This is a genomic window from Dyadobacter sp. CY351, assembly GCF_021502625.1.
In the GTDB taxonomy this organism is placed as follows: domain Bacteria; phylum Bacteroidota; class Bacteroidia; order Cytophagales; family Spirosomataceae; genus Dyadobacter; species Dyadobacter chenhuakuii.
Window position 1 is genome coordinate 57,672 of sequence record NZ_JAKFFU010000015.1, and the last position, 115,343, is coordinate 173,014.

The window sequence follows — 115,343 nt, forward strand, 5'->3', positions numbered from 1 at the left end:
TATCGCTGAAATCCAGAGTGTTGGTTTATGCTGCCAGCGATTTGCATGATATGACTACTGCGAAAGCCAAATCGGCTGTGCTTGCTGCTTATCCTAACCCTGAATTCCTGGGTTATGTATCCGGTGACAGGAAGGCGCGCTGGACGGCTGCGCATGCTGCTGCAAAAGCGGCACTGGCTGCAACGGACGGTGGATATAAACTTAATCTGACTGCTCCGGTAACGCCTGCACAGGGAAGGATCAATTACATTTCCATCGCTATGGGCGGTGCGAGCGCTGATAAATCACTGGACGCATCTGCTGCCAATGAGATCATTTTCGGACGTTATTTCACACCTAGCCTTAGCGAAGGTGCCCGTCAGACCGGCTTGAACAACGGTCCTAACGGTTACCATAACTGGGCTGGAAACACGCCTATCGGCCTGCTGGTTGATGATTACGAACTGATGGACGGAACACGTTTCAGCTGGACGAATCCAACGCACAAAGCAGCTCCTTACAAAAACCGCGATCCCCGTTTCTACGCAACCGTAATGTTTGACGGTGCAGACTGGAAGCCGCGCCCATCGGATGCAAAAGATCCTGCGAACCAGATCCAGACAGGTGCATATGACCTTTTGGATGACAAAGGCGCATTGATCAACCGCAAAGGATTGGATACACGCAGCAGCTCAATCGAAGACTGGAATGGTAGCCGTACAGGATATTACATGCGTAAATTCATTGATCCAAACCCTGCATTGTATGACAATACGGATCGTCAGAATATCCCCTGGCCGTTCATCCGTACTACGGAAGTTGTGTTCAACTACATTGAGGCAAGCATTGAAGTAGGCCAGGAAGCGGAAGCTTTGCTATGGCTGAACAGGATCCGTTTCCGTTCCGGTATGCCCGCATTGAAAGTGACCGGCGCTGCTTTGAAAGAAGCGTATCGTCATGAAAAACGAATTGAAATGGCTTACGAAGAGCAACGTTACCACGATGCACGCCGCTGGATGATCGCCAAAGAAACATTGGGTCGTCCGTTGGAATACATCAACGTTTTGGGCAAGTTCAAGCCAGGTAAGACGATGAAAGAGCCGTATCACTATGATACAGACGTTTATACTTACACTTATACCCCGGTTGTCGAGAAATCGCATGAAAACCGTACATGGGTTGATAAAATGTATTTCCGTCCTTTCAGCCGTGATGAGATCAACCGTAACGCGAAGCTGGTACAAAACCCAGGTTACGATAAATAATCAGATTCAGTTCGCTTTGAAGCCATGCCCATCCGGGTGTGGCTTCTTTGTTTTAGGGCAGGCATAATTTTAGCCATGTAGCATTGACTCCGACTAAGGCGTCAGTATGAGCTATCAATTATGAAAATGGATATGACGTTTTTTCAAAAAGGACTTTTACTTGGTTCACTGATTTTCGGGGCTGGTGTCGTCGGCTCTGCATTTACCGGCGATGGCATTCATAAAGTGCGTTTCGTTAAAGAGGCAACAGTTATCGAGCTGGAAAAACGCGTACAAGTGCGGCCGGAGGATCTTCCTGAAAAAGTACGCAATGCGTTGAACAACAAGTCTTATGCAGGATGGACGATTTCGGATGCCTATCTGGTGGTTGCTGACGACGGCGGGCAATATTACGAACTGGTGGTCAGGAAGGCGGATGAGCAATCCCGAATGAAAGTGAACAAAGAAGGGCAGGTCCTGAATTGACGTAAGCTGGCTATAAATCCCACAAAACGTGGATTTCGTTCGCCACAGTCTCACCATGTTGTATTTTGATAAATTACTGATAATGAGTTTGTTAAATGTTTTGGCATAATGATGTTAGCTTTTTACGCAACAGTGCGGATGCACAGAAACGTAAAATAAACAAGTTCAAACGAACCCAAATTATGAAAAAGCTAATAGTATCGGCATTGGCCATGACACTTATCTCTTTCGCTTCTGTTCAAGCCACAGCGCAAACAACAGAGTCCGCTCAAACGGAAACCAAGCAAGAGACAACGACAAAAACCACTACAACTTCAAAAGAAGATAAGGTAGCGGTAAAACCGGAAGACCTTCCTGAGGGAATTAAAAAAACCATTAAAGGAGAAGAGTTTTCGGGTTGGACGGTGAAGAAAGCCTTTCTGGTAAAAGAGGGCGCTAAAACACCATATTATGAATTACAAGTAGCCAAAGGCAGTGAAAGTGCCAGGGTGAGATTAGATAAAGATGGTAATAATGTGGGATAAGGAATAATTTTTTCACATGATGAAGGAACAGCCGGGAAAATTTCCCGGCTGTTTTGCTTTGTGATGGCTCATGTAAAAACAGTCATCGATCAGTGGTCGGTAAGGGATCTGGAAGTCAATTCATCCCTTTCGATGTTTAGGGAATTCTGCAATATTTTCGCATTTCGTTACAACCTTTTTATTGCCGTGTGTTTCTCTAAACTGTATGACAAAAAGCACTATTAGCATGAAAAGAACAATTTTATTTGCACTGATCTGGGTCTCGGTTATGGCTTGTGACGAGAAACAAAACGCAACGCCACAGCCCGAGCCACAGTCAACCAGCGTGCCTTACCGCAAGCAGACCAAAATTGCAGCTTCGGGCGCCGGAGCGTCGGGCGCCGATTTAAAGGTAGACCTTAGGGAAGTGAATGACAGCCGTTGTCCTAAGGATGTAGTTTGTATTCAGATGGGAAGCGCAAGAATCAAGCTCAATGTTTCCGATGCCACCAATTCCACGGAGGTTAATGTTGATTTCAAAGGAAATGCAAAAGCGGATTCGCAGGCGTTCACATTAAGCGGTCAGAACTACATGCTGACGGTAAGCGAATTGCAACCTTATCCGGTAAGCACCCAAACGCCTAAAATCGAGGATTATAAAGTTAATGTGACCATCGAGAAAAAATAAGAAGTTACATTTTGGTGTGAAAATTTGAGAAAGGAGCCTGGCCACGAGCCGGGCTCCTTTTTTGATTCGTGGGGTAATTTTTTAGGATTGTTGTGTAAATTAGGCCATGTAAGCTTTTTTATCCTGCCCTTTAAATATGAAAGATTCGTTTTCCCGTCGTGATGTTATCAAGAGCATTGGCCTTTCCAGCGGTGCAATGCTGTTAAATCCATTGATCTCTCATGCAAAACCGGAACAGAAAATAATGATACAAAGAACAATCCCTGCCAGCGGCGAAAAACTTCCGGTAATCGGTCTTGGCTCCTGGCAGCAATTCGATGTAGGCCAGGCAGCCAGCGAAAGAGCAGCATTGACCAAGGTTTTGCAGGAAATGGAGACATTAGGCGGCAAGCTGATCGACGCGTCGCCTATGTACGGGCGTGCAGAAGAGGTGATCGGCGCGCTTACCACCGGGTTGAAAAACAATGATAAGTTTTTCTTCGCTACCAAAGTCTGGACAACCGGGAAGGAGCAGGGGATAGCGCAAATGAATGATTCGTTCAGAAAAATGGGGCGGAAAAAAATTGAGCTCATGCAGATCCATAATTTGCAGGATTGGCAGACGCATTTGAAGACATTAAAAGACTGGAAGGCGCAGGGAAAGATAAAATACATCGGAGTTACCCATTACACAGACTCCGCACACGCCCAGCTGGAACAGATCGTGAAGGCAAAGGAAGTTGATTTTGTCCAATTCAATTATTCCATCCGCTCGCGGAATGCCGAGAAAAGTCTGCTGAATGCGGCCAAAGATCATGGAGTGGCCGTGATCATTAACGAGCCATTTGAGCAAGGCGCATTATTCAGGGCAGTCAAGGGCAAAGAATTGCCGGCCTTCGCGGCCGACTATGATATCAGGAGCTGGGCTCAGTATTTTTTGAAATACATTGTCAGCCATCCGGCCGTAACCTGCGCCATTCCCGGAACTTCGGATGTAAAACATGTGACCGATAATCTGGGGGCGGCCCTGGGCAAACTTCCCGACGAGGCCGGAAGAAAAAAAATGATCGAATGGATCGAGAAGGTATAAAAAAAGCGTGGCAATCAAACGCCACGCTTTTTTTATGCCATTCAAAGTGTTTTAAACCGAAACTTGATTGTGATCGTCTTCTGCGATCTGAAGCACTTTGTCCATAGTGATAGGCAGGTTCCTGACGCGGACACCGGTTGCATGGAACACCGCATTGGCAATGGCTCCCGCCACTCCGATAATCCCAATTTCCCCCACGCCTTTGATACCCAATGGATTCACAATGTCGTCCTTCTCTTCCACGAAGATCACTTCGATATCGTTAATGTCCTTATTCACCGGCACGTGGTATTCGGAAAGATTGTGGTTCATAAACCGCCCGTACTGGTGATCCATTTTGCTTTCTTCCTCCAATGCCTTGCTGATTCCCCAAACAACGCCGCCCAGGATCTGACTTCTTGCCGTCTTCGGGTTCAGGATCTTTCCTGCGGCAACCGCGCATACGACGCGTGTCACACGGACGATCCCGAGATCCTCATCCACTTTCACCTCCGCAAAAACTGCCGCGTGCGAATTAAAAGTGTACTTCATTTTGTTAATCGGGTTTGGGCCGCTAGTTGAGGTTTCCTCAATGCTGTTGACGCCCGCAAGCCGCATAAGGTCAACAATTGATATAGACTTCAAGCTGTCATTTGGTTCCGACAACATTCCCGAATCAAACGAAATGCCCTTCGGGTCAGTATTATAGAAAGGAGAGCCTTTGGTTTTGACAGCCATTTTTGCCAGCTTCTTTCTCACATCTTCACATACGCCTTTCACGGCTGCGCCCACCGAAGCTGCAGTCCATGAACCACCCTCCAGCGGCGCAAGCGGCATATTGGTATCTCCCAGTTTGAATGTCACATCTTCGATTTTCAGGCCTAAACTTTCTGCCGCAATCTGCGTCATAATGGTGTAAGTGCCAGTTCCAATGTCCGAAGTTCCGCTGCTTACCACCAGCCTTCCGTCAATGGATAGTAAGGCTTTTGCCCGGCAAGGCATCTGGAATGCATCCCAGGCAGCAGTAGCCACTCCCCAGCCGATCAGCTGGTTTCCTTCCCGCATTGAGCGCGGTTCGAGGTTTCTTTTGGTCCATCCGAATTTTTCTGCACCTTCCCGATAACATGCGATCAGCTCCTTGCTGGAAAATGGTTTTCCTTCGGTCTGGTCCTCATCCGCATAATTTTTGAGTCGGAAAATCAACGGGTCCATTTTCAGTTCATATGCCAATTCATCCATTGCACTTTCCATCGCATGCGCACCCGTAACAGCGCCCGGCGCACGCATATCCACAGGCGTATACATGTCCAGCCCCACCAGATCATATTTCAATTTGACATGATCACAATTATACATTGTTCCAGACCAGTTTACGATGATCTCTGTATAGTTCTCAAACCGGGAAGTTTCAGAGTATGCTTCGTGCGTAATGGATTCCAAAGTGCCATCCGCAGACGCACTAAGGGCAACATTCTGCATAGTAACCGGCCTGTGCCCGAATGTGAACATCTGCTGACGGGTCAACCCCACTTTAACAGGTCTTTTTAATTCAAGCGCAGCAAGCACAGCCATAAAAAGCTGGTATTGAGGCCGTAGTCCGGATCCGAAAGCGCCGCCAACGTACGGCGAAATGATCCGTACATCCTTATACGCCAGTCCGAATACATTACCGATGTAAAACTGGCAATTGGAAACCCCCTGCGTTTTATCATAAACAGTCAGCTTTTCATTTTCCCAGATGGCCGTGGTTGAAAACAGCTCCATAGGGTTATGATGCTCTGCTCCGTGCTGGTATGAACCGGACATCTTGAATTCCGCCTGCTCATATGCTTCTTCTGCATTACCACGCGATTTGGGCTGAACAAAACCTATTTTCCCGGACGGCGCTTTGTATGAATTTTCGAGGTTTTGGATCAGATCGGTCGTAAATCCTTCTTCCTGATATTCCACTTTCACCAATGAGGACGCATATCTCGCCAGCTCGAAAGTTTCGGCCACGACTAATGCGATAGGCTGACCACTGTAAATGATCTTATCGTCGTGCAAAGGCCGGAACGGAGAGCCGGTAGGCGCATCCATATCCTTATATTTAATGCTAAACCAAGGCAGGCCGGAAACATTCTCATGTGTGAAAACCTGCAAAACGCCTTTCAGCGACATGGCTTGCGAAGTATCAATGTTCAAGATTTTTCCTTTTGCAATGCCGCTGGATACAATGTAGCCATACAGCATGCCTTCCACTTTAAAGTCGGCTGAATATCTGGCACTGCCCGTAACCTTCGCCAGTCCGTCCACCCGGCTGACGGGCTTTCCTATATATTGCGTTTTCATAGATTTTCTCCTGTTTTGAGCGCCTCATTCAAAGCACGTACGATTGCTCTTTTGGCCAATTCGATTTTGAAAGTGTTACCACCAAAACCAATTGCACCTGTGAGCATGGTTTCGGCCAGTTCCTGAAAATTCTCCGTAGAAGCCGTTTTTCCAATATAACTTTCCTCCACATCCCTGCGCCGCCAGGGCTTATGCGCAACGCCGCCCATCGCAACCCGGATATCCTTGATCACATCCCCGTCCAGATCCAGAGCCGCTGCTACGGAAACCAGTGCGAATGCATAGGACTGCCTGTCGCGGACTTTCAGATAAAAAACGTTTTTGGTAAAATTGCTCGGAGGAAGATCAATGGAGGTAACCAGTTCTCCCGGAGAAACATTGGTATCCAAATGTGGTGAATTGCCGGGTAACCGATGGAAATCAGCAAATTCTAATGTTCTTTCGCCATTAGGGCCATAAATATTCACCTTCGCATCCAGCGCCGCAAGAGCCACGCACATGTCCGAAGGATGCGTGGCAATGCATTGCATGCTCGTTCCCAGAATGGCGTGAATGCGGTTGATGCCGTTGATTGCTGAACAACCCGAGCCAGGCTCACGCTTGTTGCAGGCAGTGGACGTGTCATAAAAATAATAGCAGCGGGTTCGTTGGAAAAGGTTGCCGCCATTGGTCGCCATATTGCGCAACTGCGGCGACGCACCGGCCAGAATAGCCTTGGAAAGCAGGGGATAGCGTTGCTCCACGAGTTCATTCCATGCTGTGTCGGCGTTGGTAACGAGTGCACCGAGCCGTAATCCGCCGTCCTCATGCTCAGTGATGTTAGCCAGGTCAAGCCGGTTAATGTCCGTCAAATGATCCGGTTTCATCACATTTTCCTTCATCAGGTCCAGCAAATTGGTGCCGCCTGCGATGAACTTGCCATGTTCATGAACTTGAATGTCCGCCACAGCTTCTGCGACGTCATAGGCTTTGTTGTATGAAAAACTGTTCATGCCATTTTCGATTTAACATCCATAATGGCTGCATTAATGTTGTTATACGCACCGCAACGGCAGATATTGCCGCTCATGAGTTCCTGCACATCTTCCAAAGAATTGGCCCGGCCCTCATTGAGCATTCCCACCGCAGAACAGATTTGTCCCGGCGTGCAGTAACCGCACTGGAAAGCGTCGTGCTCTATAAATGCGTCTTGCAAAGGATGGTTAACTGTGCCGTCCGAAAGCCCTTCAATGGTTGTGATCGCCTCGCCGTCTTTCATTACAGCAAGTGTCAGGCAGGAGTTAATGCGTTTGCCGTTAATGAGCACCGTGCAGGCGCCGCACTGGCCATGATCGCATCCTTTTTTAGTCCCGGTAAGACCGGCGTATTCCCTGATTGCATCGAGAAGACTGACCCAAGGTTGCAATTTGAGTTTGAAAAACTGGCCGTTGATAGTTAAATTAACTAATTCATATTCAGGCAATCCTTGCTTTTTCTGGATTGGTGCATCCAAAACCGTTGCGTCATTTTTCATACATGCAAATGGTGAATAGTTGTTGATTATGCCTGGATGCGTAAAAAACTATTCCTCCATGAAAGCATGCTTAAACGGGCATAAATATGGGGGTTATGGGAAACGTAGTCCCGTAATCCCGGGCCTGGGTTTTAAGCGACCGATTCCAGCGACGCCGTTTTACTGGTAATATATTTTCGCGCTTCATCCGCATCATCTAGCCATGGAAAAAGGCTTGGCGGATGGTTGAAGCCATTTACAAAATCAGAAGCGATTTCCGAATTTTGACTGGCCGCAGCCAGAATGTCGAATGCATGTGGTGACGGGGGAGACAGGAATATATCGCAGAACCGGTTCACATGTTTGGAATATTCCCAGAAATCGTCAAAAGTCTGGTTCATCCATGCCACATCAAATGGCTTATCCCCACGTGCAATGATTGCTTTTGCATAAGCATTGGCCATTTTGGTCGCATTATTGCCGCCTTGCCCAACGATCGGATCATTCAGGATCACCGTGTCGCCGATTCCGAGGACGGCAGCCGTTGAATTGAGTTGCACAACCGGCTTGCGCACGACAGGTGCGAACGAGCCTTTCAGAAAAGCATCATCGCGGATGATTTCAGCATTGGCAAAGGCTTCGTAACGCCACGGGAGCACCTCGCGGATCATTTTCTTGGCTTTTTTCAGTTGCTCGCTACCGGATTTTACGTCGTCAAAAACATCCATAGGACCTCCCGGAACGCTTTCTACCAGCATGAATGAGCATTGAATGTCGTCCTTTTGATAAAATGGGGCTGTAATGATCTCGCCAGCTCCCATAACCGCGTCCAATGTAATGGAAGTGAACTTGGTTTTGCCCGGATGTTCAAAGTTATTAATGTGTAATTGCAGCAGTTTGCGGGCAGGTTTATCTCTTGTGGATTTGGCCTCGTCGCGCTGGAAAAGCTTGGCGAGCGGCCCCTTGCCGGAAGAAACCACAACGAGATCGAACTGCTCCGTACAAGCCAGCAGGTCCGATGGCGTCGTGTCGCTGACGATGAACTTGCCGCCGTTTCTTTCAAAAAGTTTGATCCACTGATAGAATTTCAAGCGCTGATCGATAGACACGCCCGGTTTGCTGGTTTTGGAGTTGATACTCAAAGCGAGATTGCCGTCAGGCATTCCGAAATTGATGTTAAAGCCCGTCGAATGATAGGCTGTGTCACTCCAAAGGTCAAGCCCAAGCTCTTTTTCAAGCTGCAAAGTGTCGTTGAATAAATATGTAGCGCCCGTTGGCGGGCCATTGAAGATCTCTCCTGCCGATCTTTCCGAAATGATGGTCACGTCGTAACCACTTTTCAAAAGGCGGATTGCCAGATGCAAACCTGATTGCCCGGCACCCATGATCGCGATTTTTCTCATTGTATAGAAGGTTAGTTCATTTTGATGTTACAAATCTACCCTTGGTAATCACTTCATTATCTAAGCAAAAATTAAAAAGTATAAAAAATTATAAAAATCCGCATGTCGCTGTTTCAGTTCATAAACGGGGATACTACTTTTATTAAGTGCAGTGATAATGTGGGGTTTGTATTAAAACAAAAGACTTATACGCATGATATCCATTCCTGGTTACGAGATCGTCAGTGAAATTTACAAAGGCACATCGCATGCACTATATAAAGCGGTGCGGACAGTCGATTCGAGCCCGGTAACATTGAAAGTCGCCACGTTTCAGGAAACTTCGGATCTTATCTTTGGGGCCTTCGAAAGGGAATTCAGCACGGGTTATCAGCGTTTTTTTAATTCTGTTTTAAATTATACTCAAAAAACAAGGTTCGAAAACAAGCTAATCCTTGAAATGGAGCCGTTTGACGGCCTGGCGCTGGAACATTGGCTTGTACGGCAACGGCCTTTAAGCCAGCGAATTGAAATATGCATTGCACTTGTGAAGACGCTGGAAGAGTTGCATTACGCCAATATCATTCACTGTGACCTCCAACCTGCGCATTTCCTGATTAAACCGGAAACGTTGGAAATCAAATTAACCAACCTTAGTCCCAAGAGCGAAACGGAATTGGAATATATGTCGCCCGAGCAGTCGGGGAGGATGAATATCAAGGAGGATTATCGGTCTGACTACTATGCGCTTGGCGTCGCCTTCTACCGGATTTTCACGGGCAGGTTGCCATTTGCACATTCGGATCCCAATGAGCTGGTGCATTCACACATTGCCAAACAACCTATATTGCCTTCCGTCATCGATCCCGAAATCCCGGCGGTTGTTTCGGAACTGGTCATGCGCCTGCTGGAAAAGAAGCCGGAAGCCAGATATCAGACCACGAAAGGCATTCGCCATGACCTCAAAGCGAGCCTGGATTTTTGCCCTTCGGGCCGGGCCACGCCGTTCCAGGCCCGCCGATTCGATACACCCGGTCGGTTTGAAATCCCGGGGCGGTTGTATGGGAGAGAGCCTGAGATCCAAAACGTGCTGAATGCATTCCAACGAGCATCTTCGAAAAATGAAATGGTGCTGGTGTATGGAAATTCCGGAATAGGGAAGTCCTCGCTGGTGGCGGAAGTGCAGGATATACTCACATGCCGGGGGGCGCTTTTTGCGACGGGAAAATTTGAACAATATGTTGAAAATATTCCGTTTGAAGCGGTTATTGAGGCCTTTGATCAGCTGATCACTCAGATTTCTGCCGTCGATCCCGAAGCGCTCCGCGGCTGGAAATGTGACATTATGCAGGCAGTGGGCGCTTACGGGCAAGTGATTGTGGACGTGATTCCAAAGCTTGAATTTATCATAGGCAAGCAGGCTGATGTTCCGCCGCTTGCCCCGGTAGAAGCGCAAAACCGGTTCATTAATGTCTTCACGAATTTCATCAATGTCTTTACCAAAAAAGAACATCCGCTGGTCATTTTCCTCGACGATCTGCAATGGGCCGACGCTTCGAGCCTGCGGTTCCTGAGTCGCGTGATGGGTTCGGTGGAGGGCAAATATCTCTTTATAATCGGTTCCTACCGGGACAATGAAGTGCCTGTGAACCATCCGCTTGCCGTTACGATCAGGGAAATGGAAGAATCCGGTGCCAACTTCCGGCAGCTGGGCCTTTTTCCATTGACCACGGGGCAAATTTCATCGCTGATTTCTGATACATTTTCCTGCCCGCGGCACATTGCCGATACACTCGCAGAACCTATTTCCAGCCGGACCCTTGGTAATCCCTTTTTTATCAATGAAACACTCAGATCGTTGTATAAGGATGGGCTGATCCATTTTGACCAGCAAGACAGAAAGTGGCTTTGGGATGCGCAGTCTATCATTGATTATGCCGATTCGGGCTCATCGCAAGAATTACTGACCAACAAGATCAACCGGCTCTCTGAGCATGCTAAACAGGCGTTGACCTGCGCCGCGTGCATTGGAAAAGAGTTTAATCTCGAAATGCTTTCGGCGCTGAATGATAAAACGCCGCAGGAAACGGGAGAGGATCTGAAAGAGGCCATTACCGAAAACCTGGTGCTGGTCTCTATGGAAAAGCCAAAAACGGATCGGGACAGATATCTTTTCAAAACGCGTTATACTTTTGTCCACGACCAGGTGCAGCAAGCTGCATACGCATTGCTATCCGACGGGCGAAAACAGGAACTGCATCTTGATATCGGCTATTTTATGCTGGAAAGATTGTCTCCGCATGAAATAGACAACCAATTGTTCAGCATTGTAAACCATCTCAACTTCGGTGCGGAAATAATTGATTCGGACAGCCAGAAGTACAAGATCGCACAGCTTAATTTTGATGCGGGTAAAAAAGCCAAAATCTCGGCCGCATATTCCGTTGCATTGGAATATTTCAGAACGGGAATGCGCTTTTTGAGTGAAAAGGATTGGAATGACCCGGAAATGCTGCTCAGGAATTTACATACCGAATATGCCGAATGTGCTTACCTGACAGGCGACATTGCAGCCACTGAAAGGCTTACCGCGACACTGCTTGACCACGCAAAATCTGTGGAAGAGCGCATGAATGCAAGCCAGCTCCGCATTCAGGCACTGATATTTTCAAAAAATCTGGATGGTGCGATCCGGCTTTCGCTTACAGTTCTGGCCGAATTAGGGATAAAATTCCCGTCCGTTCCCAACAATTTTCACATTCTGACCGCCTATGCCAAATCGAAGTGGCATTTGCGGGGAATGGCGACTGAAGATCTGGCAAATCTTCCCCAGATGCAGGATAACCGGATGCTGGCAGCCATGCGGATTCTGCAAAATATCACGGCCATTGCTTTTGTCAGAATCCCGCTGTTATACCCGCTTATGGTGCTGAAAATGGTCGGCATGTCGGTCAGATACGGCAATGCGCCAGAATCTGCATTGACTTACATTACATATGGGGCCATCGTGAATGCGATTGAGACCCGGAACCCGGCGTGTTACAGGTTTGGAAAAACGGGTTTGAAGCTGCTGGAAGGCGTTTCAAACATTGCTATTAAGGAACGGACGATGCTTGTTTTTAACATTGTAAGCAGGTCTTCCGGCGAACACATCAGCCACTCCCTTGAACCGTTGAAACGGGCATTCAAGGTTGGGATAGAGTTAGGTGACATTGAATATTGTACCTATGCATCAAGCACTTACAGTTTCTTTTTGCTGCTTTCGGGCAAAAACCTGAATTGGGTTAAAGATGAAATGATCCAGTTCAACCATTTGCCCAAGTCCATTTCTATCGACCATATTTCCAACCAGAATGAACCGCTGATCCAGATCGTCTCCAATCTTTTGGGAGAAAATAATGATCCTACTTTGTTGAGCGGCGATTACTTCAACGAAGGAAACAATTATTCCAACATTCTGACCCTGAGTGACAAGACACGCATTTTTGCCTGCTTTTTATACAAAATGATCCTTTGTTACCTGACCCGGGATCACGACAAAGGACTAGCCCATGCGGAAAAGGCCCTTATTTATAGCCAGAATGTGAAAGGTTTACTCTTCCAGCCGCTATTCTGTTACTATTATGCATTGTTGAATTACGCTGTTGCAGGCAATAAGTCTTCGGCGGTAACACACAGAATTACAGGCAATAAATATAAAAAAATGCTTGAAGAATGGGCGCAGCAGGTGCCCGTCAATTTTCAGCACCGGTATACACTCGTGCAGGCCGAACATGCGCGTGTAAATGGGAAGAGTGAGCAAGCCGCGGTTTTGTATGATACGGCTGTAAGGCTTAGCAAAGAGAATGATTACTCTCAGGATGAGGCGCTTGCCAATGAGCTTTGCGGGAATTTCTGGATGGAAAAATCGCAGCCCCGCATCGGCTTGGTTTACATTCAGTCCGCGATTGAATGTTACCAAAAATGGGGCTGTGAGATCAAGGTTAGGCAGTTGAAGGAGCAATTCGGCGAGCAGCTGCGCTTATCTCCCGACCTGTCCGAGCATGGCCAGCCAGCTAAGACAGCGGGCGGCAGCATTGGTTCTTCCTTGGATATTTCTACGTTAATGAAAGCCTCGACGGCCATATCCAGCGAAGTGGTTTTTGCGCGGCTGATGGAAAAGCTGATGAAGTTTGCTATCGAAAATGCGGGTGCACAATCCGGGTTTTTTATTCTGGACTGGGGCGGGAAGTTGTACATTGAAGCAAGCCAGTCGGTTTCTAATGATAAAAGTGATATACGTCAGATCCCGCTGGACGGTTCCGGATTGGTGCCGGAAAGCATTATCGAACATGTTTTCAGGACCAAAACCGATGTGATCCTCAATGATGCCAAGTCTGACGAGCAATTTAGTCAGGATAGCATTATATCCGGAAACGACATCCGCTCTGTGCTCTGCATTCCGGCCATGAACCAGGGAAAGATCGTGGGCGTGCTTTATCTCGAAAACAACCTCACCACCGGCGCATTTACGCATGAGCGCACTGAGCTGCTGAAACTGCTTTCTGGCCAGATCGCCGTTTCCATCGAAAACTCGATTTTATACGAAAACCTGGAAAAAAAGGTGGCCGTCCGGACGACCGAAATCCAGGTTCAGAAGGAGGAAATAGAGCGGCAAAAGATGCTGGTGGAGGAGAAATCCAAGTTTAAAGAGCAATTCTTTGCAAACATGAGCCACGAGATCCGCACGCCTATGACGGCCATCATTGGTATGTCAGAGCTGATCTTCGACACGCCGCTTAGCCCCCGACAGCTTGAATATGCCAAAGGAATCCGCTATTCGTCGGAGAATTTGCTGGCGATCATCAATGATATTCTGGATTATTCAAAAATCGAGGCAGGCAAGTTTTCATTCGTTCAAAAACCCTTTCATATACGCGACCGGATGAACCGTTTGGGATATATTTTGAAGGTTATCGCGGAGGAAAAAGGCATCGGCCTGGACATTTCGGTGGCAGAAGATGTCAGCGACCAGCTGGTCGGCGACCCGCTGAGGCTTCACCAGATACTGCTCAACCTGGCTGGTAATGCTGTGAAATTCACTGATTTTGGGTCGGTTAAAATCGAAGTAAAGCGCATATCAGCTGCCAGGGGCGTTGAAGAGTTGCTTTTTACGGTCAAAGACACAGGCATAGGCATTGCGAAAGAGAAATTGCAATACATTTTTGAAACATTCACGCGCCTCGACGAAGACCTGAACAGCAAGCAAACGGGCACAGGATTAGGCCTGTTTATCGCGAAGCGGCTTGTGGAAGAGCAAGGTGGAGAAATGACCGTTTCCAGCCAGGTCCAGCAAGGCACCGAGTTCTCTTTTAACCTGTCATTTGAAGTTTGCGGCGGCAGTGAGGCCGATGATAATGAGGACCGCGATGACGGCGTTTCACTTTCCGGAACGAGAATACTTTTGGTAGAGGATAACCTTTTCAATCAGGTCGTTGCCGAGGAAACATTGAAAAAATTGATCCCCGATGTACAGATCGTCATTGCCGATAACGGCCAGATTGCGCTTCAGAAGTTACAGGAACACACATTCGACATTGTGCTCATGGACGTAAAAATGCCCGTTATGGACGGTTATAAGGCCACGCGGGCGATCAGGGAAGGGGAGAAGGGCCGCCGGATCCCTATCCTTGCATTTACTTCAAACGCCAACCCGGCAGAAGCCCAGAAATGCAAAGAAGCCGGAATGGACGACTATATCACTAAGCCCATCGAAGCGAAAAAGTTGAAGGCAAGGATCAGGAGGTTGTTGGCGGGGGAGGTTGTTTGAATGAACGGGCAATGATCCCTTATTGTAGCTCTTTTTCAGAAAGAAGTCGGAATTCTTTATGGAAGTGTTCCAGTAAGTGTTTCAGCCGGGTTTTATCGCCGTTGTCCACTTCGAACTCCATGATCTTCATTTGCTCCGATAAGTCAGCTAGTCCCATGTAGGCGAACTGGGTTTTGAGACTGTGGACCAGGTTGGAGAAGTTTTCCCAGTCTTCATTGGCGAGTGCCTCCCGGATTTCTTCGATCTGTTTTGGTGCTTGTTCGCGAAAGATCCGGACGAAGTTGCTGACCAGCCTTTCGTCGCCGTTCATGAGGTTGCGTAAAAAAGTAAGATCCATCTGCTATGCCTTGCTGATCAGTTTGTAACCTTCCCCATGCAAATTCAGGATTTCGACCTTGGAATCTTCTTTGAGAAACTTGCGGATCTTGCTTACATATACGTTGAGACTATAACCGCGAAACGCCTCTTCGTCTCCCCAAATTCCAAACATCGCCACTTCGCGGGTAAGGACCTTGTTTTCGTGCTCGCAAAGCATTTTCAGTAATTTTGATTCAATAGAAGTCAGCTTAATGACTTTATCCATCACCGCCAATTCGCGCAAGCCGGCATTAAAGCTCGAACATCCGATGTTGAATTGATCAACCACCTGTACTTTTTCATGGATTTTGACCCGCTTCAAAATGGCGCGGATGCGCAGATAAAGCTCTTCCATACTGAAAGGCTTGGTCAGATAATCGTCCGCGCCTATCGTCAGGCCCTTGATTTTATCTTCTTTCAGCGACTGGCCCGTGAGGAAAATAATCGGGATAGTCTCGTTCATTTCCTTGATTTCGGCAGCGAGCGTAAATCCATCCTTTTTGGGCATTTTCACATCCAGAACGCATAGGTCAAAAGGTTTTTGCTTAAATGCGTCCATGCCGGCCATTCCGTCGTGTTTGAGAGTGACCTTGCAGCCCCGCATTTCCAGGTATTCTTTTGTCAGCTCGCTATATTGTACTTCGTCATCAATCAAAAGCAAGTGCACGTCGTTCATACATTACATTTTTTGTAAAGAGCATTGAGTAATAAGTTCAGTTGGTTTTATTAAGCTGCAATCATTAATAAAAACGCAGCGAGAGGAGGATTAAGGTCAAATATACTGGTTTCCATTTTTAGATAGGAAAACCGGAACAATCCATTACAAAAAACTTAGGCAACGGAAAAATCATGTGAATAATCCGGGAAATACGGCCCTGTCAGGGTAGTTGTGCATTTCTGAGTCCTTTGAATAAACTGTCTGTAAAAGGTAATTTCCATGTTCTTAAAAAACGATGAAAACATTTCCCGGCGCGACTTCATCAACCGGGCAGGCGTCATCGCGGCGGCCGGCATGCTGGCGCCGGAACTCACAAGCGCATCTACGCATCTTCCTAAACCCATGAAAACGATCCGGATCAAAACCGTTAATTCCAATTTTGAAAGAGAGCCGCTGAACCCGTACAGGTTCAAGGGAAGCGCTATCACAGACAGCTGGCAGGCGATTTCCCTGCTGGAGTCCGAATCCGGGATCAGGAAAATTGGGATTGGCACACAGGGCGTGTTATGGTCTGATTCCAAGGTTTTTGCGGGACATTCTGAAAGCGCTGGCAATGCTTTGATGTATGCCATGACGGAACGGGCTCTGCAAATGATCAAGGGCACGACATTCTCAGATCCGGTAGAATTGCTGGACGACATCCTGCCGGAGGTTCTGGCTTATGGAAAAAAGATCACGGGCAACCCTGACCTTCGTAAAACGTTTGCACTCAATGCATTGGTAAGTGTTGACAATGCTGCATGGCTTTTATATGCCAAAGAAAACAACATTGATCAATTCGATAAGCTTATTCCCGCGGCATACCAGCCCGGCTTGTCACACAGGCACGAAAAAGTGGCGAGTATTCCTTCTTTCAGTGTAGGGACTTCGGCGGAGCGGATCAAGCAGGCAGCCGATGAAGGTTATTTTATCATGAAATTGAAAACCGGCTCAGCGGGAACGCAACAGGAAATGATCGAGAAGGACATTGCCTTCCTGAGCGCTGTACACAAGGCAATCGGACATTACGAAACGCCCTACACCCAGAACGGCAAAATCCCCTATTATTTTGATGCAAACGGGCGATATGAGAAAAAAGAAACGTTGCTCCGCTTCCTGGATCATGCGCGAAAGATCGGTGCATTCGACCAGATTGCGGTGATCGAAGAGCCGTTTGAAGAGCGTAACGAGGCTTTTGTGGGTGATATGGGCGTGCGCGTAGCCGCAGACGAAAGTGCGCACACCGTGGAAGATGCAGCGCACCGGATCGAATTAGGTTACAGCGCTATTGCCGTCAAAGCGATCGCTAAAACGCTGAGCATGACCATGAAAATCACGCAACTCGCGTACGAAAAAAAGGTGCCCTGCTTCTGCGCCGACCTGACCGTCAATCCGATTCTGGTAGACTGGAACAAGAATGTGGCGGCAAGGTTGCAGCCATTTCCAGGCATGACCGTTGGTTTACAGGAGACGAATGGTCACCAGTATTACAAAAACTGGGAGAAATTAATGACCTATCATCCCAAAAAAGAAGGTTCCTGGGTCCGCACACAAAAAGGTGTTTACCTCACCGATGCAACATTCTATGCTGAAAGCGGAGGCATACTCACGCCATCGCCACACTACGAAGAGATGTTTGAGACAGCGCAATGAATTTAAAGCGTAACAATCCGAGGCTCTGTCAATGATCCGTTTGTAAGATCTGAAATCCGGCTGCCGATCTTGAAAGAGAAATTTCTCTGGCCAGCCGCGCATTTCCCTGTTGGACTGTAAGCCACGAGCTTATGGGCAATCTCGTCGTATTCATATTTACAATTCGGCACAGTTTCTGTTGGTACAGCCTTCGCTTCTAAGGCTTCCTGGGACAAAGGCTTTTGGCAAATGCTGAGACAGATGGCCGTAATGGTTCCACCGACCAGCGCGGTGCTGAGGATAATAGTAGAAAATTTCAGGTTCATGGATAAGAATATTGAGTAACAATGCATTTAATTTCATGACAAATTAGCCCAGCAATCCGCATAATCCAGATTGAAGTTGTGCAATATGTGCTATCCGCCATCCGGACTGCAATTTCCTTTGTCTGAAATGTAATTAGAGGTTATGCCAGTTTGGCAAGAAATGCCCTGATGTTGCCCTTAAAATTTTCTGTCCGGCTATTATTTGTTTGGCTGCCAAACAGTGTTATCGGTCATGAATTGATCACATCCAGTAGTTTTTCCGCAAAACCAGGAGTAGGGTGGGCTCCCATTTTTATGGATTTGCCGGTTCTTTTGTTGGTTACAGTTAGATCTGCATTAGTAATCAGCTTGTAAAAAAGCTTCGCAGTTTTGTAAACCACCGCCCCAACTGCTGTGATGATGACGATAGAAGATAAAATGTTTAGTGCTTCCATATAGCCTTATTCCGTGTGTATTTTAGTGAGCTTCAAATCTAAAAAATGTTTTTTGATCTCATCCAAGTGCAAACGTTTAATATCAGAAAAAGTCCAGATACAGCTTACTGGAAGCAAACACAAAACAATTTTAAGCCTAATTGAAAAATAATTTTCCCCAACCTGTAACGAAGCGCTGGCTTGGTCGTCTTTGTATGTGAATGGATTTACAAGCCTTTAACCAACGCATCCTTCCCGTGCAGGGACGCCTTTTCAGATTGGCGCAAATGTTTCTTCGCAACCGCGAGGAAGCGGAAGATGCCATACAGGATGTGTTGCTGAGGTTGTGGACGAACAGGCAGCAGCTGGAAACGTATCACAGCGTCGAGGCACTGGCTGTGCAGATGACGAAAAACCTCTGTATGGACAGGCTCAAATCGCATCATAAGCAGAAAATGCAAAACGGTGCAGACGTTACCAGCGTGCAGGCAGCGGAGCTGTCGCCGCACCGGCAACTGGAAAACAGCGACAGCGCCGCGCTCATCCACAAGCTCATCGGCGAGCTGCCCGAACAGCACAAACTAGTGCTGCATTTGCGCGATGTGGAAGAATATTCATTTGAGGAGATTGAGCAGGTTACGGGATTGAGCAATGCGAACATTCGTACGATCCTTTCGAGGGCGAGGCAGAAGCTTCGGGAAAATTATCTTAAAGCAAACGATTATGGATCAGGATATTGAGAAACTGTTAGAGAAATATTACGAAGGCGAAACGACCATTGAAGAAGAAAAGGAAATTAAACGCTTTTTCCAAAATGGTGACGTTCCTGAACATTTAATGAGCCACGCAGCACAGTTTGGCTACTTTGTTGAGGCAAGAAACGAACATCCGTCGCTGACATTCGGCAGTGAATTATTAATGTTGCTTGATCCGCCGAAACAAAGTCCGGTGCGCACTTTTGGTCGCTGGCTGGTAAGGATTGCTGCCGGGCTGGCGCTGTTGATCGTCGGATTTTTGGGAGGACGTGGATTTCAGGACCGCGATGGTGCGGAGATTCCATTGTTAGCTTCAAAAGAGTCGGTGTCGCAGCTGGAAATGAAAAATGTGCTGGCCTTTGAAAAAATGAATTCCACATCGGCCAGTGAACGCATTCAGGCTGTGAATCAAAGCTATGCGCTTTCAAACCTGGATAAGGACATTACGCAGCTGCTGATTAATACACTCAATTTCGATCCGAATGTTAATGTCAGGCTTGCAGCCTGTCAGGCATTGCAACGGTTTGACAATGAGGATAATGTAGCGGAAGCGCTGATGCATTCCCTGGCTATTCAAACTGATCCCAACATTCAGATTATGCTGATCGAAATCCTGGTTTCAAACAGAGAAAAGCGGGCGGTTGAACCATTTCAGCAACTGGCCAGAAACGAGGAAGTGTTGGAAGTGGTCCGGCTTAAAGCGCAGCAGGGAGTCAGTGAGCTTATCGCTGCGGATGTTTAAGTGCTTCTGAACAAGGATATTACGCTTTTTTATTCCATTTATATTTTAATTAAAACCATGAAAAAAATACTTTTAATAAGTATGGGTTGCTTGCTGTGCCTTGCTGAATCCATAGCTCAGACGCCAGAATACAAAGCCAAGCTGGCGAACTCGAAAGATAAAAAGGTAACTATCGAAATGGCTGCCAGTCAGGTGAAGATCGAAGGATATGCGGGCGATGAAATTGTGATCCAGACGACTTCGGGTTATGAAGCGCCGCCAGAGCGGGCAAAGGGTTTGAAACCATTGTATTATGCCGGTGTAGACAACACGGGAATGGGCCTTTCGGTTACGACGGATGCGAGCGGGATCAAAGTGGAGAAAGTGACGCGCAAGGAGGCCAAATACACGATCCGTATACCCAGGCAGGTTTCGGTGCTTTTTCAGGAAGTGAACTGGCAGGGCGGATCCAAGATCGCGATCAGCAATATGGATGGAGATCTTGAAATCAAAACAAATGGTGCCAACATTCAGCTGACCAGTGTTACCGGGCCGGTGGTGGCCAACACGACGAGTGGTGATGTGGACGTCGTTTTCTCCGCGCTAAACCAGACTAAGCCGACCGCAATTTCGTCCATCAGCGGCGAAGTGGATGTGACGTTGCCCGCAACTGCAAAGTCGACGATGAAGCTGCGGTCCATTAACGGTGAAATGTACACAGATTTTGATCTAGGCACCAGAAACACCAAAGACGGGCTTTCTAAAGTGGGCGGTGGAAGCAACATTGAAGGCTCGACAAACGGCGGCGGGGTTGAAATGCAGCTCAATACGATCAGCGGTAATATCTACATCAGGAAAAAATAACCACCTTGGCCATATAATGTTATGAAAAACAGACTTTTAATAATCGTTTTAGCATTGCTCGCAGGCCCTTTATCTGCCCAGAAAATCATTGAAAAAAAGTTGCCTTACAAGGAAGGGCAAACCGCGAACCTGAACTTGAAGTTTGCCGACAGCATTCAGGTCCGCTATTGGGACAAACAGGAAGTTTACGTGAAAATCCGGGCGGTCATCAATAACAACCAGTTAAACGACGCACTGCTCGTAACCGACCGCGCAACGTCCGATGAAGTGATTGTAGAAGTTGGATTTGATGATAAACTGCTCCGACAGGGCAAAGCGGAAGATTGTCCCGGAAACAATCGGAGCTCATGGAATGATAAGGATGGAAAGCAGCGATACTATTTGTGCAAAGAAATAAATTACCAGGTGTTTCTGCCGCGTAATGCCAAGCTCAAACTGGAAACGATCGACGGGAATATCGACATTCAGGGCGCTACTACAACCGTTCATGCGAAAACGATCAGCGGATTTGTGGATATGAGCTGGCCAAAATCCAAGGGGATTAGTGTTGCCTTGAAAACCATAACCGGAGAAGTCTATTCCGATTTTGACATTGATTTTAAAAACAAAAAAGAGAAAAACCCGATCGTGGGTTATTTGCTGGAAGGCACACTGAATGGCGGAGGGCCGGAGGTGAAGCTGGAATCGATCAGTAACGATGTGTATCTGCGGAGTAAAGAATAGTTTTTCATTATTTATTAGCCATGAACAGTAAGGGCTGTACGTATTGCGTATAGCCCTTATCGCATAAATAGGGACTGGCATTACGGGGCCGGTTGAGTAAGCTGTAAAGAGGGTTTCCCCGCCAAAATCACACTACACCCTGAAAAAACAAGGGATCACCCCAAAAATAAAATTGCGAAAAAATGAATAATTATTATTGTATTCGATTAAAGGAAGAGTCTGCCTGTTTCAGACTTAATTTAAACACATTATCATTATTAATTAACATTGCACATGAGAACGCAGAGTCAGTATTTGGAAGAGATTAACCGGTTACTTGCCGATTATCTCAAGGAAATTGAAAATTCAGATTTGAAACCTTTGTCCGCACAGGTCTACCAGGTTCAATCAAAGAATTTTGTAAGATGGATCAATGGTGAGTTTACGCCAGGGGAAGTGAAAAAATCCAAAAGACAGGCACAGGAAAGAGCCGGGGAAAACTAGCACTTCCGACGATTACTTGAATTTAAGTCGTTCCTCTGTTACAATCAAAAAAGTAAGCACATTACCTGCTCTCGTTCCTCTGCTTAACTTCTCCCGGTTCTCAACGCCGTATCATAATAAACAAAACACCTTCACGGCAGGACCGGAAGGTGTAAGATATACTCAACGTTTATAACGTATTTCATTACGTTCATTCTTAGGTGATTCTTTCTGCCAATAACACAAGCCATTCCAAAAGAAAGAATAAACAAATTTACAATGTCAAAGCAATATTGGTTGTAGATAGCTGTGAATTCTCTTGTAGCGATTTCTCTACATTGCCGGTGACATTTATTTATATAGATTTGGTTTTTATTTCAGGTATCCTCCCTCTTTCAAAATTCGTTGCAACCCATTATTATTGTTTCGGAGCCGTAAGATTTCCTTCGTCCGATTATTCAAGGTATATTATTTCGGGAGAGTACTGAACGTTACATGAATTTATCTTTTATTGATTGGCCCGTTCAAAAACAGCTGGCTGGGGAAACAAATGCTCTTAATATTGCACGCATCAAAGTGTTATCGTTATCGCTCCATTTGAGATTGATCACGACCACTATACTGCTTGTATTTTACATTCTTGAAAATCACGCTGTCCAAACCAAACGGATCGGGCTGTTGATGGTCGTTGTGATTCTCTATTATGTCGTTCTGCGTTTGGGTCTGAAATGGAAAAAGGCCATTCACATGGCTATTTTGATCTTCCTGGTCATTATTTGGTCGAATCTGTTTTTTTATAAAGAGGGTTTCCATGTGGTCACGCTCCAATATGTAGTGATCATCAGCATTTACGCGTTCTATGGCCTGGGTAACAAATGGGGGCTCTTTTATTCGCTGGTCGCTATTTTACCCTTTTTCATTTACATGTATCTGGAACATCAGCTTGGGGCTGCCATTCCGTGGGGGCCGATGGGCGTCAGTAAAATGACTGTTGCGATCCTGTTACTGCATAACTTCTTCTTTCTTTTTCTGATCAACTATTACTTTTTCAACTCCTTTTACTCGACCATCTCCGCGCTGGATGCCCGGACAACGGAGCTTACATCGAGTTTATCTTATTTGGAAGAATCGCAGCGCAAGCTTGAATCCGAGTTTAGCCACCAGAAATTGTTGCTGGCCAGTATTTCGCATGATATTAAAAGCCCGCTCCGCTTCCTGATGGCAACCACCGGTCGCCTGGCAAAAAGCAACCCCGACTTGCCTACGATCCGCGCTATAAGCCAGTCGAGTTACCGGCTTTATCATTTTATGAAAAATCTGCTGGAATACACGCAGTTTCGTTACAGGAATACGCGTGTGACTTTCAATTATCTGGACGTGTACGAACTGGTTGACCAGAAGTTTGCCATTTTTATGGCCGAAGCGGAAAGCAGCGGCAATGAATTTATCAATACGGTTTCGCAAGGCGTGATCCTGAGAAGCAATTTGCAATTACTCAGCATCGTGCTCCATAACCTGATCGACAATGCAAATAAAGTGACCAGCAGAGGCACCATTGAAGTAACACATATAGATTATCGTGATTCGCTTCACCTCATCGTGAAGGACACCGGGCCCGGAATGGAGCCCGCCATTATCCGGTGGATCAATAGCGATGAGAAAGTGCCCGGCGCCGGACTGGATCCCGATAGCTTTGGGATGGGGCTGGTGATTGTAAAGGAAGTAAGCGCATTGATTAACGCGCGCCTGCTGGCCGAATCCGACAAAACACAAGGTGCCTCCATTCACATCATTTTCCAGAAATGACGCTTTCGTAGCCTGACTTCTACGTATTATTCCTTGATATTAAACTACTTTTAGAGGAAATAAGAAATAACAGTGTTGATGAAAACGATTTTGTTAGTAGAGGATCATTCAATAGTGCGGATGGGCGTGAAGTTGCTGATTGAGGACGTTATACCAGCTGTGGTTATTATAGAAGCGGCCAGTTTTAGTGAAACACTTAGAGTGCTGCAAACCAGGCATTTCGACTTGGTGATATTGGATATCCGGATTCCCGGCGGCGAGGCTTTTAATATGATCCCGAGGATCAGGGCTGTGCAGGAAAATGTTAAAATCCTGGTTTTCTCCTCCCAGGAGGAAGAATTGTACGCGCTACATTACGTGAAGGCTGGCGCAAACGGATTCCTGCCCAAAGACACAAGCAATGAAGAGCTGGAACGCGCTGTGTCTTCGGTGTTGAATGGCGGCACATACATAAGCAATGTTGTTCAGCAGCAGCTGGTTAACAACACATTAGTCGATAGAGAAAGCCGCGAAAGTCCCTTGGAGATCCTTTCTAACCGTGAACTCGAAATCATGGATATGCTCCTCACCGGGAAGTGGACCAAAGACATTGCCATCGAACTGAACATCAAAGAGAGCACGGTAAGCACCTACAAGGCCAGGATCTTCGAAAAGCTTGAAGTGACCAATGTTCTCGAACTATTCAAAAAAGTGGAAATCTACAAAAAGCACAACTCAGGCTTTCATCATTCCTAATTTGTCGAATATTGGCTACAATGTGTCAATATATTCGCACAAGTAGTTTTTGAGCGTGTGAATTGCACTAATTCAACAATAATTATATTTACAGAAAGATGGCCATCAGGTCATTTGAGTAACCCTATCAGAAAATTATTGTAGAGAGAAGAAGAAGATGGCCAGACTTATACAATTCGAAATGAACTCCCGCGCTCTGCCTTTCATCGGAGCCCTTGTTTTTACTATCACCGCCGGATCGCTGCTTTGGCTTTCAGCTATTTATGCGCTTTATCAGATTCTAGGCAGATAGTCACTGACCAGTCGTCATGTTAAATTAAGTTAAATAGTTGATTCTGAGACATTCGCTTAACTTTTTTTAAGAGTTAGCCGGATATCGCTTCAAAGCGCTTTCCATAGCTTTGGGCACAGAAAAAACGAACTTAACATGACACTTTTTAAAAAATGGAACAACATTACCGGCTGGGCAGCATTCTCAACTGCATTCCTGACTTACGTGCTCACCATGGAGCGTACGGCGAGTTTTTGGGATTGCGGTGAATTCATTGCAGCAGCTTTTAAATTACAGGTGCCCCATCCGCCGGGAGCACCTTTTTTTCTGCTCATTGGCCGGCTTTTCTCCTTGCTGGCGCTTGGGGATTTGACGCGTGTAGCGTACTGGGTTAATATGGTTTCGGTGCTCAGCAGTGCCTTTACCATTCTCTTTTTGTTCTGGACCATTACATTACTGGTTCGCAAATTTATTGGTAAAACGGCAGAACAGCTCAGCCAATCCGAGGCAGTACTCGTCATTTTTTCCGGCCTTACCGGCGCCCTTGCATACGCTTGGTCGGACTCATTCTGGTTTTCAGCAGCTGAGGCTGAGGTTTATGGAATGTCATCTTTTTTTACGGCCATTGTGATCTGGGCCGTGTTCAAGTGGGAGGAAACGCAAGACGCATCCACGGCAAACCGCTGGCTAATCCTGATTGCGTATCTCATTGGCATTTCCATCGGTGTGCATTTGCTCAATCTGGTCACGATTCCTGCCCTGGCTTTGGTTTATTATTTCAAAACATATCGCAAACCGACCATTATAGGCCGGATTCTGGCATTTGTCGGTGGATTGGTTGTATTAGTGATCATTAACTCCGGCATTATTCCTGGCCTGCCGGATCTGGCGGGGAAGTTTGAGATTTTTTTTGTCAATACACTGGACCTTCCTTTTAACTCCGGAATCGTCTTTTTCGTCGTGCTATTTCTGGGAACATTAAGCTGGTCGGTGCGCTACGCGCATAAGAGGGGGAAAGTGCTGCTGAACACTGCTTTGCTGTCATTGGTTTTTGTGCTCATTGGCTATTCGTCCTATATGATGGTGCTGGTGCGTTCGGAATTTAACCCGCCTATCAACGAAAATAATCCAAGCGACGTGCTGCGTTTTGTTTCTTATTTAAAGAGGGAACAATATGAAAGCAGACCACTCTTATGGGGGCCGTCCTTCACTTCAAAGCCCATCAGCCAGGAGCGGGGAGCGCCGGTTTACCGCAAGAAAGATGGCAAATATGTGATCATTGATTACCGGCCGGTTTACAAATATGCGCCAGGCAGTAACATTCTTTTTCCGCGTATGTACAGCGCGCAGCCGGGCCACCCGCAGCTTTACCAGCAGATGACAGGCCTGGCGGAAGGGCAGCAGCCGACCATGACGCACAACTTGCGTTACCTGTTCTCACACCAGATGGGGCATATGTACTGGCGTTACTTTCTCTGGAACTTTGCCGGGCGTGAAAGCGATAAGGAAGGAGCGGGGACGGTGATGCCCTGGCAAGCTGCGAGCAAATTTCCTTCTTCCATTGCCACAAACAGGGGCCATAACAACTTTTACATGCTGCCGTTTTTGCTGGGCATTGCAGGCCTCGTCTGGATGTACGGGAAACGCCGGAACGAGTTGCTGGTGCTCGGCTTGCTATTCGTTCTTACGGGAGTAGGGCTTGTCGTTTATCTCAATTCGCCGCCCGCAGAACCGCGGGAGCGCGATTACATTTACGTAGGCTCGTTTTACATTTTCTGCATCTGGATCGGGTTCGGCGTAATGGCTGTTGCAGGTTTTTTACAAAAATTAATTAAAACTCCTAAGCTTAGAACTGCGCTGGCCGTGTCTGCGAGCCTGTCGGTGCCGGTGATTATGCTGGCGAGAGGATGGGACAATCACGACCGGAGCGACCGATATCATTCTGTGGACTTTGCCAGGAATTTGCTCAATTCGTGTGCGCCTAATGCGATCCTTTTCACGGGAGGCGATAACGACACATTTCCATTGTGGTATTTGCAGGAAGTGGAGGGCGTTCGCACGGACGTGCGTGTATGTGTGCAGACATTCCTGGGTATAGACTGGTACATTGAGCAGCTGAGACGCAAAACCAACCTTTCGGAAGCCTTGCCACTCTCGCTGGATCTGGACGATTATGCAACCGGGAAGAATGAATTCGTGCCCTTTTACGAAATCCCGGCCGTCAGGAACGGCATTAACCTGAAAGAATATCTTGATTTGATCAATCAGGGAAATAAGGCGATCCAGGTTCGGCTGACGAGCGGAGATATGACCTCAATTTTACCTTCTTCCACACTTTTCTTACCCGTGGATGCGCAAAAGGTCCGGTCCATGAACATTGTCAAAAATGATTTGCTGCCTATGCTCACCAATTCTATGAGCTGGAACATTGGAACCAATGATCTTTACAAAAGCGACCTGGCGATGCTGGACATTATCGCGACCAACAACTGGAAGCGGCCCGTCTATTTTTCATCCACAATGGGCACCACGCACAATCTGGGTTTACAGGAATATTTGCAGCTCGAAGGTTACACTTACCGACTATTGCCAGTCCGCGTACAGGGCGCTTCGGATGGGTATGTCAATTCTGAAATTATGTATGATAACATGATGAAAAAAATGCAGTGGCGTTCGCTGAATAACCCCAAAGTGTATCATGATGACACGTATCGCGGCTCGCCCGTTGCTACGGCCAGGATCTCGTTCCTACGCCTTGCAGGCCAGCTAATCGCCGAAAATGACTTAGTAAAAGCGAAGAAGGTGGTGAACACAGCCATGACCGTAATGCCGGACGACACCATTCCGTTTGACCAGTTTTCAGTGGGTTTTGTGGGCATGCTGTTTGATGTCGGTGAGGATAAAAAAGCGTTGGATTCCGCCCGCATTATGGCACTTCGATCGGATGAAAATCTTACCTGGGCCAGGGAGAACGGCGGCACCAGGAACCGCGATGTGAATGTGGATCTTTATATGCTGCAAACCATTGTTCAGGAATGCAAACGCGCGAAAAAGGATGCCGAAGCAGAAAAGTATGAGGCTATTTTCAGGAAGCATTTGCTAGCATTTAATATGTATAGCGGAGGCAATTAGCACATTGGGGCCATACAGGCAATGCCATGAGACGCAGGTTTCATGGCATTGCTTTTTTACGGTTTTTGCAAAATCAACAAACCTCAAACCTATGCTCGAAGACCTTTGGTATAAAAACGCGGTGATTTACAGCCTCGATCTCGAAACATTCATGGATGCAAATGGTGACGGAACGGGCGATTTTGAAGGACTTTGCAACCGGCTCGATTATCTGCATGCATTAGGGTTAGACACGATCTGGCTGGCACCTTTTCAACCCACTCCCAACCGTGACAATGGCTACGACATCAGCGACTTCTACGGCGTTGATCCGCGCCACGGTTCCAGCGGCGACTTTGTTAGCTTCATTCATAAGGCCCGTAAACTGGGTATAAAGGTCATTATCGATCTTGTTGTGAACCACACTTCCGACGAGCACCGGTGGTTCAAGGAAGCACGGTCTTCAAAGGATAGTCCAAAAAGGGACTGGTATGTATGGTCGGAGAAGAGGCCGGCGGACTGGAACAAAGGCATGGTTTTTCCGGGTGTACAAAAGGCCACCTGGACAAAGGACAAGGAGTCAAAAGAGTATTATTTTCACCGTTTCTACGAATTCCAGCCCGACCTGAACACGGACAATCCCGAGGTAAGGGAAGAAATAAACAAGATTATGGGCTACTGGCTCGAACTCGGGATCGCAGGATTCCGTGTGGATGCCGTGCCATTTATACTCGAATCGAGCACTTCCAAGAAGGGTGGTGAACCCGCATTGCATTTTGAATACCTGAAAGAAATGCGCAAGTTTCTGCAATGGCGTAAAGGCGACGCGGTGCTTTTGGGCGAGGCGAATGTGTTACCAAATGAAAGCAAAAAGTACTTTGGGGAAGACGGTGACGGCATTCATTTAATGTTTAATTTTTTTGTAAACCAATATACATTCTACGCCCTGGCCACTGCCGACACGCGTCCGCTGATCAAGGCGCTGGAAGCGACAAGGGACATTCCCGGCACCAGCCAGTGGGCGCATTTCCTCCGCAACCACGACGAGCTGGACCTGGGCAGGCTGACCGAGGAAGAGCGGCAGACTGTTTTCGAAAGGTTTGGTCCCGAAAAACATATGCAACTTTATGACCGGGGCATCCGGCGCAGGCTTTCGCCTATGCTCGGCAGCAGGCAGCAAACAGAACTGGCTTACAGCCTCATGTTCTCATTGCCGGGGACGCCGGTTATCCGTTATGGTGATGAAATTGGCATGGGTGACAACCTCGAACTGGAAGAGCGCGACGCCGTGAGGACGCCGATGCAATGGACGGGCGAAAAACAAGGTGGTTTTTCACAAGCGGAGACATTGGTGCATCCGGTGGTTGAGGAAGGTTACTATGCTTATGATCACGTGAATGTCGAGAATCAGCGGCGCGAACCCAGTTCCCTGCTGAATTGGATGACTTCCCTGATAAGGATGCGAAAGGAATGTCCGGAAATTGGTTACGGCAACTGGGAAATTATGGATACGGGTCAAAATCAAATCCTGGGCATGCGTTACACCTGGAAAAACAAGATCCTGCTCATATGGCATAATTTCCAGGAAAAATCGTTGGAATTGGTCGTTCCTGAGGAAATGGCAGGGGCCACACGAATCGCGGACCTGATGAGCAACATTGAAAGTGTAACAGACAAAAAGGGAAGGCATACGATCACCTTAGAGGCTTACGGTTACCGCTGGTTTCGCGCAGTTCCGTAATGCAGACGCAGCCATTTGATAAATTTGCAATCCGTTCAGGAACGCCGCAAATGTTCACACTGGCTTAATATTCAAATACTTAAAATTGCATTGCATAGCGTTACCTGTCGCAGGTCTGCGGATTTTTGTGACTGGTAACGCTTTAACCTTTCACTCGAAATATTATATTGCGGCTGAAAAACAACTCAACGATTCTTTTTTTACTACACATGCTTTTAAAACAGACTCTGACCATACGGGTGTGTTCCCTATTGATGGCCTGCATCACAGCGCAAACGACAATTGCACAAAATACGCTTGAATTTGTACAGGATGGCGTTAATAACAGTTACCGGCCGCCCGTCCCCAAAGGCCCGACCTCCATTCCGCAAACACTCTCTTTTTTTGTCAACAACAACGGCAGCAAGGACGAAGGCATTTATTTCCAAAAACCCCAATCCGACCTTACCGTCACATTCAGTTTCGATGATCAGCCTTACATTACTGTTCCGCAGCATGTGACTGGAATGACATTCGGGGCGGCTTCGGGCGCGAGTGCCACGCAGGTGAAATCTGTTCCGGTGGTCAATAGCAATTATTATTTTGAGGATTCTACGCGAACGCTTTTTACGTCGCATCCCAAGGGAGAAGCGGGGCGCGGGGTGAATTTATACACCAATGTAGGAGTGCAGGTTTTTTTGTCGGCAAAACCATTGCAGGCTGCGAATGCTTCCACTGCCGATACAAGCCGTTATTATTACGGCAAGCTGCGTTTGCAGTTCAGCAGGCCGGTCAATAATCCGGTGATCACATTGGCAGGGTTAGGCGCAACGACCAATTTTGCCAATAAGCGACTGGGTTTTACCACAGAGCTGGAACTTCAAACGCCCGGTAGAACGCTAGTCAAACTTTCGGGGAGTAAGGAGCTGGTCCTGGATGATTCCAAAACGAAAATTTTACATACCAAATCCACTATAACCGGCAACTGCGGCAATGGTGCCGCTTGCGGAAGCCTAATGGTTACCGGCTCAGATGTTACCAGCCTGGTTTTTGCCGTATATCTTCGAACCGATGGCGGTCCGGGTGTTTGGGGCACGCCGAAAGTGACAAATTCGGGAGACATGTGGCACATTACAGTATCGCTTCCTGAGCAATAGGCTTTGTAGTCTGCATATCATCCTCGCGTATTTTAATCCGGTGCATCTCGCCCCATTCCACGAGTGCTCCCATCACGCTGTTCAGGGTGCGGCTATATGGTGTAAGCTTATATTCCACAACAACCGGCGTGTCTGTAAAAACGTTTCTGGTTAAGAATCCGTTGATTTCCAGTTCTTTAAGTTCATTGGAAAGGACACGCGGCGAGATTCCCGGCAGCATGCGCTGCAATTCATTGAACCGCGAGCCGCCTTCTGTCAGCGCCACGATGATCCGCAGCCGCCATTTTCCGCCAATCACATAAAGCGCATCTCCGATTGCACCTAATTTGCTGTTACATTCCGCACCGGAATGCGGTCTTGAAAATCCGTTTATTTCATCCATAATTGCTGACACTAACCAAAAGGATACTGCTAACCTTTTGTATACTACTATATATTGGTAAGTAAAGGTATCTATTTTTGCTGAAAATAAAACAATTATGAAAGCAAAGAGAATTACCACCATTGGCGTAACGATAGTCGCCAGCGCGCTTGTCGCCATGAGCGGGGTCATGAAATTGTCCGGAAGCGAAGAGGTTGTCAGCACGTTAGCGAAGGTTGGTGTAGGCGATTATCGCGTTCCGCTCGGGTTGATGGAAATCGGCTTTGCCGCATTATTTATTTACCCGAAAACAATGAAGATTGGCTTTATTCTGCTATCCTGCTACTTTGCCGGGGCCCTGGCCACCGAACTTTCTCACGGGACACCATTCAATGCACTGCTTCCGATGATTTTGATCTGGATTGCGGCATTCCTGCGCGATAGCAGCATTTTTCTGCCAGGTTCGCATGCTGAAAAAGCTGCCTGGTATTAAGGTAACGCGAACGCCATGATAGAACCAGAAGGGTTTTCCTTCGTCCCGCCCACCGACAATGCAACATATTGCTTGCCCTTATGCATGTAAGTGCAGGCCGTTGCATTGGCGACGCCGGGTAGGAGGGTTTCCCAAACGATCTTTCCGGTTTTTTTGTCAATCGCGCGGAGCTTTTTATCATTGGTACCGCTGATGAAAATGAGTCCGCCGGCCGTTACGATAGGTCCCGCAGAACCTTCCTGTCCCGTTTCGGGTGCATCCTTAGCGCGTAGCCGTTCGTTATTTCCAAGCGGGATCTGCCATTCGTAATCTCCGGTTGTGAGATTAATCGCATTCAATGTGCCCCAGGGCGGGCGGAGCGCTGGATTGCCGTCCGGATCACGGAAATGTCCGTATGCAGTCAGGTTGAGATATTTGTCAGCCCCGGCTTTGGTCTGACCGGTTTCCATTTTACTGACTTTGCCAGAGTTTTGTTCGCGTTCATAAAGGAAGGCAATGATTCCCTTTTCCTTACCTTTCACTACACTGGCGAAAGCAGGCATCTTTCCTCCGCCTTTTTTGATCTTATGTAATGCTGCCTCCCGTGTCATCCGGTTTTTCAGTCCGATCAGGGAGGGATAATTCGGTTCGTCGCCGTTTTTGTCTTTGCCATGACATGCCACGCAGTAAGTCATATAAACGGATTTCCCTTGTTCGAAAACCGTCTGATCCCTGGCTTCCTTTTCTTCTTCCACCTTCTTCATCGACTGGATTTCGGGTGAATCATTTGATTTGACAAAAAGAACAGAAGTCGACGGGTCATATGCCGCTCCGCCCCATTCTGCACCGCCCCGGCTGCCGGGTAGCATTAATGTGCCTTTCAGGTCGGGTGGGGTGAAAAGTCCTTCATATCGCATGGACCTGAATTTTTTGAGAACAGAATCCCGGCCAGCATCTGAATAGTGCGTCAGATCAGCTTCGGTCATCCATTGTCTTGCAAATGGTTTGGGTTTGAGCGGAAATGGCTGGGTAGGCGACGCCTCTTCACCGGGAATGCGGGAAGCCGGCACTTTTCGCTCCTCGATCGGGAAGAGTGGCTCACCGGTTTCTCTGTTAAAGACAAAAACAAATCCGTGCTTGGTAACCTGGGCAACTGCATCCACATTTTTACCAGCCCGCGCTACGGTTACGAGATTGGGCGGAGCTGGCAGATCATAATCCCAAAGATCGTGATGCACAAGCTGATAATGCCAAATGTATTTGCCCGTTGCAGCATCAAGCGCCACAACGCTGTTGCCATATAAGTTGTCTCCTTTCCGGTCGGCGCCGTAAAAATCGTAGCTGGGGGAGCCCAATGCGAGAAAAACAATGCCTCGTTGTATGTCCAGGCTCATTCCTGCCCAATCATTCACGCCACCTGCATATTTATAAGCGTCCTTCGGCCAGGTTTCATAGCCAGGCTCTCCCGGCAGCGGAATGGTGTGAAAGGTCCATTCCAATTTACCCGTCACGCAATTGTAGGCGCGGATGTAGCCGGGCTGTGCACCATACAGTTCCGACACTTCTGCACCCATAATGAGCAGGTCGTTGTACACAATTCCCGGACTGGTAGGAATCACAGAAATCGTTTCCGGGTCGTCCCTAAGGCCTACATTCATGCTCACTTTGCCTTCTTTCCCAAATGTTGGGATGGGCCTGCCTGTGTGCGCATTTAACGCGAAAAGTACATCTCCGCCGGTGAGCAGTATTCGTTTGTCATCGCCATTTTCCCAATAGGTAACACCACGGCTCACGCCGCCACCTTCGGCCCCATCAAAGGGGTCAAAGGACCAAAGTTGTTTTCCTGTTCCTGCGTCCACAGCGTACACGAGGTGTTTTGCTGAGGTTGCGTACATGACGCCATCGATAATAATGGGGTTGCATTCGCTATTCGCGGGTCTGGATCCTGGCTTCATATCACTCAATCCGAAGGTCCAGGCGGGTTGCAGCTGATGTACATTGGCTGTATTGATCTGAGTGAGCGGCGCGTAACTCGTGCTTTCGGCATCTGCCTTATAGATAGCCCAGGTGCGGTCATCGTCTTTCGTTTGATAAGCTGCAAAGGCTGCGAAAGCAATAACAGGCAGTAGTAAGGTGAGTTTTCGCATGCACACTTAAATAATTTCAACCCTATCAATGTATTAATGGCAGCAGGAATTATTATCCTTTTTGTAATCATCATATTTATCGTGATGCCGCATCCAATCCATGGCGCCTTCTTCATTTCTGCCTTTTGGAGTAATGTCAAGAAAATTATGGGCACCTACCAGAATATCGCCACCGCGGGCATAGCTGGAATATGTGTGATAAATCTTGCCCGATTTATCCTTAAAAAACACACTTGTCCCCGGAGACTCCGTGCCGTCATCGTGTTTTAAATCTTCATAATTGTAATAAATCGACCCGTTATTGAGCTGTTCCTGGGTAAAGGAAACAAAGTAATCATAATTGAAATCGCTGCCGAAGGAAGAAACCCATTCGAACTTCCATTCCATACGGTGTTTAAAAGGTAATAATTCCTGCAACGGAGCACGGGAAACGACTACAACTGAAATATCATGATGGGCAAGGTGCAGGTTAGCGCCATCAATATGGTCGGCCAGGAACGAGCAGCCAGGGCAACCTTCTTTGTCTCCGGGCGCAAACATGAAGTGGTAAATGATCAGCTGACTTTTACCATCAAAGAGGTCAGATAATGTTTTCCGGCCCTGCTCGCTCTCAAATATATAGTGCTTATTAACTTCAACCCACGGCAATTGACGGCGCTGACGGGCCAGTTCATCATTCAGCCGTGTAAGTTCTTTTTCCTTTTTAAGCAGGTGCTTCCGTGCTTCAATCCATTTTTCCTGCGATACAATGTGATGGTTATCAGTGCTTTCTGTCGTGATAGCAGCTGAGAATTCGTTCTGTTTTTCCATGTGTATATGATTGTTGTTTACAAACTTCCCCAATAATTGGGTAAAAAAGGGTGTGTAAAAACGTCGAATCCGGGGGGCGTTTGGGACAGAAAAACGTGGAGCCGGATTCAGGGGGGTAATTTGGGGAAGTTTGCTTAAACATGTGCCGCATTGGTATGATTCTTTTTACTTACCAGTTACAATTGCATAAAACAATCAAAATTCATCACTAAAAACTAATTGACATGAAAGCTTTAAAGTTAAACATACTAGGAATTGCATTATTAGGGTCAACAGCAGTATTTGCTCAAACGACAACACCATCAAGCGGTTCATCATCAAGCACTACGCCATCCAGCACGACGCAACCGTCGACCACGCCGGGCAGCTCGTCGACACAGCCAAGAACGGTTCCCGGCAGCACAACGCAACCATCAACTTTACCGGGATCGAGCCAGCCGGGTTCTACGACACAGCCTCGCTCGTCAACCCAGTCAGGTACGACGACGCAGCCGTCGACAACCACATCTGGTTCTACAACCAGGCCATCATCAGTTCCCCCGGGAACTGTGCCTGACAGAACTACACAGCCATCTAGCACTGTGCCAGGATCATCCACAACACCGGGTTCATCCACCACACAGCCATCGACAACAATTCCTGGAAGCGCAACGCAGCCATCATCAGGTACAACGCCAAACAGCAATGTACCAGCGTCAAGCATTCCTAACAATACGACACAACCTTCAACTGTTCCGCAGGGTACAACTATCCCATCATCAACAGTGCCGGGAAGTACTACCACGCCATCGTCATCATCGACAGTTCCAGGTAGCAGCACTTCAAGACCATCAACTCCTCAGAAATAATAGCTGAGACCTAGTTCGGTTTTGAAAATAAACGGCCCGCCCATCGGCGGGCTGTTTTGTTATATATAGAATCTGGTACGGGAATTTATAAACGTCACTAAAAAAACAGAACATTATGCCAAATATCAAAAATCTGGATCCTTCGGGATCTGTTAAGTCGGGAGTTACCCTTTCTGTATCCAATGTTGCATCTGAGGATGAAGCGATCCTGGCTGTCGAGAATTATTTGCGGGTCAATAAAAGCGAAGGACTTGAAATGTCGCTACCCGAAAAAGGCGATGACGGAGTTTATACAATTCAATTAATTGACGCATTGGATTAACGGCCTAATCACCCTCCTCTGCTGCGTACTTGTTGTTCCAGGCGCAGCTTCTTACCGTTAGAAAAATCATATGGTCGCTGGGTAAACCGTTTCTCGTTAACAGCATCCTTTTACTCATTTTAGCGAAAAGTTTCAATGCGTCATTTTTACGTACATTGATTAACCAACCCCGCTGATATGAGATTAATTCTGCTATTATTTATAATGATTGCCTTTGTGCATGTACAAGCGCAGTTCGCTCCGAATTATCAGGAAGAAATAGAGCGCATTTCTCAAATGGAGCAGAAAGGCTTTCAGCGCAGACTGAATGGCGACTTAGCCAATGCCCGAACAAGCGCTTCACAGAATTTCGACGTCAAGTACTATCGATGCGAATGGGAAGTGGATCCTGCTGTCCGTTATATCAAAGGTGTTGTTACTACTCATTTTGTGATGACGAGTTCAGGGAAGTCCATCACACTTGATCTTGCTGATGAACATATAATCAGCTCGGTAACCCGGAATAATGTTGCATTATCATTTACGCATATGAATGGCGCTGTAACAGTTTCTTTCCCGGTTCCCATTGCAGGCGGGGTAAAAGATTCGATGAGCATTTATGGGTGAAAATCTCATCGCCCATGAACTTGCGCATCATTGGTTTGGGGATAAAATCACCTGCGGCAATTGGGAACATATCTGGTTGAATGAAGGCTTCGCAACCCACATGGCCAGCATTTACATTGAAAATAAGTTTCCGGCAAACGCGACTGTCTACCGAAATGCACAGATAAATGCCATCACCGCTGATCCCGGCGGGTCGGTAAGGGTAGATGATGTGAACAATCCGAACCGGATCTTCAGCCAGCGATTGAGTTACTATAAAGGCTCGCACCTGCTATATATGCTCCGGTGGATTTTAAGTGATGCAGTATTTTTCTCAGGAGTTAAGAATTATCTGCAAGATCCCGCCCTGGCCTATGGCTTCGCTACGACCAATGATCTTAAGAGCCACCTGGAAGCCGTGAGCGGAAAGGACCTGACTTACTTTATCGACCAGTGGTTCATTGGTGAAGGATATCCGTCTTATAAAGTGCAGTGGTTTCCTGAGGGCAATAATGTCCAGATCAAGGTCAGCCAGACGACTTCCCATGCTTCTGTTGGGTTTTTCAAATTGCCGTTGCCTATTTTGTTTCAAAACACTGGAACCGGTCAGCAAAAGTTGGTGGTCGTGGATCACACCACAAACGATCAGGTCTTTTTGGAAAACCTGGGCTTCGAACCCAACCTTGTCACATTCGATCCCGAAAAATGGCTGATTTCAAAGAATAATGTCATCACAAAATCGTCGGACCCACTTCCGGTCACTTTCGAGACTGTTAAGGTCCAATGTCTGGGCGATCAGCCACAACTCATCTGGACCACTTCCGAGGAATTAAATGCTGACCATTTCGAGATCCAGAAAAGCAGCAATGCGGTGAACTGGTCAAAAATCGGATCGGTGGAAGCGGCCGGGAACAGCACTGATTTGAAACATTATACATACACAGACTACACGACCCAGGCAAATGGAGATTATTACCGCATTGCCGAGCAAGACATGGATGGGAAGGTTCAGTATTCGAGAATTTTGCGGAACACTTGCGGAACGCTGCAAAAATCAGATCTGATTATTTCTCCGAATCCGGTTGCAGACTTGCTGCATTTCAGAACGAACGGGGAAAATCGGGGCGGGATGAATGTTTCGATTTACAATGCAGACGGCCATCTAGAGCGATTGGAACATGTTTCCCAGACAAATAGCAATTCCATCAACGTTTCGGCAATGCAGCACGGAGTGTACATTTTGCAGGTCGAAGATGTTGTCAGTAAAAGCATTAAGGCGGTAAGATTCATGAAGGAATAATGCGTATGGCGTGATTTTTTACCAGCTGCATTTACAACCGACTATATACGAGGATGAAGCGGATACTCAAAATCACATTATTACTGGCTCTTGTGAGTGGTCACATTTTCGCCCAAAAAATTGTCTTTATCGCCGGGCCTGACAGCCATGGGAAAGGAGAGCATGAACACCAGGGCGGAAGCACATTGCTTGTGAAATCCATCCAGGAAGGATTACCGGGCGTGAATGCTGTGTTGCTGCAAAGCGGTTGGCCAAAGGACAGCGCGGTACTAAATGATGCTGATGCAATTGTGATCTATGCGGATGGGGGAGGCGATCACCTGTTGATTCCGCATCTGGCAGAAATGGACCGGTTGACGAAGAAAGGAATTGGGTTAGTAATGCTGCATTTCTCGCTTGAAGTGCCGGCGGGAGAGGTTGGAAATCACGTTAGGGATTGGATAGGAGGTTATTTCGAGATAAATTGGTCGGTGAATCCGGTCTGGGAAGCCGCGTTTTCCACTTTTCCCGACCATCCTATTGCTAATGGCGTAAAGCCATTTTCCATCACGGACGAGTGGTATTATCACATGCGTTTTGCTGATGGGATGGAAAATATTACTCCGATTTTACAGGCCTTACCGCCAGAATCTACGTTAAAAGGAAAGGACGGAACGCACTCTAATAACCCTGGCGTCCGCGAAGCAGTGCTTACCAAAAAAGAGCTGCAACCTGTGGCCTGGGCATTGGAACGGCCAGACGGTGGTCGCGGGTTTGGGTTTTCAGGTGGGCATATGCACAAGAACTGGGGCAATGATAATTTCAGAAAAATAGTCCTGAATGCTATTGCCTGGACTGCCAAAGCCAAGATCCCGGAACAAGGAATCCCCTCAGCAACGCCCACGGAAGCAGCGTTGAATGCGTTAACAAAAAAGTTAGACTGATACAAATTCAAAGCTCAACGCTCATACATAAGCAACTTGACAACTTGACAAATAAACTTTATATTTGATTAAAAAGCTGACTATGAAAACAATGACTGTTGGCGAATTCAAAACACATTTTTCCCAGGTCCTGAAAGACGTCGAAAAGGGAGAAAAGATTGGTATTACTTACGGTAGAAGTAAGGAAGTGAAGGCGCTGCTAGTGCCGAATGAAAAATTGAAAGAACCCAGAAAGTTGGGAATTTTGGCTGATAAAGGGAAAGTCGTCTTTAAAGATGATTTTAAGATGTCAGAAGAGGAGTTTCTTAACTTATGAGATATTTATTAGATACACACGCTTTAATTTGGGCAATCACTGAGCCAGAAAAACTTTCAGAAAGCGTAAGAGAGATATTAACAACCCCGGAGTCTGTTGTTGTGGTTAGTACTATCAGTTTTTGGGAAATAGCGCTCAAATTTTCATTAGGCAAGCTTGATATCAATTCCCTTAATCCGGAAGACTTTCACAAAGCCAGTGAAGAGCTGGGATTTGGGATTCTGGATTTGGTTGCTGAAACGAGCAGTTCATATTATCAGCTTACAGCCACCTACCACAAAGACCCGTTCGACAGAATGCTCATATGGCAGGCGCTTTGCCATAGGTATACATTGATCAGCGATGATGAAAACATTCGTAAATATGCTTCGGATGGATTGAAAGTCGTTTGGTGAGGATACACTGGGCGTAAAGCAAGTTTAAACTAAACCTACAACCGATGATAAAAAGATATTTCGTTTCCGCATTTTTTGTCTGCTCATTTTCCGGGTGTATTGTTAAAAAAAGTTACGCCGCAGAAGACGAAAAAGGCAAGGCAGAAAAGAAGTTGAATGTTCTTTTTATCGCAGTTGATGATTTAAACACAGATTTAGGTTGTTATGGAAACAAATTTGTCAAAACGCCAAACATTGACCGCCTGGCTAAACGCGGGGTGAAATTTGACAAAGCTTACACTCAATTCCCACTTTGCAGCCCGAGTCGCTCTTCGCTGCTAACTGGCCAGCGGCCTGATGTTACCAAGGTCTACGAACTGCAAACACACTTCCGTAAGAATCTTCCCAACGTGGTGACATTGCCGCAGCTATTTAAGAACAATGAATATTACAGCGCCCGGGTCGGGAAAATCTATCATTATGGCGTTCCGGGCCAGATCGGGACAGACGGCCTGGACGATCCTATTTCCTGGGATCGCAAAGTCAATCCAAAAGGGCGTGACAAAACCGAAGAATCACTAGTCAAAAATCTTACGCCGGACCAAGGCTTGGGCAGCGCACTTGCCTGGCATGCAAGCGAGGGAGCGGATGAAGAGCAGACAGACGGAATGGTCGCCAGCGAGGCTATCAAATTATTGAAGGAAAAGAAGGCCGGGCCATTTTTCCTGGCAGTTGGTTTTTATCGCCCGCACTCCCCTTACGTAGCGCCAAAAAAATATTTTGACCAATATCCACTGGCATCAATCCCGCTTCCGAAAGAAATTCAAAATGACCTTGACGACGTTCCGGAAGCAGCAATTTCCACCAAACCGGCACATTTAGGCCTTTCAGTAGCGCAAAGAAAAGAGGCGTTGCGGGCCTATTATGCGTCAATTTCATTCATGGATGCGCAAGTAGGAAGGGTGCTGGACGAACTGGACCGGTTGAAACTGACCAATAAAACGATCATCGTTTTGTGGAGCGATCACGGTTATAATGTAGGCCAGCACGGCCAGTGGATGAAGCAAAGCCTTTTCGAAAATGCTGCGCACGTTCCATTAATCATCTCAGTGCCTGGCGGAACCGCAGGAAAGGCATCGGGCAGGACGGTGGAATTACTGGACATTTACCCAACATTGGCTGAGCTTTGCGGACTGATGCCTACCCAAAAACTCGGCGGCAAAAGTCTGACATCATTACTCAAAAACCCGGACGGCATTTGGGATAAAGCTGCTTACACCCAAGTTCGGCGGAATAAAATTACTGGTCGCAGCGTAAGAACGGAGCGCTTCCGTTACACGGAATGGGATGGAGGAAAAGCCGGCGTGGAATTATACGACCACCAAAAAGACCCCAACGAATTCACAAACCTCGCCAAAGAAAGCACCTACATTATCACGGTCAATGAACTAGCCATGCTCCTCCAAAAAGGCTATCCGGAAACCAAATAAACGGCGGGTAATCTGCGCATCAAGAATTTTCTCAAAGAAATTTTTCGCTCTTTTTGGATCTTTAAAATCTTTATTACATCTTTGTCTATCGAATTAGTAGATTTATAAAGAAGGAAGGGAGAGGTTAGGCTCTATGATCTTCTGGCAACCTATGACTTTTTAAGGTGCCCCAACCTAATTCTAATGATAAATCTGAGAATCCAACCACCGGAGTAACAGAGTACAATCGAGTTAAGGAAAGCCAGAGGCTTGTCCGTGTATGTTCGTTACGGTTTCGTTTTTGGCGGAATTGTTACGATTATCCAGGCAAGGTGCGGCATTTGGAATCAATAAACTGATAACATTTAACACTTAGATCAACATGGAAATTTATTGTGATAACGCCGCCACAACTGCACTGGATCCGGAAGTGATTGAAGCGATCCTTCCATTTTTTGCCGCCAGCTTCGGCAACCCGTCGTCCACTCACTGGGCAGGACGGAAGGTGAAAGATGCGATAGAAGATTCGCGGAAGCTGGTTGCGAAGGTTTTAAATGCTTCTGCGGAAGAAATATATTTTACGTCCGGAGCCACCGAGGCCATCAACCTCGCCATATCCGGTGCGATTGCGAAATATGACATTAGCCATGTCGTGACCAGTAAGATTGAACATAAGGCCGTTTTGCAAACCATTCTCCAGCACGAAAAATCGGGTGATATCGAAACGAGTTTTGTGCAGTTGGATGAGCGTGGTAATGTTGATCTTTACCACCTTGAAAACCTTTTAAGAGCCAATCCACAGACATTGATCTGCCTGATGCACGGCAATAATGAAATTGGAAACCTGACGGATATCCACGCGATAAGTAAACTTGCTCAACGTTATGATTCCATTTTTTTTACGGACACCACCCAGACAATCGGAAAGCAGTGGATCGATCTGACCCAGACGCCTATCGATTTTCTGGTGGGTTCCGCCCACAAATTCCATGGACCGAAAGGTGCCGGATTTATCTATATCAATAAAAAACACCGCATTCATGCCCAAATCTTTGGCGGGGGCCAGGAAAAAGGACAGCGTGGAGGAACCGAGAATGTGACTGGCATTGTAGGGCTGGCCAAAGCGCTCGAGGTGGCATACCGCGACCTGGACAGCAACCATTCCGTAGTCAGCAAGTTGAAGCAATATATGGTCTCCAAAGTGGCGATCAGTGGTGTGTACGGCATTTGTTATAATGGCGAAAGTCACTCTCTTGAAAACAGCCTGGTAAACATCCTGAACGTTTCATTCCCATGTTTGGCTGCGGGAAGTTTGGTTAAAAGTCTTGATAATCTGGGCATTGCGGTTTCTGGCGGCAGCGCTTGTTCCAGTCAGGGCAGCTCGCACGTGATCAGCGCGCTTCCTTGTCAGAAGGATAAAGAAAATGTCCGTTTTTCGTTTAGCAAATTCAACACATTCGATGAGATTGATCACATTGTGCAGGCCGTTGTAAACATTTATAATGCCGATCCTGCTTCACGCGGCCAGGCACGTTTCCGTCTGGAATTAACGCATTGAGCCGTTGGTTCTTCAATTATTAGCCACGATAAAAAGTACTAAAATGAGCAAAATTTTCTTTCTCAAAATCATTTACAGAAGTGCTGTAAGTCTCCATAAGATCACATCGATTGTTGAATCGTTTAATGGTGCAAGGATCAAACACCTTAACTTTATCAGCAAGGGAAGAGTTTTCGTAGGCGTCATTGCCTTCGAAGCTTCACAACTTATTGATTTTGAGCGTATCCTTAATTTGATCAAAAGAAACAGGGACATTTCGGAGGTGGAGCAGATCACAGAAGCTTCCTTGTGTTAACTGCTCACACTCCTCCAAGAGATCAATAAGCGGATACGACTTGTTTTGGCTTGCGATATTTATGCAGGTTGATCAGCAACACGCTGCCGAGAATAATGACCAGCCCGACTATTTGCAGGACAGAAATAGATTCGTTTGCGAAAAATATCCCCAAAAGGACTGCTACGACGGGATTTACATAGGCGTAAGTGCTAACCTTGGTTGCCGGCTGTACTTTCAGCAGCCAGACGTATGCTCCAAAACCGGCAATCGACCCAAAAATAATCAGATATAACGTTGATAGCCAGGCTTCCATCGGAATGGATGCAAGATTCAGGGTCGCCAGTTCGCCCGAAATAATGCTGCCTGGGAGGAAAGCAAATCCGGCTGCCAGCATTTGCCAGGTTGAATTGACACTTGCCGAGTCGGTGCCTGATTTGTATTTAGAAAACAAAGAACCACCAGCCCAGGCCATGGAGCCAAAAACGACGAGCGCCATCGCGAACAGATCGCGCGAACTGTTCATGGACGACATTGAAATCATTATTTTTTCACTGAATAACAGCACTACCCCGGCAAAACCGATCAACAGACCTACAATCGTCGATTTGTTGCTAAGATTTTCAGACCATTTCGGTTTATCCAGGACGATAAACCAGAGTGGAGATGAGGAAATCATAATGGCGACCATTGCGCTGGGAAGAAACTGCTCAACCCATATCACAATGCCATTGCCGATAAAAAGCAACAAAAGTCCGGTAATGATCGCAGGTTTGATCGCTTTGAGCGAGAACACGTTTTCACCTTGTGCAACACTCCACGCCAGCATAATAAGCCCGGCAATAATGAAGCGGAAAGCGCCCAGGAAAAACGGCGGAAAACCTTCCAGCGCCCGCTGAATGAAGAAGTAAGTCGATCCCCATACGATGTAAACGGTGGCAAAAGCCAATACCACCATAAGGGTGGAAGGTGCTTTACTTTGTGCTTGCATGATCTTTTATTTTTCTGGTATGACTAATTGTTATTCCTCTTTAACCGATTCCGGCACAATGGTGTTCCTGGCAGAAAGTATATTGTATCTGTGACAGCCTCAAATGTTCAAAAATTTTTTTCTTAAATTGGGCCATGGGCATTGATGGCAATACAATTAAACTTCTGCGGATTCCTTTTTCTTTTTTCCTGATGCCGTTGTTTCTGTTTGCTTACAGTCAGGCAGATACGGTTGTCCATCATCATGCACTCTTCGCTTTTTTGATCATTCATCTGCTGATTTACCCGGCTAGTAATGGTTACAACAGTTATGTGGATAAGGACGAAGAGAGCGTTGGCGGGCTCGAAAAGCCTCCTATGCCTACGGCCGCACTCTTTTACCTCACCATGTTTCTGGATTTTACCGCGATCGTTTTAGCGTTCCTTTTCGTAAATACATTGTTCGCTTTTTGCCTGGTGCTTTACATTGCAGCGTCGCGGGCATATAGTTCCCGGCAGATCCGGCTGAAAAGATATCCGGTTATCGGGTTTTTGACTGTTGTGATTTTCCAGGGTGCATTTACCTACTATATGTCCATTGCGGGTGTTTCAGAAAGTGCGCTGATGCTGAGCAGAGAGCATATTTATGTGCTTTTAGCCTGTTCTTTCCAGATTGCCGGCGCGTATCCGCTTACCCAGGTTTATCAGCACCAGCAGGACCTGAAAGATGGGGTCGTTACATTAAGCTATAAGCTCGGTTACCGGGGTACATTTCTGTTTACGGCGGCGATGTTTCTGCTGTGCAATGTATTTTATTATTTGTACTTTACATCGAAGGGCCTTGGAATGGTTTTTTATATTATCCAGGTGTTCTTCCTGCCGATCGTCCTCTATTTCGGCTATTGGTTTTACCTGGTTTTGAAGGATAGGAGTGAGGCGAATTTCAGGAATACCATGCGGATGAACTGGATAGCAGCCATCTGCATGAACAGTTGTTTCATTATTTTAATTGTAATTAACAGAATCCCTTTGAGTTATATATCTGCTATTGAGACAGCCGTTCCCGAACATTGTTACTCGCAGGAAACGTTGACTTCATTTTACATGAATTCGACAGAAGACATTACCAATAAGAGAAAAATCAAGATAGTAGCGGGGAAAACAGGCATAGCGAACCGCTATTCTGTGATTGCCGATTTTGATAAAGCACCGGAAGATTACCAGTTTTTTAACAAGACTGCCACATTACTCCCGGAACCGACATTGACCCAGCGTATGCAGCTTTATCAGCAGCATGCCACGAAACTTTCCATAAGTGCTATCAAGAAAATAGATGGATTTGCTGAGATGAAAGGCCGGTTAACGCACTTGATAACAGTCACTTGTACGGGCCTGTTTGCGCCCGGACTGGACGTGGAATTGATGCGGGAACTGGACCTGAATCCTGCCATACAGCGCAGCAGCGTAAATTTTATGGGATGCAATGCCGCGATTATTGCGCTCAAAAATGCCGACGCCATTTGCAGAAGCCAGCCGCGCGCGAAAGTGCTCATCGTCTGCACCGAGCTTTGCACGATACATTTCCAGAAGCGATATAATGATGATTACCTGCTGTCCAACCTGATTTTCGGAGACGGCGCAGCGGCGGTTTTGGTTACTGCGGAAGCGGGATCGGATTATGCGCATCACGTTGAGATAGATGCATTCAATTCTTTGATCCTGCACAATGGGTATGCCGATATGGCCTGGCAGTTATCGGAAACAGGCTTTATTATGAACCTGACTTCCTACGTGCCTGACCTGATCCGGAAAAATATAAAGCCGATGCTGGAAAAGATCGGTCTTGCGCCGGACGCATTTAAACATTGGGCTGTTCATCCGGGTGGAAAGCGCATTGTGGATGATTTTGTTGCTGCTTTGGAGCTGGATAAGGGCTGTCTGGCAGCCACTTATGATGTGCTCAGAAATTTCGGAAATATGTCGTCTCCTACGGTCTTGTTTGTATTGAAGCAAGTCCTTGAAACGGCTAAGCCGGAAAATATAGGCAACAGAATCTTTGCAGCGGCATTCGGCCCAGGACTAAGCATTGAAACGATGCAGCTGCGTTATGTTTAAACACCGCAGCCAGGATAAGGAGCTGCTTGATCAGGAGGATATCCCATCGGCCGACTTGTTCCAGAATTTAAGGGAACTTGACTTCATTAATCATTGGCTGGGCGGATATAACATTTCCTTTAACGCGCTAAAAAAGGTCATTAAGCCAGGAAAATTGCATATTCTCGTTGATATCGGATGCGGCGGCGGCGACACATTAAAGCGCATTGACAATTGGAACAAAAATGAGCGCTATTCGCTGGATTTATATGGCGTCGACATTAAGCCTGTTTGCATTGCCTATGCAGAGGAAAACCTAAAAACAGCGCCGGTCAAATTGATTTGTGACGATTACAGGCACATTTTCAGCCATTTGAAACAGGTTGACATTATTCACGCATGTCTTTTTTGCCATCATTTAACAGAAGATCAACTCATTGAGCTTGTCCGGTTTGCATTGAGTAGCAAGGCGGTTTTGGTTATTAATGATCTGGAAAGAAATCCTCTGGCTTACTACTCCATTAAATGGCTGACGCAATTGTTTTCTAAATCTTACTTGGTCAAAAACGATGCACCGCTGTCAGTTTTGCGGGGGTTTAAGAGAGCAGAATGGTTCGCGATCCTGAACAAAGCCGGAGCAATTAAATACACCGTTCGCAACAAATGGGCATTCCGACATGAAGTGATTGTTTATGGAAACGCAAGCTAAAACGTACGATTGCGGCATTATCGGCGGCGGATTGGCAGGCCTTTGCCTGGCTATACAGCTTGCGGACAGGGGTATTTCGGTGGTTTTGTTCGAAAAAAATCAATATCCATTTCATAAGGTTTGCGGCGAGTACATTTCCATGGAAAGCTGGGATTTTATTAAAAGCCTGGGTTTGAATTTGGATGAACTCAATTTACCCATCATTAACAAGCTCAGAATCAGCTCCGAAAAGGGCTTTATGCTTGAACATTCCTTGCAAATGGGCGGTTTCGGGATCAGCAGATTCAGCCTTGACCACGCACTTGCAAGCATTGCAGCCGCAAAAGGCGTCGCTGTCGTGGAACATTGCAAAGTGAATGGACTGGAAAGGGTTGGTAATGAAGGTTTTGTAATCAAATCTTCGGCTGGGGATTTCAATGTTGGCGTGCTGTGCGGCAGTTATGGAAAATATACCCCGCAGTTCCTGGCGCGCAACTTAATGGACACAGGGAATGAAAGCGATAATTTTATCGGTGTGAAATATCACATTAAAACGGATCTGGCACCTGACCGCATTGAGCTGCACAATTTTAAGGACGGCTATTGCGGAGTTTCAAAAGTGGATAAGGACTGGCATTGCCTTTGCTATCTGACCACGTCCCGGAATTTGCAGGAAAATGGAAAAGACATTCAGGAAATGGAGGCAAATGTTCTGCACAAAAATTCTTTTCTCAAAGCATATTTTAAAAATGCTGCATTTGTTAATAAAAATCCGTTAGTAATCAGCAACATCCATTTTTCCAGGAAACAAACACAAACTGACGGTGTTTTCCTCCTGGGTGACGCGGCGGGTTCTATCACGCCGCTCTGCGGCAACGGCATGAGCATGGGCATGCGCGCTTCCAAAATCCTGGCCACCGAGCTGATCCGGTATTTTGAGAAAAAGCAAAGTATTGACAGCGTCTCGGCTAACTACAAAAAAGCATGGGACCACGCATTTGGACGCAGAATTACAGCCGGTTATTATTTGCAGGGATTGTTTGGGAAAAGAACTACAACCGATCTGGCCCTGAGAGCCTTAAATAATTTCCCGGGCGTCTTGAACAAGCTTGTGTCCTTAACCCACGGAGACCGTTTCTAAGTTTTCTTTCTCGGGAACGGGATATTTGGAAAGGAGATATTCGAATAAGAATGTGTTCAGAAGCAACATTAACATGCCATAAAAGACGTCCTCAAATGGGATCGTAAATATCCGGATACCCATATTCTCTGCATTATTATACCAAACAACCGGCTCGTCCAGTCCCGATCCTGTTAGAATCCCGTTTACGATAAAGAAAGGGATCAGCAGGAACATGTGCGAGAAATAGAACAGGCTCAGCCATCGCGGCTTGACAATAAATCTCAAAAATAATAGAAACGCCACCAGCCCAACCGCTGTCCAGGATGTATAGTAGCGATCATAAAAGGTCACGCCCATAGCCAATGTGAAACACAAGAAGATGGCCGTAATCAAATTCTCGTTTTTAAGCTTATAATCAGTCCCGAAATAGATCCGGAAGCAGTAATAAGTGAAAAGGCATGCGTAAGGAATGCAGATAAAAAACAGGATTTCTTCAATAGGAAGCCCAAACAGGTAAGTGCCGACGAGATATTTCGGTGTAAATCCCCACACGGCGATTTTTGTAAAATAGCTGTCCCATATCACAAAAGGAATTAATGACAGAATAATCGCCGGCCAGAGCAAATGCCATCTTTTATACAGCTGAATTTTGGGATGAAAAGAAAACAGCAACGGAACAGCAATTGCGCCAAGATCGACGAGCAGATATAGAAAATTCATTTGGACGCCGTGTTTTTTGCTTCCCGGAAATATTTTAGCGGCACCCAGAGCATCCCAAAACATTCGCCCTGATGCTTTCCAAGGTGCTTATGGTGCATTTTGTGCGCGCGGCGGATGGCTTTCAGATACACCGAATCCGTGTTACGGAACATTTTAAAGCGCTGGTGAATGAAAATGTCATGTACCAAAAAATAGGTGAAACCGTAGATGGTAATGCCCAGCCCGATCCAGAAAAAATGATTAAACCCTTGATTTACACCAAATAAGAGGCAGAGTATGCCTGGCGTGGCGAAGATGGCAAAGAAGTAGTCATTTTTTTCAAAAAAATCGCCGTCATCACGCTGGTGATGATCGTGGTGCAAAAACCATAAGGCGCCGTGCATCAGATATTTATGAGCAATCCACGCCACACATTCCATGCCAATAAACGCGGCCAGTACGATCAATGTATTTACTATCCAGGGACTCATTGTAAATTCAAGCTGTCAGCTTCCGGCAGTGGCCGTCAGCTATTGTTTTGGTTTTATTTTGTCGGCAACTTCGGCGAAACAAATCTTGAACCACTCGGTGTAAGCCTCCGGATTCTGGTTCATATCTGCCTTAATATCAGCCATTTTCATGTATTTAAAATCATTCGCCTCACTCAAATTGATGTTCGGCTCGTCGTCTGAAATGCCCCAGAAGACGTGGTCGAGTTCGTTTTCTGTCAGCCCGTTTTCGAGTTTAACGCGATATTGGAAGGTGAAAAGAAACTGCAAATCGGCCGAAATGCCCATCTCCTCAGAAAGCCTCCTTACTGCTCCGTGATGCGCGGATTCTGCCGGGAGCGGGTGGCTGCAACAAGTATTGGACCAAAGCCCTTCCGAATGATATTTTCCGAAAGCCCTTTGCTGCAAAAGCATTTCACCATTTGAATTAAAAATAAAAACTGAGAATGCACGATGCAGAACGCCTTTTTGATGCGCCTCTAACTTTGGCATCAAGCCAATTTCCATATCATCTTCATTCACCAGCACAACTTGATCAGTCATAAAATCGGGTTTTAGGTTCGTGGCTAACAGTCCAATGTTCAGCTCCTTTGTTTAACTAACAAAAAAACGTCATAAAAGGTCGAACTGATGCCTTACCAGCGAACGAAACATGAGTCCTACCTTGTCATGATCCGGAATCCTGATCCGTGCGTTCATTACTTTTTCAGGCGGCGTTTCCTTAATGCGCAGGAAAAGTTTTTTGTAATAATAATAAGCCAGATAAACGCCCCTTCGTGCACCGCTCGGGAGCCGCTTGATGCCGATCAGCGCCTGCTCGAATTCCTCCTCAATCTCCTGCTGGATCTTTTCCTTCTCTTTGCTTGAAAAATGATCAAAATTTACGCCGGGAAAATAAGTCCGGCCAAGATCCACGTAATCCGCTTTCAGGTCGCGCAGGAAATTTACTTTCTGGAACGCGGATCCCAGTTTCATAGCGAACGGTTTAAGCTCATCAAATTGCTGCTGATTACCTTCTGTGAAAACCCTAAGGCACATTAAACCAACCACTTCCGCAGAACCGAGAATGTATTCATTATATGAATCCGAAGTGTACTCCGTCTTCATCAGATCCATTTCCATGCTCCTCAAAAACGTGTCAATCAGCTCCCATTCAATGTTATAAGTATTTACAACGTGCTGGAAACTGTTCAGGATCGGGTTAATACTAATCCCGTCGCGGAGCGCTTCCACCGTATCCTGACGGATTTTGTTCATCATGAACTCCTTGTTGTAGTCATGAAAACTATCCACAATTTCATCTGCAAGCCTGACAAAGCCGTAAATGCCGTAAATGGGTGCCCGCAAAGCCGGTTTTAGGAAATAAATGCCCAGCGAAAACGACGTGCTATATAGTTGTGTGGTTGTTTTGCTGCATGTCGCGGAAAGGTTGTCGTATAAGCTTTTCATGACTTACTTGTTTAGGTATTTTTGAAGTTCAGTAGCCGCAATGCGGCCCGAGATGATCGAAGGAGGAACGCCAGGCCCGGGAACAGTCAGCTGACCAGCATAAAAAAGGTTCTTAACCTTGCTGCTTTTAAGTTTTGGTTTGAATATGGCCGTCTGCATCAGCGTGTTAGCAAGTCCGTATGCGTTTCCTTTATAAGCATTGTAATCACTGATGAAATCTGAGACAGAATAACTCTTCTTGTAAACCACGTGTGATCTGATGTCCTCGCCTGCAAATTTTTCGAGCCTATCCATAAGTACGTCAAAATACTTTTCCCGGATCGAATCGGGATCATCCAGATCGATAGCAATGGGCATCAGTACAAATAAATTCTCACTTCCCTCGGGTGCAACGGATGGGTCTGTTTTCGACGGGCAGCAGACGTAAAACAATGGTCGCTCAGGCCATTTTTTGTCTTTGTAAATCTCAACGGCATGCTGGTCAAAGTGCTCGTCGAAGAAGAGGTTGTGATGCCGGAGCTTATCAATTTTCTTATTTACACCTAAATAAAATAACAGGCAGGACGGGGCAAACGTCCTGTTTTCCCAATATGCTTCATCATATGTGCGATGATTTTTACCCAATAGATCCTGTTCAATATGATGATAATCAGCACTTCCGATTACTGCATCCGTCCTTATGCTTTTTTTGTTGGTATGTAGATGACTGATGACGTCGGAAGTAACTTCAAGCTTTTCAATGTTCTGGCAGGTTAAAAAATTTACGCCAGCATTTTCAGCAATTTGCCTGAACGAATCCGCCACTTTTCCGAAGCCGCCCATCGGATAAAACGTGCCTTGTTTAAGGCCCGCAAAGTTCATCAGGCTGTAAAGCGCGGGTGTGTCCTTAGGCATAGCACCCAGAAATAACACGGGAAATTCGATCAGTGCAAGCAGCCTCGGATCTTTGAAATACCGCCTGACATGCCTACTGAACGACGTAAAAAGTTGGAGTTTGAGCGCGTCTTTGAATAATTTCAGGCTGAAAAACTCGGTAACCGAATGTCCCGGCTTGTAAACCATGTCATTCATGCCCACCGTATATTTGAATTCTCCTTCTGCAATGAATTTCCTGAGCTGATCGGCGCTGCCCGTTTCAATGCTCTCGAAAAGGTCACAAACTGCATCGAAGTTGGCCGGAATGTCCATCACCTCATTTTCAAAGATGACGGCGAAGCCTGGGTCCAGTTTCTTTAATTCGTAGAAATCAGAAGTGGGTTTGCCAAATAGCGAAAAGAAGCTGTCGTAAACATCCGGCATCCAGTACCAGCTCGGCCCCATGTCAAAGACGAAACCGTCCTGAGAAAACGTCCGTGCGCGGCCTCCTATGCTGCAATTTTTTTCAAAAACAGTGACCTCATTCCCGCTTTCGGCCAGCATTGCGGCCGCTGCCATGCCCGCGAAACCCGAGCCGATGACTGCAATTTCGTGTGATTTATCAGATTTGGGTAGGCGTCCGTTGTGCATTGGGAGAGATAAGAATATCAGTCAGATTTTCAATTGTTTCTATCAAGTTAACTCCTTTTTTGGAGGCAATTTTCTTTAATTTTTCACTGCCTCCGGAGACGCAGACATTTATTTGCGGAAACTCAGTTCTGAGATTCCCCAGGAGTGTTTCGATCTGATCGTCAAACTGATTGCGAACAAAAAAGGAATATGCATGCGTTGGCTCGCAGCCTAAAATAACCGGTGAAAGATCTCTGAAAGGAACCCGCGCGCCCAGATAAACCACTTCCTTTCCCATCTGCCGGATCATATAATAGGCAAATAGCAGGCCTATCTCGTGATCTTCTTCTTCATTCAAAAACAGGATCCATTTCTGGTCCGTATGGGTGGCCACAGGCAGCGCATCTATGGCCGCAAAAAGTTTTTGCCTGATCAGGTTGGATAAAAAGTGTTCCTGCGAGGGAAGCAGATCGTCCTTTACCCACATTAGGCCCGTCCGGACGAGCAGCGGATACAGGATCTTTATATAGGTCTTTTTCAAGCCAAACTTTTTTACAGCATTTGAAAATATCTCGTCAAAAAGTGAAACATTAAATGTCGTGATGCCGATGAGTGCCTGGTTAATGATCGCTTCCACATGCACATCGCCCTGAAAAGAATCATGAATGACCTTCTCGATCTCACTCGCCATTTCAGATTTTGAGAGCTTGCCGATCTTAGAAATTTTCATTCCTCTGTCCAGCAACGTGCAGACATTCAGCAGCTTCTTAACCTGGTCATCATTGTAAGACCGGATATTGGTATCCGTCCTGTCGGGTTCGAGCAAGCCATAACGCTGCTCCCATATGCGAATGGTGTGCGCTTTCATATTGCTGATCCGTTCCAGGTCTTTGATAGAATATGATGACATTTTGTTTAACGTTTTTCAAAAATAGTTAAACAAAATTATTTTAGCCATATTTTGTAGGAAAATAAAAAAATGCTGCTACTTTTGATATTATTAATATCAGATGTTTGATTTACAAGATATCATTCACGTTATGAGAAATCAGGAGATTTATTGGCCGGTGAACATCAGATTCCTTCGTTCACGCCTGAAAATGAGTCAGGAAGCATTGGCTGAGCGCTTGGGGATTACAAGGGTAAAATTGAATGCGCATGAAAGTGGCCGTACCGCCAATCCAACCATTGACGATCTGATCCATTTTTCTGAGTTTTTCAGAATGAGCATCGATAGTCTGCTCAAAATCGACCTTAGCAGGCTCTCGGAACAAAAAGTGAAAGACCTGGAAGAGGGCAGTGAACTCTTTATGAAGGGCGACAACATTCGCGTGCTTGCCATAACCGTGGACCGCGAGGAGAAGGAGAACATTGAGTACGTTCCCGTGCAGGCCAAGGCAGGTTACCGCTCGGGTTACAGCGACCCCGAATTTCTGGCCACCTTACCAAGGTTCAGCTTGCCTACGCTTCCTAAGAATGGCACATTCAGGATGTTCCCAACCATTGGTGATTCCATGTTACCGGTTCCGGAAGGAAGTGATATCATCACAAAATATGTTCAGGATTGGACCACGATCCGGCCGGAGACACCTTGTATTGTTATCTTAAAGGGTGACCAGGATTTTGTTTTCAAACAGGTTACCATTAATAAGGATGGCACCATGTTACTGCAATCATTTAACAAGCAATATTTTGCTTATACCGTCCCACTTTCAGAAGTGATCGAGCTTTGGGAATATTACAGCTTCCACAGCAAGCAGCTTCCTGAGCCGCAAACGGACATGCAACAACTGATGAAAATGTTGCAGGAAATGCAGAATGAGATCAAAGAAATAAAGGGACGCCCTGCATCCAAATAATTGGATCATCTACATACGTCGGCGAAGACTCAGTATTGTGACGCCAGGTCGGGTAGCGGAATTGTTATAATGTTTATTAAATATTAAAACTGCCCGCTCAATGTGGTATGTAGAAATAGTGTTTGGTAAAGTGCTCATTCGGGCATACTTACGACATAATAGTGTAGAATAAGTGCGTTTTGAAGGAAAAAGTAAATAGCATTGGGACTCGATTTAGTTATTAAGTTCCAAGCGGTGATATGAAGAAAGTGCAATTTGTAAATTTTGGAAACCCCTGAATTTTCAGAAATCACCCCAAGCATTCGCCGGGTTGTCACAAAAAGAATTACAAACTTTTTGGCGTCGGCTACTTTCGTTGAGTAATTAAAAGTAACTCAACAATGTCAGCCAAACTTTTACTCGTAACCCTTCTCGCATCTGTCATACTTAATTTGAATGATGCCCGGGCGCAAAGCCCAACCGCGGCCGCCAAGCGATTTAATATTTTCGTAAAAGGCGATGCAACTTTTATCTCCAATGAAACAGAAGGGCCTGTTGCCATCGGCGGTAATCTTACTACTAATCAATATCAGATCAGCTTTAATAAAAACCACGGCGTATTCTTTGTGGGCGGTGCGTCAATCGGGCTGGCCGTGCGGGGCGGGGTGAAGCTCAATAGCGGAAGCCTTACCATTAATGGTGATAATTATCTGAAAATCGGGCAATGTGCACCAGCAGATGCCAATGTGGCAACGCCTTTGCGTGTCTGGTATAAGGACAATAACAATGCGGAGTCGACCATCCGCATTACCGGAAGCACAGCCAATTACAGCGATACGCCAAACATTACGATCAATGCCAATGTAAACACCTGGTCTCCGAAGGTAAGCGATAGTGAGAATCCGATTTGCCAGAATGTGTTCGGAACAGGCAGCGATCAGATCGATATAGACGGGGCTTTCACCACTTTCATGAAGCGCTCGAACCAGCTGAGAGACATGAAAGACAACCTGGCGATCCGCGATCAGAATGGGAATATCATTACGGGAATGGAAACGGGGCCTTACCTGGACCCTTCGAAAATCGGGAATAACCCAAAGATTATCGTTGACCCTAACAAGATCAATGTACTGACTGTTTCAGCAGCAGTTTGGGATAGAATCGGAAACACAAATATCGAACATATCCCACAAGGCCCGCAACCGGGAGATGCGAGCTATACAGGTCCATTTGCATTGATCATTAACATTGTAGACTTCCAAACATTTGCGGCGTCGAAGGGTAACAATCCAATCATTAACTTCCCAAGCGTGGGCGGGTTGTCCGATCCGCAAGGAAGCTACGTGATCTACAACTTCCCGGATGCGACCGACAAGCTGGTACTAGGCGGCAACACGCCGATCCACGGGACTATTTTCGCTCCCTGCGCCAATTTGATCAAAGAAAACAATGGAAATATCAACGGACAGATCATTGCCAAAAGCTTTGTACACACCCGCGACGAGGTTCATTTCTGGCCATTTTTACCTTCCATTCCTGAGCCTGTTGAGAAAGCGATCGAAGTGACAGTTGAATCAAAATGCATCAACAATGCGCCATGGTTGGAATATACAATAACACCGAATTACCCTGCAACCGGAGAGACTGCGAAAATAGAATGGATCAATTCTGACGAAAGCATTATCCAGGAAAACAGTGAGTTACCATTGAAAGGCAGCATTTTATTCCCGGGCGCAGCGGTGGACGAGAACGGAGCGGGAATGGCTTGGCCGGGTTGGGAAAAGGATGGCGAAAAGTGGGTAGAAGTTACTGATCGCTATTCATCGATCCTCAATGAAGGCGCAAAAGTAAGGATTACAGTTACTCCCTGGAAGATCGTCGAAGTCACTTACCCGGTGTCTACCCCTGACGGCAAATGCTTCACAACACCTCCGCCAACAGGCACATTGCCTGTAACATTGGCAAGCTTCACAGCAAAAAATGAAAATTGCGATGTTCAGTTGAAATGGGCTGTTACGGAAGCTAAAAATTTCTCACACTTTGTGGTGGAGCGCTCAACGGACGCAAAAAAGTTTACAGCGCTCAACCGCATTAATTACAGCACAACGCAGGATACATATACATATAACGACGCCCCTTACAGCAGAGAATCGGCTCCTTCGAAATTTTATTACTATCGTCTGCAACAAGTTGATAATGATGAAACGTTTGAATATAGTGCGATCCGCAGCGTCGAAGCCGGAACATGCGATGCAAGGCTTGCAGTAGATTTCTACCCGAATCCAACGCAGGACGAAGTGACAGTGAAAAGTTACTCGCCAGTGAAAAAATTTGAAATTCTGACACTAAACGGAAAACGCGTTTACCAAGCCACTCCCTCCCAAAACCAGACAGAGCTCAAAGTAAATGTTCAGTCTTTCGCAACGGGTTTGTACATTGTAAACATTGTAAATCAAGAAGGCGCATATTCTTCCAAGATCCTGAAAAAATAAGTAAGAGTTTATATAGCGTTATGTGATCAGGAAAAGGCTGTCTCGTTTTGAGACAGCCTTTTTTTTGTGCCCGGGCCACGCGCCAGGCTTTCTGTGCTTAGCAACCAGCAACGACCTATCCCTCAATAGCGCCAGCCGGAAAATCATCGGATTTTGAGGCTATCGACAAATGCGATAACCTTATTGATTCATCTAACTTTTATGAAGAAATGAGATATCTGCTTGGCATATTGGTGGTTATTTGTCTTGTATGGGTTTGTTCAAAATGCATTGGATGTTCGTATAAAAAAGGTGTTTTCAAGCCCGGAGCGCTCACACCCGCGGGCTACCACATTAGAGATCACAGGGTCTATTATTATGGTGGATTAATGAATGACTCGATCAAGGAGCTGGTCAATGTGGATGCGGCAACATTTGAAATCGTACGGCTGGACACCGATGTTCCCGGCTATGTAAGCAGTTCTTATTATGCCCGTGACCATAAACAAGTATACTATCGGGGATATACTGTGCCCGGTGCCGACCCCGGCTCTTTCAAAGCGACGGGGCAATATAGTGGCGAGGACAAAAACCATTTTTACGACCAAACACGGGTGCTCCCAAACGATCCGGAGAATGAAAATTAACACGCTTTCCGCTCACCGTAAATCTCACCCTTAGATAACTCAATCTCACCTCTTGCTCATTGGATTTTTCATCTCTGCGGATTAATACAGAACGTTAGGCTCAAATAAGGGCATCGCCCCAGGCCATGCACATTCATCATGCTAAAAAACAGATTAAACTATGAGAAACAGGACTCTACACTTACACATGCGGGCGGGGAAAGTCTTTCCGAATTATTTAAGACCGATTGCCGTGGCTTTACTATTGCTATGTTCGCTGCTTTCCCAAGCTCAGGCACCGCAGCAGTTCAGCTTTCAAGGAGTAGCCCGGGACGCGGCTGGGAAGATTGTTGCGAATTCTAATGTTAAGCTTCACGTTGCGATTCACAAAAAAACTCCTTCTGGCAATACAGTATTTGAAGAGGAGCATTCCGTCGTGACGAATTCTATCGGGATCTTCAATATTGCTATTGGAAGTGCAGGCGGGGATTTGACTGCTGTGGATTGGAAGTCAGACCTTTACTTTTTACAGGTTGAAATTGATTCTGATGGAGGCAATAACTTTGTTGATTTAGGTTCAACCCAATTACTAAGCGTACCTTTTGCGCTGCATGCGGAAGAAGCTAGCCGATTACAAAATGATGATCCGATAGTTTTAAAAGGAGACCTTGGGTCAGGAGCTCAGCTTGTTAATTCCGGAGCTGGCGCGAGAATGATTTGGTATCCGAGGAAGGCTGCGCTGAGAATAGGTCATTTTGGCGCCGCGACTTACTTGGATGATTCTAAGATTGGTATTAACTCCTTTGCGCTAGGATATAATTCTTCTGCCGAGGCTAACTATTCTATTACTATTGGCCGTGACGTAATTGCTACTGGTGTTTCATCTTTTGCCTTTGGGGATGCAGCGCAAGCACAAGGCAGCTACTCGTTTGCACTAGGAAAGTCAGTAATAGCGAAAGTGTTTTCAGGCTTGGTAGTAGGTGCCTACAACGATGTTTCGGATAATCCAATCGGGATTGGGGCAAACCAAAATGATAGAATATTTCAGATAGGTAACGGTTCCGGAGACATATCTCGTTCCAATGCCATGACAGTACTTAGAACGGGAGAGATTGGGATCGGTAACAATGTCCTAACTCCATATTATCTGTTAGATATAGGAGGCCGAGTTCGCTTAAAGCACAAAGGCAGTGAAACTGCCGGCATTTATTTAGATGCATCTCAAAAAAGTGCGGAGGGTTTTGTCGGAATGAAGAAGGACAACGAGATAGGGCTTTTTATCAGTGGTGGTTGGCGGTTTTGGGTAAATGATTTAGGCAACGGTTACTTGAATGGCAGCCTGATCCAAACCTCCGACCGTCGCCTAAAAACAAACATTAAACCATTTAAAAGCAGCCTCGGAAAAGTAAATAGCTTGCAAGGTTACCATTACAATTGGGAAGACAAAACAAAGGACCAGACGCTGCAAACTGGTTTGATTGCTCAGGAAGTGGAGCAGGTTTTTCCTGAATTGGTTTCGACGAATAAAGATGGTTTTAAATCGGTCAACTACATTGGTTTGGTGCCACACCTGATCGAGTCGGTGAAGGAATTGAAAAGTAAGACGGATGAGATTGCAGTTTTACGCAAAGAACTAGAAGGTATGCGGGAGATGGGTAAGCGGTTGGAGTTGCTGGAAGCGAGTATTAATAGCGGAGCAAATTCCAGGACAACAAAATCTGCTGCAAAATGAAGAGACTTTTAATGTTATCCGGGGTATGCTTGTCAGGAGTAATGGCGAGCGCCCAATCTATTTCCCCCTCCGGCATCTATGGTGCGTCCAACACTTCTGCCGGCGGCGGAGTGAGCGTCACTTGGGTTCTGGGAAGTTTGACGCCGGAAGCGATGTCGGCGTTACCTGTTAAACTTATTGATTTTAAATGTATGCTAACAGATGAACTAGTAGTTTCAGTCACTTGGAGCACTTCCGAGGAAACCAATAGCGACCATTTCGAAATCCAGCACAGCATTAATGGTAAGTATTGGAGCGAGATCGGTCGGGTGAAGGCTGTTGGAGAGAGCAATGCGACAAGGACTTATGCATTCGAGCACAGCAGCCCCGTGAAAGGCGATAACCTTTACCGGTTGAAAATGGTGGATCAGGATGGAACTTATGCGTATAGCCGCATGCGTAACGTGCATTACGGAGGTGAGGGGGGCCTTACGTTTCATCCAAACCCGGTTGTAGACAGGCTTTCGATTAATGCCAGGGATTGGCCTTCATTGGAAAATCTTAAAATTATAAATGTGTCAGGCGCGAAAGTAGCGGAGTTTAACTACGCGCAACTGCGGGATATGGCCGGGAAGGAGATTGATTTTAAGAAATATCCTTCCGGCGTTTACATCATCAGCATTACGAGGAATGACGGCACTGTGCAGTCGGAGAAGATCATAAAAAATTAAGAAACTAACAGCCCAAACCCAATGCACACAAAGGACATTGCGATCATCGGTGGCGGAATTGCAGGTTTAACCCTGGCTATTTGCCTGAAAGGTTCACGTTTTAAGTGCCATATATTTGAAAAAAATCCGGAGTTTAGTGAGATCGGCGTGGCAATCAGTTTATTCCCCAACGCACTGCGGGTATTGAAGCAGCTTGGACTGTTGCCGGAAGTCGTGGGAATAGGCAGTGCAATCACCAGGATTTTTATGAAAACAGATGATGGGAGAATTCTCGCCCAGACCGAGCCGCGTTATCAGCTTCCAGCCCTCGGGATGCTTCGCACAGATCTTTACGCAATCCTACTTAAACATGCGGAAGCGACATTTTATCCCAATCATACATTGGAATCTTTTGAAAGCACGGGTGATGGAAAAGTGAAACTCACTTTTAATAATGGTGACTCTAGGATGTTCGATGCCCTGATAGGAGCCGATGGGATCAATTCTGTTGTGAGGCAGGGCATTATGAATGATGGGAAGCCGGTTTTTCGGGGTTATAATATGTGGCGCGGCATTGCAGCGTCCAACTCAGAAATTCATTACGCGAGCGAAAGTTATGGAAAAGGTAAACGGGTAGGCATCGTCCCGCTCCCGGACGGGCGATACGGCTGGTGGGCTACATCGAACGAAAAATTTATGGCCGATGATGAGCCCGAAGGAACCAAGCCAAAGTTACAAAGGCTCTTTGGTTACTGGCACCATCCCATTTCAGAGTTGATTGCCAAAAGTGACTACATCGTTAAAGATAGCCTGTCGGACAGGATTCCCGTCAGGGGTTGGAGCAGGGGAAATTGCACATTAATAGGCGACGCAGCACACCCGACTACGCCCAATCTGGGGCAAGGCGGGTGTCTTGCTATTGAAGGGGCTTACTTATTAGGTGAGATCATGAGAAAATATGGCATTACAGACACAGCATTCCAACTATATGAATCGATCCAGTTTCCGCGGGCAAAATCAATTGTTGACGACAGCCTGATGTTAGGGAAAATGGGACAGTGGGAAAATAGCGTGGCCGTTTTCTTAAGAAATATGGCCATGGCCGTAGCACCTCAATCGATTACGCTGAAAGTAATCGACAAATACTTTCTGCAAGACGTTACTTCGTTGAAAATTTGAATGCAAAACATCCTTATAAAATTGCATTGTGTGCGTATGTTGGTTTTCGAGCTTAATTATTCCTCGCCAAATGCCACTCCAAAAGTGATTTTTTTATTCAAACCAACTTCCTCCCTTTCCACTCATACGCCGGCTTCTGCGCTGCCAGCCCGAAAAAGCACACATAAAAAGGATAAATAATCTGTGTGATTGGAATGTAGAGAATCGATTTCTGCTTTTTAAGGAAAGTCAAAACGGAGCCGAGAAAAAGCCACTCCGGCAAGCATTTGGCAGATAACAAGCTTAGAAAAAAGTAGCCATCAACTAGTCCGAACGCAAAAAGCAATCCGCTTACGATCAGCGAAAAATTACAAGCGAAAATGTAAATAGCAAGCAACAGAGGCGTTTTGCTTTGATAATGTTTCCACTTACTCGCCCAGCGCTTCCGCTGCCGGAAGAAAGCCTGCCAGTTATCATGCGCCTTCGTCGTCACAGTCGCCCTTGGATCTTTTAAGAAATGAACCCCTTTCGGATATTTGGCTGCGATTTTGTGCATCAAAAATTCATCGTCACCCGAGGCAATGTGCCGCACGCCTTCAAATCCATCGACTTCAATAAACGCATTCTTTTCGTAAGCAAGGTTCGCCCCGTTGCATAAGGAAGGATAGCCAGCCGCAATGGCACTCGCGCCGCTGCCGATAAGGCTTGCGAATTCCACAGTCTGTAAATGATCGGTAAGCGTTGTTTCCTCAGAAAAGGTGACCGGTGCGCTGATTAACTTAGCATTTGTGGCCGCATAACAGGCTGCAATAGACTGTAACCATCCCGATTCTACGCGGCAATCGCCGTCGGTGGTGACGATTAAGTTGCCTTTTGCACGTGATATGGCCGTTTCAATCGACCGCTTTTTGGGAGAGGTCGTAGCCGTGTCGGGCAGCGTGATCAGATGAAGGTTGACCTGCGATTTGGCAGCCAGCGCCTGAACGATGGTAGCCGTCCGGTCGGTGGAGTTGTCGTCCATGATGAGCACTTCGAATTGCTCATGCGGGAAATGTTGCTTATCCAGATCATTGAGCAGCAAACCAATGTTATCCTCCTCATTCCGCACCGGGACAATGACCGTGATAAAGATCCGTTTATCAAACTTAAAAACACCCGATGGCTTGATCCGATTCCAGAAAAAGGTAAGAATGAATGTAAAGACAGAGTAACTCAAAATGACGAGCCAGAGTAGGGGAATCAGCCAGGAATTTATATAATGGGTTGTCATTGAATTAGTTATTGGAGCCTGAAAATTTCATCTTACTCCATTTATATTTCCAGATCAGGAAAATCCCGATCAGGATCGGTCCGAGCACATTGAGTATCCAAACCAAAAAAGTTGCCGCGATAATCTCGTCCGCAGGCAAATGATATTGTTTAAAAACCAGCAAAGCAGTGAATTCCCTCAGTCCCAGATCACCCAGCACATTGATAGCCGGGATCAGCGTTTTGGCCAGAAAAATCAACGAAACCGCAGAGGCGAGTTCAAGCGCAGGAACGGGAAAGTTGAAAAGGGATAGCGCCAGGACGAACTGGCTCAGGAACACGGCGTAACGCAGCGACCCATATAACGTAGAAACACCAATATCCCATGCAGCGTAATTGCCGATAATGCGAAGATAAGTGTGCATTTTCTGGAAAACTTTGCGCCTCGGATGCCAGTCGGTGAGTGGTTTGCGGAACTGTATAACCAAAATCCCGGAAATAATCACCACGGCAAGGACTACATTAATCACCTGTTTGCTTTGCAAAGAAAGCCCTATTTTTTCCTGCAAATGCAGCCAGCCCACCGCTCCGGCCACCACGGAAATGTAAAACTGAATGCCATTGGAAACAATCGCCGCCCCAATCGCTTCCAGCCGCCGGTCCGACTTCAATGCAGCCACGCGCCCGATGGTGTCGCCAAGCTGCGCCGGGGCCGCAACGCCAAATGCAAGGCCGGTTAATGTGCCCCGAAATGCGTCCCGGAAGCTGATATCAACCACTTTTTTGGCCAGTTTCTGCCATTTCAAACTTTCCAGCGCCCAGTTGACAGGCACCAGCAGCAGCATAAAAAACAAGATCGGGAAATGATCAATCACAAGGATATCATGAAAAACAGCGCCGACGTCGCCAATGCCTTTTTGCTCATTCCGGAATGTTTTGTAGATGTAACTCAGGATCAGGAGCGTGATGATGAGCTTGCCCAGCCAGAGGAGGTTTTGCAGGTTTCTTTTTTCTTTGGCAGGGGAGAGTTCCTTATCTTGCACCATGATTAAAATGCAGCAAACCGACGCTACCGAAAAAGTGATTATTGGAGTGGATCCCGGCACCCAGGTGATGGGTTACGGGGTGATTTCGGTGAAAGGCCAGCACATTACTTTGGTTCAATATGGTGTGATTCATCTGAGCAAATATACTACGCACGAGTTGAAGTTAAAGAAAATCTTTGAGCGCATCACCCAGCTCATCGAGGAATATCTGCCCGATGAAATGGCGATTGAAGATCCATTTTACGGCAAAAATCCGCAATCCATGCTCAAACTTGGCCGAGCGCAAGGCGTGGCGATGGCCGCCGCTCTCGCCAGGGACATTCCGATCGTCGAATATTCTCCCAAAAAGGTGAAGCAGTCGGTGACAGGCAGCGGAAGCGCTTCCAAGGAGCAGGTTGCCTATATGCTGGAAAAAATTCTGAACATGGAACTGAGCCGAGAATTCATGGACGCCACCGACGGAATCGCGATTGCCATTTGCCACCAATATCACGCCAATTCACCTGCTTCTGTTTCAACCGGCTCTTCCAAAAAATCCAAAAAAGGCGGCTGGGGCGCGTTTGTAAGCGAGAATCCGCAACGCGTTAAATAACCTCAGCGTACCATTCTCAGTGTTTTCGTCACATTGCCGGCTTTGAGCTGATAAATGTAAATCCCCGATGGAAGCAACTGCCCGTCAAGCTTCGCAATGTGCCAGCCCGCAGGAAATTTGCCGTCTGCTAATAATTTGATTTTTTGACCTTTAACATTAAATAGAGTCAATGTCATCTGTTCGTCGGCGGGGAGGAAAAAAGCAATGTCCGTGCTCGCACCAGCTGGGTTAGGAACATTCTGCATCAAAGTAACTTCATCAGGCCTGTTAGCATTGGGAGATGCCATGATTTTGAATGCAACACTTTCATTGCTAGTCACTTCCGGTTCTGTGGTTGCGGTTCTCAGCTGGTAAGTGCCGCCCATAATGTCTGCTGGAATCGTTAGGGTGTAAGCCCTGTCCGTCATGTTCACGCCGGTAATTTTTGTGATTGCGTTGTTGGCGGTGTTGCGCAGGACAAAGGTGGTTTCGTTATTTTTTCCAAAAGTCGTGTTTGTGGTCAGCGTCACGGTTATTTCTTCGCCGGCATCGTAGGATGCTTTGGGCTGGAAGCGCTGGAACTCGTTTTCCTGAAACGAGTGGATTTCGCCTCCGGTTGTAAGAATCAACAGCTTATCATTAAAAATAGTAATGTCAAACGGCTCTTTCAGTATATTCAGGCCATCGGCATAAGCGGTTGTTTTTTGGTCTTTATATTTGATCAATGCATGCGGCTCGTAATTCTGATCGGGATAACCGTAAGCAGCCGCCCACATTTGATTGTTTTTGTCAAAAATGATTTTTCGGATCATGTAACCTGGCAATGAGAAGAGCGGCTCCCAGGTTTCGGAATTTTTTCTCAGCTTCGAAACACCCCATTCACCATAGGCAAAAAGACTCTGCTGGCTGTCAAAAACAATGCCTGCAATGCCTGGATAACCGTTCAAATGAGGCTGCGGAGCCCAATGATTATCTTTAAATGAATAAACCAGCCCACCCTCCATCACCGCCCATACATTATCCGCGGCATCCGCTGCAACGCAAATCACGTGATTGCTGCCAAGGACATCCTGGCCGTAAAATGTCCATTCGCCATTCAGGAACCGCCCGACGCCGCGGTCAAATGTTTTGAAAAATATACCCGTTGAAGCGGTGATCACAAGCGGCGACAATTCGTCCGAGAAAAACTTTTCGTTTGCAAAACTTCTGTCATATGTTCCGTCGACCTTGCGTCTGAGCATTGCATTGAAGCTCATTGCGAAAACGTCATCCCATCTGGCGCCGAAAAAATGGATGGTGTTCGGGCTCTTGCCTTTTGTCGTTGCTATGGTGCTGGCTTGCCAGGTTTTGAGGTCTTTCGTTGTATAAAAGCCGTTGCTGAATTCGTAGACGTACAGTTTATCACCGGCATTATAAAAACGGTTTTTCAGCACACCATATCCATTTGAAGTAGAAAGCAGGTTTTTGGAAACCACGCCCAGGAATTCAAATCGCGAATCATCCCAATTGGTTTTTATTTCGAAACTTTTCCAGGCAGTGAAAATACCAGGCATATACTGCGCTCTGGTCCGACCAACATAAGCCTGGTTTTCCTGTAAGCCGGGTTGAAAAACACCCTTGTTGGCAAAAGCACCGTTCATTTCGCTGAGCGCAATGGAATCTTTGAAAATAACATTTTTGAATGCAGCGTCACTGGCAATCTCAATGCTCTGCCAAAACCCGGTGTGCATGGATGAGATGAGCGTCGAAACGGCGATAATGGGCTTCGCTGCTGTATTGGAAAGATTTGTAGCGGGCAACAACGTGGTGTTCCATGGTGGGAAGAAATACTGGGCATCAGTCCATTGGCTGAATACATTGTTCTTTTTCACCCGAAGCCGAACGGCATATCGTTCGGAGCCGCTGGGCCTGAGTATAATGTTGAAATGCTGGATTTTTCGGCTGGTAACGGGGAAATCATGATAGATAACACGATCATTCTGGTTCTTATCAATCATTTCAATCTGATAGGATTCGATGCCCTCGTATTGCTGTAAACGCCCGGAAAATAATCCATCATTTCTCCATAAAGCATTCATTAAGAGCGGTGAAGCAGATTTTTGGTTAAACGACGAGATAGAAAATGGCAATGTAGGCGACCATAATACAGCTTTTGGAATCTGCCCGGTGCCTACTCGCGCAAAATAAGATCCTTCGCCTTGCCCGGCGGATGTGAAATGTGACTGGGCAATCAATGTGTCCTCCACAATGTTGGTGAAAGCAGCATCGCTGGCAATCTGGAAGCGATATTGGTCTACACCAAAAGGTGTTTTCCAGCGAAATGAAGGCGTATTTGAGGCGTTTTGAGCGTCATCCTCATAAACGATCAGTGAATCCGGCGCGTTCGGGTTTGCCTGAATGGCATTTAGTCTGAAATTTCCATCCATATTGCCCTCGGCATAATTCCGCATCAGGTTCTGGCACAAAGGGTGAAAACGCAAAACAGACCGGCAATAGGACATCAGAGAACCATTGACAGATTCCTGATAGCCTTCTTCGCACTCCGAATTCGAACCTTCCAAAGTCGTACAGCGGTCGATCGGGCCTCCTGGCCACGAGCAGTTATGCGTATGCGGAGAGCCTAATGTGTGCCCAAGCTCATGACAAAGTAGGTCTACGGCAAGGTCAGGCATTTCGGGCCTTGGAAAATTGGAAGAACACATGCGATAGCCGCCATAAAACCAGCCATCCCGGCTCGAAAGGCTCACCACTGCGTCCCTCTCGTCATTTCGGTTGGATGCCCAGTAATTCTGAACATTGCCATAATACTGAAAATCCTCATCCAGGGCATACGGCTCGGGTTTGTCCCAGATCAGGATTGACGTGATGGTCAGTTTCACATTAATATCCCGCTCGAAAATAGCGGAGGCACGATTGATGAATTCGACGGCGCGCCTTGTAATCAGGGTCTTATCTCCGTCGTAGAGCATATATGTTTTATAATTAATGTCGAGGGCGAGCCTGTATTCCAGTTTTTGCTCATTGGCCGTTCTGGCGCGGGTGAGGTCTTTTACGCGAGCGAATTTTTGAAGCCGGGATGCTGATAATGAATCATTTGTGCCACAGACTGGAAGACTTTGCTGAGCCAAGGCTACATTACAAGCTGCCAGAAAAAGAAGGATCAGCCCAAGGTTTTTGGTAAAAAGTATTTTCATGGAACGAGGAGTTTTGCCAAAACGCAGGCCTGCGGAACAAACGGATGTTTTCATGTGCCCGTTTGCCTTAAAAATAGGACAATGTTCCCATCAATTTCGTTGCAACCGGCTTTTCCCCGAGATTAAAAAAATTTTAATGGTATTAAAGCAACATTTCATTTTACTAATCAAACGTTTGTTTAGTAAAATCAAACAAGCGTTTGATTTTTGTTTTGAGCCAGCGTAAATTTGCATCATCATTATCGGATAGCTAATACTAACAACTGTTAATGAGTCATTTAAATGGAATATAACACAAAGCAAATACAAATTATAGAAGTCGCTGAACGCCTGTTCGCCGACAAAGGGTTTGCGGGAACTTCGGTGCGGGACATCGCGCAGGAGGCCAATGTGAATGTGTCGATGATCTCCTATTATTTCGGATCCAAGGAAAAACTGATCGAGGCACTTTTTGCAATGCGGATGGGTGAGTCCCGCTCGCGGATGGAAACCTTGCTGAGTAACGAAGATCTAATCCCCATTCAGAAAATCAACATCCTGATAGACAGTGCTATTGACCGCCTGATGGGAAACCAATGCTTTCACAACATTATGATGCGCGAGCAGCTTTCCTCGGAACGCACGCCCACCATTTCGGAGCATATCAGGACTTTAAAAATGCGCAATATTCAATTGATGCAGAAGCTGATCGAGGAAGGACAAGCCCAGGGCGCATTTCGCAAGAACATTGACCTCAGCCTGATGACCACAACATTATATGGGACGATCAATTACGCAATCGCCACACAAGAATTTTACAAGCGTATCAATGGTCTGGAAGACATGGAAGAGGCTGAATTTCAGACGCATCTGAGAAGAAAGTTAAGCCAGCACTTAAAAAGTTTATTTAAATCAACAGTAACTAATGAACACCACAACCAGGACTAAAAGAATGGTTTTTGCGATCGCCAGCGTGTTCTGGCTCGCCGCAACCGCTCATTCGTTCGCCCAGGAACAGCGCAAGTTGACGCTGGAAGAAGCGATTGAAATGAGTTTACAAAACAGCAAACAGCTCAAACTAAGTCAGACCAACGTGGACCTTGCCGGTCTGAGTATTAAGCAGATCCGGGAGAATCAGTTGCCTAGTCTGAGCGTTTCGGGATCTTACCTGAGATTGAATTCTCCGAACATTAACCTCAAATTACCCAGGAACGGGAACGACAGCACGCAAACAAGTTCTCCCGAAGTGCACCAGGTAATGTACGGAATGGCGAGCGCATCTCTTCCGATTTTTTCAGGTTTCCGATTTAAATATGGCTTGGAATCAGCACATTACCTGGAACAGGCAGCTAAGCTGGACGCCGAAAACGACCGGGATGCCGTGATCCAGAACACCGTGGCAGCGTATAGCAATTTGTACAAAGCAAAAAAATCGGTGGATCTGGTTGCAGAGAACCTGTTGCGGGAACGTGAGCGCGTAGCGGAATTTACAAACCGTGAAAAAAACGGAATGCTGGCCAGAAACGATTTGATGAAAGCCAAATTACAGGAATCGAACATTGAGCTTGCCTTGCTGGACGCGGAAAACGATCTGAAAGTCACAACCATTAATATGAACCTCCTGCTGGGTATGCCTGAAAACACGGTGCTTGCAGCGGATTCGGCCAGTTTTATCACATTGAAGGAGGAAGGCATCGCGACGGAGTGGGAGCAAACGGCCATTTCTCACCGCAAAGATATTGCCGCAAATGGCATCCGTCAGAAGGCAGCAAACTCGGATATCAAGGTTGTTAGGGCGGATTTTTATCCCAATGTGGCCTTAACCGCCGGTTATGTGGCGCTCAGCATTCCAGGTGTCGCCACGATCCCAAATGCGATGAATGCGGGGATTGGCGTACGTTATGACATTGGTTCGCTTTGGAAATCGGGTGCAAAAATGGAGCAGGCCAAAACGAGAGTTTATCAGCTGAAAACGAATGAGCAGATCCTCCTGGACCGCATTCACCTGGAAGTCAACACGGCTTATTATAATTATGTTTTAAGCAAAAGAAAAATCGATGTGTACGCCAAGGCGGTGGAGCAAGCCAATGAAAATTACCGGATTACTAAAAATAAATACGATAACAGCCTGGTAACCACCACAGAATTACTCGATGCAGACGTGGCCCAGGTGCAATCCCGCATCAACTACGAAGCCGCCAAGGCCGACGCTATCGTAGCCTACAAAAAACTAGAACAATCAGCCGGAGTGATTAATTAAAATTCAACATCAGAAATGGAAACCAGACAAAATACATTGGAAACAGAGGAAGCTCCAAAAAAGAAAAGCTACACATTCGTGATCATTCTTTGCGTGCTGATTGCGATCGGCGGAACGTGGGGTTTTAACAAATACAACCACGGATTGCACCACGAAGAAACTGATGATGCGCAGATCGATGCGAACATTAGCCCTGTAATTCCCAGGATATCAGGTTATGTAACAGAAATTAAAGTAAAGGACAACCAAACCGTTAAAAAAGGCGACACATTAATCGTGCTTGACAACCGCGATCAGCTGATCAAGCTGGAACAGGCGAAAGCCGGACTGGCGGGATCGCAGGGAAGTTTGGTCGTAGCCAATGCAACCACGAATGCATCGCAGGCAAGCGGCATCACGTATCAGGCGAATGTGTCGATTGTAGAAGCGCAGATTGAAGAGGCGAAAGTGAATGTATGGCGGGCAAATCAGGATTTTACGCGTTACGAAAATCTGATCAAAGACCATTCGATCACGCAGCAGGAATATGAGCAGGCTTCTGCAACGAAACAAAAAGCGGAGCGTCAGCTGGCTGTTTTGGTGGCGCAGAAAAACGCAGCGGAACGTCAGGCAAAAGCAGCAGGAAGCCAGACTCGGGCAACTTCCGTGCAAACCAATGTTGCCAATGCAAACATTAAGGCACGCCAGGCAGAGATTGCCAATGCAGAGCTAAACCTTTCTTACACAGTCATTACGGCACCAACAGATGGCCGCGTTTCGAAAGTGAATGCGCAGGTGGGCCAGTTTTTACAGGCCGGTCAGTCGCTGTTCAGCATTATCTCCACTACGGAGCCCTGGGTTGTAGCGAACTTCAAAGAGACGCAGTTGACCAAAATGAAATTAGGACAACACGTGAAAATCCATGTGGATGCTTATCCGGATCATGAATTTGAAGCAAAAGTGGCTTCATTCTCGCCAGCAACAGGCGCAAGATTCGCTTTGCTTCCTCCTGATAATGCAAGTGGAAACTTTGTAAAAGTGGTGCAGCGTCTGCCGGTAAGAATTGAATTCACCCAGCCAAACGACCAGCGTATAGCAAAATTGAGACCGGGCATGAACGTGTTCGTGGATGTGGAATTGAACTAAGGATCAGCACACTGACCTTAAACCCAAATTAAATGGAATTACAGGAATCACTCGTCGAATATGGTTTCCGCAGGGTCATCATTACGATAACAGCTGTACTGTGCGCGTTGCTCGAAATCGTTGACACCACCATTGTCAATGTGGCGCTCAACGACATGCGGGGAAACCTGGGCGGTACATTATCCGAAGTGAGCTGGGTTATTACGGCTTATGCCATTGGTAATGTGATCATTGTGCCCATGACCAGCTGGCTTTCGCAGCAGTTTGGCCGCCGGAATTACTTTGCCGCTTCGATCATTATTTTTACGGTTGCCTCCTTTCTTTGCGGCAATGCGAACAACATCTGGGAACTTGTATTTTTCAGATTGATACAAGGATTAGGCGGCGGCGCATTGCTCGTAACCGCACAAACACTGATCACCGAAAGTTACCCGCCCGAAAAGCGCGGGATCGCGCAGGCCATTTACGGTCTGGGTGTGATCGTGGGTCCAACATTGGGCCCGCCGCTAGGAGGTTACATTGTGGATCATTACAGCTGGCCGTACATTTTTTACATCAACATTCCGCTCGGCATCATTGCCGCCATGCTGACTTTGCAATTTGTTAGAAGTCCAAGGTTTTCGCAAAAGAAAGCAGCGAATGAAATCGATTACTGGGGCATTGTGCTGCTGGCCGTTGCCGTAGGTTCGCTCCAATATGTGTTGGAAAAAGGGCAGGAAGAAGACTGGTTCAATGACGAAATCATCATTCTGTTAACGGTAACCTCTGTTTTTGGCTTCTTTTTCTTTATCTGGCGAGAATGGACTTATAAAAATCCGATCGTTAACCTCCGCGTTTTAGCGAATGGAAACCTGCGCGTCGGAACCATTTTATCCTTCATTCTCGGGTTCGGATTATATGGTTCAACTTTCATCATTCCTTTGTACACGCAGGCTACATTAGGCTGGACGGCGACGCAATCGGGGATGTTGATGGTGCCCGCGGCGATTGTTACGGCCATGATGATGCCCATTGTGGGTCAGCTCATTCAGCGCGGTGTGAAGCAGCAATATCTGGTTTCGGCCGGGATGGTCTTCTTCTTTATATACAGTTACTGGGGTTACCTCATTCTTACGCCCGACACCGGAAAAGATGCGTTTTTTAACATGCTGATCGTGCGTGGAATTGGCTTAGGATTACTATTCGTGCCAATAACAACATTAGCCTTATCGACATTAAAAGGAAGGGAAATCGGTGAAGGAGCCGCATTTACCGGAATGATGCGGCAGCTGGGCGGTTCGTTTGGCGTGGCGGTGATCACAACTTACCTGGCCCGCCAGAATATGCTGCACCGTAATGATCTTGTGAGCAAGCTGGACATCAATAATCCGTCTGTCATGCAGCGTGTCGAAGGTTTGAAACAATCATTTATGGCCAAGGGAATGCCAGCGGATGTGGCGCTGAAAAGCGGTTACAAGATCCTGGACTATACGGTCACAAAACAGGCGCAGGTAATGTCCTACATGGACGTGTTTCTTTATCTGGGACTCATGTTCCTCATCTGCGTCCCCTTCGTACTCTGGACCAAAAGCGGCAAAACCAAGGTTGATCCATCATCTGTACATTAAGATTTCAAGTGTAGTGGTAATATTGCAGAAGCTTCCCGGGTTTGGGAAGCTTCTCTTTTTTTTGGGGGTATATCAAATCAGGCACGTGCGAAGCTCGTTTGCCGTTTCCGATAATTAATGTTTTTATTTGCCAATTCATTAAAACATTTGCCGTGCATCCAACAAACACACTCCCGCCTGCTACTAACTGGGTAACCGCTGCCATTACCAAGATTGAGGCGGATTATCAGCGGTCGGCGGATACGCATTTGATTCCTTTGCAATTGCCTGCTTTTGAAGGGGTTGATTTTTATTTTAAGGACGAATCGACGCATCCTTCGGGGAGCTTGAAGCACCGGTTGTCGCGGTCGCTGTTTTTGTATGGGCTTTGTAATGGCTGGATTCATGAGGGGACGACGGTTGTGGAGGCATCGAGTGGCTCTACTGCGGTTTCGGAAGCCTATTTTGCGCGGTTACTGGGTTTGCCATTCATTGCGGTAATGCCTAAAACGACAAGCCAGGACAAGGTGCAGGCAATTGAATTTTATGGCGGGAAATGTCATTTTGTAAACCATCCTGCCGAGGTTTATGACGTTTCCAGGCGCGTTGCAGAGGAAAATAATGGTCATTTTATGGACCAATTCACTTATGCGGAACGGGCAACCGACTGGCGGGGGAACAACAACATTGCGGAATCGATTTTCCGGCAAATGCAGTTTGAAGCGCACCCGGTCCCGACCTGGATCGTTGTAGGCGCGGGAACTGGCGGGACTTCGGCGACATTGGGCCGTTATGTGCGTTACGAGCGTTATGCGAGCCGGATTTGTGTGGTGGACCCGGAAAATTCAGTTTTTTACGATTGCTGGCAAACCAATGATCCGGGCGTTTGCAGCGATTTTGGATCACGGATTGAGGGCATTGGCCGGCCGAGGGTGGAGCCTTCTTTTATTGCAACCGTGGTGGACCATATGATCCGCGTGCCGGATGCGGCGAGTTTTGCAGCGATGAAAACATTGTCCAAACTCTTGAACAGAAGGGTAGGCGGTTCCACGGGGACTAATTTCTGGGGCGCACTGCAACTGGCGCAGGAAATGAAGGAGCAGGATTTGAAAGGTTCGATCGTCACGCTGATCTGCGACTCGGGTGAGCGTTACCAGGACACTTACTATAATGATGCATGGCTGTCGAAAAATGGTTTCCTCGATGCGGTTCAGGAAGAGGAGCGGCGATTGGCCAGCGTAACCGGGTTATGTTAAAAGTGCCTACTTTTGCGCTGAATTATCCGAAATGACGTGCACCAGAATTATTATTTCTTAAAACAGCTTGCCCCGGCCTTGCATCAGCAACTGGCCGGAAAAACCTTTATTGAAGCTTTCAGTCAGGAAAAAGACGAAATTATCCTCGTGTTCGACTCTTCCGTGAGCGACGAAAATCTGGTTGCCCCATTTTTTATCAAAGCCACATTAAGATCCAATTTCGCTTGCCTGAGCTTCCCGGATAGTTTCGATCGGGCACGCCGAAATAGCGTTAATCTTTTCACTGATTTTCAAAATCAAAAAGTAGATCTTGTTCAGGTTTATTTAAATGAACGCGCAATTCAGATTAGTTTTCAGGATGGTAAAAAGCTGGTCTTCAAGCTTTTCGGTAACCGGTCTAATCTGATTGCGTTGAATGAAGCAGGCGCTGCCACACAGCTTTTTAATAACAAACTTCCGGCGGATAAATCGATCACATCCGAATCACTCAACCGCGACATTGACCAGACTTACGAAGCATTTATCCAGAATAATGAGCGTTTCGAAACCTTATTTCCAACATTCGGAAAGCTGGTAAATGCTTATTTGACAGAAAAAATAAGTGGTTTAAATGATGCCGCAGAGAAGTGGAACATTATTCAGCAGACACTAACGAAACTGAATGCGCCGCCTTATTATTTAACTAAAATCGAGCTCGTTCCGACGCTTTCACTTTTGCCCGCTGGCGACATTGTTTCCGAATATAATGATCCTATTGAGGCGCTGAATGGTTTTTATCTGGCCTATATCCGGCTAAGCGGTATTGAGAAGGAAAAGGCGGACATCATTCGCATGCTGAAAAAAAGGCTTTCGCAGACGGATAATTATTTAGAAAATACATTTAAAAAACTCGTCGAGCTGGAAGAAGCCACCAAGAATGATGAGATTGGTAACATTATCATGGCCCATCTCCACGCCATTCCCGAGCGCACCGAAAAAATAGAACTCTTCGATTTCTACCGCGACCAGCCCATCACTATTAAGCTCAAAAAGGATCTTACCGCCCAGAAAAACGCAGAAGGTTATTACAGAAAGGCTAAAAATGAGAAAATAGAATTAGGCAGACTGAACGACAGCCTCGCCGCCAGGGAAACGGAGCGTCAGAATCTGGCCAGACATTTAACTGCAATTGAAGCAATCGAGTCCTTGCGGGAACTGCGGGGTTACATTAAAACCCATGGCCTCGACCAGACAAAAGCCGTTGCAACGGCCACGGATCTTTTTAAAAAAGTGGAATTCATGGGTTACACCATCCTGATCGGCCGCAATGCGAAGAACAATGATGTGTTGACCAAACAATTTGCTTCCAAAGACGACCTTTGGCTGCATGCTAAGGACGTTACCGGCTCGCATGTGGTCGTCAAAAACCAGCCTGGACGCAATTTTCCGGCATTAGTAATCGAGCGGGCAGCCGAATTAGCGGCTTTTTATTCCAAAAGAAAGAACGATTCGCTGTGCCCGGTGATCTACACGCCCAAGAAATTTGTGCGTAAACCAAAGGGCTTGCCGGAGGGCGCCGTGGTGATTGATAAGGAAAGTGTGGTGATGGTGGAGGCGAAAGGGGAATAGGCGATTTATTCTTTTTAAAATCAAGTTTTTAGTGCGTGAATCCCGAAAACGGGCTTTGATAAGTCTTGCGATATGACGAACTTCGTGTGAAAATTGAGAACAGGAATTTTAGTGCAGAATGCTTGAAAGTCGTCGCTTTGTCATCATTGGTTTTTTTGCGTTAGTAGGTCTCATCTACTTATTTCGACTTTTCTACTTGCAGGTTCTGGACGAAAGTTATTCCATCGAATCGTCCAGCAACTCCATTAAGCGCGTTATCGAAATTCCCTTCCGGGGCCAGATTTACGATCGCACAGGAAAGCTCATCGTTTATAACACGCCCGTTTATGATTTATTGGTCACGCCTTACAAGGCGAGAGTCGACGATACGCTGCGTTTTTGCCAGGTTTTGGGCATAGAGCGCCGCGATTTTGACAGCTTAATGAACGCCGCAAGCGCATATAGCCGAGTAAAACCATCCTTGTTTCTTCGCCAGTTGTCCAAAGAGGATTTTGCCTCTATTCAGGACATTATGGTCGATTATTCGGGTTTTGAATTTGCTAAAAGCTCCCTGCGTACGTATACAGCGCCTACACTTGCGAACACGCTGGGTTATGTGAGTGAGATCACGAGAGGCCAGCTGGAAAAGCAGGAAGAGCCTTACTACCGCCAGAGCGACTACATTGGACAGAGCGGGATCGAGAAAATTTATGAAAATGAACTGCGTGGTAAACGCGGAACGAAGTTCGTGATGCAGAATGTGAGCGGCGTTTACAAAGGTCCGTGGAAAGGCGGCGAGCTGGACACGATGGCCGTTGCGGGCGACAATCTCTATTCGGGAATCGACCTGGAGGTGCAGCAATATGCAGATAGTCTGATGGTTAACAAAGTGGGTAGCGTTGTAGCGATTGAGCCGAAGACGGGGCAGATCATTTCCATGGTTTCCGCGCCGACTTATGATCCGAACATTCTGGCAAGCCGCTATTTTTCCAAAAACTATGCTGCACTGGCGCGAAACCCTTATAAACCACTCTTCAACAGACCGGTTATGGCGAGTTACCGTCCGGGGTCTACATTCAAGTTGATCCAGGCTTTGATCGGTTTGCAGGAAGGTGTGATCACGCCGGAAAGTGGTTTTACGCATGCCAACTGCCCGGTGGGCTGCCACAATCACCCGGCAACCGGAACCGTCGCCTTGGGCGTTATGCACTCTTGTAACCCGTATTTTTACAATGTTTTCAGGAGAATTATTTATAAAAACAACATTCAAAATACATTCAAAGCCTCGGCCGTCGGGCTGGACGCATGGCATGATGCGATCAGTAAATTTGGGATTGGACAAAGGTTGGGGATTGACCTTCCGAGTGAATACAAGGGGAACTTGCCAAATAAAAAATACTATGACCGCTTCTATGGCGAATATCGCTGGAAATTCTCCAACATTTATTCCCTGAGCATTGGCGAAGGCGAGTTGCTGATCACGCCGTTAAAAATGGCCAATGTGGCCGCGATCATTGCGAACAAAGGTTATTTCTATACCCCGCACGTGATCCATGGCATTGGTGATGCGAAAAAAGTGAACCCTGAATTTTTGGTAAGACATGAGACGGGCGTTGATGCCCACAATTTTGATCCGGTTATTGAAGGAATGATCGGCGCGGTGGAAGGCGGAACGGCCCGCCGGTCGCGTGTTGAGGGGATTACCATTGCAGGTAAGACCGGGACTTCGCAGAACAAACGCGGGGATGACCACTCGATCTTCATAGCCTTCGCGCCGGTTGAAAACCCAAAAATCGCAATCGCTGTATTTGTTGAAAATGCAGGAGCAGGAGGTTCGGCAGCAGCGCCGATCGCTAACCTTATCATTGAGAAATATCTGACCAGGAAGGTTACCAATAAAGCACTGGAAGAACGGATGTTCAAAGCCGACTTGATGAGCAAAGTAATCCTGCCCGGACAGAAAAAACCGATCTCAGTCGATTCGTTAAAGAAAAAGCTGATCACTGCGGATTCGGCTAAAAAAATACCGATTACGAAGTCAGTCACTGCACCTAAGAAACAATAACCAAAGACTTAAAATGGCTGAAAATAAGCCCATAACGAAGAATGTTGACTGGATGGTGGTGCTTATCTACATCGCTTGTCTGGGGATTGGCTGGGTGAACATTTACGCGGCCGTTTACAACCCGGAGGTGAATATGAGCATGTTCGATTTGGGGAACAATGCTGGAAAGCAGCTGATGTGGATCGGGACCGCAGCCGTGCTGATCATTTGTATTCTGGTAATTGATTACAAATTTTACGAGACTTTTTCTTTCATTATATATGCGGTTATTGTTTTCCTGCTGATTGTCGTCTTGTTTGCCGGGTCCAACATTAATGGATCGCGCTCCTGGATCAAATTTGGCGCTTTTTCGCTTCAACCTGCGGAATTTTCCAAGCTGGCGATCAGTCTGGCGATTTCCAAATATCTGAGTGATCCGGCGATCAGCCTTACGCGCAAGCTCAAAGATTATTATCCCATTATGGGAATCATTGCACTGCCTGCATTTCTGATCCTTTTGTCTAATGAAACGGGCTCTATGCTCGTTTTTGCTTCATTTGCCATCGTGCTTTACCGTGAGGGAATGCCCGGATTTATTCCGGCTATCGGGATGGTTACGGCGGCTTTGCTGATCATTACATTGCTTTTTGTGAAGTGGTATATCGCAGCGGTGATCATTGTGATTGCAGGTCTGGCAATCTGGCTGATGCCGGTGATGACGCGTAGGCGGGGTGGACTTTGGGCCACGATCATTATTGCATTTGTCATGATCGGGATCGTGTTCGGGGTGGACTTTTTTATGAATAATGTCCTTCAAAAACACCAGAGAGGCCGTATTATGGTTCTTCTGGATCCTGATTCCGATCCGCGCGGCATTGGCTGGAACGTAATCCAATCCAAGATTGCAATCGGCTCAGGCGGATTTTCGGGGAAAGGCTTTTTGCAGGGAACGCAGACTAAATTCGACTTCGTACCCGAGCAAAGCACTGACTTTATATTCTGTACAGTAGGCGAGGAGCACGGCTTTATCGGCTCGGCAGTCGTTGTTGTGCTTTTTGTTTCATTAATCGCCAGGCTTGTCGTGCTCGCAGAACGACAGCGAAGCCGTTTCGCGCGGGTGTATGGCTATTGCGTGGCCGGGATCATTTTCTTCCACTTCATGGTCAATGTCGGCATGACAATCGGGCTGATGCCCGTAATCGGGATCCCGCTGCCCTTTTTCAGTTACGGCGGTTCCTCACTCTGGTCATTCTCAATACTGCTTTTTGTATTCCTGAAAATCGACGCGCAGCGTCCGTTTACTTTGTCGCGGGGGTGAAATAATTTTGAATGATTAAATTTTCCCCGCCGCTAAAATCAGCAACACCCAACCCACTATCAACGCCACGCCTCCAATAGGCGCGGTGGCGCCAAATTTGGTGATGCCGGTGAAGCAAATGGCGTAAAGCGAGCCTGAAAAAATGATTACGCCGATGGCGAATGCATTGCCCGACCAACCTAGTAATTTGATAGCATCTGTGCCTGCCCGTTGCATAAGCAATCCTACCAAAACCATGGCTATGGCGTGGTAAAACTGGTATTTTACGGCTGTTTCAAAAGTTTCACTCCTGCCGGATGCTTCGAGCATTCCCTTCAATGCATGTGCCCCGAATGCGCCCAGGGCAACCGCAAGCGCACCCAAAATTCCACCGGCCTGAATCATGAATTTCATAGTATTTTGTATTAATCTGGATAATTGAAAATGAGGTCCGCGCTGCACTTTGGCCCGCAAAATCGGGGCCATGCAGCCCGGTAAAGTTATGCCCGGAATGCAGCGTAACCAACTCTTTGTTTCAATTTTATTATCTTGCGAGCTTGTAAAGGCGGATTGGACGTTGCCGCACATTGTAGATTATACTTAGCAAATGACTTTAAAAAGTTTTATAGCGCTCTGGACTCATCGTTATTACAAATACACACACATTGGTAAAGCGCACCTGCTTGGTTATCAGGCTTATTTACATTTCAAAGGTGTCAAAGGCAAATTAAAAAAAGGTCAGAAGCTGATCGCGATCATCCGTACGGAGCATTTCGGGGATATTGTGGCAGCGGAACCCATCTCCCGTTACGTGCGGTCACTGCATCCTGATGCGCACATTGTCTGGTTTGTAAAGCCCTCGTTCAGCGAACTGGTCGCGCATAATGCTTCTATTGATGAAATTTTCAGGGAATTTTGTGTGACCCAACGTAAAACATTGCTGGATACAGGCATTTTTGACGAGGTTATACAACTGCAATTCACAAACAACAACCATTGTCCCAAATGCCAGGTTTTTGTTGATAATCCGGTTGCAGCGCGACGTAACATCAACATTTACAATTATTTCAACTATGGCAATCTGCTGGAAGTTTTTGCGCAAACGGGTGATTTGATTCCTGAGAAAGCTACATTTCCTGCGGATGATAAGCCGAAACTTTATTTACAGGAAAGTCATCGGCAAAAAGTGGATTCCCTAAATTTAAAAGAACCCTTTATTGTCCTGCATTGCCAATCCAATTACGCGCCAAAGGACTGGCCTGCCGAAAAGTGGGAGCAGCTGGTGCAGTGGCTTGCAGATAATTATCTTTATCAAATTGTTGAAATCGGCTTGAAAAGCAATTTGAACGTGAGTACAAGAGTCTATCGCAACCTGTGCGGGCAACTGAGCATTCTGGAAACGGCCGAGGTGATCCGCCGCGCTTCTTATTTTATCGGGCTGGACAGCGGACCTTCGCATTTGGGTAATGCTTCGGGCACTTTTGGGGTGATTTTGATGGGTTCGCTGAATGATTTTCCTGAGTATAATCCATATTCGGGCGGTTATGGAAGTCAGGAAAATGCTGTTTTCGTGCGGCAAAAGGGCCTTCCGTGCGCACAGCTTTCGTTTGACTTCGTTCGGGACAAAGTGGCTGGCGTAATCCCTTTACCTTGACCCAAAAATAGAACTTCCGACCCGGATCAATGTGCTGCCTTCTTCCATCGCGATCGTGTAGTCCGCACTCATGCCCATGGAGAGTTCCTGCATGCTAACCTGCTCATTCTGATAGGACTTGAAGGATTCAAACAGTGTTTTCAATCCCTTGAATTCGGCACGAACAACTTGTTCATCCTCCGTGTTGGAAGCCATTCCCATCAGGCCTGCAATGCGGATATTTTGTAGGTCCGAAAGCTCCGGCGATGTAATAATCTCCCGAGCTTCTTCTTCCGAAAGTCCAAATTTTGTTTCTTCCTGCGCGATAAAAATTTGAAGCAGGCACGGAATGATCCGGTCGTTTTTAGCAGCTTCCTTATTAATTTCTTTCAGCAACTTGAAACTGTCAACCGAATGGACCAGAGTCACATAAGGAGCCATGTATTTTACCTTGTTGGTTTGCAAATGACCGATCATGTGCCACTCAATGTCTTTCGGCAAGGCCTCGTATTTGGCAGTCATTTCCTGGACCTTATTTTCTCCAAAACGCTTGCAGCCAGCGTTATAAGCTTCCATGAGAACTTCTTCGGGCTTGGTTTTTGTTACTGCAATTAAACGCGTTTCCTGTTTTAATCCTTTTTCTATTTGGGCAATGTTGTCAGCAATTGTTGGCATTTTGAGATTCTAATTTTTTGATAATTAAAGGATTAAAGAAACAAATTCACCGCAGGCGCTTAGAAATAGATGTTAACATATTTCAAAATTGAAAAAAACATAGTTCTTTTACCAACGAATTAAAAAATATAACCTTCTGTATGGACTATAATCAGGAACAAAAGCAAGACAGGAAAACCCTTCTATGGGCCGCTTTGGCCGTATTGCTATTGCTTAATTTGGTGCTTGTTTATTTTATCTATCACGAAAAACAGGAAAATCTCGCTAAGGATGACATTATAACTGCTAAAACAGAGGAAGTTCTCTTTATCAAAACCAAGCTCGATTCCATTTCGCAGGAGCTGGACATTAAGATCGCAGAAATCCAGAAACTGGGCGGAAGTGTGGATTCCTTGATGGCAATGAAGCTGCAACTTGAAAAGGATAAGCAGGAATTAAAGAATATGAGCAGTTATTCTGCTTCTGGTTATAACAAGAAGATCAAGGGTTACGAAAATGTGTTGAACGAAAAAGACACGGAAATCGCCCAGCTAAGGCAGGAATTAGGAATTGCAACAACGAAAAATCAGGAGTTGAATGAGAAGGTAACCGGGCTGGAATCCGAGAAGCAGTTGCTTGCAGATTCTGTGACTAATTATTCTGTTCAAAATAGGGAACTGGCTGAGAAAGTGAGCATTGCTTCCGCATTAAGGGCTGAAAATCTGACGGTTAATGCAGTTTCGGCAAGAGGAAAAGAGCGCGAAGGCGGAAAATACAAGGCAAAACGCATTGATAAGCTGCGTGTAAATTTCTCACTGGCGCCAAATGCTGTTGCCAAGCAGAATGAAAAAGAAATGTATCTGCGTATCCTGGATCCGGACGGAGCGGTTTTATCCGATATGGCCACAGGTTCGGGATCGTTTATCCACGACGGTAAAGAGTTGATTTACAGCTCACGCCAGACTGTCAATTTCACAAACAGCGGCCAGTCGGTGGATATTTTATACGGACGCGGCGGCATTCCTTTGAAAGATGGCAAATATGCTATCGAGGTTTACAGTGAAGGATTTAAAATAGGGCAGGGCGACTTCGAAGTGAAGTAACGAGGCTGAATAACTTGAATTTAAGTAAGATCAGGGCTTGGAATTATGGATTTCAAGCCCTATTTTTGCACCCTCATTTTGGTATGACCCAAAGTGAGGGTTTTTATTTTACATTATATAATTAATCAATTACCGTATGTCTAAGCAATATGAAACGGTGTTCATTCTAACTCCCATTTTGTCTGAGGCCCAGGCAAAGGACGCCGTTGAAAAATTCACGACAATCATCACCGCAAATGGTGGATCGATTGTACATGAAGAAAATTGGGGATTGCGCAAGCTGGCCTACCCCATCCAAAAGAAAAACTCAGGTTTCTATCATGTTGTAGAATATACAGCAAATGAAGGAAACGTGGTTGACGTTTTGGAGACCGAATTCCGTCGTGACGAGCGCATCTTGCGTTTTATGACAATCGCCCTGGATAAGCATTCAATTGCTTACAACGAGAAAAAACGTAAGGGTCTGGTTGGAAGAAAAAGAGAAGAGTCAACTGAGTCTAAAACCGAAAACGCATAAGCTATGTCACTAGTAAACGAACCGGTTGAAAAAAACAATAACCGTAAGAAATATTGCCGTTTTAAGAAAGCAGGCATTAAATATATCGACTACAAGAATCCGGATTTCTTATTGAAACTGGTGAATGAGCAAGGTAAGATCTTGCCACGCCGCCTTACAGGAACAAGCTTGAAATATCAACGCAAAGTTTCTCAGGCAATTAAAAGAGCGCGTCACTTGGCTTTATTGCCTTTTGTTGCTGATCAATTGAAATAATATAGAAAGAGCTACAAACAATGGAAATCATACTTATAACGGATATCGCAGGTGTAGGTTATAAAAACGACATCGTTACTGTGAAAGCAGGTTACGGTCGTAACTACCTTATCCCTCAGGGTTTTGCATTATTGGCGAATGCCTCTAACCGCAAAATCGTTGCTGAAAACGTGCGTCAGGCTTCGCACAAAGCTGAAAAGCTGAAAAAGGACGCAGAAGAAATTGCAGCAGCAATCGGCGATCTTACAATCGATATCAAAACTGTGGTAGGAGAAAGCGGCCGTATCTTCGGACGTGTTACCAACACACAAGTTGCTGATGTCCTTAAAGCAAAAGGTTTCAATATCGACCGCAAGAAAATTACTTTGGATGATGTTAAATCCATCGGAACTTACTCTGCAACAATCGATTTGCATAAAGAAGTGAAACACAAAATCGCCCTGAACGTTATCGCGCAGGAAGATTAATCACTTCAACAAGACATAAAAAAAGCAGCCCCAAAAGGCTGCTTTTTTTATGTCTGATCTGCATCAGGGTGCCGGGATTCTCAAAACCTGGCCTGGATATATCTTATCCGGATGGGTCAGCATAGGTTTGTTTGCTTCAAAAATGATCGGATACTTCATCATATCGCCATACACTTCCTTCGCTATTTTGGAGAGCGTGTCGCCTTTTTCCACAGTGTGATAAGTTGCTTCGGGAGCCGGCGTTGCCACTTTCAAGCGGTTGTCCACCACTTCCACGCCTTCAACATTCCCTACTGCAAGGGCTATCTTTTCTGCATCTTCCTGCTGAGCCACTTCGCCTTCTATGGTCACCGTGTCACCGGATGTTTTGACTGTCAAATTGTTATACACGAGCCCGAGTGCTTTTACGTGCGCTAGGAGCGCGCTGGCGCGTAATGGTTCTGCTTCCGGCGTGGGAACAGCAGTTTCTTCTTTTTTGAAAACTTTTTCTCCTACGCCTTTAAGAAACGATAGTAAGCCCATGTTTTAGTTGGTTTATGTGAACAGATAACTGTAATGCGGTCGTTGACGCACATTATAATGCTGATGTTGCAATTATTATACCAAACTTTTTCAAAGCAAACTTCAAAAGACCGTCCGGCACCGGCCAGTTTTAATGCCTGACTTTGTACTTTTGCAACAGGTCAATCAAATGCTGGATATACTGCCAATCAATGGATCGTAACGCATCGCTGGATAAATTAAGAAGTGAAGAATTTGATATTTGTATCATCGGAGCAGGGGCAAGCGGGGCTGGTTGTGCATTGGATGCCGTTTTACGGGGTTATAAAGTCGCTATTATCGATAAAAAGGATTTCGCATCAGAGACCTCATCCCGTTCCACCAAGCTGATCCACGGCGGTGTCCGTTATCTCGAACAGGCATTTAAAAAATTAGATTTTGCGCAGCTCAAACAGGTCCGTCACGGCTTGGAAGAGCGTCATACCGTTCTTAAAAATGCACCGCATCTGGCGCGCCCATTGGCATTAATGACGCCTGTGAGTTCTTGGTTTGAGGGTTTGTATTTTAAAATTGGGCTGCAACTTTATGATACATTTGCCACCAACGATTCGCTTCCTAAAAGCAAATGGCTTTCAAAAAAGGAAGTGCTCAATAAAATTCCAACCCTGAACAGCAAGAAGCTCCACAGCGGCGTGCTGTATTACGATGGCCAGCTCGACGATGCGCGTTATTGTCTCGCTCTGGTGCAGTCGGCTTCGGAAGCGGGCGGTGTTGCGGCTAATTACCTGGATGTTACAGGTTTCACAAAAAATGATTTGGGCAAGCTTGTTGGTGTTCAGGTTAAGGATACGCAGCAAGGAGCTGAATTTATTATCAAATCAAAGCTCGTTATCAATTGCACTGGGCCGTTTTCGGACAAGATCAGGTTACTGGCCAACCCCGCATTGCCAGAGCGGCTTCGTCCCAGCAAAGGCGTTCACGTAGTGCTGCCCTATGACACATTGAATAGCGAGTATGCCATGCTCATTCCCAAAACATCGGACGGACGCGTAGTTTTTGCTATTCCCTTTGAAGGCGCCATGATGATCGGGACCACGGATACGGAATCGGATAGTATTGATTCTGAGGCTACATTGAATGAATCGGAAAAAAAATATCTGGTTGACACGCTGAACCCATTCCTGGCGACTCCCATTGACATCACAACATTGAAAGCGGGTTTTGGCGGACTGCGCCCGCTGCTCGCAGCTGATCCTTCCAAATCCACAAAAAGCCTCGTCAGAGACCATGAAGTTGAAGTGGATGCTACAAGCGGGTTGCTGAGTCTGCTGGGTGGAAAATGGACGACTTACCGGTTAATGGCCAAGGATACGATCGATGAAGCTGACGCGATCTTTTCCAAAAGAAATGAATGTCTTACTGCTAACCATACGCTTGCCGGCGGGGAGCATTATGATGCTTCCTTATCCGGAGTGCTTACCACTAAATACGCATTACCGGAAGACGTGTCCTTGCATCTGGTTAGAAAATACGGTTCCCGGGCAACATTGGTTGCGGAGTTAACAGCGACTGACATTTCCTCAAAAGAAAGGCTCAGCGCTTCCTATCCCTACATCAGGGCGGAAGTAACTTACACGGTCCGGAATGAAATGGTCATCACGCCGCGCGACTTTCTGGCGCGCAGGGTAAGGCTGGAAATTACCGATTGGAAAGAAACCTTAAACTGCTTACCTGTTGTTGCAAACCTGATGGCACGGGAATTGAATTGGGATGAAAGCGAAACGCAAAGACAAATCGATGACTATGCGTTTCAGCTCAAACAATTCATTGCCGACGCCGGCAACTAACTCACATTAAATCCCGAATGTACGTAACCGACTTAGCCTGCATCTCACCTCAGTTTACCTTTGACAATGCCTTCTTTGAGGAAAAGATAAAAGTGCATCACGGCAATCGTTACGCGGCCATTGAACCGGATTACGGGCAATTAATCCCCGCAAGCTTGCTGCGCAGAATGGGCAAAGCCGTTCGGATGGGCGTAGGGGCGGGCTTGCCGCTGATCCGGAAATCCGATATGGACGGGATTATTCTCGGCACAGCGAATGGCGGGTTGGGCGATTGCCTTAAATTCCTGAACCAGATCGTTGACTACGATGAAGGCACATTAACACCCACTCATTTTGTCCAGAGCACGCCTAACGCAGTCGCAGGCAATCTTGCTTTAATGAGCAAGGTAACGGGCTATAATACAACGCATGTGCACAAAGGATTGGCTTTCGAAGCTGCGTTATTGGATGCAATGATGGTTTTGGAAGAAAAAAAACTGCGGCGCGTGCTGGTCGGCAGTGTGGAGGAGATTTCTGATTATAACCATAACATTGATTTCTTAAACGGTCATTTTAAAACGGAAGACATTACGTCAACTGATTTGCTGACAGCCGATTCTCCCGGGTCCGTTAATGGGGAAGGGGCGACGATGTTCGTGGTGGAGTCTTCAAGAAGCGAAGGAACACTGGCGCGGATTGTGGATGTGGATCAGATCAATAACCCAAAAAATAGCGACCTGGAAGAGAAGCTGGATCACTTTCTGGAACGAAACGGGCTCGCACGTCACGATATCGATACTTTGATGCTGGGCATCAGCGGGGATAACCGCACAGACCATTTGTACGCAGATTTTCGTAAGAAATTTTTCCCGGACAGCAGCAGCTACACTTATAAGAATATGGTTGGGGACTATCCAACTGCTTCGGCTTTTGCAACCTGGATGGCCGTAAAAATGCTTTCAGGCCACCCAGTTCCTTCACAATGTATTCACCAAAATCCAAAAGTCGAAAAAGCGAATAATGTGCTGATTTACAATCATTATAAGGCCGTTCAGCACAGTTTTATTCTGCTCACTCCGTAGCGCCTTTCAATTTGGATTTTAGATTTTTCTCCTCCATTTTAATCACTTTGGCAAGCGTAGGTAGAATTGTATCATGCTTTTTTACAAAAGGATTGGACTGGTCCCAGACATAACCTGCAAGCACCGAGCAAATCTGTTTTTTAATGTCGTTATTAATTTGGTCTGTGAATACAATGGTTTGAAAATGACCACTGTACCAGCCGGTAACATAGCTTCTGAAAACGTTGATCCCGCGTTGGATCACTTTTTCGTATTCATTTTCCCAATCCACCGTTTCACCCTGCAGATGCTTGTGCGTCATTTTTGCAGAAAGCAATCCCGAAGCAGTTGCGAATGTTACGCCGGATGAAAAGATCGGGTCGAGAAATTCGGTGCTGTTTCCGGAAAGCACAAATCCTTCCCCGAACATTTTGGTGACGCCAATGGAATAGCCCAGGATGTGCCGCGGCTCAAATTTCAATTCCGAATCCTTAAAGCGGCCTGCAAGATCCTCAAATTCACGAATGAAAGTCTTATAAGCTTCTCCACCGTTCTCAGCCATTTCCGTAATCTTTTCCCTGTCGCCAACAATGCCTACCGAAGTGGAGCCATCGGAGAACGGAATGGCCCATATCCACGATTTGTTGTTGTCAAAAGAATGCACGAAGATGTTGTTACTGGTCGTTTCCGTGCGGTTTTTATCTTCCAAATGTGAGAAAATTGCGCCTCTCGGACTGAATGCAGAGGGTTTGCTCAAATTAAACAGCCGCGGAAGCACGCGGCCGTAGCCACTGGAATCAATGATAAACCTGGACTGGATTTCGTAAAGATTGCCGTCTATATCTTTGTATTCAATGTGCTGACTATCAGCGCTGCACGTCACTTTCAACACTTCACATTCAAACTTAACATCAACACCTTTTGCCTGGGTTGCTTCGGCTAGCGTGAGGTCGAAATCGGCGCGTTTTACCTGCCACGTCCATTCCCAGCCTTTGGTGAATTGTTCGGAAAACAGGAATTCGCATCTTTTTTGACCGCGCATGAAGGCTGCACCGGTTTTCTTCTGAAAATTCCTGGACTTAACTGCTTCAAGCAGACCGGATTCTTCCAGATGCTCCATGCAGCAGGGCAGCAGGCTTTCGCCGATCTGGAAGCGGGGAAATTTCTCTTTTTCTAAAATTGTGACATTGTAGCCCTGGTTTTTGAGATACGAAGCTGCAACTGTCCCGGCTGGCCCGGCACCAATGACCACAACATCAACTGTTTGCATGATTAGGCATTTTTAACTTTTTGGATGAGTTTCTCTTTGTCTACAAATGGAAAGCATGTTACAAAAGCGCTTACCGTGACGCCCAGTATGCCATGCATCGAAATATTTTGACCTGTCAAATGCAGGTTAGGGATTCTTGTTTTTGTATTGATCTGCGTCCGTGTCGGTGAATGGGAGTTTTTCAGCACGCCGTATAAGGAACCATCTTTATTGCCAATGTAATCCCTGAATGTCAGCGGCGTAGCACTGTGAACGGCCTTGATTTTTCCTGAAATTCCGGGGAAAACTTCTTCGAGCCGCGCCAGCACTTTTGCTTCTTTGTCCTTCTTGAACTGTTCATATTCTGCATCGCGGGTTCCCGGCTCAGCCACCGTGCTAAAAGTCCCGCTCCACTTTTCAGTTTCGGAAGCATTCATGTAGGTCATAATGGACATAGAATCAGCGTATTGGCCAGTTTTGGAAATGTATGGCGTGCAGATAAAATAAGTTTGCGGCCAGGTTTCCTTATCATAGTCAATGCCTCCCCAAACGTCCTCGATATGGTGCTGATAAATGTTGTAGTTCAAATATTCAAAGCTCTCCGGCTTGAAAGTAACATGTACAAGAAAGGTTGAAATGCTATTTTCCAGCCCCTGAACTCGGCTTTTGTACACATTAAGAAATCTTTCCGCGCCAAAAATATCAATCGTCACCGACGGATGCACATTTGAGATAAACTGTTTGCCTTTAACCGTTTCTCCATTTTTCAAAACCACCTCGGTAATCTTGCCATCTGCATCATAATTGGCCGAAACTACCTTCTTATGCTTGTAAATTTCTCCACCCTGCGCCCTGATGACCTTACTCATCTGAATCGCGATTTGAGAACCGCCATCGATGAATTTGTAGGAGCCCGATAAATAGCTTTTCATAATCAGGGCATGCACGTAAAATGGTGTCTTGTCCCGAACGCCTGCATATAGCAGATTTGAGCCCGCCAGAACATTCCTAAGCCATTCATTATCAGTGATTGATGCAATGAAATCGTGAGCGTTCAGTCCTACAACGTCGCCGTCCATCTGGTAATTTTCTCCTGAAACTCTGAGGTTATAGAGTGGGAATTTTTCACAGACTTCCAATATCTTGTCGCAATAGGTTTCAATAGCAGCCTTCTCTTCCGGGAAATATTCGATCAACCCTTCTTTGTAATGATCAAATCCCTGGGCATAAGCATATTCCGAGCCGTCCTGAAAGCGGATAACGTCAAATTTGTCATCGTCCATCCGTTTCATTTTCAGCTTATCCAGTATGCCGAAATATTTGAAGAACTGATACAAATTCTCGCCCTCGTCCAGGCTTCCTACATAATGTACGCCCGTATCGAAAATGCTTTTTCCCCGGCTATATACCTGTAAATGACCGCCGATCTGGTGGTTTTTTTCGAGTACAACCACGCTGTAACCTTCCAAAGCCAGAATGTTCGCACAAGCAAGGCCGCCCAGGCCACTGCCTACAATCACAAAGTCATATTCTTTTTGCAAGGCGGAAGATTGCATTAAAATGGTTATTGAAAAAGTTTATAATACACCAATTATTATCTGGTCACTGGCCGCAAAATGAACAGCACATTCGACGTATTGCTCGAATGTTCCTGCATCTCGACATGCATATGGTGCCTGGCGGCGAAGTCTTGGATATCGACGGATGAAAAGAAGTGAAATTCATCTTCTTTGCGGTTAAAAGAGAAAAATTTTGTTGATAATGCTTCGGTTTTCTGCGTATTCCGGTGCTTTTCCTGATTATCGGTAATGCCGTCGCGGATGAAAAGAATGCCGTCCGGTTGCAGCGCTAATGCACACCTTTCGAGCAATTTAAGCTGTTTTTCTTTTGATAAATAGTGAAGCACATCATTTAAAAATATCACATCCTGACTGCCGAGATCGGCCTGCATAATATCGCTGCAGACGAAGTTCAGATGAGCCGTTTTGCGATAACTGTTTTGCGCAACGCTGATCTTTTCCTCATCATAATCAATGCCTGTGATCAGGCGGTCCTCGTTCTTATAATGCAGATAAAAGGACAAGTAGCCGTATCCGCAGCCAATGTCCAGAATGTTCTTCCGATCGCCGATCAGCTCATTATAGTAGGCGAAATTCTTACTTTCCAGCCGCCACTTGATCTTGAAATACCATTCGAGGACAGGGCCTTTAAATACATAATTGGTAAAAATTTTATGTTTCAGATACGCCGTGTCTTCCATTTCATTTTTATAGGAAGCAAATGCAGTTTTAAAATATGCAGCAATGTTCTTGGTCTTATCCCGCAGCTGGCTGCCCCATTCCGGATCGGACAGGCGTATGCGCGGGAGCACGCGAACATTGAGTGCGCCGGGTCGGATCAGAAAATCGTTTTTAGGCAAAACATCAGAAGCGCCGTGGATCAGTATGGGCTGAATGTCGAGGCCAAGCTGCTCGGCGAGGTGAAAAGCGCCCTTATGGAACCGGGTGATCTGCCCGTCTTCCGACCGTGTTCCTTCGGGAAAGATGAGGAGTGAATAACCGTCTGCAACGAGTTCTTTAACCTTGTTAATGTTCTCCTCGGGGCCGTCATCCGTATACACGTAACCCGCATGACGAATAATGGGTCCGAAAAACGGCGAATTGTACACCCAGCCTTTGACCATTAGAACGATTTTCGGATTAAGCATAATGGCCAGCAAAATGTCCAGAAACGAAGTGTGGTTCGCAATGAAAATGACCGGTTTCTCGGGCTGCAAATTTTCCAGTCCTGAAAAATTCTTTTTTACATGTGGTCCCGAATAGATCACGGTTTTGGCATAAAAAGAAAGCGAACGGTTGAGCATTGCCTTCTTCCGCAACTTTGAAATGGGCAGCAACAGAATCGTAACCAGTTTGGAATGCAAAAACAGGCAGCCCGAAAGGAAGTAGGTGAAACTGGAAACGCTGATCAGGAATGGCACTAATGTTACCGGCGCCTTCTTTTTTGCTATTCTGTTTTGGACAAAAAAACCAAAAAGGACAGGTTGAAAAACAAAGGATATGAACAGGATGCAGACAATGCCCAACACACTGATCAGTGCAATGGATTGAATGGCGGGATGTTTGGCAAAGATGAGGACACCCGTTCCGATGATCGTGGTGGTGGCTGATAAGGCAATGGCTGACTGGTAGGAGCGAAGTGAATCCTTGCCGTATTTGTATTTATTTAGCAAGCCGTCCGTGACAAAAATGCTGAAATCGTCGCCAAGTCCGAAAATGAATGTGGTGACGATTACATTGACAAAGTTGAATTTTATGCCCAAAATGGCCGCTATACCCAATATCCAGATCCAGCTGATCACCATTGGCAGGAAAGTTAACAGTGTTAATTCGATCCGTCCGTAAACGACGAGTAATGTAAGGAAGACGATCGACGCGGAGATAAGCAAGAGATAATTGAAGTCGTCCTTTACCAGTTTGAGCAGATCACCGGCCAGTTCACCGCGATCAAATAACGCAATTCCCGGGATCGCTCTAAGTTCATCTTTAACAAAAGGCAGCTGATTCTGCGGGACGATCAATGTGGTGATGAATGTCGTGCCGCTGACATTCGCCTCGATCAGATTATCCAGGCCAAGTTCTGCCAGCAATGTATCCACGGGGACAGCGCCTGGCTGCTGACCTGCGACCCATGATTTGAAATCACTGAATGCATTGGTGCTAAATCCTTTCTTTGCCGCCGCCAGATCCAACGCATTATAGGTGGCCTCTTTCCGGCGCAAATCCCAGAAATCATGCCATTTGCGGTTGCGTTCCAGCCGGAGTTCATGCGGGATAAGGAATGAGCCGGAAGAAACGAAGCTGTTTATTTTTCCCTGATCACGCAGCTGGACCAGGTTTTGGTAAACCCGGTAATTGATTGATTCGGCCTTAGCCCTGACCGGATTGCTGGCGAAGATATAGATCCTTTTTTCTGCCTTTGGGTCAATGCCTGTGAGCGCTTCCTCGCGTTTTTGCAGATCCTTATCCTGAATGCTAAGGTTTTCAAAGCTGCTGTCAAACTCCGTAAACCTGGCAAAATAGAGGAAGACCAGGGTCATAACAGCAATAAATGCCAGAATCATCGGCCTGGACTTTTCCTGAATTTGCGGAAACCGAAACGCGCGACTTTCTGCGGGCATCTGCTTTTTCTCAAATGCAACAGATGACAGGATAACGGGCAGCGCGATCAGTGTAAAAAGCGCAGCGCCCAGCAAGCTAAGGGACGAAAACAGGCCAAAATCCTGCAAAACTGCCGAATTGGCAAAATGCAACGCACTGAAAGCCATTACGGTCGTGAAACTGCCGGTCAGCAAAGGCGCGCTTACTTCCTTGATGGCAGCGGAAATAGAATTGGTATGCCTTAAATGGGTGAAGAAGTGAAATGCATAATCCAGCAAGATGCCAAAAACAACAGCGCCGGTTGCCAGGGAAATCCCCGATATTTCGGGCCGGATATAACCGATAATGCCCAGCGCGAAAATCGCCCCGAACACGCCGGGTAATATAATGTATAGCGGAATGAGGAATTTGCGATAGTAGAGGATTAGCAACAGCAAAATGCCCCCCAACGCGATGAAAGATGTTAAATAGGAATCTTTTTTGACTTGAATGGCATTGCGCGCAGCGATTTCGAAAGTGCCGAAATACGAGAAATGATGGTATTTCTGCCGCTTATTCCAGCGGGATTTGAATGCTTCAACATCCTCATAGAGCTCCACATTTTTCTCGGAATCGCCTGAATCAAAACTCGTTGCGGCAAAAATGATCATTTTCTTGCGATCGCCCGTGAACATGACGCCATCTTCGAGCATCATGCCGTTCGCATTGCTACTGGCATTTAATTTCCGGAAATACGGGCCGGTTATCCCAAGCGGATCATTGACAATGAACTGTTTGAGAAATGTCCCCCCGGGCGTAGTAAGCTGATTATAAGCCGAGTTAACCGAAGCTTTAACCGTATCCGCATTTAATCGGCTGGCAATGTGTGAATAATAGGAAGAATCAATGAGCTCCGGAAAACGGCCGTAAACAAACTGGTAAACATCTTCCTGAGCGAACGGCCGTTCGATCTGAATGTTCCGGATGGCACCGTTGGTATATCTTGTCAGCGAGTCGGAAAACGCTTCTCCGAGCAATTTAGCTTCATCAGATGTTGTTTCTTCTGGGACGTCAATCGAAAAGACGATCTGGTTGATAATGTTCTTGCTTTCAATGAGCCGGTTGAATTCTTCGAAGCTCTTACCCTTCGGTAAGGTTGCAAAAATGCTTTCCGTTACCTTTAACCGCGAGATTCCCAGGATCAGAAAACTTGTAAGGACAACCAGACTGAGGAAAAATGCGGGCTTGTGTCTGGAAAGGAACTGATGTAACCTTAAAAGTAAATCTCCGATCATTGAAAGGGGAACGTGAATGTCAGACAAAAGTAAGCAAATGTAAAATTCCGGCAACTTCCGGTGGCACGTTTGCCGATTGCGGCATGTTTGTCAAAACCGCAAAAAAAGATTTATTTTACGTAATATTAATTATGCAATCTCTAAATGAATAGTATTTCCTTAGCTCATATCGAGCAGTATGCTTTTGAAAAGAAGGAATTTATCTTAGCCGAAGACGCCCTCAATAAAGTTTCTAAGTCCTTTACATTTCTTACGAATTTCTCCAAAGATAAAATTATATACGGAATCAATACCGGTTTTGGCCCGATGGCTCAATACCGGATTGAGACTGATAAGCTGAGTAACCTGCAATACAACCTCATCCGCAGCCATTCCAGCGGTATAGGCAGGCCACTCAACGAAATTTATGCCCGCAGTGTGATGGTAGCGCGCCTGAATTCATTTTTGCAGGCCAACTCGGGTGTCAGCACGGGTGTTATCAAGCAGCTTGTCGCATTTTTAAATAAAGGGATTGTACCTGAAATCTTCGAGCATGGAAGCGTCGGCGCGAGCGGTGACCTTGTTCAGCTTTCCCATCTAGGCCTTAACCTGATCGGCGAAGGGCACGTTTATGAAGGCGGGATCAGGACAAAAACGGCCGATGTTTTAGCAAAAAATAACATTGAGCCGCTTAAAATGGAATTGCGCGACGGCCTAGGGCTGATCAACGGAACGTCCTGCATGACGGGCATTGCGGCGATCAATATTATTTATGCAAAAAGGCTGGTGCAATGGGCGGTTGCGGCGTCGGCCATGCTGAATGAGGTTATTGAAGCATTTGATGATTCGTTTTCCAAGCAACTGAATGCGGTTAAACACCATAAAGGCCAGCAAATTATAGCGCAGCAAATGCGTGATTTTGTGGCTGGCAGTCAGTTGATACGCAGTCGTGAAGAGTTATTTAAAGATGATACGGCGCTGCAACGGAAGGAATTTGAGCGGAAGATCCAGGAATATTATTCGGTAAGATGCGTTCCGCAGATCCTGGGGCCAATCCTTGATACATTGCAGTATGCGCAGGAAGTGGTTGAAAATGAGCTTAATTCAACCAATGATAACCCTATTGTAAGCCCGGAGGACGATAATGTTTTCCACGGAGGCAATTTCCACGGCGACTACATTTCGCTGGAAATGGATAAAGTTAAAATTGTCCTTACCAAGCTTTCAATGCTAATGGAAAGGCAGCTCAACTTCCTGATGAACAGTAAATTAAATGGCAAGTTTCCGCCATTCCTGAACGCCGGAACATGGGGATTGAATTTCGGCTTCCAGGGCGTGCAGTTTACAGCGACTTCCACAACAGCAGAAAACCAGGCGCTATCCGGTTCAGTTTACGTGCATAGCATTCCTAATAATAATGATAATCAGGACATTGTAAGCATGGGGACCAATAGTGCGGTGCTTGCCAAGCAGGTTCTGGAAAACTCATTCCAGGTAATGTCAATTCACATTATGGCCATTTGCCAGGCCATTGATTTGCTGGAACCGGGTGAGCAGGAGCGGTTATCGCCTAATGCAAAATCCATTTACAGCCAGATCAGGCAGCATGCGCATTTCGTGAAAGAGGATATTCCGCAATCCGAAAGCATTGCAGCAGTATTCGAATATATCAAAGAAACCCCCTTTAAATTATGAGCTGTGCATTGGTAACAGGCGCGTCAAGAGGACTGGGCCGTGCCATAGCGGTGCAGCTTGCAAAAGATCACGGGCTATATATTCTGGTCAATTATTCTTCCAATCAGGCCGCGGCAGAGGAAACGTTAGCAGCAATTGTGGCTGCCGGTGGGGCCGGGGAATTGTTGCAATTCAATGTTCAGACAAAAACGGAGGTGGACGAGGCCCTGAACAAATGGAGAGAGAGGAACGAAGAAAAGCATATCAGTGTGTTGGTGAATAATGCCGGCATTACGCGTGACGGCCTGTTTATGTGGATGCCGGAACAGGATTGGGACGATGTGATGAACATTTCCGCGAAAGGCCTATTTAATGTTACGCAAAATGCCATTCAGCAAATGCTGCGCAAGCGTTCGGGCCGGATTGTTAACATTGCATCGGTGTCCGGAATGAAGGGCGTGGCCGGGCAAACGAATTATTCGGCAGCCAAGGGGGCAATTATTGCAGCCACAAAAGCGTTGGCACAGGAAGTTGCTAAGCGCAAGATCACGGTAAATGCAGTTGCGCCGGGTTTTATCACGAGCGATATGACCAAAGACCTGAACGAAGCAGAATTAAAGCAAATGATACCGATGAACCGTTTCGGCCAAGCGGAGGAAGTTGCACATCTGGTTAGTTTTCTGGTCTCGGATAAGGCCGCCTACATTACGGGCGAGGTGATTAATATCAACGGAGGAATTTATTCATAATTAATGGATCACAGAGTTGTCGTAACCGGAATTGGGATTTACTCTTGTTTAGGCGAAAACCTGGACGAGGTCACAAAATCTTTGTATGCCGGGAAAAGCGGGGTTGTTTTTGATCAGGTTAGGAAGGATTTTGGCTTTCGTTCTGCGCTAACGGGCATGGTTCAGGAGCCCGACCTGAAAAACTACCTGTCCAGAAGGCAGCGCCTGGGTATGCACCAGCCCGCTATTTATGCATATATGGCTACGCGTCAGGCGCTTGAACTCTCGGGATTGGATGTGGACTTTCTCGAAACCACAGAAACCGGCATCATTTATGGTAACGACAGCACTGCCTCATCGGTGGTGGAAGCGGTTGACAAAGCCAAAGAAAAACACGACACCACATTAATTGGAAGCGGCGCTATTTTTCAAAACATGAATAGCACGGTTAATATGAACCTTTCGACGATTTTTAAGTTAAAAGGAATCAATTTTACACTCAGCGCGGCTTGCGCATCCGGCTCCCATTCTATCGGGATGGGTTACATGATGATCCGGCAGGGATTGCAGGACAGGATCATTTGCGGTGGTGCGCAGGAAATTAACATTGCTGCCATGGCCAGTTTTGACGGGCTGGGAACATTCTCCATACGAGAATCGGAGCCTGCAAAAGCTTCCCGGCCATTCGATCGCGATCGCGACGGGCTGATCCCCAGCGGCGGCGCGGCAACAGTAATTCTCGAATCATACGAGTCCGCCGTGAAGCGCGGTGCTCCTATACTGGCAGAACTCATCGGCTACGGATTTTCTTCCAACGGCGATCACATATCCAATCCCAGCATCGACGGGCAGGTCCGCTCACTTAAAATGGCCATGACCCAGGCGGGAATTGCTGCGGATGAGGTGGATTACATTAATGCGCACGCCACGTCGACGCCAGTCGGCGATGGGAGTGAAGCACGAGCGATTTTTGAAGTTTTCGGGCCTGAAACACCAGTAAGTTCAACCAAATCAATGACGGGGCATGAGTGCTGGATGGCGGGTGCCAGCGAGATCGTTTACTCTTTACTAATGATGCAGAATTCTTTTGTAGCACCCAATATCAACTTCGAAAACCCGGACGAAGACTCGGCGCGGATCAACGTTATTGCTGAAACTAAGGAGCAGGAAATCAATTGTTTCCTTTCCAATTCGTTTGGTTTTGGCGGAACAAATTCAACATTAATCATCAAAAAAATCTCCTGATCAGGACGATTTGCGGAGTTTCAACTTCGTAAGCGGCGGTTCGCGGCAACCGTAAATTTGTATTTTTGTTCTGCTCCAAAGGGATGCGCGCATGCAATGGTTTTTGTATTAAATTATTGTGTGAGTCGCAGAGTTTAATTTAAAAAAGAGCAATATCTTTAAACTATCAGCAAGAATAAATTAATTTTGTAGCCATGTATGCTAACGACGTAAAAATGAGTTGGGAAGAAGTTATCGAAGAAACGAGGGATTTTTTATCGGAGGAGTTTGAGGTGGACCGGAATCTGATTCTTCCTGAAAACAGTCTCAAAGATACGCTCGATCTGGACAGCCTTGACTATGTGGATCTTGTGGTGCTCATCGAAGAAAATCTCAACATTAAAATTACAGGCGAAGACTTCAAGGAGATCGTAACATTCGGTGATTTTTACCGGCTTGTTCGTAAGAAACTAAATCTATAAGAATGAGCCGTTGGGATGGTAAAACCAAAGGATCATTAGTCGGGTACAAAATCTTTCTCTATTTCATTAACAAGCTTGGGCTGGATTTTGCCTACCGCTTGTTGAAGCTGGTAACGTATTATTACTATCTTTTTGCAGCGAAGCAAAAAAGCGCGTTACTGGATTTTTACCAAAATACCCTCCATCTTCCAGTTTCAGAGGCCAAAAAGCTGGCCAGGAAAAACTTTTACATTTTCGGACAAACTTTGGTAGACCGCGCCGCATTCCTGCTTGGGAAAACGGAAAAGTTTACGCATGTGTTTGAAAATGAGCAATATCTGATTGATATACGGGAAGGTCGAAAAGGCGGGATACTGCTGAGCGCGCATTTGGGTAACTGGGAAACGGCCGGTAACCTGCTGAAAGGGCGCATTACACCGACCATTAACATTGTAATGCTGGACGCGGAGGTGGAAAGCATTAAACAGTTTATGGACAGTTCCACAGGCGGTTCCAGGTTTAAGGTTATCGCGATCAGAAACGATCTTTCACACATTATCGCAATTCGCAACGCATTGGTTAACAACGAGTTTGTGGCCATTCATTCAGATCGCTATATGGATGGCGCCAAGTTTATAGAGTTGGATTTTTTCGGCAGGAAGGCGAAGTTTCCTTACGGACCGTTCATTATCGCCTCCAAGTTTGATGCGCCGGTAACATTCGTTTTTGCTGCCAAAGATGGAAGGTACAGTTATCATCTCAGCGCAACATTGCCGTTAACGGGAAAACGCAAGCCCGAAGAGATCGCCGCCTTGTATGTTGCTGAACTGGAACGAAAAGTGAAGGAATATCCTGAGCAATGGTTTAATTATTTCAACTTTTTTGTTTAATGATCGTACCCAAAAGCGCTATAAATCAATACATTCCACACCGAGAACCCTTTATCATGATTGATAATCTGGTAAGCGTTTCAGCGGAAAGATTTGAATCGGATTTTTATATAGAACAAGATAATGTGCTGGTTGAAGACGGGCATTTTCAGGAGTCGGGGTTATTGGAAAACATTGCGCAGACTTGTGCTGCATCATTCGGTTATCTGGACCGTGAGGAAGACGGGGAGCCTAAAATTGGCTTCATAGGAGCCATTACAAAAGTGGAAGTGCATGAGCTGCCAACGGCCTCCGCAACGATCCGGACAATCGTAGAACCACTACATCAACTAGGAAATATTTACCTGGTTAAAGGGGAAAGTTTCTGGGAAGGGCGTATATTGCTCGGCTGTGAAATGAAGATTGTGGTGACACACTAACCCTTAATGAGATAGCATATTATGATTGCTTCGGAAATCGAAATTGATATACGTTTTAGTGAAACTGACGCAATGGGCGTTGTTTGGCATGGCAATTACCTGAAATTTTTCGAAGACGGGAGAGAAGCTTTTGGTAAAGCCTACGGATTGGAATACCTGACAATTTTCGACAAAGGCTACTTTACACCCATCGTAAAATCTGAAATTGACCATAAGGCTCCGGTTTATTACGGGCAGATCATTAAAGTAATAACGAAATATGTGCCTGCAAAATCAGCCAAAATCCAGTTTGAATATGAGGTTGTGAACCTTACAACTGGCGAATTGTGCGCTGTGGGCAAAACCATGCAGGTTTTTTTGAACAAGGAAACACGCACATTGGAACTGATTACTCCCGATTTTTACCGGGATTGGAAAGAACAAAACAAGGTTTATTGAATCTGGAATGACCTACATTGGTGCCGAAGTAATCATAAGTCCCTTGGGTGGGACCACAGCTGAGAACTGGGCTGCTATGCAGGCCAATCGATCGGGAATTTCTTTGGTAAAGCAAGCCGGATTCGACAATGCAGACCTTTATTTGTCTAAAATGCTGGATCTCGTCGCTGATTTCAAATTTGAAAAGCTGATTTCGGACGCACTTTCGGCTGTTTCTGAAAATATAGATCCCGCAATCCTGACCTCTGAAAGGACCATTGTGATTGTGAGTTCGACAAAAGGTGAACTTGATAAAAATATCACCGATCAGTTTGGTAAGAGCATAGAAACGCTGGTTTCCAGGTTTCGCCTGGCCAATCAGCCCATCGTGCTTTCAAATGCTTGCATATCAGGCGTGTTGGCAATTAATGCGGCTAGCAATCTTATTCAAGCGAAAGTATACGACCATGCCATTGTCATAGGCTGTGACCTGATTTCGGGTTTTGTCGTTTTTGGATTTCAGTCTCTCTTTGCAATCAGTGATCAGCCCTGTGCCCCTTTCGATGCGTCGCGCAAGGGCATAACAATGGGCGAGGGGTGCGGTGCAGTGGTTGTTTCTGAGACAAGGGAAATATTCAAAAATGGCGCTTTACAGCTTCTTTCCGGCACGAGTGCCAATGATGCCAATCACATTTCAGGCCCTTCCCGAACGGGTGAGGGATTGTTTCGAAGTGTGAAAAAGACATTGGAATCCAATGACGTAGCACCGGAAGAAATCGATTTTATCTGCGCGCATGGCACGGCGACGGTCTTTAATGATGAAATGGAATCCATTGCCTTCGACCGGATTGGCTTGACGAATGTGCCGCTGAGCAGTTTGAAAGGCTATTTCGGACATACGCTGGGTGCGGCGGGTGTGATAGAAACAGCAGCCTCCATGCAAATGATGCGCCACGGAGTTTTGTTAAAAAGCCTCGGTTATAAGGAAAGCGGCACCTCAATAAAATTAAATGTCATTGCAGAAAATATTCCTAGCAAGCCGGTAACTGTTCTGAAAACAGCATCAGGCTTTGGCGGCGGTAATGCATCTTTGATTATCAAGAGTTTATGAGTTTGATTACAACATATTGTCATTTGTCGGCCGATCATTTTTCGGTGAATGGCGAGTTGGTGGCAACGCGTGAAAAAGATGCTGCGGACAGTTGGTTCAAACAGATTTATAAGGAGCAGGAAATCGTATATCCTAAGTTTTATAAAATGGACGCGCTGTCGCAAGCAGGATTTTTGGCTTCGGAAGTGATAAAACGTGTTAACAAGGGTTTGGCGAGCAAGTATCAGGACGATGAAATTGCAATGCTGTTCGCAAACCAATCGTCCAGCGCGGACACAGATCTGCGATTTTTACACTCCTATGAACAAAATGGTGCACCAAGTCCATCTTTATTTGTTTACACATTGCCTAACATTGTTTTGGGTGAAATAGCGATCAGAAACAAGTGGTTTGGCGAGAATATGTTCGCTGTTTTACCTAAATTCGCCCCCGGTTTTTTCGTCGATTACGGGCAGATTTTCCTGTCCACCGGCGCCAAAGCAGTTCTGGTCGGATGGCTCGAAGTGATGGGCGATCAGATCGAAGTTTTCGTTGCACTGGTAGAAAGCGAATCAGAAGGCGGCATGGATTTCAATAAGCACAATCTTTCAAAGCTCGCCGGTTTGAGCCACGCATAACAATCCGAAAATCAAAGTATACACATTAATTGACAATGGATAATTTAAAGGAAGACCTTAAAAAACAGATAATAGAGCAGTTGAACCTTGAAGATATCACGCCGGCTGACATTGCGGACGATGCGTTGCTTTTTGATGAAGGAGGTCTCGGCCTGGATTCCATTGACGCGCTGGAACTGATCGTGTTGCTGGAAAAATACCATGGGATTCAGGTGGTCAACCCGGATGAAGGCAAGGTGGCTTTCAAGTCAATCAATTCAATGGCAGAGTACATCCGTAACAGGGCAGTCGAATAAAAACTACGAAATGGGCGTCCGAATAACCGGTATGGGCATTGTATCTGCAATTGGGCTGACTGTTGCAGAAAATTTGCAGGCGCTGATGGAAAGCAGGTCGGGCATTGAGCCCGTGCAGTTTCTGAAAGAGGCAGAAGGGCTGTTGGTCGGAGAAGTGAAAATGTCCAACGAAGCATTGCAGCAAGCGCTTGATACAGGTCCAAAAGGCATTTCCCGCACCTCATTGTTGGGGTTAAAAGCCGCGAAAGAAGCATGGGGCGATAACAAGCACGTAAGCGGACTTCGAACAGGCATTATCTCGGCAACTTCCGTTGGCGGAATGGATCGGACAGAGGACTTTTATAAAAGCTATCTCGCCGGTACTAATCCCGATTTCAATATCCTCAAAACCCACGACAGTGGCAGCACGACAGAACGAATCGCTGCTGAACTGGGCATTTCCGGTTATATTAATACACTTTCAACAGCTTGTTCCTCAGGCGCTAATGCCATTATGCTAGGCGCGCGGCTGCTTCTAAATGGTAAGCTCGACCGGGTCCTGGTTGGTGGTTCGGATGCAATAACCAGGTTTACAATCAACGGTTTTCGCTCATTAATGATCTACGACGATGCATGGTGCAGGCCGTTTGATGAAAGCAGAAGTGGGTTGAATCTGGGGGAGGGCGCTGCGTTCTTGCTGCTGGAAAATGAAAAGAGTGTGCAGATTTCAGGGAACAAGACAATCGGATATGTGAGTGGTTGGGCGAATGCGGCTGACGCATATCATCAAACTGCATCATCACCGGAAGGAAAAGGGGCAACCCTGGCGATAAAAAATGCTTTGACCAAATCCGGTGTTGCGTTGTCTGACATTTCTTACATTAATGCACACGGGACCGGGACGAAAAATAACGATCTATCCGAGTCAGTGGCGCTGATGAATGTTTTTGGGAATGATATTCCGGCATTCAGCTCAACAAAACCATATACGGGGCATACCCTTGCTGCTGCCGGTGCTATTGAAGCCGTCTTTTCGGTTCTTGCCATTCAGCGCAACCTGATTTTTCCAAACCTGAATTATAAAACGCCCATTACAGAGACCGGGCTAAATCCAGTCACTTCCCTGCAAAGCGAGAAGGCTATTAAAGCTGTTTTGTCCAATTCATTTGGTTTCGGTGGGAACAATTCATCGCTGGTTTTTTCAAGCCATAATTAAGTAGATTACATAAATTCAAGATATCCTAGGTGTATTACATTTCCGCCGCATCGACCATTTCGCATCAGCCAACATTCCGGAATGTTGGCTTTTCTGCCAGTATTGAGCCGCTGCAAGAGTCGTCTGCACTGTTAAGTCCGGATTACAAAGGCTTTATTGACGCCGGACTCTTGCGGAGAATGAGCAAGATTTTAAGGATGTCGGTGGCTTGCGCGAAGGATTGCATAGGGCAGGCAAAGATTGAGCAACCGGATGGAATCATCATTGGGACGGGATTAGGCTGTCTTTTGGACACTGAAAAATTTCTTAACAATGTTATAACTATTGAAGGACTGCTTCCACCCACTGCCTTTATCCAGTCTACCCATAATACAATGGCAGGTCAAATCTCACTGAGCATTGGAAACCATGGGTATAATATGACGCATACGCAAAACACCATTTCATTCGAGAATGCACTTGTGGATGCTATGTTGCTTTTGGATGAAAATGAAGGGAACATTCTGGTTGGTGCTGCGGATGAGGCCATTGATTTTTTAACAAACATTTCGGAAAACCTGCATTTGAACATTGCTAATCCCATCACTTCCGGGGCATCCTTTTTTATGCTTTCGAGTAACCGAAATGAAGAATCAGTTGCTGGTATCAAAGACTCTCGTGCCATTGGTCTGGTGAAAGATATTACGAGTGAGATTAACGATTTTCTGAGAGAAAATGAGCTGAGTGCAGCGGAGCTGGATCTGGTGCTGGTTTCGGATGTGCATAGGCACGATTCGGATGGCGTATTATCCCTAATTCAGAACCTGGGGATAGACAAAAGTAAATGTGTGGATTACTTAACCTACTCTGGCATTTATCCAACGACTTCCGCATTCGCTGTACATTTGGCTGTGGATAGAATGAAAGCTGACAAGTCACTCAGAAATGTGCTGGTTTGCAATACATTAATTCAAAGTAACCTGGGGTTAACACTCCTGCAATCGATTGAAGCATAACATTGTCACAGGAACCGCCATCACCATTTTTGCGCTCAGCGGGATTATCTTCTGGGAGACAGGCTTCGCATGGCTGATTTTCATCTTCATTGCCCTTGCATATCTTGCCCTTACCGCCTACGGTTCGTTCAACATTCAGGCCAATTATTTCCTGAAATCAATAAACACAGGTAAAAGAAAATCCATCGCCCTAACGTTCGATGATGGCCCGGATCCTGACACCACACCAAAGATTCTTGACATTTTAAAGGAAAAAGGAGTGAAGGCCACGTTTTTTGTCATTGGAAAACGGGCAGAAAAATTTCCGGAGCTGCTTCGCCGCATTGATGAGGAGGGGCATATCATCGGCAACCATTCATACAGCCATCATACAATGATCGCTTTCTTCTCGAAAGACAAGCTGGCAAAGGACCTGGAACATTGCACCAGCATTATCAGTGGAATTCTTGGAAAAACACCAAAATTCTACCGTCCACCCTTTGGCGTGACCAACCCGCGTTACGCGCGTGTCTTGCGTGAGCAAAAACTGGATTCTGTGGGCTGGTCTGTTCGAAGCTTTGATACAAAAGCTCAAAATAAATACGAGATTATCAATCGCGTCATGTCAAAAGTAAGAGCCAGGGACATTGTTTTGCTGCATGATAACCGGAAAGTCACAGCCGATTCAATGGAAGATTTGATCGAACATTGTTTACAGAAAGGACTAAAAATTGAGCCGCTTTCCAAGCTAATTCAACGTGAGCCCTATGAAGAAAATTAGTGCTATATTGATCGCATTCTGTCTGACTATTGCCTGGGCGCAAGGACAGACATTCAAACCATCAGCAAACCCGGAAAAGCTTTTCCAGGAACTACGCAAGACTTCACAAGAGGTGAATTCGATTCAGGCTGCGTTTACCGAGGAGAAATTTCTAGCTGTTTTGAAAGAGCCGGAGCATTCATCCGGAAATTTTTATTACAAAAAAAATGACAAGATGCGGTGGGAGCAAAAATCGCCAGTTAAATATGTAATATTAATTAACGGTGATAGAATACGCGTCCAGGAGGCTGGAAAGGAAAAAAGTGTTGGTCAGGCTGGTAGAATGGCGGCGCAGATCAAAGAGCTTATGATAGGCTTGGTCAACGGTGATTTTCAGCAAAATAAAGCATTTTCGCAAAGTGCTATGGAAAGCGCAGATCAGTATATGGTCGTGTTAACTCCTGTTAACCGTCGGCTGAAAAACATTTATTCTAAGATAACCATGGTCTTCCCGAAGAGCACGATGCATTTGAAAGAATTGTCTTTTTATGAAAAAGGCGGCGATAAAAGCGTGATGAAATTTCAGAATGAGAAGTTCAATCAACCGATAGACGACAACCTTTTTATCAATTTATAGTATTCCAATTTCAGCATGTTTGCGAAAAGTCTTTACGTTGTAACCAAAACCGAAGCAACTCCCGAAAGCCTTGTTTCGGATATTGCTATCAACGCTCAGCATGCCGTCTTTGCCGGCCACTTTCCGGGTGCGCCGGTTACTCCGGGTGTTGTACAGATGCAGATCGTGAAGGAGCTACTGGAAACACATTTGAGCCAAAAGCTGGCCATGAAATCTATGCGGACATGCAAATTTCTTGAAGTGCTTGATCCCCGGGAAAATCCAAATGTTCGTATTACTATCAAATTCAAGCAGTCAGAATTTTGGGAAGTCTACGCCTCAGGGGAGGACAATGGGAAAGTTTTTTTCAAAATGCAGGCAAGCTATCTTTAACAGAAAGTCCGTTTCATAATGACCTTACAGGACCTCAATTGCTGCATCATTGTTCCTACTTACAACAATATCAACACACTGGGCCGTGTCATTGACTCCCTTCTTCCTTACTCTCGAAACCGGGATATCATTGTCATCAACGACGGTTCTACGGACGGAACAGCCGCTTTGCTGGCTCAATATGGCGATCAACTAACTATTCTGGACAATGGCGTCAACCGCGGGAAAGGCTACGCACTTCGCGCCGGGTTTGCAGAAGCATTAAGACAGCATTACGACAACGCGATCAGCATTGATTCCGACGGCCAGCACCTTGCATCCGACATTCCGTTGTTTCTGGAAGCAGCAAAACAAAATCCTGGCGCTGTGATTATGGGTTCGAGGGACATGGAGCAGGAGGGCGTGCCGGGCAAAAGTTCTTTTGGAAATAAATTTTCCAACTTCTGGTTCAAATTTGAAACGGGCATCTCGCTGCCCGATACGCAGACTGGCTTCCGGCTCTATCCTTTGCGGGAAATCGGGAAGATCAGGCTTTTTACTATGAAGTTTGAAACGGAAACTGAAGTGCTGGTAAGGCTGGCCTGGCGCAATGTCCCGATCGTCCCCGTGAAAATACATGTGATTTATGACAAAAACGAGCGTGTCACGCACTTTCGGCCGTTCAAGGATTTTACCCGGATCAGCGTCCTGAACACATTCCTGGTCATCCTCACTTTACTTTACTATTTGCCCAAAAGACTGATCCGACAAATTAATAAGAAGGGCGTTTGGAAGATTATCAGGGACGAGGCTGTAAAATCGGATGAGTCCAATTTAAGCAAGGCAAAATCCATTGGTTTCGGATTTTTTATGGGCATTGTTCCGGTTTGGGGCTTTCAGTTGCTTATTGGCATTCCATTGTCGATTTATTTCAAGATGAACAAGGTCCTTTTTCTTACTGCCGCTAACATTAGCATCCCGCCTTTTATTCCTTTCATCATTTTTGGAAGCTACAAATTCGGCGGCCTGTTTTATCAGAACGGTGTACAACTCACTTCATTTGAGAATCTTACGCTCAGCTCGATCCATGTAAATTTCGTACAATATTTTATAGGCGGCACATTGCTCGCAGTCGCAGCCGGACTGGCAGGCTTCCTTATAACCTATCTTTTACTGGCTATTTTTCGCAAGTAACGGCGCTGGCCCGGCGCTTCCCTAATTACTGAATTCTACAAATTTTTATAAAATCTATACGAATTGATCAAAAATTAGCGGTTTCGCATTTTGTTATGAGGTCCCATTCTCTATATTTACGAGATTTTAAAACCTATAACCTAATTTGTTTATCGCATGAGTAACATTACCTATTTAGTGCCGGCTTTAGGCCTTGTTGGCTTGCTGGTTATGTTCTTCAAAAGAGGCTGGGTCGTCCGGCAGGATGGTGGAAGTCCTGAGATGAAAGAGATCGCGGACGCAATTGCAGATGGTGCCCTTGCCTTCCTGAAAGCCGAATGGCGTGTACTCATAGTATTTGGTATCATTGTTAGTATTTTACTCGGTTACTCGGGCACATTGGTTGAGAATTCCAGTGCCTTCATTGGTATTTCGTTCCTGATTGGTGCGTTCATTTCAGCATTTGCGGGCTATATCGGGATGAATATTGCTACAAAATCCAACGTCCGCACCACGCAGGCGGCACGCACAAGCCTTACCAAAGCATTGGAAGTGTCATTCACCGGCGGTTCCGTAATGGGCATCGGGGTGGCGAGCCTCGCCGTAATTGGTTTGGGCGGATTGTTCATCATTTTATATCATTTTTTTGTTGGTGACAGCACGGACGTTAATGGTCTGGGCATGGAAAAAGTGCTTGAAGTGCTTGCCGGATTTTCACTTGGCGCGGAGTCTATCGCGCTTTTTGCACGCGTAGGCGGTGGTATTTATACAAAAGCTGCTGATGTTGGCGCCGACCTTGTAGGAAAGGTAGAAGCCGGAATCCCGGAGGATGATCCGAGAAACCCTGCAACCATTGCAGATAACGTAGGTGATAACGTGGGCGACGTAGCAGGTATGGGAGCGGATTTGTTCGGGTCGTATGTGGCAACAATTTTAGCAACGATGGTTCTTGGCCGCGAGATCATTGCTGAGGGAACGGATAATTTTGGCGGGATAGCTCCGATTTTGCTTCCTATGGTCATTGCCGGAATGGGCCTTATCGCTTCCATCATTGGTATGCTGCTGGTTCGGGTTAAAAATGATCAGGGAAATGTGCAGGCCGCTTTGAATTTGGGTAACTGGGCCTCAATCATTCTTGTTCTGATCGTCAGCTATCCGCTCACCCTGTGGATGCTGCCCGAAGGAACATTAACCATTCGCGGTGTCGATTTCACTGCGCTGGACGTTTTCTGGGCTATTTTGCTGGGATCAATTGTAGGTGCAATCATGTCTATGGTGACGGAATATTACACGGCTATGGGAAAAAGACCTGTTCAATCCATTGTAAATCAATCTTCCACTGGTCACGCTACGAACATTATCGGCGGACTTTCCGTGGGTATGGAATCTACGGTTATCCCAACATTGGTGCTGGCAGCCGGTATTTTTATCAGTTATGAATTTGCAGGCTTGTATGGTGTTGCGATTGCCGCAGCCGGAATGATGGCCACCACAGCCATGCAATTGGCTATCGATGCTTTTGGACCAATCGCGGACAATGCAGGTGGAATCGCCGAAATGGCACATTTGCCGGAAGAAGTTCGTGGCCGTACGGACATTTTGGATGCCGTTGGTAACACAACTGCTGCTTCCGGAAAAGGCTTTGCCATCGCTTCCGCCGCCCTTACTTCGCTGGCGCTTTTTGCTGCTTTCTGCGGTGTAGCAGGCATTAGTTCTATTGATATTTATAAAGCCAATGTGCTGGCCGGCTTATTTGTAGGGGCCATGATCCCGTTCATTTTCTCATCGCTGGCCATTGCGGCCGTTGGTCGTGCTGCCATGAAAATGGTTGAAGAAGTGCGCAGACAGTTCCGCGAAATCCCTGGCATTATGGAAGGCACCGCAAAGCCCGAATATGACAAATGTGTGGCTATTTCTACGCAGGCTTCTATCCGTGAAATGGTTGCGCCGGGCTTGATCGCACTTATCGTTCCTGTCCTGGTCGGTTTTCTTTTCGGGCCGGAAGTACTTGGTGGAACATTGGCGGGTGTGACCGTGTCGGGTGTGTTAATGGGTATTTTCCAGAACAATGCCGGCGGCGCCTGGGATAATGCGAAAAAATCCTTTGAAAAAGGTGCTGTCATCAATGGCGAAACCTTCTACAAAAAGTCAGAGCCGCACAAGGCAGCCGTGACGGGAGATACAGTTGGGGACCCATTCAAAGACACATCGGGCCCATCCATGAACATCCTGATTAAGCTAATGTCCATCGTCTCCCTGGTAATCGCCCCGCACATCGCTGTGGATAAGGACGATCTGGAAGGAAGTTTGAAACAAAAAGAAATTCAAGTTACTACGGCTCAGGTTTCAACTATTGAAACTGAGGCGAATGTTGCGGTTTATCCTTTAAAGAAGATTGTGGAATAGTTGCTTATTATTATTCAAAACCGCCCGGCGTCAGTTTGTCGGGCGGTTTTTTTGTTTTTTAGTCAATAAAATTGCATCTTTTGATCATTAATAACTTCGATCAAGAACCAATGTTGAGTAAATCTGTAATACAGCAGCGCTTGAAGTCTTCGAAACCCCAGTTAAGTAAAATGGGTGTCAGTAAGATCGGCTTGTTTGGTTCAGCACGGAGAAATGAAAGAAATGAGGACAGCGATATAGACATCTTGGTAGACTTTGATAATGATATGGAGACGTATCTCAATTTTATTGCTACGTGCGACTTTTTGGAATCAATGTTCCAAGAGGAGAAAGTTGAGGTCGTTTCATTGAAAGGGCTGAGCCCGTTTATAGGCCCTCATATTCTTAATGAGGTTGAATATGTCTAAGACATACATTGAATATTTACGCCATATTTTACTGGAATGCGAATACATTGCTTCGGTCATATCTGCAAATACGAGCAAGGATGAATTCATGCGTGACGAAACCCTAAAAAGGGCCGTAGTTCGCAGTTTGGAGATCATCGGAGAAGCAACCAAGAAAATTCCGGCTGACGTGAAAGTTAAATGGAGCAAAATTGCATGGAAAAATATGGCGGGAATGCGCGACCGGCTGATTCATGATTATATGGGAGTTAATTATGCTATCGTCTGGGATGTCGCGAAAAATATTATCCCCGTTATAAAAATTCAGGTAGAAGAAATCATATCAGCCGACCATTAACTTCCCCCGGAACGATTTTTGTTGAGATATTTTGCTTTTGCTTGGATTGCTGATAAGGCGGTTGGTGCGGGGCGATTTATCTCATCAAAAAGAATGATCATGAAAAAAGTATTTGTTTTAGCTGCAATGATCGGATTGTCGACGGCAGCATTTGCACAACAGGACGACTCGAGGACAAAAACGGAAAAGGCTGTCGATAATACGAAAGCTGCTGGCAAAAAAGCTGGTAAAGAGATTAAGAAAGACGCTAAGGTGGTTGGTGAAAAAACCAAAGAAGGCGCAGAGGCAGTGGGTGATGGTGTAGAAAGAGGCGCTGACAAGGTTGAAAAAGGAAGCAAAAAAGCTTACAAAGCGACCAAAAGAGAGGCCAAAGAAGCCAAAGAAGACATTAAAGAAAAAGTAGATAACTAACGGATACCCAGTTGATTTGCATGCCCATCAGAACATTCCCGTTTTGATGGGCATTTGTATTTTACAAAGAACCCACTTTTAGATATTCATCAATGGTGAAAATATTGTACTTATTGATAAACAGGAACTTAATTGCCTGAAACACCCGTTCATAATTAGTAAGTTTTTAGAAATTCATGAGTCGCAAGCAGTATTTTTTCATCATTCTCATCCTTGGCTTCCTGGCCACAGTCAGCCCTTTTTCCATTGATATGTATCTTCCTGGTTTTCCGCGGATTGCGTCGGATCTGGGGACTACAATCGATCAGGTGCAGTTGTCCCTGACGAGCTATCTTATCGGGATCTGTCTTGGGCAGATATTGTATGGTCCGCTCTTGGATCGTTTTGGTAGGAAAAAACCACTGTATGCTGGGTTAGCCTTATACGTGGTGGCATCTTTCGGATGTGCGCTTACATCTTCTGTGGATTCACTGATTGTAATGCGTTTCTTTCAGGCCATGGGCGGATGTGTGGGTCTGGTGGCTTCGCAAGCGCTTGTTAGTGACCTTTTTCCATCTGAAAAACGCGCCGAAGTTTTCTCCCTGATTACCCTCGTTATTGCCGTTTCACCCATGATCGCCCCTACGATTGGCGGTTATGTGACTGCTTCCATCGCATGGCAGTGGATATTCATCATTCTGGCCGGAATTGTTTCCATGATTATTGGCGCCATTTATTTCTTTCTTCCAACAGGCAGAGCGGCCGATACTTCGGTTTCATTGCGCCCGAAGGCGGTTATGAATGGTTTCGTGACGGTTATCAGACAGCCTCAGTTCCTGATCTACACATTGGCGGGCGGCCTGGCAACAGCGGCTCCATTTGCTTATATCGCTGGTTCGTCAGATGTTTTCATGAACATTTACAAAGTTTCCGAGCAGCAGTACGGTTGGATTTTTGCGTTTCTCGCGGTTGCCATGATCGGTTCCACGCAACTGAACCACATTTTGCTTAAAAAATTCAAGAGCGAGCAAATCATAAAAGTCACTTTGTTTTACCAAAGCATTGTGGGCATTTTGCTTATAGCAGGTGTTTATAACAACTGGTTTGGTCTGTATTCACTGATTGGGATGATGTTTGTTTTCCTCACCGGACAAGGCCTGACGAGCCCGAACAGTTCCGCATTGTCACTTGCGCCATTCCGCAAACATACGGGCAGCGCTTCGGCGTTGATGGGGAGCTGGAGAATGGGTGCCGGGGCAATAATTTCTGCTATTGTGAGTATTCTGCACAACAATACAGCCTTGCCGATGGTCGGTATGATGGCGGCCTGTTCTTTGGGTGGGCTGGTTATTTTACATGCTGGTAATGCAGTTGTAAAACATCAGGTAAGCAGAAAAGAAGTGGAAGACGAAGTTTCGGTTTTGCTTTAATCGAGCTCACTGCTATACGGCGCAGAATTTTGCGCACCCGCACGGGTTACGGATATGGCAGCCGCGTCGCAGGCAAAACGGCAAGCATCCGGCCAGTCTTTGCCGGAAGAAAGGGCGGTGAGTAGAGCCCCGTTAAAAACATCCCCCGCAGCCGTCGAGTCCAGCGCTTTCACTTTTTTAGAAGGTATAATTTCAGCAAATTGTTGATTGGATAAATAAACTCCTGCACTGCCTAGTGTAATGATAACATGCTCAATGCCAGCTCGGTGAAAGAAGTTGGCAGCTTGATGCATAGAGACTTCATTATCAGGATAAATGCCGGTCAGGATCCCGGTTTCCGTTTCATTAGGTGTAATGAGAAAAATACCTTCGAGCAGTTGCTTGCTTAACGCTACTGCAGGAGCGGGGTTGAGGATAACTTTAATGTTGGAACGCAGACATTTATCAATAATGTATGCAACGGTTTCCAAAGGAATTTCAAGCTGGATCAGCACAAAAGCCACATCATTGAAAATCTCATCCGGTAGGTCTGCCGGGCGCAGATCCATATTTGCGCCGGATGCCACGACAATCTCGTTTTCACCATTTGCATTGACGGTAATAAGCGCGACGCCGGAAGCATAATCAGCGGTTTCGAGCAGATATTGAATGTCAAGGCCTTCTTTCAAAAAACCTTTTTTTGCCTCGTCCCCAAAAATATCCCGACCGATTTTAGCCACAAAGCGAACGTCAGCACCCAGCCGCGCAGCTGCAACGGCCTGATTAGCACCCTTTCCACCTGCATTCATCATAAATTTTCCACCGAGAACAGTCTCACCGGGTTTTGGAAATTCAGCCGTTCGCACAACCATGTCCGTATTGGAGCTTCCGATCACGAGCACCTTATTTCTCATTCCTCAACGTTTTCTGGCAACTAAAATCCCTAATCCGTAATGTTGCGGATAGTTATAGAGTTTGTGACCCGTTTTTTTGGCCAGATCCTTCACAGCCCTCCGCACCTCGGGGAAACTTTCTGTGTCGTGAAAAATCGTGCAATCGCTATGTTGTGCCGCCCAGAGGCCACATTCAAATGTTTCTGCGTAATTATGGACAATGTCCACGTGGGCCAGATTATAATGTTGATTATCAGTAGCAATCCAATCTTTGTAGTCTGATTTTACCAGCTGAATGTTAGCATAGCCAGCAAGCCGCTTACTCGTTTCTTCAAAATGCTCATTTTTATTGACCGTATGAACATCCCCCTCGAAGGTGTCCACGCCGGTGACACTCTCGAAATAATTGGAAAAAACCACCGTCGAATATCCAAACTCTACACCAAATTCAATGCAGCGATCCCGTTTTAAGTCAAATTGATCGATAATGTCCTCCACGATCATTTCCAGACCTTTCCAAGCTGAAACAATTTCCAGCATTTTTTCAGGCTTGCGAAAATTCTTCGGCTTATATGGTTTGATATCCGCAATAAAATTCTCACGAATGTAAGTTCTTAATCCCATGGCATGTCGCATATAGTTATTACAAACCTAGAATAAAAAATTCAGACACGGACAACTGATTTTATCAAAACATGGAGCAAAACGATGGAAAAGCTTTCCGGATCGAGCACGTTGCAAACTTCTAAGCCGAACCAAACGCATATCCGTGGCAAAACAGTACAGAGCAGGATAGTTAAGACATTTGAATTGGCATTATTGTATCAATAAATGTGTATTTTTTTAGTTAATTGATTATATTAAATAAAAATTGCGCGTTTTTTCCTGAACCCACAGTTATGATTTTTATAGGAAGATTGATTTTGACCATCCTGCTGGCTGGATCGGCGCTCTGTTTCCAGTCCTGCAACAAATCGTCGGATAACCAGGCTGTTGAAGAAGATATTCCAAAGGAAGTCAGCTATAACTTTGACATCCGGCCTATCCTGTCTGACAAATGCCTCGCCTGCCATGGTCCCGATGCCAACAAGCGCGAGGCGGGATTACGGCTTGATGTGGCCGAAGATGCGTTTAAAGCTTTGCAGGAAAATCCAAAAGCGCACGCATTGGTCGCTGGTAAGCCCGAACTTTCACAGGTCTATCTGCGCATTACCACCGCCGACACAGCACTTCGCATGCCTCCCACAGGCTCCAATCTCAAATTAACACAACGCGAAGTTGACCTCATCGAAAAATGGATTAAACAAGGTGCGAAGTATGAAAAGCACTGGGCTTTTGTGGCGCCGAAAAAACCTGCGTTGCCGGAAGTCGACGATAAGGATTGGCCTAAAAATGAGATTGACTATTTCATTTTACAAAAACAGGAACAAAAGGGGGTTAAACCCAATGAAGAAGCCGATAAGGAGCGACTGCTTAAACGCCTCAGCCTGGACATTACCGGATTGCCGCCGACATTGAAAATGATGGACGAGTTCATGGCCGATAATAGCGCAAACGCCTATGAAAAAATGGTAGACCAGCTCTTGAAAAACCCTGCATATGGCGAGAAAATGGCCATTCACTGGCTGGATCTGGCGCGTTACGCGGACTCGCATGGTTACCAGGATGACGGTTACCGCACACAGTGGCCATGGCGCGACTGGGTGATCCATGCATTTAACAAAAACATGCATTACAATGACTTCGTAACGTGGCAGTTAGCAGGCGATTTGTTGCCGAACAGTTCAAAGGAACAATTACTGGCGACAGGTTTTAACCGAAACCATAAAATCACAGAAGAAGGCGGCGTTATCCCCGAAGAATATCGCATTATGTATGTAACGGACCGTAATGACTTGTTTGGTAAGGGGTTACTCGGCGTTACGCTGGAATGTGCGCATTGCCATGACCATAAATACGATCCTTTTTCCCAAAAGGAATATTACCAGATGTTCGCGTTCTTCAATAATGTGAAAGAAGTGGGGATAGAATCCGTGATCGGCGGGCCGGAAACTTATGCGAAAAAGCCGTTGATGGAGATCAGTAATGACGACGTGAAGAACATTCTGACATTTATCAACAAACCTGACACGAACCGGTTGATCGTCTCGGTAATGGGCGATCTGGACACCTTGCGGAAGACGCATATTTTGGAACGTGGTGTTTACGATGCGCTGGGCGATGAAGTGCAGCCTGCAACGCCCACTTCGATTTTGCCATTTGATAAAAGTTATCCAAAAAATAGGTTAGGGCTTTCCAAATGGCTTTTTGATAAGAGAAATCCTTTGACTTCGCGGGTTTATGTGAACATTCTCTGGCAGGAATTTTTCGGAAAAGGCATTGTCAAAACGTCCGGAGATTTCGGCATGCAAGGCGAGCTTCCTTCCCATCCGGCATTGCTGGACTGGCTCGCGACCGATTTTATAGACCACGGGTGGGACATTAAACGGCTTGTAAAACAAATGGTTACGTCTGCCACTTACAAGCAATCCGCTGTTGTGACGAAAGAAAAGCTAGCCACTGACCCGGACAACATTCTCCTCGCCCGCGGGCCGCGGTACCGCATACATGCGGAATTTATCAAAGATCTCGTGCTTGCCAGCAGCGGCCTGCTCAACAAAACCATTGGCGGACCCAGCGTGAAACCCTATCAGCCCGCCGGACTCTGGGAAGGCGCGACGTCAGGACGCGGGTTGCTATCCGTTTATAATCAGGATCATGGCGGTGCATTGTATCGCCGCGGGATGTATACATTAATCAAAAGGACGGTTCCGCCGCCAACCATGAGCATTTTCGATGCGAGTAACCGCGACTTGTGCGAAGTAAAAAGGTTAAAAACAAACACACCATTGCAGGCGCTCGTAATGATGAACGATCCGGCTGTGCTGGAAGCTTCGCGTGTGCTGGCGGCCAAGCTGTTGCAGGAAAAAAGTGAGGCAAAAGAGAAGATCACAAAAGCATTCCGGCTGATCGTTTGCCGCAAGCCGAGTGACAAGGAACTGGAAGTGCTGAGCGCGTATTACGACAAGCAATTGCAATCCATTAAGCCTGAAAAGGCGGAGAAAATGGTGACGGTAGGAGAGTATCCCCTTACCAAAAAGGTGGATAAAAAAGCACAGGCAGCATTAATGCGCGTCATTTCAACGATCTATAATTTGGAAGAAACCATAACAAAATCTTGAAGCCGACAGCAAAAACTGAAAGCCAAAGTTTGAAACAATATGGAAAAGGAAATATTAGAGCACGGGTTCAACTTCAACAGGAGACGTTTTTTGTCTTCCATGAGCCTCGGGATTGGCGGTGTGGCATTAGGCTCTTTGCTTATGCCCGATCTGTTGAAAGGCGGAGGATTTGAGGAAGACGGTTTAGCGCCCGGCATTCCGCATTTTGCACCGAAAGCCAAAAGGGTTATTTATATGTTCCAGAACGGCGCTCCTTCGCAGCAGGAACTGTTTGATTATAAGCCGAAATTGCGCGAAATGCTCGGAAAGGAAATTCCGCCATCGGTTCGCGGGACGCAGCGGTTGACCGGCATGACAGCCAACCAGGCGTCGTTTCCGCTGGTCGGATCGTTTGTGGATTTTAAGCAATATGGCGATTCGCGTGCCTGGGTGAGTGATCTGATGCCTTATACGGCCAAGATTGTGAATGATCTCTGTTTTGTGAAATCCATGTACACGGAGGCGATTAACCATGACCCTGCTTTAACTTTCCTGCAAACGGGCTCGCAGCAGGGAAACCGGCCAAGTATGGGTTCCTGGCTGAGCTACGGGCTTGGTAATGAGAACAAAAACCTGCCCAACTTCACGGTTCTGCTCTCACGCGGCGTTGGGAATGGACAAGGGGTTTATTCCAAATTATGGTCCAATGGCTTCCTCGATTCGGTGCATCAGGGCGTTCAGTTCAGTAAAGGCGAGGACCCGGTTCTGTATCTACGCGACCCGGAAGGAATGGACCGTCACGATCGCCGGGATATGCTCGACAATCTTTCGCAACTGAACGAGCTTTCATACCAGGAATTTGGCGATCCCGAAATTACAGCCAAAATCAAGCAGTATGAAATGGCTTACCGCATGCAGACTGCCGTGCCGGAGGTGATGGATTTGTCCAAGGAATCGGACGACATTATCAAATTATACGGACCCGAATGTCTGGTCCCAGGCACTTATGCGGCGAATTGTCTGCTGGCGAGGAAACTATCCGAAAATGGCGTACGCTTTGTGCAGCTTTACCACCAGGGCTGGGACCAGCATGGTAACCTGCCTTTTGAGATTACCAAACAGGCCATGGACGTAGATCAGGCATCCGCAGCATTGGTTACTGACCTGAAACAGCGTGGATTACTGGATGAAACACTTGTAATCTGGGGCGGCGAATTTGGGCGGACCAGTTACACGCAAGGCAAATTAACTGCTGATAATTATGGCCGGGACCACCATCCCAGATGCTTTACGATATGGATGGCTGGCGGTGGCATCAAACCAGGAATGGTGTACGGTGAAACGGATGAGCTGGGCTACAACATTGCCAAAGATCCCGTGCATGTGCATGATTTCCAGGCAACTATCCTGCATCAGCTGGGCCTGAACCACGAAAAACTGATCTTCAAACACTTAGGAAGAAGATACCGGCTCACGGATGTTTCCGGCAAAGTGGTGAAAG

General features: G+C 46.3%; 105 protein-coding genes and 1 riboswitch (2 of these 106 cut by a window edge). Of the genes, 75 read left to right on the plus strand and 30 right to left on the minus strand.

Features of this window, described 5'->3' with window-relative positions:
- The 5 genes from L0660_RS24005 to L0660_RS24025 form a co-directional block, all read left to right on the plus strand.
- On the plus strand, window positions 1-1,244 hold the 3' portion of the coding sequence (locus L0660_RS24005) for a RagB/SusD family nutrient uptake outer membrane protein (protein WP_233796166.1). 637 nt of this gene lie to the left of the window's left edge; 1,244 of the gene's 1,881 nt are visible here — the last part of the coding sequence; its start codon lies off the left edge, out of view; the stop codon is at window positions 1,242-1,244.
- Window positions 1,245-1,370: 126 nt separating this feature from the next.
- Window positions 1,371-1,709, plus strand: coding sequence for a hypothetical protein (locus L0660_RS24010; protein WP_235161712.1), 339 nt, complete (start codon window positions 1,371-1,373; stop codon window positions 1,707-1,709).
- 182 nt (window positions 1,710-1,891) lie between these two features.
- Window positions 1,892-2,233, plus strand: coding sequence for a hypothetical protein (locus tag L0660_RS24015; RefSeq protein WP_026630234.1), 342 nt, complete (start codon window positions 1,892-1,894; stop codon window positions 2,231-2,233).
- A gap of 226 nt (window positions 2,234-2,459) precedes the next feature.
- Window positions 2,460-2,900 (plus strand): hypothetical protein, encoded by a 441-nt coding sequence (locus L0660_RS24020; protein WP_235161714.1) that lies wholly within the window; start codon window positions 2,460-2,462, stop codon window positions 2,898-2,900.
- A 136-nt stretch (window positions 2,901-3,036) separates the two neighbouring features.
- Window positions 3,037-3,969, plus strand: coding sequence for an aldo/keto reductase (locus L0660_RS24025; RefSeq protein WP_235161716.1), 933 nt, complete (start codon window positions 3,037-3,039; stop codon window positions 3,967-3,969).
- Between the two features lie 51 nt (window positions 3,970-4,020).
- Here the strand turns inward: L0660_RS24025 and L0660_RS24030 are convergent, their stop codons facing one another.
- The 4 genes from L0660_RS24030 to L0660_RS24045 form a co-directional block, all read right to left on the minus strand.
- Complete coding sequence (locus tag L0660_RS24030; protein ID WP_235161717.1) at window positions 4,021-6,279, minus strand: xanthine dehydrogenase family protein molybdopterin-binding subunit; 2,259 nt, start codon at window positions 6,277-6,279, stop codon at window positions 4,021-4,023.
- Window positions 6,276-7,271, minus strand: coding sequence for a xanthine dehydrogenase family protein subunit M (locus tag L0660_RS24035; protein ID WP_235161718.1), 996 nt, complete (start codon window positions 7,269-7,271; stop codon window positions 6,276-6,278). Before L0660_RS24035 ends, L0660_RS24030 begins: the two co-directional genes overlap by 4 nt.
- The gene (locus L0660_RS24040; RefSeq protein WP_235161719.1) at window positions 7,268-7,792 is read right to left on the minus strand and encodes a (2Fe-2S)-binding protein; all 525 of its coding nucleotides are present in this window, start codon (window positions 7,790-7,792) and stop codon (window positions 7,268-7,270) included. The genes L0660_RS24035 and L0660_RS24040 overlap by 4 nt, the downstream gene beginning before the upstream one ends.
- Before the next feature lie 131 nt (window positions 7,793-7,923).
- A complete protein-coding gene (locus L0660_RS24045; protein WP_235161720.1) occupies window positions 7,924-9,174 on the minus strand; it encodes a styrene monooxygenase/indole monooxygenase family protein in 1,251 nt (416 codons plus the stop codon).
- A gap of 193 nt (window positions 9,175-9,367) precedes the next feature.
- Between L0660_RS24045 and L0660_RS24050 the strand changes: the two genes are divergently transcribed.
- Window positions 9,368-14,962, plus strand: coding sequence for an AAA family ATPase (locus L0660_RS24050; RefSeq protein WP_235161721.1), 5,595 nt, complete (start codon window positions 9,368-9,370; stop codon window positions 14,960-14,962).
- A 19-nt stretch (window positions 14,963-14,981) separates the two neighbouring features.
- Here L0660_RS24050 and L0660_RS24055 read toward each other — a convergent pair whose 3' ends face one another.
- Window positions 14,982-15,299, minus strand: a complete 318-nt coding sequence (locus tag L0660_RS24055) for an Hpt domain-containing protein (RefSeq protein WP_235161722.1) — start codon at window positions 15,297-15,299, stop codon at window positions 14,982-14,984.
- A 3-nt stretch (window positions 15,300-15,302) separates the two neighbouring features.
- A complete protein-coding gene (locus L0660_RS24060) occupies window positions 15,303-15,995 on the minus strand; it encodes a response regulator transcription factor (RefSeq protein WP_235161723.1) in 693 nt (230 codons plus the stop codon).
- 261 nt (window positions 15,996-16,256) lie between these two features.
- On the opposite strand from L0660_RS24060, the gene L0660_RS24065 reads away from it, so the two are divergent.
- The gene (locus L0660_RS24065; RefSeq protein ID WP_235161724.1) at window positions 16,257-17,669 is read left to right on the plus strand and encodes a mandelate racemase/muconate lactonizing enzyme family protein; all 1,413 of its coding nucleotides are present in this window, start codon (window positions 16,257-16,259) and stop codon (window positions 17,667-17,669) included.
- A gap of 2 nt (window positions 17,670-17,671) precedes the next feature.
- On the opposite strand, the gene L0660_RS24070 is transcribed toward L0660_RS24065, so the two are convergent.
- Together L0660_RS24070 and L0660_RS24075 are read right to left on the minus strand one after the other, a co-directional pair.
- A complete protein-coding gene (locus L0660_RS24070) occupies window positions 17,672-17,974 on the minus strand; it encodes a hypothetical protein (RefSeq protein WP_235161725.1) in 303 nt (100 codons plus the stop codon).
- A gap of 230 nt (window positions 17,975-18,204) precedes the next feature.
- Window positions 18,205-18,408 carry a hypothetical protein gene (locus L0660_RS24075; RefSeq protein WP_233796180.1) on the minus strand — a complete coding sequence of 68 codons (204 nt, stop codon included), beginning with the start codon at window positions 18,406-18,408 and terminating at the stop codon, window positions 18,205-18,207.
- A gap of 200 nt (window positions 18,409-18,608) precedes the next feature.
- Here L0660_RS24075 and L0660_RS24080 point away from each other — a divergent pair, with 200 nt between their 5' ends.
- The 10 genes from L0660_RS24080 to L0660_RS24125 all read left to right on the plus strand — a co-directional run bounded on the left by L0660_RS24080 (window position 18,609) and on the right by L0660_RS24125 (window position 30,712).
- The gene (locus L0660_RS24080) at window positions 18,609-19,127 is read left to right on the plus strand and encodes an RNA polymerase sigma factor (protein WP_235161726.1); all 519 of its coding nucleotides are present in this window, start codon (window positions 18,609-18,611) and stop codon (window positions 19,125-19,127) included.
- A complete protein-coding gene (locus tag L0660_RS24085; RefSeq protein ID WP_235161727.1) occupies window positions 19,111-19,884 on the plus strand; it encodes a HEAT repeat domain-containing protein in 774 nt (257 codons plus the stop codon). Before L0660_RS24080 ends, L0660_RS24085 begins: the two co-directional genes overlap by 17 nt.
- Window positions 19,885-19,941: 57 nt before the next feature.
- Window positions 19,942-20,727 (plus strand): DUF4097 family beta strand repeat-containing protein, encoded by a 786-nt coding sequence (locus L0660_RS24090; protein WP_235161728.1) that lies wholly within the window; start codon window positions 19,942-19,944, stop codon window positions 20,725-20,727.
- 21 nt (window positions 20,728-20,748) lie between these two features.
- A complete protein-coding gene (locus tag L0660_RS24095) occupies window positions 20,749-21,450 on the plus strand; it encodes a DUF4097 domain-containing protein (RefSeq protein WP_235161729.1) in 702 nt (233 codons plus the stop codon).
- Between the two features lie 273 nt (window positions 21,451-21,723).
- Window positions 21,724-21,933, plus strand: a complete 210-nt coding sequence (locus L0660_RS24100; protein WP_235161730.1) for a hypothetical protein — start codon at window positions 21,724-21,726, stop codon at window positions 21,931-21,933.
- A gap of 474 nt (window positions 21,934-22,407) precedes the next feature.
- On the plus strand, window positions 22,408-23,718 hold the full coding sequence (locus L0660_RS24105) for a sensor histidine kinase KdpD (RefSeq protein WP_235161731.1): 1,311 nt from the start codon (window positions 22,408-22,410) through the stop codon (window positions 23,716-23,718).
- A gap of 78 nt (window positions 23,719-23,796) precedes the next feature.
- Complete coding sequence (locus tag L0660_RS24110) at window positions 23,797-24,453, plus strand: response regulator transcription factor (RefSeq protein WP_235161732.1); 657 nt, start codon at window positions 23,797-23,799, stop codon at window positions 24,451-24,453.
- 427 nt (window positions 24,454-24,880) lie between these two features.
- Window positions 24,881-27,856 (plus strand): DUF2723 domain-containing protein, encoded by a 2,976-nt coding sequence (locus L0660_RS24115; RefSeq protein ID WP_235161733.1) that lies wholly within the window; start codon window positions 24,881-24,883, stop codon window positions 27,854-27,856.
- A 91-nt stretch (window positions 27,857-27,947) separates the two neighbouring features.
- A complete protein-coding gene (locus tag L0660_RS24120) occupies window positions 27,948-29,576 on the plus strand; it encodes an alpha-amylase family protein (protein WP_233796189.1) in 1,629 nt (542 codons plus the stop codon).
- A gap of 209 nt (window positions 29,577-29,785) precedes the next feature.
- Window positions 29,786-30,712 carry a hypothetical protein gene (locus L0660_RS24125; protein WP_233796190.1) on the plus strand — a complete coding sequence of 309 codons (927 nt, stop codon included), beginning with the start codon at window positions 29,786-29,788 and terminating at the stop codon, window positions 30,710-30,712.
- On the opposite strand, the gene L0660_RS24130 is transcribed toward L0660_RS24125, so the two are convergent.
- A complete protein-coding gene (locus L0660_RS24130) occupies window positions 30,687-31,094 on the minus strand; it encodes a helix-turn-helix domain-containing protein (RefSeq protein ID WP_233796191.1) in 408 nt (135 codons plus the stop codon). The two genes, L0660_RS24125 and L0660_RS24130, sit on opposite strands and share 26 nt — an antisense overlap.
- Before the next feature lie 97 nt (window positions 31,095-31,191).
- Here L0660_RS24130 and L0660_RS24135 point away from each other — a divergent pair, with 97 nt between their 5' ends.
- On the plus strand, window positions 31,192-31,566 hold the full coding sequence (locus tag L0660_RS24135; protein ID WP_233796192.1) for a DoxX family protein: 375 nt from the start codon (window positions 31,192-31,194) through the stop codon (window positions 31,564-31,566).
- Here L0660_RS24135 and L0660_RS24140 read toward each other — a convergent pair.
- The 3 genes from L0660_RS24140 to L0660_RS24150 all read right to left on the minus strand — a co-directional run bounded on the left by L0660_RS24140 (window position 31,563) and on the right by L0660_RS24150 (window position 35,322).
- A complete protein-coding gene (locus L0660_RS24140) occupies window positions 31,563-33,692 on the minus strand; it encodes a PQQ-binding-like beta-propeller repeat protein (RefSeq protein WP_235161734.1) in 2,130 nt (709 codons plus the stop codon). The two genes, L0660_RS24135 and L0660_RS24140, sit on opposite strands and share 4 nt — an antisense overlap.
- A gap of 33 nt (window positions 33,693-33,725) precedes the next feature.
- Window positions 33,726-34,502, minus strand: a complete 777-nt coding sequence (locus L0660_RS24145; RefSeq protein ID WP_235161735.1) for a thioredoxin family protein — start codon at window positions 34,500-34,502, stop codon at window positions 33,726-33,728.
- A gap of 286 nt (window positions 34,503-34,788) precedes the next feature.
- A complete protein-coding gene (locus L0660_RS24150; protein WP_235161736.1) occupies window positions 34,789-35,322 on the minus strand; it encodes a hypothetical protein in 534 nt (177 codons plus the stop codon).
- Window positions 35,323-35,465: 143 nt separating this feature from the next.
- On the opposite strand from L0660_RS24150, the gene L0660_RS24155 reads away from it, so the two are divergent.
- The 9 genes from L0660_RS24155 (at window position 35,466) to L0660_RS24195 (ending at window position 42,492) form a co-directional block, all read left to right on the plus strand.
- Window positions 35,466-35,672, plus strand: coding sequence for a hypothetical protein (locus tag L0660_RS24155; RefSeq protein WP_235161737.1), 207 nt, complete (start codon window positions 35,466-35,468; stop codon window positions 35,670-35,672).
- Window positions 35,673-35,849: 177 nt separating this feature from the next.
- Window positions 35,850-36,278: a hypothetical protein gene (locus tag L0660_RS24160; RefSeq protein WP_235161738.1), complete on the plus strand. Its 429-nt coding sequence runs from the start codon at window positions 35,850-35,852 to the stop codon at window positions 36,276-36,278.
- Window positions 36,271-37,557 carry a M1 family aminopeptidase gene (locus tag L0660_RS24165; protein ID WP_235161739.1) on the plus strand — a complete coding sequence of 429 codons (1,287 nt, stop codon included), beginning with the start codon at window positions 36,271-36,273 and terminating at the stop codon, window positions 37,555-37,557. The genes L0660_RS24160 and L0660_RS24165 overlap by 8 nt, the downstream gene beginning before the upstream one ends.
- Window positions 37,558-37,610: 53 nt before the next feature.
- A complete protein-coding gene (locus L0660_RS24170; RefSeq protein ID WP_235161740.1) occupies window positions 37,611-38,480 on the plus strand; it encodes a ThuA domain-containing protein in 870 nt (289 codons plus the stop codon).
- An 82-nt stretch (window positions 38,481-38,562) separates the two neighbouring features.
- Window positions 38,563-38,796, plus strand: coding sequence for a type II toxin-antitoxin system Phd/YefM family antitoxin (locus tag L0660_RS24175; protein ID WP_235161741.1), 234 nt, complete (start codon window positions 38,563-38,565; stop codon window positions 38,794-38,796).
- Window positions 38,793-39,191 (plus strand): type II toxin-antitoxin system VapC family toxin, encoded by a 399-nt coding sequence (locus tag L0660_RS24180; protein WP_235161742.1) that lies wholly within the window; start codon window positions 38,793-38,795, stop codon window positions 39,189-39,191. The genes L0660_RS24175 and L0660_RS24180 overlap by 4 nt, the downstream gene beginning before the upstream one ends.
- A gap of 44 nt (window positions 39,192-39,235) precedes the next feature.
- Window positions 39,236-40,660, plus strand: a complete 1,425-nt coding sequence (locus L0660_RS24185) for a sulfatase (RefSeq protein WP_235161743.1) — start codon at window positions 39,236-39,238, stop codon at window positions 40,658-40,660.
- Window positions 40,661-40,759: 99 nt separating this feature from the next.
- Window positions 40,760-40,853, plus strand: a riboswitch (SAM riboswitch).
- A 168-nt stretch (window positions 40,854-41,021) separates the two neighbouring features.
- Window positions 41,022-42,197 (plus strand): cysteine desulfurase family protein, encoded by a 1,176-nt coding sequence (locus L0660_RS24190; protein WP_235161744.1) that lies wholly within the window; start codon window positions 41,022-41,024, stop codon window positions 42,195-42,197.
- A gap of 43 nt (window positions 42,198-42,240) precedes the next feature.
- A complete protein-coding gene (locus L0660_RS24195; RefSeq protein ID WP_233796204.1) occupies window positions 42,241-42,492 on the plus strand; it encodes a hypothetical protein in 252 nt (83 codons plus the stop codon).
- A 22-nt stretch (window positions 42,493-42,514) separates the two neighbouring features.
- Here L0660_RS24195 and L0660_RS24200 read toward each other — a convergent pair whose 3' ends face one another.
- Complete coding sequence (locus L0660_RS24200; RefSeq protein ID WP_233796205.1) at window positions 42,515-43,462, minus strand: EamA family transporter; 948 nt, start codon at window positions 43,460-43,462, stop codon at window positions 42,515-42,517.
- Window positions 43,463-43,596: 134 nt separating this feature from the next.
- Between L0660_RS24200 and L0660_RS24205 the strand changes: the two genes are divergently transcribed.
- From L0660_RS24205 to L0660_RS24215, 3 genes are read left to right on the plus strand one after another with little or no spacing between them, the layout of a single operon-like run.
- Window positions 43,597-45,555 (plus strand): UbiA family prenyltransferase, encoded by a 1,959-nt coding sequence (locus L0660_RS24205; protein WP_235161745.1) that lies wholly within the window; start codon window positions 43,597-43,599, stop codon window positions 45,553-45,555.
- Window positions 45,548-46,243 carry a methyltransferase domain-containing protein gene (locus L0660_RS24210; protein ID WP_235161746.1) on the plus strand — a complete coding sequence of 232 codons (696 nt, stop codon included), beginning with the start codon at window positions 45,548-45,550 and terminating at the stop codon, window positions 46,241-46,243. Before L0660_RS24205 ends, L0660_RS24210 begins: the two co-directional genes overlap by 8 nt.
- A complete protein-coding gene (locus tag L0660_RS24215; protein ID WP_235161747.1) occupies window positions 46,227-47,363 on the plus strand; it encodes an NAD(P)/FAD-dependent oxidoreductase in 1,137 nt (378 codons plus the stop codon). The genes L0660_RS24210 and L0660_RS24215 overlap by 17 nt, the downstream gene beginning before the upstream one ends.
- On the opposite strand, the gene L0660_RS24220 is transcribed toward L0660_RS24215, so the two are convergent.
- The 6 genes from L0660_RS24220 to L0660_RS24245 all read right to left on the minus strand — a co-directional run bounded on the left by L0660_RS24220 (window position 47,340) and on the right by L0660_RS24245 (window position 52,397).
- Window positions 47,340-48,065, minus strand: coding sequence for a lycopene cyclase domain-containing protein (locus L0660_RS24220; protein WP_235161748.1), 726 nt, complete (start codon window positions 48,063-48,065; stop codon window positions 47,340-47,342). The genes L0660_RS24215 and L0660_RS24220 overlap by 24 nt on opposite strands.
- Entirely contained in the window at window positions 48,062-48,535 is a 474-nt protein-coding gene (locus L0660_RS24225; RefSeq protein WP_026630202.1) for a sterol desaturase family protein, read from the minus strand. Before L0660_RS24225 ends, L0660_RS24220 begins: the two co-directional genes overlap by 4 nt.
- A gap of 39 nt (window positions 48,536-48,574) precedes the next feature.
- Complete coding sequence (gene idi, locus L0660_RS24230) at window positions 48,575-49,096, minus strand: isopentenyl-diphosphate Delta-isomerase (RefSeq protein WP_235161749.1); 522 nt, start codon at window positions 49,094-49,096, stop codon at window positions 48,575-48,577.
- Between the two features lie 69 nt (window positions 49,097-49,165).
- Complete coding sequence (locus L0660_RS24235) at window positions 49,166-50,002, minus strand: squalene/phytoene synthase family protein (RefSeq protein ID WP_235161750.1); 837 nt, start codon at window positions 50,000-50,002, stop codon at window positions 49,166-49,168.
- 3 nt (window positions 50,003-50,005) lie between these two features.
- Entirely contained in the window at window positions 50,006-51,508 is a 1,503-nt protein-coding gene (locus L0660_RS24240; RefSeq protein ID WP_235161751.1) for an NAD(P)/FAD-dependent oxidoreductase, read from the minus strand.
- Window positions 51,480-52,397: a MerR family transcriptional regulator gene (locus L0660_RS24245; RefSeq protein ID WP_235161752.1), complete on the minus strand. Its 918-nt coding sequence runs from the start codon at window positions 52,395-52,397 to the stop codon at window positions 51,480-51,482. The genes L0660_RS24240 and L0660_RS24245 overlap by 29 nt, the downstream gene beginning before the upstream one ends.
- Before the next feature lie 130 nt (window positions 52,398-52,527).
- Between L0660_RS24245 and L0660_RS24250 the strand changes: the two genes are divergently transcribed.
- The 6 genes from L0660_RS24250 to L0660_RS24275 all read left to right on the plus strand — a co-directional run bounded on the left by L0660_RS24250 (window position 52,528) and on the right by L0660_RS24275 (window position 60,022).
- Complete coding sequence (locus L0660_RS24250) at window positions 52,528-53,346, plus strand: LexA family transcriptional regulator (RefSeq protein WP_235161753.1); 819 nt, start codon at window positions 52,528-52,530, stop codon at window positions 53,344-53,346.
- A gap of 380 nt (window positions 53,347-53,726) precedes the next feature.
- Window positions 53,727-55,817: a choice-of-anchor A family protein gene (locus tag L0660_RS24255; RefSeq protein ID WP_235161754.1), complete on the plus strand. Its 2,091-nt coding sequence runs from the start codon at window positions 53,727-53,729 to the stop codon at window positions 55,815-55,817.
- Between the two features lie 209 nt (window positions 55,818-56,026).
- A complete protein-coding gene (locus L0660_RS24260) occupies window positions 56,027-56,443 on the plus strand; it encodes a DKNYY domain-containing protein (RefSeq protein ID WP_235161755.1) in 417 nt (138 codons plus the stop codon).
- A 160-nt stretch (window positions 56,444-56,603) separates the two neighbouring features.
- Window positions 56,604-58,154, plus strand: coding sequence for a tail fiber domain-containing protein (locus tag L0660_RS24265; protein WP_235161756.1), 1,551 nt, complete (start codon window positions 56,604-56,606; stop codon window positions 58,152-58,154).
- Window positions 58,151-58,864, plus strand: coding sequence for a T9SS type A sorting domain-containing protein (locus L0660_RS24270; RefSeq protein WP_235161757.1), 714 nt, complete (start codon window positions 58,151-58,153; stop codon window positions 58,862-58,864). Before L0660_RS24265 ends, L0660_RS24270 begins: the two co-directional genes overlap by 4 nt.
- A gap of 21 nt (window positions 58,865-58,885) precedes the next feature.
- On the plus strand, window positions 58,886-60,022 hold the full coding sequence (locus tag L0660_RS24275) for an FAD-dependent monooxygenase (RefSeq protein WP_235161758.1): 1,137 nt from the start codon (window positions 58,886-58,888) through the stop codon (window positions 60,020-60,022).
- A 97-nt stretch (window positions 60,023-60,119) separates the two neighbouring features.
- On the opposite strand, the gene L0660_RS24280 is transcribed toward L0660_RS24275, so the two are convergent.
- The gene (locus L0660_RS24280; protein WP_235161759.1) at window positions 60,120-61,271 is read right to left on the minus strand and encodes a glycosyltransferase; all 1,152 of its coding nucleotides are present in this window, start codon (window positions 61,269-61,271) and stop codon (window positions 60,120-60,122) included.
- A 4-nt stretch (window positions 61,272-61,275) separates the two neighbouring features.
- On the minus strand, window positions 61,276-62,295 hold the full coding sequence (locus tag L0660_RS24285) for a lysylphosphatidylglycerol synthase transmembrane domain-containing protein (RefSeq protein ID WP_235161760.1): 1,020 nt from the start codon (window positions 62,293-62,295) through the stop codon (window positions 61,276-61,278).
- Between the two features lie 7 nt (window positions 62,296-62,302).
- Here L0660_RS24285 and ruvC point away from each other — a divergent pair, with 7 nt between their 5' ends.
- Window positions 62,303-62,887: a crossover junction endodeoxyribonuclease RuvC gene (gene ruvC, locus L0660_RS24290; protein WP_051350151.1), complete on the plus strand. Its 585-nt coding sequence runs from the start codon at window positions 62,303-62,305 to the stop codon at window positions 62,885-62,887.
- Between the two features lie 2 nt (window positions 62,888-62,889).
- Here the strand turns inward: ruvC and L0660_RS24295 are convergent, their stop codons facing one another.
- Window positions 62,890-66,060: a zinc-dependent metalloprotease gene (locus tag L0660_RS24295; RefSeq protein WP_235161761.1), complete on the minus strand. Its 3,171-nt coding sequence runs from the start codon at window positions 66,058-66,060 to the stop codon at window positions 62,890-62,892.
- 282 nt (window positions 66,061-66,342) lie between these two features.
- On the opposite strand from L0660_RS24295, the gene L0660_RS24300 reads away from it, so the two are divergent.
- The 8 genes from L0660_RS24300 to rodA all read left to right on the plus strand — a co-directional run bounded on the left by L0660_RS24300 (window position 66,343) and on the right by rodA (window position 77,215).
- On the plus strand, window positions 66,343-66,987 hold the full coding sequence (locus L0660_RS24300) for a TetR/AcrR family transcriptional regulator (RefSeq protein WP_235161762.1): 645 nt from the start codon (window positions 66,343-66,345) through the stop codon (window positions 66,985-66,987).
- A complete protein-coding gene (locus L0660_RS24305) occupies window positions 66,965-68,299 on the plus strand; it encodes a TolC family protein (protein ID WP_235161763.1) in 1,335 nt (444 codons plus the stop codon). The genes L0660_RS24300 and L0660_RS24305 overlap by 23 nt, the downstream gene beginning before the upstream one ends.
- 15 nt (window positions 68,300-68,314) lie before the next feature.
- Window positions 68,315-69,424 (plus strand): HlyD family secretion protein, encoded by a 1,110-nt coding sequence (locus L0660_RS24310; protein WP_235161764.1) that lies wholly within the window; start codon window positions 68,315-68,317, stop codon window positions 69,422-69,424.
- A gap of 32 nt (window positions 69,425-69,456) precedes the next feature.
- Complete coding sequence (locus tag L0660_RS24315; RefSeq protein ID WP_233796227.1) at window positions 69,457-71,031, plus strand: DHA2 family efflux MFS transporter permease subunit; 1,575 nt, start codon at window positions 69,457-69,459, stop codon at window positions 71,029-71,031.
- Between the two features lie 152 nt (window positions 71,032-71,183).
- Entirely contained in the window at window positions 71,184-72,266 is a 1,083-nt protein-coding gene (locus L0660_RS24320; protein ID WP_235161765.1) for a PLP-dependent cysteine synthase family protein, read from the plus strand.
- A 78-nt stretch (window positions 72,267-72,344) separates the two neighbouring features.
- Window positions 72,345-73,874 carry an NFACT RNA binding domain-containing protein gene (locus L0660_RS24325; RefSeq protein ID WP_255710864.1) on the plus strand — a complete coding sequence of 510 codons (1,530 nt, stop codon included), beginning with the start codon at window positions 72,345-72,347 and terminating at the stop codon, window positions 73,872-73,874.
- Window positions 73,875-73,992: 118 nt separating this feature from the next.
- Complete coding sequence (mrdA, locus tag L0660_RS24330) at window positions 73,993-75,918, plus strand: penicillin-binding protein 2 (protein ID WP_233796230.1); 1,926 nt, start codon at window positions 73,993-73,995, stop codon at window positions 75,916-75,918.
- Between the two features lie 13 nt (window positions 75,919-75,931).
- A complete protein-coding gene (gene rodA / locus L0660_RS24335) occupies window positions 75,932-77,215 on the plus strand; it encodes a rod shape-determining protein RodA (RefSeq protein ID WP_233796231.1) in 1,284 nt (427 codons plus the stop codon).
- Window positions 77,216-77,230: 15 nt separating this feature from the next.
- Here the strand turns inward: rodA and L0660_RS24340 are convergent, their stop codons facing one another.
- Entirely contained in the window at window positions 77,231-77,608 is a 378-nt protein-coding gene (locus L0660_RS24340; RefSeq protein WP_235161767.1) for a DUF423 domain-containing protein, read from the minus strand.
- 193 nt (window positions 77,609-77,801) lie between these two features.
- Between L0660_RS24340 and L0660_RS24345 the strand changes: the two genes are divergently transcribed.
- Window positions 77,802-78,848: a glycosyltransferase family 9 protein gene (locus L0660_RS24345; protein ID WP_235161768.1), complete on the plus strand. Its 1,047-nt coding sequence runs from the start codon at window positions 77,802-77,804 to the stop codon at window positions 78,846-78,848.
- Here L0660_RS24345 and L0660_RS24350 read toward each other — a convergent pair.
- Window positions 78,840-79,502, minus strand: a complete 663-nt coding sequence (locus L0660_RS24350) for a YggS family pyridoxal phosphate-dependent enzyme (protein ID WP_233796234.1) — start codon at window positions 79,500-79,502, stop codon at window positions 78,840-78,842. The genes L0660_RS24345 and L0660_RS24350 overlap by 9 nt on opposite strands.
- A gap of 140 nt (window positions 79,503-79,642) precedes the next feature.
- Between L0660_RS24350 and L0660_RS24355 the strand changes: the two genes are divergently transcribed.
- From L0660_RS24355 to rplI, 4 genes are all read left to right on the plus strand, one after another.
- Window positions 79,643-80,584, plus strand: coding sequence for a hypothetical protein (locus tag L0660_RS24355; protein ID WP_233796235.1), 942 nt, complete (start codon window positions 79,643-79,645; stop codon window positions 80,582-80,584).
- A gap of 136 nt (window positions 80,585-80,720) precedes the next feature.
- On the plus strand, window positions 80,721-81,101 hold the full coding sequence (rpsF, locus tag L0660_RS24360; RefSeq protein WP_026630175.1) for a 30S ribosomal protein S6: 381 nt from the start codon (window positions 80,721-80,723) through the stop codon (window positions 81,099-81,101).
- A gap of 3 nt (window positions 81,102-81,104) precedes the next feature.
- Window positions 81,105-81,356, plus strand: a complete 252-nt coding sequence (gene rpsR, locus L0660_RS24365) for a 30S ribosomal protein S18 (protein WP_026630174.1) — start codon at window positions 81,105-81,107, stop codon at window positions 81,354-81,356.
- 20 nt (window positions 81,357-81,376) lie between these two features.
- Window positions 81,377-81,823: a 50S ribosomal protein L9 gene (gene rplI, locus L0660_RS24370; RefSeq protein ID WP_026630173.1), complete on the plus strand. Its 447-nt coding sequence runs from the start codon at window positions 81,377-81,379 to the stop codon at window positions 81,821-81,823.
- 63 nt (window positions 81,824-81,886) lie between these two features.
- Here the strand turns inward: rplI and lysM are convergent, their stop codons facing one another.
- A complete protein-coding gene (gene lysM, locus L0660_RS24375; RefSeq protein ID WP_235161769.1) occupies window positions 81,887-82,345 on the minus strand; it encodes a peptidoglycan-binding protein LysM in 459 nt (152 codons plus the stop codon).
- Window positions 82,346-82,536: 191 nt separating this feature from the next.
- Between lysM and L0660_RS24380 the strand changes: the two genes are divergently transcribed.
- The gene (locus tag L0660_RS24380) at window positions 82,537-84,171 is read left to right on the plus strand and encodes a glycerol-3-phosphate dehydrogenase/oxidase (protein ID WP_235161770.1); all 1,635 of its coding nucleotides are present in this window, start codon (window positions 82,537-82,539) and stop codon (window positions 84,169-84,171) included.
- Between the two features lie 17 nt (window positions 84,172-84,188).
- Entirely contained in the window at window positions 84,189-85,232 is a 1,044-nt protein-coding gene (locus tag L0660_RS24385) for a beta-ketoacyl synthase chain length factor (RefSeq protein ID WP_233796238.1), read from the plus strand.
- On the opposite strand, the gene L0660_RS24390 is transcribed toward L0660_RS24385, so the two are convergent.
- The 3 genes from L0660_RS24390 to L0660_RS24400 are packed head-to-tail and all read right to left on the minus strand — an operon-like array spanning window position 85,222 to window position 91,921.
- The gene (locus L0660_RS24390) at window positions 85,222-86,481 is read right to left on the minus strand and encodes an NAD(P)/FAD-dependent oxidoreductase (RefSeq protein WP_235161771.1); all 1,260 of its coding nucleotides are present in this window, start codon (window positions 86,479-86,481) and stop codon (window positions 85,222-85,224) included. The two genes, L0660_RS24385 and L0660_RS24390, sit on opposite strands and share 11 nt — an antisense overlap.
- 2 nt (window positions 86,482-86,483) lie before the next feature.
- On the minus strand, window positions 86,484-88,016 hold the full coding sequence (locus tag L0660_RS24395; protein ID WP_235161772.1) for an NAD(P)/FAD-dependent oxidoreductase: 1,533 nt from the start codon (window positions 88,014-88,016) through the stop codon (window positions 86,484-86,486).
- A gap of 38 nt (window positions 88,017-88,054) precedes the next feature.
- Window positions 88,055-91,921 (minus strand): trifunctional MMPL family transporter/lysophospholipid acyltransferase/class I SAM-dependent methyltransferase, encoded by a 3,867-nt coding sequence (locus L0660_RS24400; RefSeq protein WP_235161773.1) that lies wholly within the window; start codon window positions 91,919-91,921, stop codon window positions 88,055-88,057.
- 117 nt (window positions 91,922-92,038) lie between these two features.
- Here L0660_RS24400 and hutH point away from each other — a divergent pair, with 117 nt between their 5' ends.
- From hutH to L0660_RS24505, 21 genes are all read left to right on the plus strand, one after another.
- A complete protein-coding gene (gene hutH / locus L0660_RS24405) occupies window positions 92,039-93,568 on the plus strand; it encodes a histidine ammonia-lyase (protein ID WP_235161774.1) in 1,530 nt (509 codons plus the stop codon).
- Window positions 93,565-94,296: a 3-oxoacyl-ACP reductase FabG gene (gene fabG, locus L0660_RS24410; protein ID WP_235161775.1), complete on the plus strand. Its 732-nt coding sequence runs from the start codon at window positions 93,565-93,567 to the stop codon at window positions 94,294-94,296. Before hutH ends, fabG begins: the two co-directional genes overlap by 4 nt.
- Before the next feature lie 3 nt (window positions 94,297-94,299).
- Complete coding sequence (locus tag L0660_RS24415) at window positions 94,300-95,520, plus strand: beta-ketoacyl synthase (protein ID WP_235161776.1); 1,221 nt, start codon at window positions 94,300-94,302, stop codon at window positions 95,518-95,520.
- 194 nt (window positions 95,521-95,714) lie between these two features.
- Window positions 95,715-95,981 (plus strand): phosphopantetheine-binding protein, encoded by a 267-nt coding sequence (locus L0660_RS24420; RefSeq protein WP_084439573.1) that lies wholly within the window; start codon window positions 95,715-95,717, stop codon window positions 95,979-95,981.
- 2 nt (window positions 95,982-95,983) lie between these two features.
- Window positions 95,984-96,850 (plus strand): lipid A biosynthesis acyltransferase, encoded by an 867-nt coding sequence (locus tag L0660_RS24425; protein WP_235161777.1) that lies wholly within the window; start codon window positions 95,984-95,986, stop codon window positions 96,848-96,850.
- Window positions 96,850-97,269 carry a hypothetical protein gene (locus L0660_RS24430; protein ID WP_235161778.1) on the plus strand — a complete coding sequence of 140 codons (420 nt, stop codon included), beginning with the start codon at window positions 96,850-96,852 and terminating at the stop codon, window positions 97,267-97,269. The genes L0660_RS24425 and L0660_RS24430 overlap by 1 nt, the downstream gene beginning before the upstream one ends.
- A gap of 21 nt (window positions 97,270-97,290) precedes the next feature.
- Window positions 97,291-97,707, plus strand: coding sequence for a thioesterase family protein (locus tag L0660_RS24435; protein WP_235161779.1), 417 nt, complete (start codon window positions 97,291-97,293; stop codon window positions 97,705-97,707).
- 7 nt (window positions 97,708-97,714) lie between these two features.
- A complete protein-coding gene (locus L0660_RS24440) occupies window positions 97,715-98,797 on the plus strand; it encodes a beta-ketoacyl synthase (RefSeq protein ID WP_235161780.1) in 1,083 nt (360 codons plus the stop codon).
- Complete coding sequence (locus tag L0660_RS24445; protein ID WP_235161781.1) at window positions 98,794-99,414, plus strand: hypothetical protein; 621 nt, start codon at window positions 98,794-98,796, stop codon at window positions 99,412-99,414. Before L0660_RS24440 ends, L0660_RS24445 begins: the two co-directional genes overlap by 4 nt.
- Window positions 99,415-99,449: 35 nt before the next feature.
- Entirely contained in the window at window positions 99,450-99,710 is a 261-nt protein-coding gene (locus tag L0660_RS24450; RefSeq protein ID WP_026630157.1) for a phosphopantetheine-binding protein, read from the plus strand.
- A 10-nt stretch (window positions 99,711-99,720) separates the two neighbouring features.
- Window positions 99,721-100,905: a beta-ketoacyl synthase gene (locus tag L0660_RS24455; protein WP_235161782.1), complete on the plus strand. Its 1,185-nt coding sequence runs from the start codon at window positions 99,721-99,723 to the stop codon at window positions 100,903-100,905.
- A gap of 29 nt (window positions 100,906-100,934) precedes the next feature.
- Window positions 100,935-101,900, plus strand: a complete 966-nt coding sequence (locus L0660_RS24460) for a beta-ketoacyl synthase chain length factor (RefSeq protein ID WP_235161783.1) — start codon at window positions 100,935-100,937, stop codon at window positions 101,898-101,900.
- The gene (locus L0660_RS24465) at window positions 101,890-102,660 is read left to right on the plus strand and encodes a polysaccharide deacetylase family protein (protein WP_235161784.1); all 771 of its coding nucleotides are present in this window, start codon (window positions 101,890-101,892) and stop codon (window positions 102,658-102,660) included. The genes L0660_RS24460 and L0660_RS24465 overlap by 11 nt, the downstream gene beginning before the upstream one ends.
- Entirely contained in the window at window positions 102,647-103,276 is a 630-nt protein-coding gene (locus tag L0660_RS24470; RefSeq protein ID WP_235161785.1) for an outer membrane lipoprotein carrier protein LolA, read from the plus strand. The genes L0660_RS24465 and L0660_RS24470 overlap by 14 nt, the downstream gene beginning before the upstream one ends.
- Window positions 103,277-103,291: 15 nt before the next feature.
- Window positions 103,292-103,648, plus strand: a complete 357-nt coding sequence (locus L0660_RS24475) for a 3-hydroxyacyl-ACP dehydratase (protein ID WP_235161786.1) — start codon at window positions 103,292-103,294, stop codon at window positions 103,646-103,648.
- Window positions 103,649-103,666: 18 nt separating this feature from the next.
- Window positions 103,667-104,821, plus strand: coding sequence for a DUF2062 domain-containing protein (locus tag L0660_RS24480; protein WP_235161787.1), 1,155 nt, complete (start codon window positions 103,667-103,669; stop codon window positions 104,819-104,821).
- A 156-nt stretch (window positions 104,822-104,977) separates the two neighbouring features.
- On the plus strand, window positions 104,978-107,206 hold the full coding sequence (locus tag L0660_RS24485) for a sodium-translocating pyrophosphatase (protein ID WP_235161788.1): 2,229 nt from the start codon (window positions 104,978-104,980) through the stop codon (window positions 107,204-107,206).
- A 170-nt stretch (window positions 107,207-107,376) separates the two neighbouring features.
- Window positions 107,377-107,613: a nucleotidyltransferase family protein gene (locus L0660_RS24490; RefSeq protein ID WP_235161789.1), complete on the plus strand. Its 237-nt coding sequence runs from the start codon at window positions 107,377-107,379 to the stop codon at window positions 107,611-107,613.
- Window positions 107,606-107,950, plus strand: a complete 345-nt coding sequence (locus L0660_RS24495; RefSeq protein ID WP_233796259.1) for a DUF86 domain-containing protein — start codon at window positions 107,606-107,608, stop codon at window positions 107,948-107,950. Before L0660_RS24490 ends, L0660_RS24495 begins: the two co-directional genes overlap by 8 nt.
- A gap of 99 nt (window positions 107,951-108,049) precedes the next feature.
- Window positions 108,050-108,361: a hypothetical protein gene (locus tag L0660_RS24500; RefSeq protein ID WP_157486679.1), complete on the plus strand. Its 312-nt coding sequence runs from the start codon at window positions 108,050-108,052 to the stop codon at window positions 108,359-108,361.
- A gap of 176 nt (window positions 108,362-108,537) precedes the next feature.
- Window positions 108,538-109,770, plus strand: coding sequence for a multidrug effflux MFS transporter (locus L0660_RS24505; protein ID WP_235161790.1), 1,233 nt, complete (start codon window positions 108,538-108,540; stop codon window positions 109,768-109,770).
- Here L0660_RS24505 and rbsK read toward each other — a convergent pair.
- Both rbsK and L0660_RS24515 read right to left on the minus strand, forming a co-directional pair.
- A complete protein-coding gene (gene rbsK, locus L0660_RS24510; RefSeq protein WP_235161791.1) occupies window positions 109,767-110,663 on the minus strand; it encodes a ribokinase in 897 nt (298 codons plus the stop codon). The genes L0660_RS24505 and rbsK overlap by 4 nt on opposite strands.
- A gap of 3 nt (window positions 110,664-110,666) precedes the next feature.
- On the minus strand, window positions 110,667-111,266 hold the full coding sequence (locus L0660_RS24515) for a class I SAM-dependent methyltransferase (RefSeq protein WP_235161792.1): 600 nt from the start codon (window positions 111,264-111,266) through the stop codon (window positions 110,667-110,669).
- 275 nt (window positions 111,267-111,541) lie between these two features.
- On the opposite strand from L0660_RS24515, the gene L0660_RS24520 reads away from it, so the two are divergent.
- Together L0660_RS24520 and L0660_RS24525 are read left to right on the plus strand one after the other, a co-directional pair.
- The gene (locus tag L0660_RS24520; RefSeq protein WP_235161793.1) at window positions 111,542-113,863 is read left to right on the plus strand and encodes a PSD1 and planctomycete cytochrome C domain-containing protein; all 2,322 of its coding nucleotides are present in this window, start codon (window positions 111,542-111,544) and stop codon (window positions 113,861-113,863) included.
- Between the two features lie 39 nt (window positions 113,864-113,902).
- A protein-coding gene (locus L0660_RS24525; protein WP_233796264.1) for a DUF1501 domain-containing protein crosses the window boundary here: on the plus strand, window positions 113,903-115,343 show its 5' portion. Its footprint extends 14 nt past the window's final position; the window shows 1,441 of its 1,455 coding nt (coding positions 1-1,441); it begins with the start codon at window positions 113,903-113,905; its stop codon lies off the right edge, out of view.

Coding starts and splice junctions, on each gene's coding strand:
- L0660_RS24310 (WP_235161764.1), top strand. CDS start 68,315: ATGGAAACCAGACAAAATACATTGGAAACAGAGGAAGCTCCAAAAAAG.
- L0660_RS24145 (WP_235161735.1), bottom strand. CDS start 34,502: ATGGAAAAACAGAACGAATTCTCAGCTGCTATCACGACAGAAAGCACT.
- L0660_RS24200 (WP_233796205.1), bottom strand. CDS start 43,462: ATGCAAGCACAAAGTAAAGCACCTTCCACCCTTATGGTGGTATTGGCT.
- L0660_RS24500 (WP_157486679.1), top strand. CDS start 108,050: ATGAAAAAAGTATTTGTTTTAGCTGCAATGATCGGATTGTCGACGGCA.
- L0660_RS24090 (WP_235161728.1), top strand. CDS start 19,942: ATGAAAAAAATACTTTTAATAAGTATGGGTTGCTTGCTGTGCCTTGCT.
- L0660_RS24125 (WP_233796190.1), top strand. CDS start 29,786: ATGCTTTTAAAACAGACTCTGACCATACGGGTGTGTTCCCTATTGATG.
- L0660_RS24040 (WP_235161719.1), bottom strand. CDS start 7,792: ATGAAAAATGACGCAACGGTTTTGGATGCACCAATCCAGAAAAAGCAA.
- L0660_RS24105 (WP_235161731.1), top strand. CDS start 22,408: ATGAATTTATCTTTTATTGATTGGCCCGTTCAAAAACAGCTGGCTGGG.
- rplI (WP_026630173.1), top strand. CDS start 81,377: ATGGAAATCATACTTATAACGGATATCGCAGGTGTAGGTTATAAAAAC.
- L0660_RS24435 (WP_235161779.1), top strand. CDS start 97,291: ATGATTGCTTCGGAAATCGAAATTGATATACGTTTTAGTGAAACTGAC.
- L0660_RS24025 (WP_235161716.1), top strand. CDS start 3,037: ATGAAAGATTCGTTTTCCCGTCGTGATGTTATCAAGAGCATTGGCCTT.
- idi (WP_235161749.1), bottom strand. CDS start 49,096: ATGACTGATCAAGTTGTGCTGGTGAATGAAGATGATATGGAAATTGGC.
- L0660_RS24415 (WP_235161776.1), top strand. CDS start 94,300: ATGGATCACAGAGTTGTCGTAACCGGAATTGGGATTTACTCTTGTTTA.
- L0660_RS24215 (WP_235161747.1), top strand. CDS start 46,227: ATGGAAACGCAAGCTAAAACGTACGATTGCGGCATTATCGGCGGCGGA.
- ruvC (WP_051350151.1), top strand. CDS start 62,303: ATGCAGCAAACCGACGCTACCGAAAAAGTGATTATTGGAGTGGATCCC.
- L0660_RS24165 (WP_235161739.1), top strand. CDS start 36,271: ATGGGTGAAAATCTCATCGCCCATGAACTTGCGCATCATTGGTTTGGG.
- L0660_RS24255 (WP_235161754.1), top strand. CDS start 53,727: ATGTCAGCCAAACTTTTACTCGTAACCCTTCTCGCATCTGTCATACTT.
- L0660_RS24475 (WP_235161786.1), top strand. CDS start 103,292: ATGTTTGCGAAAAGTCTTTACGTTGTAACCAAAACCGAAGCAACTCCC.
- L0660_RS24140 (WP_235161734.1), bottom strand. CDS start 33,692: ATGCGAAAACTCACCTTACTACTGCCTGTTATTGCTTTCGCAGCCTTT.
- L0660_RS24190 (WP_235161744.1), top strand. CDS start 41,022: ATGGAAATTTATTGTGATAACGCCGCCACAACTGCACTGGATCCGGAA.
- L0660_RS24110 (WP_235161732.1), top strand. CDS start 23,797: ATGAAAACGATTTTGTTAGTAGAGGATCATTCAATAGTGCGGATGGGC.
- mrdA (WP_233796230.1), top strand. CDS start 73,993: ATGCTTGAAAGTCGTCGCTTTGTCATCATTGGTTTTTTTGCGTTAGTA.
- L0660_RS24095 (WP_235161729.1), top strand. CDS start 20,749: ATGAAAAACAGACTTTTAATAATCGTTTTAGCATTGCTCGCAGGCCCT.
- L0660_RS24285 (WP_235161760.1), bottom strand. CDS start 62,295: ATGGTGCAAGATAAGGAACTCTCCCCTGCCAAAGAAAAAAGAAACCTG.
- L0660_RS24485 (WP_235161788.1), top strand. CDS start 104,978: ATGAGTAACATTACCTATTTAGTGCCGGCTTTAGGCCTTGTTGGCTTG.
- L0660_RS24445 (WP_235161781.1), top strand. CDS start 98,794: ATGAGTTTGATTACAACATATTGTCATTTGTCGGCCGATCATTTTTCG.
- L0660_RS24010 (WP_235161712.1), top strand. CDS start 1,371: ATGGATATGACGTTTTTTCAAAAAGGACTTTTACTTGGTTCACTGATT.
- rodA (WP_233796231.1), top strand. CDS start 75,932: ATGGCTGAAAATAAGCCCATAACGAAGAATGTTGACTGGATGGTGGTG.
- L0660_RS24020 (WP_235161714.1), top strand. CDS start 2,460: ATGAAAAGAACAATTTTATTTGCACTGATCTGGGTCTCGGTTATGGCT.
- L0660_RS24390 (WP_235161771.1), bottom strand. CDS start 86,481: ATGCAAACAGTTGATGTTGTGGTCATTGGTGCCGGGCCAGCCGGGACA.
- L0660_RS24265 (WP_235161756.1), top strand. CDS start 56,604: ATGAGAAACAGGACTCTACACTTACACATGCGGGCGGGGAAAGTCTTT.
- lysM (WP_235161769.1), bottom strand. CDS start 82,345: ATGGGCTTACTATCGTTTCTTAAAGGCGTAGGAGAAAAAGTTTTCAAA.
- L0660_RS24260 (WP_235161755.1), top strand. CDS start 56,027: ATGAGATATCTGCTTGGCATATTGGTGGTTATTTGTCTTGTATGGGTT.
- L0660_RS24495 (WP_233796259.1), top strand. CDS start 107,606: ATGTCTAAGACATACATTGAATATTTACGCCATATTTTACTGGAATGC.
- L0660_RS24155 (WP_235161737.1), top strand. CDS start 35,466: ATGCCAAATATCAAAAATCTGGATCCTTCGGGATCTGTTAAGTCGGGA.
- hutH (WP_235161774.1), top strand. CDS start 92,039: ATGAATAGTATTTCCTTAGCTCATATCGAGCAGTATGCTTTTGAAAAG.
- fabG (WP_235161775.1), top strand. CDS start 93,565: ATGAGCTGTGCATTGGTAACAGGCGCGTCAAGAGGACTGGGCCGTGCC.
- L0660_RS24420 (WP_084439573.1), top strand. CDS start 95,715: ATGTATGCTAACGACGTAAAAATGAGTTGGGAAGAAGTTATCGAAGAA.
- L0660_RS24070 (WP_235161725.1), bottom strand. CDS start 17,974: ATGAACCTGAAATTTTCTACTATTATCCTCAGCACCGCGCTGGTCGGT.
- L0660_RS24280 (WP_235161759.1), bottom strand. CDS start 61,271: ATGACAACCCATTATATAAATTCCTGGCTGATTCCCCTACTCTGGCTC.
- L0660_RS24080 (WP_235161726.1), top strand. CDS start 18,609: ATGGATTTACAAGCCTTTAACCAACGCATCCTTCCCGTGCAGGGACGC.
- L0660_RS24430 (WP_235161778.1), top strand. CDS start 96,850: ATGATCGTACCCAAAAGCGCTATAAATCAATACATTCCACACCGAGAA.
- L0660_RS24470 (WP_235161785.1), top strand. CDS start 102,647: ATGAAGAAAATTAGTGCTATATTGATCGCATTCTGTCTGACTATTGCC.
- L0660_RS24380 (WP_235161770.1), top strand. CDS start 82,537: ATGGATCGTAACGCATCGCTGGATAAATTAAGAAGTGAAGAATTTGAT.
- L0660_RS24120 (WP_233796189.1), top strand. CDS start 27,948: ATGCTCGAAGACCTTTGGTATAAAAACGCGGTGATTTACAGCCTCGAT.
- L0660_RS24315 (WP_233796227.1), top strand. CDS start 69,457: ATGGAATTACAGGAATCACTCGTCGAATATGGTTTCCGCAGGGTCATC.
- L0660_RS24240 (WP_235161751.1), bottom strand. CDS start 51,508: ATGCACAACGGACGCCTACCCAAATCTGATAAATCACACGAAATTGCA.
- L0660_RS24130 (WP_233796191.1), bottom strand. CDS start 31,094: ATGGATGAAATAAACGGATTTTCAAGACCGCATTCCGGTGCGGAATGT.
- L0660_RS24115 (WP_235161733.1), top strand. CDS start 24,881: ATGACACTTTTTAAAAAATGGAACAACATTACCGGCTGGGCAGCATTC.
- L0660_RS24060 (WP_235161723.1), bottom strand. CDS start 15,995: ATGAACGACGTGCACTTGCTTTTGATTGATGACGAAGTACAATATAGC.
- L0660_RS24295 (WP_235161761.1), bottom strand. CDS start 66,060: ATGAAAATACTTTTTACCAAAAACCTTGGGCTGATCCTTCTTTTTCTG.
- L0660_RS24355 (WP_233796235.1), top strand. CDS start 79,643: ATGGACTATAATCAGGAACAAAAGCAAGACAGGAAAACCCTTCTATGG.
- L0660_RS24350 (WP_233796234.1), bottom strand. CDS start 79,502: ATGCCAACAATTGCTGACAACATTGCCCAAATAGAAAAAGGATTAAAA.
- L0660_RS24065 (WP_235161724.1), top strand. CDS start 16,257: ATGTTCTTAAAAAACGATGAAAACATTTCCCGGCGCGACTTCATCAAC.
- L0660_RS24340 (WP_235161767.1), bottom strand. CDS start 77,608: ATGAAATTCATGATTCAGGCCGGTGGAATTTTGGGTGCGCTTGCGGTT.
- L0660_RS24440 (WP_235161780.1), top strand. CDS start 97,715: ATGACCTACATTGGTGCCGAAGTAATCATAAGTCCCTTGGGTGGGACC.
- L0660_RS24035 (WP_235161718.1), bottom strand. CDS start 7,271: ATGAACAGTTTTTCATACAACAAAGCCTATGACGTCGCAGAAGCTGTG.
- L0660_RS24275 (WP_235161758.1), top strand. CDS start 58,886: ATGCACACAAAGGACATTGCGATCATCGGTGGCGGAATTGCAGGTTTA.
- L0660_RS24185 (WP_235161743.1), top strand. CDS start 39,236: ATGATAAAAAGATATTTCGTTTCCGCATTTTTTGTCTGCTCATTTTCC.
- L0660_RS24160 (WP_235161738.1), top strand. CDS start 35,850: ATGAGATTAATTCTGCTATTATTTATAATGATTGCCTTTGTGCATGTA.
- L0660_RS24490 (WP_235161789.1), top strand. CDS start 107,377: ATGGGTGTCAGTAAGATCGGCTTGTTTGGTTCAGCACGGAGAAATGAA.
- L0660_RS24450 (WP_026630157.1), top strand. CDS start 99,450: ATGGATAATTTAAAGGAAGACCTTAAAAAACAGATAATAGAGCAGTTG.
- rbsK (WP_235161791.1), bottom strand. CDS start 110,663: ATGAGAAATAAGGTGCTCGTGATCGGAAGCTCCAATACGGACATGGTT.
- rpsR (WP_026630174.1), top strand. CDS start 81,105: ATGTCACTAGTAAACGAACCGGTTGAAAAAAACAATAACCGTAAGAAA.
- L0660_RS24030 (WP_235161717.1), bottom strand. CDS start 6,279: ATGAAAACGCAATATATAGGAAAGCCCGTCAGCCGGGTGGACGGACTG.
- L0660_RS24270 (WP_235161757.1), top strand. CDS start 58,151: ATGAAGAGACTTTTAATGTTATCCGGGGTATGCTTGTCAGGAGTAATG.
- L0660_RS24345 (WP_235161768.1), top strand. CDS start 77,802: ATGACTTTAAAAAGTTTTATAGCGCTCTGGACTCATCGTTATTACAAA.
- L0660_RS24455 (WP_235161782.1), top strand. CDS start 99,721: ATGGGCGTCCGAATAACCGGTATGGGCATTGTATCTGCAATTGGGCTG.
- L0660_RS24515 (WP_235161792.1), bottom strand. CDS start 111,266: ATGGGATTAAGAACTTACATTCGTGAGAATTTTATTGCGGATATCAAA.
- L0660_RS24480 (WP_235161787.1), top strand. CDS start 103,667: ATGACCTTACAGGACCTCAATTGCTGCATCATTGTTCCTACTTACAAC.
- L0660_RS24210 (WP_235161746.1), top strand. CDS start 45,548: ATGTTTAAACACCGCAGCCAGGATAAGGAGCTGCTTGATCAGGAGGAT.
- L0660_RS24220 (WP_235161748.1), bottom strand. CDS start 48,065: ATGAATTTTCTATATCTGCTCGTCGATCTTGGCGCAATTGCTGTTCCG.
- L0660_RS24175 (WP_235161741.1), top strand. CDS start 38,563: ATGAAAACAATGACTGTTGGCGAATTCAAAACACATTTTTCCCAGGTC.
- L0660_RS24250 (WP_235161753.1), top strand. CDS start 52,528: ATGAGAAATCAGGAGATTTATTGGCCGGTGAACATCAGATTCCTTCGT.
- L0660_RS24385 (WP_233796238.1), top strand. CDS start 84,189: ATGTACGTAACCGACTTAGCCTGCATCTCACCTCAGTTTACCTTTGAC.
- rpsF (WP_026630175.1), top strand. CDS start 80,721: ATGTCTAAGCAATATGAAACGGTGTTCATTCTAACTCCCATTTTGTCT.
- L0660_RS24305 (WP_235161763.1), top strand. CDS start 66,965: ATGAACACCACAACCAGGACTAAAAGAATGGTTTTTGCGATCGCCAGC.
- L0660_RS24245 (WP_235161752.1), bottom strand. CDS start 52,397: ATGTCATCATATTCTATCAAAGACCTGGAACGGATCAGCAATATGAAA.
- L0660_RS24395 (WP_235161772.1), bottom strand. CDS start 88,016: ATGCAATCTTCCGCCTTGCAAAAAGAATATGACTTTGTGATTGTAGGC.
- L0660_RS24135 (WP_233796192.1), top strand. CDS start 31,192: ATGAAAGCAAAGAGAATTACCACCATTGGCGTAACGATAGTCGCCAGC.
- L0660_RS24205 (WP_235161745.1), top strand. CDS start 43,597: ATGGGCATTGATGGCAATACAATTAAACTTCTGCGGATTCCTTTTTCT.
- L0660_RS24045 (WP_235161720.1), bottom strand. CDS start 9,174: ATGAGAAAAATCGCGATCATGGGTGCCGGGCAATCAGGTTTGCATCTG.
- L0660_RS24195 (WP_233796204.1), top strand. CDS start 42,241: ATGAGCAAAATTTTCTTTCTCAAAATCATTTACAGAAGTGCTGTAAGT.
- L0660_RS24170 (WP_235161740.1), top strand. CDS start 37,611: ATGAAGCGGATACTCAAAATCACATTATTACTGGCTCTTGTGAGTGGT.
- L0660_RS24505 (WP_235161790.1), top strand. CDS start 108,538: ATGAGTCGCAAGCAGTATTTTTTCATCATTCTCATCCTTGGCTTCCTG.
- L0660_RS24300 (WP_235161762.1), top strand. CDS start 66,343: ATGGAATATAACACAAAGCAAATACAAATTATAGAAGTCGCTGAACGC.
- L0660_RS24050 (WP_235161721.1), top strand. CDS start 9,368: ATGATATCCATTCCTGGTTACGAGATCGTCAGTGAAATTTACAAAGGC.
- L0660_RS24075 (WP_233796180.1), bottom strand. CDS start 18,408: ATGGAAGCACTAAACATTTTATCTTCTATCGTCATCATCACAGCAGTT.
- L0660_RS24225 (WP_026630202.1), bottom strand. CDS start 48,535: ATGAGTCCCTGGATAGTAAATACATTGATCGTACTGGCCGCGTTTATT.
- L0660_RS24015 (WP_026630234.1), top strand. CDS start 1,892: ATGAAAAAGCTAATAGTATCGGCATTGGCCATGACACTTATCTCTTTC.
- L0660_RS24085 (WP_235161727.1), top strand. CDS start 19,111: ATGGATCAGGATATTGAGAAACTGTTAGAGAAATATTACGAAGGCGAA.
- L0660_RS24055 (WP_235161722.1), bottom strand. CDS start 15,299: ATGGATCTTACTTTTTTACGCAACCTCATGAACGGCGACGAAAGGCTG.
- L0660_RS24100 (WP_235161730.1), top strand. CDS start 21,724: ATGAGAACGCAGAGTCAGTATTTGGAAGAGATTAACCGGTTACTTGCC.
- L0660_RS24425 (WP_235161777.1), top strand. CDS start 95,984: ATGAGCCGTTGGGATGGTAAAACCAAAGGATCATTAGTCGGGTACAAA.
- L0660_RS24235 (WP_235161750.1), bottom strand. CDS start 50,002: ATGAAAAGCTTATACGACAACCTTTCCGCGACATGCAGCAAAACAACC.
- L0660_RS24520 (WP_235161793.1), top strand. CDS start 111,542: ATGATTTTTATAGGAAGATTGATTTTGACCATCCTGCTGGCTGGATCG.
- L0660_RS24180 (WP_235161742.1), top strand. CDS start 38,793: ATGAGATATTTATTAGATACACACGCTTTAATTTGGGCAATCACTGAG.